General features: G+C 68.1%; 99 protein-coding genes, 1 pseudogene and 1 riboswitch (2 of these 101 cut by a window edge). Of the genes and pseudogenes, 81 read left to right on the forward strand and 19 right to left on the reverse strand.

Annotated features, from left to right (window positions below):
• From thrS to OVA31_RS22150, 12 genes are all read left to right on the forward strand, one after another.
• Window positions 1-2,069, forward strand: partial view of a threonine--tRNA ligase gene (thrS, locus tag OVA31_RS22095; RefSeq protein WP_267628680.1) — the 3' portion only. The gene continues 7 nt to the left of window position 1, outside the view; 2,069 of the gene's 2,076 nt are visible here — the last part of the coding sequence; its start codon lies beyond the left edge, outside the window; the stop codon is at window positions 2,067-2,069.
• Window positions 2,062-2,628 carry an HIT family protein gene (locus OVA31_RS22100; RefSeq protein ID WP_267628681.1) on the forward strand — a complete coding sequence of 189 codons (567 nt, stop codon included), beginning with the start codon at window positions 2,062-2,064 and terminating at the stop codon, window positions 2,626-2,628. The genes thrS and OVA31_RS22100 overlap by 8 nt, the downstream gene beginning before the upstream one ends.
• Before the next feature lie 49 nt (window positions 2,629-2,677).
• Window positions 2,678-3,364, forward strand: a complete 687-nt coding sequence (gene pgsA / locus OVA31_RS22105) for a phosphatidylinositol phosphate synthase (protein WP_267628682.1) — start codon at window positions 2,678-2,680, stop codon at window positions 3,362-3,364.
• Between the two features lie 28 nt (window positions 3,365-3,392).
• Window positions 3,393-4,328, forward strand: a complete 936-nt coding sequence (locus OVA31_RS22110) for a phosphatidylinositol mannoside acyltransferase (protein ID WP_267628683.1) — start codon at window positions 3,393-3,395, stop codon at window positions 4,326-4,328.
• On the forward strand, window positions 4,325-5,449 hold the full coding sequence (locus OVA31_RS22115; RefSeq protein ID WP_267628684.1) for a glycosyltransferase family 4 protein: 1,125 nt from the start codon (window positions 4,325-4,327) through the stop codon (window positions 5,447-5,449). Before OVA31_RS22110 ends, OVA31_RS22115 begins: the two co-directional genes overlap by 4 nt.
• Window positions 5,450-5,462: 13 nt before the next feature.
• Window positions 5,463-5,999, forward strand: coding sequence for an NUDIX hydrolase (locus OVA31_RS22120; RefSeq protein WP_267628685.1), 537 nt, complete (start codon window positions 5,463-5,465; stop codon window positions 5,997-5,999).
• Window positions 6,000-6,145: 146 nt separating this feature from the next.
• Window positions 6,146-7,123, forward strand: a complete 978-nt coding sequence (pdxS, locus tag OVA31_RS22125) for a pyridoxal 5'-phosphate synthase lyase subunit PdxS (protein ID WP_164307983.1) — start codon at window positions 6,146-6,148, stop codon at window positions 7,121-7,123.
• A 28-nt stretch (window positions 7,124-7,151) separates the two neighbouring features.
• The gene (locus OVA31_RS22130; RefSeq protein ID WP_267628686.1) at window positions 7,152-8,075 is read left to right on the forward strand and encodes a PP2C family protein-serine/threonine phosphatase; all 924 of its coding nucleotides are present in this window, start codon (window positions 7,152-7,154) and stop codon (window positions 8,073-8,075) included.
• A 131-nt stretch (window positions 8,076-8,206) separates the two neighbouring features.
• Window positions 8,207-8,722: a LuxR C-terminal-related transcriptional regulator gene (locus OVA31_RS22135; RefSeq protein WP_267628687.1), complete on the forward strand. Its 516-nt coding sequence runs from the start codon at window positions 8,207-8,209 to the stop codon at window positions 8,720-8,722.
• Between the two features lie 99 nt (window positions 8,723-8,821).
• Window positions 8,822-9,676: an acyl-CoA thioesterase gene (locus tag OVA31_RS22140; protein ID WP_267628688.1), complete on the forward strand. Its 855-nt coding sequence runs from the start codon at window positions 8,822-8,824 to the stop codon at window positions 9,674-9,676.
• Entirely contained in the window at window positions 9,673-10,302 is a 630-nt protein-coding gene (pdxT, locus tag OVA31_RS22145) for a pyridoxal 5'-phosphate synthase glutaminase subunit PdxT (protein ID WP_267628689.1), read from the forward strand. The genes OVA31_RS22140 and pdxT overlap by 4 nt, the downstream gene beginning before the upstream one ends.
• Window positions 10,303-10,550: 248 nt before the next feature.
• Entirely contained in the window at window positions 10,551-11,303 is a 753-nt protein-coding gene (locus OVA31_RS22150) for a YebC/PmpR family DNA-binding transcriptional regulator (protein WP_164307978.1), read from the forward strand.
• Between the two features lie 28 nt (window positions 11,304-11,331).
• Here OVA31_RS22150 and OVA31_RS22155 read toward each other — a convergent pair whose 3' ends face one another.
• Window positions 11,332-11,976 (reverse strand): hypothetical protein, encoded by a 645-nt coding sequence (locus tag OVA31_RS22155; protein WP_267628690.1) that lies wholly within the window; start codon window positions 11,974-11,976, stop codon window positions 11,332-11,334.
• Between the two features lie 99 nt (window positions 11,977-12,075).
• Between OVA31_RS22155 and ruvC the strand changes: the two genes are divergently transcribed.
• From ruvC to OVA31_RS22200, 9 genes are all read left to right on the forward strand, one after another.
• Window positions 12,076-12,678, forward strand: a complete 603-nt coding sequence (gene ruvC, locus OVA31_RS22160) for a crossover junction endodeoxyribonuclease RuvC (protein WP_267628691.1) — start codon at window positions 12,076-12,078, stop codon at window positions 12,676-12,678.
• A complete protein-coding gene (gene ruvA, locus OVA31_RS22165) occupies window positions 12,675-13,274 on the forward strand; it encodes a Holliday junction branch migration protein RuvA (RefSeq protein WP_267628692.1) in 600 nt (199 codons plus the stop codon). The genes ruvC and ruvA overlap by 4 nt, the downstream gene beginning before the upstream one ends.
• Window positions 13,271-14,362: a Holliday junction branch migration DNA helicase RuvB gene (gene ruvB / locus OVA31_RS22170; RefSeq protein WP_267628693.1), complete on the forward strand. Its 1,092-nt coding sequence runs from the start codon at window positions 13,271-13,273 to the stop codon at window positions 14,360-14,362. Before ruvA ends, ruvB begins: the two co-directional genes overlap by 4 nt.
• A gap of 173 nt (window positions 14,363-14,535) precedes the next feature.
• Window positions 14,536-14,943: a preprotein translocase subunit YajC gene (yajC, locus tag OVA31_RS22175; protein ID WP_267628694.1), complete on the forward strand. Its 408-nt coding sequence runs from the start codon at window positions 14,536-14,538 to the stop codon at window positions 14,941-14,943.
• 162 nt (window positions 14,944-15,105) lie between these two features.
• On the forward strand, window positions 15,106-16,713 hold the full coding sequence (gene secD / locus OVA31_RS22180) for a protein translocase subunit SecD (protein WP_267628695.1): 1,608 nt from the start codon (window positions 15,106-15,108) through the stop codon (window positions 16,711-16,713).
• Window positions 16,710-17,951 (forward strand): protein translocase subunit SecF, encoded by a 1,242-nt coding sequence (gene secF / locus OVA31_RS22185; RefSeq protein ID WP_267628696.1) that lies wholly within the window; start codon window positions 16,710-16,712, stop codon window positions 17,949-17,951. The genes secD and secF overlap by 4 nt, the downstream gene beginning before the upstream one ends.
• A gap of 16 nt (window positions 17,952-17,967) precedes the next feature.
• Entirely contained in the window at window positions 17,968-19,683 is a 1,716-nt protein-coding gene (locus OVA31_RS22190) for an ABC transporter substrate-binding protein (RefSeq protein ID WP_267631654.1), read from the forward strand.
• Window positions 19,676-20,275 carry an adenine phosphoribosyltransferase gene (locus tag OVA31_RS22195; protein WP_267628697.1) on the forward strand — a complete coding sequence of 200 codons (600 nt, stop codon included), beginning with the start codon at window positions 19,676-19,678 and terminating at the stop codon, window positions 20,273-20,275. The genes OVA31_RS22190 and OVA31_RS22195 overlap by 8 nt, the downstream gene beginning before the upstream one ends.
• 130 nt (window positions 20,276-20,405) lie before the next feature.
• A complete protein-coding gene (locus OVA31_RS22200) occupies window positions 20,406-22,787 on the forward strand; it encodes a RelA/SpoT family protein (protein ID WP_267628698.1) in 2,382 nt (793 codons plus the stop codon).
• Window positions 22,788-22,803: 16 nt separating this feature from the next.
• On the opposite strand, the gene OVA31_RS22205 is transcribed toward OVA31_RS22200, so the two are convergent.
• On the reverse strand, window positions 22,804-23,739 hold the full coding sequence (locus OVA31_RS22205) for a peptidylprolyl isomerase (protein WP_267628699.1): 936 nt from the start codon (window positions 23,737-23,739) through the stop codon (window positions 22,804-22,806).
• Window positions 23,740-23,940: 201 nt separating this feature from the next.
• Here OVA31_RS22205 and OVA31_RS22210 point away from each other — a divergent pair, with 201 nt between their 5' ends.
• Window positions 23,941-24,672 carry an MBL fold metallo-hydrolase gene (locus OVA31_RS22210; RefSeq protein WP_267628701.1) on the forward strand — a complete coding sequence of 244 codons (732 nt, stop codon included), beginning with the start codon at window positions 23,941-23,943 and terminating at the stop codon, window positions 24,670-24,672.
• Entirely contained in the window at window positions 24,669-25,934 is a 1,266-nt protein-coding gene (hisS, locus tag OVA31_RS22215; protein WP_267628702.1) for a histidine--tRNA ligase, read from the forward strand. The genes OVA31_RS22210 and hisS overlap by 4 nt, the downstream gene beginning before the upstream one ends.
• 36 nt (window positions 25,935-25,970) lie before the next feature.
• On the opposite strand, the gene OVA31_RS22220 is transcribed toward hisS, so the two are convergent.
• Both OVA31_RS22220 and OVA31_RS22225 read right to left on the reverse strand, forming a co-directional pair.
• Entirely contained in the window at window positions 25,971-27,584 is a 1,614-nt protein-coding gene (locus OVA31_RS22220; RefSeq protein ID WP_267628703.1) for a DUF885 domain-containing protein, read from the reverse strand.
• A complete protein-coding gene (locus OVA31_RS22225; protein WP_267628704.1) occupies window positions 27,581-28,450 on the reverse strand; it encodes a neutral zinc metallopeptidase in 870 nt (289 codons plus the stop codon). The genes OVA31_RS22220 and OVA31_RS22225 overlap by 4 nt, the downstream gene beginning before the upstream one ends.
• Window positions 28,451-28,689: 239 nt before the next feature.
• On the opposite strand from OVA31_RS22225, the gene aspS reads away from it, so the two are divergent.
• The 6 genes and pseudogenes from aspS (at window position 28,690) to OVA31_RS22255 (ending at window position 40,624) form a co-directional block, all read left to right on the forward strand.
• Window positions 28,690-30,510, forward strand: coding sequence for an aspartate--tRNA ligase (aspS, locus tag OVA31_RS22230; protein WP_267628705.1), 1,821 nt, complete (start codon window positions 28,690-28,692; stop codon window positions 30,508-30,510).
• Between the two features lie 121 nt (window positions 30,511-30,631).
• Window positions 30,632-34,108, forward strand: coding sequence for a DUF2126 domain-containing protein (locus OVA31_RS22235; protein WP_267628706.1), 3,477 nt, complete (start codon window positions 30,632-30,634; stop codon window positions 34,106-34,108).
• Window positions 34,105-36,861 (forward strand): circularly permuted type 2 ATP-grasp protein, encoded by a 2,757-nt coding sequence (locus OVA31_RS22240; protein WP_267628707.1) that lies wholly within the window; start codon window positions 34,105-34,107, stop codon window positions 36,859-36,861. The genes OVA31_RS22235 and OVA31_RS22240 overlap by 4 nt, the downstream gene beginning before the upstream one ends.
• A complete protein-coding gene (locus OVA31_RS22245; protein ID WP_420714102.1) occupies window positions 36,858-37,853 on the forward strand; it encodes a transglutaminase family protein in 996 nt (331 codons plus the stop codon). Before OVA31_RS22240 ends, OVA31_RS22245 begins: the two co-directional genes overlap by 4 nt.
• A gap of 199 nt (window positions 37,854-38,052) precedes the next feature.
• Window positions 38,053-39,213 (forward strand): hypothetical protein, encoded by a 1,161-nt coding sequence (locus tag OVA31_RS22250; protein WP_267628708.1) that lies wholly within the window; start codon window positions 38,053-38,055, stop codon window positions 39,211-39,213.
• Window positions 39,214-39,222: 9 nt separating this feature from the next.
• Window positions 39,223-40,624 (forward strand): annotated as a pseudogene (locus OVA31_RS22255) (replication-associated recombination protein A).
• A gap of 14 nt (window positions 40,625-40,638) precedes the next feature.
• Here the strand turns inward: OVA31_RS22255 and OVA31_RS22260 are convergent.
• The gene (locus tag OVA31_RS22260; RefSeq protein ID WP_267628709.1) at window positions 40,639-41,106 is read right to left on the reverse strand and encodes an OsmC family protein; all 468 of its coding nucleotides are present in this window, start codon (window positions 41,104-41,106) and stop codon (window positions 40,639-40,641) included.
• 149 nt (window positions 41,107-41,255) lie between these two features.
• Between OVA31_RS22260 and alaS the strand changes: the two genes are divergently transcribed.
• The 8 genes from alaS to aroB all read left to right on the forward strand — a co-directional run bounded on the left by alaS (window position 41,256) and on the right by aroB (window position 50,576).
• Entirely contained in the window at window positions 41,256-43,934 is a 2,679-nt protein-coding gene (gene alaS / locus OVA31_RS22265) for an alanine--tRNA ligase (RefSeq protein ID WP_267628710.1), read from the forward strand.
• On the forward strand, window positions 43,931-44,362 hold the full coding sequence (gene ruvX, locus OVA31_RS22270) for a Holliday junction resolvase RuvX (protein ID WP_267628711.1): 432 nt from the start codon (window positions 43,931-43,933) through the stop codon (window positions 44,360-44,362). Before alaS ends, ruvX begins: the two co-directional genes overlap by 4 nt.
• 100 nt (window positions 44,363-44,462) lie before the next feature.
• Window positions 44,463-46,331 carry an endolytic transglycosylase MltG gene (locus OVA31_RS22275; RefSeq protein WP_267628712.1) on the forward strand — a complete coding sequence of 623 codons (1,869 nt, stop codon included), beginning with the start codon at window positions 44,463-44,465 and terminating at the stop codon, window positions 46,329-46,331.
• A gap of 4 nt (window positions 46,332-46,335) precedes the next feature.
• On the forward strand, window positions 46,336-47,166 hold the full coding sequence (locus OVA31_RS22280) for a shikimate dehydrogenase (RefSeq protein WP_267628713.1): 831 nt from the start codon (window positions 46,336-46,338) through the stop codon (window positions 47,164-47,166).
• A 120-nt stretch (window positions 47,167-47,286) separates the two neighbouring features.
• Window positions 47,287-47,673 carry a prepilin peptidase gene (locus OVA31_RS22285; protein ID WP_267628714.1) on the forward strand — a complete coding sequence of 129 codons (387 nt, stop codon included), beginning with the start codon at window positions 47,287-47,289 and terminating at the stop codon, window positions 47,671-47,673.
• 40 nt (window positions 47,674-47,713) lie between these two features.
• A complete protein-coding gene (gene aroC, locus OVA31_RS22290) occupies window positions 47,714-48,922 on the forward strand; it encodes a chorismate synthase (RefSeq protein ID WP_267628715.1) in 1,209 nt (402 codons plus the stop codon).
• A complete protein-coding gene (locus OVA31_RS22295; protein ID WP_267628716.1) occupies window positions 48,919-49,473 on the forward strand; it encodes a shikimate kinase in 555 nt (184 codons plus the stop codon). The genes aroC and OVA31_RS22295 overlap by 4 nt, the downstream gene beginning before the upstream one ends.
• The gene (gene aroB / locus OVA31_RS22300) at window positions 49,470-50,576 is read left to right on the forward strand and encodes a 3-dehydroquinate synthase (RefSeq protein ID WP_267628717.1); all 1,107 of its coding nucleotides are present in this window, start codon (window positions 49,470-49,472) and stop codon (window positions 50,574-50,576) included. The genes OVA31_RS22295 and aroB overlap by 4 nt, the downstream gene beginning before the upstream one ends.
• Window positions 50,577-50,658: 82 nt before the next feature.
• On the opposite strand, the gene OVA31_RS22305 is transcribed toward aroB, so the two are convergent.
• Window positions 50,659-51,153, reverse strand: a complete 495-nt coding sequence (locus OVA31_RS22305) for a B-4DMT family transporter (RefSeq protein ID WP_164307952.1) — start codon at window positions 51,151-51,153, stop codon at window positions 50,659-50,661.
• 109 nt (window positions 51,154-51,262) lie between these two features.
• Here OVA31_RS22305 and OVA31_RS22310 point away from each other — a divergent pair, with 109 nt between their 5' ends.
• From OVA31_RS22310 to ppc, 33 genes are all read left to right on the forward strand, one after another.
• Entirely contained in the window at window positions 51,263-52,405 is a 1,143-nt protein-coding gene (locus OVA31_RS22310) for an aminopeptidase P family protein (protein WP_267628718.1), read from the forward strand.
• A gap of 37 nt (window positions 52,406-52,442) precedes the next feature.
• A complete protein-coding gene (gene efp / locus OVA31_RS22315) occupies window positions 52,443-53,006 on the forward strand; it encodes an elongation factor P (RefSeq protein ID WP_267628719.1) in 564 nt (187 codons plus the stop codon).
• A gap of 15 nt (window positions 53,007-53,021) precedes the next feature.
• A complete protein-coding gene (nusB, locus tag OVA31_RS22320) occupies window positions 53,022-53,519 on the forward strand; it encodes a transcription antitermination factor NusB (protein ID WP_267628720.1) in 498 nt (165 codons plus the stop codon).
• 114 nt (window positions 53,520-53,633) lie between these two features.
• Window positions 53,634-54,254 (forward strand): bifunctional pyr operon transcriptional regulator/uracil phosphoribosyltransferase PyrR, encoded by a 621-nt coding sequence (gene pyrR / locus OVA31_RS22325; RefSeq protein WP_267631656.1) that lies wholly within the window; start codon window positions 53,634-53,636, stop codon window positions 54,252-54,254.
• Complete coding sequence (locus OVA31_RS22330; protein WP_267628721.1) at window positions 54,254-55,210, forward strand: aspartate carbamoyltransferase catalytic subunit; 957 nt, start codon at window positions 54,254-54,256, stop codon at window positions 55,208-55,210. The genes pyrR and OVA31_RS22330 overlap by 1 nt, the downstream gene beginning before the upstream one ends.
• Window positions 55,211-55,244: 34 nt before the next feature.
• Window positions 55,245-56,591 carry a dihydroorotase gene (locus OVA31_RS22335; RefSeq protein WP_267628722.1) on the forward strand — a complete coding sequence of 449 codons (1,347 nt, stop codon included), beginning with the start codon at window positions 55,245-55,247 and terminating at the stop codon, window positions 56,589-56,591.
• Window positions 56,588-57,142: a transporter gene (locus OVA31_RS22340; protein WP_267628723.1), complete on the forward strand. Its 555-nt coding sequence runs from the start codon at window positions 56,588-56,590 to the stop codon at window positions 57,140-57,142. The genes OVA31_RS22335 and OVA31_RS22340 overlap by 4 nt, the downstream gene beginning before the upstream one ends.
• On the forward strand, window positions 57,139-58,311 hold the full coding sequence (gene carA / locus OVA31_RS22345) for a glutamine-hydrolyzing carbamoyl-phosphate synthase small subunit (RefSeq protein WP_267628724.1): 1,173 nt from the start codon (window positions 57,139-57,141) through the stop codon (window positions 58,309-58,311). The genes OVA31_RS22340 and carA overlap by 4 nt, the downstream gene beginning before the upstream one ends.
• A complete protein-coding gene (carB, locus tag OVA31_RS22350; RefSeq protein WP_267628725.1) occupies window positions 58,311-61,646 on the forward strand; it encodes a carbamoyl-phosphate synthase large subunit in 3,336 nt (1,111 codons plus the stop codon). The genes carA and carB overlap by 1 nt, the downstream gene beginning before the upstream one ends.
• Entirely contained in the window at window positions 61,643-62,479 is an 837-nt protein-coding gene (gene pyrF, locus OVA31_RS22355) for an orotidine-5'-phosphate decarboxylase (protein WP_267628726.1), read from the forward strand. The genes carB and pyrF overlap by 4 nt, the downstream gene beginning before the upstream one ends.
• Window positions 62,480-63,116: 637 nt before the next feature.
• A complete protein-coding gene (gene mihF, locus OVA31_RS22360) occupies window positions 63,117-63,431 on the forward strand; it encodes an integration host factor, actinobacterial type (protein WP_012834141.1) in 315 nt (104 codons plus the stop codon).
• 46 nt (window positions 63,432-63,477) lie between these two features.
• On the forward strand, window positions 63,478-64,122 hold the full coding sequence (gene gmk / locus OVA31_RS22365) for a guanylate kinase (protein ID WP_267628727.1): 645 nt from the start codon (window positions 63,478-63,480) through the stop codon (window positions 64,120-64,122).
• A 64-nt stretch (window positions 64,123-64,186) separates the two neighbouring features.
• On the forward strand, window positions 64,187-64,486 hold the full coding sequence (gene rpoZ / locus OVA31_RS22370) for a DNA-directed RNA polymerase subunit omega (protein WP_164307939.1): 300 nt from the start codon (window positions 64,187-64,189) through the stop codon (window positions 64,484-64,486).
• A gap of 17 nt (window positions 64,487-64,503) precedes the next feature.
• Complete coding sequence (gene coaBC, locus OVA31_RS22375; RefSeq protein WP_267628728.1) at window positions 64,504-65,781, forward strand: bifunctional phosphopantothenoylcysteine decarboxylase/phosphopantothenate--cysteine ligase CoaBC; 1,278 nt, start codon at window positions 64,504-64,506, stop codon at window positions 65,779-65,781.
• Window positions 65,782-65,977: 196 nt separating this feature from the next.
• Window positions 65,978-67,189 (forward strand): methionine adenosyltransferase, encoded by a 1,212-nt coding sequence (gene metK / locus OVA31_RS22380; RefSeq protein WP_267628729.1) that lies wholly within the window; start codon window positions 65,978-65,980, stop codon window positions 67,187-67,189.
• Between the two features lie 47 nt (window positions 67,190-67,236).
• Window positions 67,237-69,183, forward strand: a complete 1,947-nt coding sequence (locus OVA31_RS22385; RefSeq protein ID WP_267628730.1) for a primosomal protein N' — start codon at window positions 67,237-67,239, stop codon at window positions 69,181-69,183.
• A 37-nt stretch (window positions 69,184-69,220) separates the two neighbouring features.
• Complete coding sequence (gene fmt / locus OVA31_RS22390; RefSeq protein WP_267628731.1) at window positions 69,221-70,159, forward strand: methionyl-tRNA formyltransferase; 939 nt, start codon at window positions 69,221-69,223, stop codon at window positions 70,157-70,159.
• The gene (locus OVA31_RS22395) at window positions 70,156-71,517 is read left to right on the forward strand and encodes an RsmB/NOP family class I SAM-dependent RNA methyltransferase (RefSeq protein WP_267628732.1); all 1,362 of its coding nucleotides are present in this window, start codon (window positions 70,156-70,158) and stop codon (window positions 71,515-71,517) included. The genes fmt and OVA31_RS22395 overlap by 4 nt, the downstream gene beginning before the upstream one ends.
• 72 nt (window positions 71,518-71,589) lie before the next feature.
• On the forward strand, window positions 71,590-72,291 hold the full coding sequence (gene rpe / locus OVA31_RS22400) for a ribulose-phosphate 3-epimerase (RefSeq protein WP_267628734.1): 702 nt from the start codon (window positions 71,590-71,592) through the stop codon (window positions 72,289-72,291).
• A gap of 7 nt (window positions 72,292-72,298) precedes the next feature.
• Window positions 72,299-73,324, forward strand: coding sequence for a bifunctional diaminohydroxyphosphoribosylaminopyrimidine deaminase/5-amino-6-(5-phosphoribosylamino)uracil reductase RibD (ribD, locus tag OVA31_RS22405; RefSeq protein WP_267628735.1), 1,026 nt, complete (start codon window positions 72,299-72,301; stop codon window positions 73,322-73,324).
• A 91-nt stretch (window positions 73,325-73,415) separates the two neighbouring features.
• Window positions 73,416-73,573, forward strand: a riboswitch (FMN riboswitch).
• A 64-nt stretch (window positions 73,574-73,637) separates the two neighbouring features.
• Window positions 73,638-74,327, forward strand: a complete 690-nt coding sequence (locus OVA31_RS22410) for a riboflavin synthase (RefSeq protein WP_267628736.1) — start codon at window positions 73,638-73,640, stop codon at window positions 74,325-74,327.
• Window positions 74,317-75,648 (forward strand): bifunctional 3,4-dihydroxy-2-butanone-4-phosphate synthase/GTP cyclohydrolase II, encoded by a 1,332-nt coding sequence (locus OVA31_RS22415; protein WP_267628737.1) that lies wholly within the window; start codon window positions 74,317-74,319, stop codon window positions 75,646-75,648. The genes OVA31_RS22410 and OVA31_RS22415 overlap by 11 nt, the downstream gene beginning before the upstream one ends.
• Window positions 75,645-76,130: a 6,7-dimethyl-8-ribityllumazine synthase gene (gene ribH, locus OVA31_RS22420; protein ID WP_267628738.1), complete on the forward strand. Its 486-nt coding sequence runs from the start codon at window positions 75,645-75,647 to the stop codon at window positions 76,128-76,130. The genes OVA31_RS22415 and ribH overlap by 4 nt, the downstream gene beginning before the upstream one ends.
• The gene (locus tag OVA31_RS22425) at window positions 76,127-76,588 is read left to right on the forward strand and encodes a PH domain-containing protein (protein WP_267628739.1); all 462 of its coding nucleotides are present in this window, start codon (window positions 76,127-76,129) and stop codon (window positions 76,586-76,588) included. Before ribH ends, OVA31_RS22425 begins: the two co-directional genes overlap by 4 nt.
• Before the next feature lie 80 nt (window positions 76,589-76,668).
• Entirely contained in the window at window positions 76,669-78,711 is a 2,043-nt protein-coding gene (gene uvrC / locus OVA31_RS22430; RefSeq protein WP_267628740.1) for an excinuclease ABC subunit UvrC, read from the forward strand.
• A gap of 31 nt (window positions 78,712-78,742) precedes the next feature.
• Complete coding sequence (gene rapZ / locus OVA31_RS22435; protein WP_267631657.1) at window positions 78,743-79,636, forward strand: RNase adapter RapZ; 894 nt, start codon at window positions 78,743-78,745, stop codon at window positions 79,634-79,636.
• 29 nt (window positions 79,637-79,665) lie between these two features.
• Entirely contained in the window at window positions 79,666-80,658 is a 993-nt protein-coding gene (locus OVA31_RS22440) for a gluconeogenesis factor YvcK family protein (RefSeq protein WP_267631658.1), read from the forward strand.
• A 227-nt stretch (window positions 80,659-80,885) separates the two neighbouring features.
• On the forward strand, window positions 80,886-81,863 hold the full coding sequence (gene whiA, locus OVA31_RS22445) for a DNA-binding protein WhiA (RefSeq protein WP_267631659.1): 978 nt from the start codon (window positions 80,886-80,888) through the stop codon (window positions 81,861-81,863).
• A gap of 147 nt (window positions 81,864-82,010) precedes the next feature.
• Entirely contained in the window at window positions 82,011-83,027 is a 1,017-nt protein-coding gene (gap, locus tag OVA31_RS22450; RefSeq protein WP_164307918.1) for a type I glyceraldehyde-3-phosphate dehydrogenase, read from the forward strand.
• A 35-nt stretch (window positions 83,028-83,062) separates the two neighbouring features.
• A complete protein-coding gene (locus OVA31_RS22455) occupies window positions 83,063-84,274 on the forward strand; it encodes a phosphoglycerate kinase (RefSeq protein ID WP_267628741.1) in 1,212 nt (403 codons plus the stop codon).
• Window positions 84,274-85,065: a triose-phosphate isomerase gene (gene tpiA, locus OVA31_RS22460; RefSeq protein ID WP_267628742.1), complete on the forward strand. Its 792-nt coding sequence runs from the start codon at window positions 84,274-84,276 to the stop codon at window positions 85,063-85,065. The genes OVA31_RS22455 and tpiA overlap by 1 nt, the downstream gene beginning before the upstream one ends.
• 298 nt (window positions 85,066-85,363) lie before the next feature.
• Window positions 85,364-85,597: a preprotein translocase subunit SecG gene (gene secG, locus OVA31_RS22465; RefSeq protein ID WP_164307914.1), complete on the forward strand. Its 234-nt coding sequence runs from the start codon at window positions 85,364-85,366 to the stop codon at window positions 85,595-85,597.
• Between the two features lie 167 nt (window positions 85,598-85,764).
• Window positions 85,765-88,617, forward strand: coding sequence for a phosphoenolpyruvate carboxylase (ppc, locus tag OVA31_RS22470; RefSeq protein ID WP_267628743.1), 2,853 nt, complete (start codon window positions 85,765-85,767; stop codon window positions 88,615-88,617).
• 62 nt (window positions 88,618-88,679) lie between these two features.
• Here ppc and OVA31_RS22475 read toward each other — a convergent pair whose 3' ends face one another.
• Complete coding sequence (locus tag OVA31_RS22475) at window positions 88,680-89,378, reverse strand: NAD(P)H-dependent oxidoreductase (protein WP_267628744.1); 699 nt, start codon at window positions 89,376-89,378, stop codon at window positions 88,680-88,682.
• A gap of 544 nt (window positions 89,379-89,922) precedes the next feature.
• On the opposite strand from OVA31_RS22475, the gene OVA31_RS22480 reads away from it, so the two are divergent.
• Both OVA31_RS22480 and OVA31_RS22485 read left to right on the forward strand, forming a co-directional pair.
• Window positions 89,923-91,320: an MFS transporter gene (locus tag OVA31_RS22480; RefSeq protein WP_267628745.1), complete on the forward strand. Its 1,398-nt coding sequence runs from the start codon at window positions 89,923-89,925 to the stop codon at window positions 91,318-91,320.
• A complete protein-coding gene (locus OVA31_RS22485) occupies window positions 91,310-92,530 on the forward strand; it encodes an FAD-dependent monooxygenase (protein WP_267628746.1) in 1,221 nt (406 codons plus the stop codon). The genes OVA31_RS22480 and OVA31_RS22485 overlap by 11 nt, the downstream gene beginning before the upstream one ends.
• On the opposite strand, the gene OVA31_RS22490 is transcribed toward OVA31_RS22485, so the two are convergent.
• The 7 genes from OVA31_RS22490 to tkt all read right to left on the reverse strand — a co-directional run bounded on the left by OVA31_RS22490 (window position 92,527) and on the right by tkt (window position 101,112).
• Entirely contained in the window at window positions 92,527-93,216 is a 690-nt protein-coding gene (locus tag OVA31_RS22490) for a response regulator transcription factor (protein ID WP_267628747.1), read from the reverse strand. The two genes, OVA31_RS22485 and OVA31_RS22490, sit on opposite strands and share 4 nt — an antisense overlap.
• Window positions 93,213-94,511 carry a sensor histidine kinase gene (locus OVA31_RS22495; RefSeq protein ID WP_267628748.1) on the reverse strand — a complete coding sequence of 433 codons (1,299 nt, stop codon included), beginning with the start codon at window positions 94,509-94,511 and terminating at the stop codon, window positions 93,213-93,215. The genes OVA31_RS22490 and OVA31_RS22495 overlap by 4 nt, the downstream gene beginning before the upstream one ends.
• Window positions 94,512-94,646: 135 nt before the next feature.
• Window positions 94,647-95,378 carry a 6-phosphogluconolactonase gene (gene pgl / locus OVA31_RS22500; protein ID WP_267631660.1) on the reverse strand — a complete coding sequence of 244 codons (732 nt, stop codon included), beginning with the start codon at window positions 95,376-95,378 and terminating at the stop codon, window positions 94,647-94,649.
• Window positions 95,378-96,295 carry a glucose-6-phosphate dehydrogenase assembly protein OpcA gene (locus OVA31_RS22505; protein WP_267628749.1) on the reverse strand — a complete coding sequence of 306 codons (918 nt, stop codon included), beginning with the start codon at window positions 96,293-96,295 and terminating at the stop codon, window positions 95,378-95,380. Before OVA31_RS22505 ends, pgl begins: the two co-directional genes overlap by 1 nt.
• 22 nt (window positions 96,296-96,317) lie before the next feature.
• Complete coding sequence (gene zwf, locus OVA31_RS22510; RefSeq protein WP_267628750.1) at window positions 96,318-97,856, reverse strand: glucose-6-phosphate dehydrogenase; 1,539 nt, start codon at window positions 97,854-97,856, stop codon at window positions 96,318-96,320.
• Between the two features lie 4 nt (window positions 97,857-97,860).
• The gene (gene tal, locus OVA31_RS22515; protein WP_267628751.1) at window positions 97,861-98,979 is read right to left on the reverse strand and encodes a transaldolase; all 1,119 of its coding nucleotides are present in this window, start codon (window positions 98,977-98,979) and stop codon (window positions 97,861-97,863) included.
• Between the two features lie 54 nt (window positions 98,980-99,033).
• Complete coding sequence (gene tkt, locus OVA31_RS22520) at window positions 99,034-101,112, reverse strand: transketolase (protein ID WP_267628752.1); 2,079 nt, start codon at window positions 101,110-101,112, stop codon at window positions 99,034-99,036.
• Window positions 101,113-101,404: 292 nt separating this feature from the next.
• Between tkt and OVA31_RS22525 the strand changes: the two genes are divergently transcribed.
• Window positions 101,405-102,412 carry a heme o synthase gene (locus OVA31_RS22525; RefSeq protein ID WP_267628753.1) on the forward strand — a complete coding sequence of 336 codons (1,008 nt, stop codon included), beginning with the start codon at window positions 101,405-101,407 and terminating at the stop codon, window positions 102,410-102,412.
• Window positions 102,413-102,583: 171 nt separating this feature from the next.
• On the opposite strand, the gene OVA31_RS22530 is transcribed toward OVA31_RS22525, so the two are convergent.
• Entirely contained in the window at window positions 102,584-103,552 is a 969-nt protein-coding gene (locus OVA31_RS22530) for a quinone oxidoreductase family protein (RefSeq protein WP_267628754.1), read from the reverse strand.
• Between the two features lie 55 nt (window positions 103,553-103,607).
• Between OVA31_RS22530 and OVA31_RS22535 the strand changes: the two genes are divergently transcribed.
• Window positions 103,608-103,985 (forward strand): hypothetical protein, encoded by a 378-nt coding sequence (locus OVA31_RS22535; protein WP_267628756.1) that lies wholly within the window; start codon window positions 103,608-103,610, stop codon window positions 103,983-103,985.
• Between the two features lie 95 nt (window positions 103,986-104,080).
• Here the strand turns inward: OVA31_RS22535 and OVA31_RS22540 are convergent, their stop codons facing one another.
• From OVA31_RS22540 to mptB, 4 genes are all read right to left on the reverse strand, one after another.
• Window positions 104,081-105,112, reverse strand: a complete 1,032-nt coding sequence (locus OVA31_RS22540; RefSeq protein WP_267628757.1) for a COX15/CtaA family protein — start codon at window positions 105,110-105,112, stop codon at window positions 104,081-104,083.
• Window positions 105,109-105,903 carry an ABC transporter permease gene (locus OVA31_RS22545; protein WP_267628758.1) on the reverse strand — a complete coding sequence of 265 codons (795 nt, stop codon included), beginning with the start codon at window positions 105,901-105,903 and terminating at the stop codon, window positions 105,109-105,111. Before OVA31_RS22545 ends, OVA31_RS22540 begins: the two co-directional genes overlap by 4 nt.
• Window positions 105,900-106,838, reverse strand: a complete 939-nt coding sequence (locus OVA31_RS22550; RefSeq protein ID WP_267631661.1) for an ABC transporter ATP-binding protein — start codon at window positions 106,836-106,838, stop codon at window positions 105,900-105,902. Before OVA31_RS22550 ends, OVA31_RS22545 begins: the two co-directional genes overlap by 4 nt.
• 144 nt (window positions 106,839-106,982) lie before the next feature.
• The gene (gene mptB / locus OVA31_RS22555) at window positions 106,983-108,812 is read right to left on the reverse strand and encodes a polyprenol phosphomannose-dependent alpha 1,6 mannosyltransferase MptB (protein ID WP_420714227.1); all 1,830 of its coding nucleotides are present in this window, start codon (window positions 108,810-108,812) and stop codon (window positions 106,983-106,985) included.
• 166 nt (window positions 108,813-108,978) lie between these two features.
• Here mptB and OVA31_RS22560 point away from each other — a divergent pair, with 166 nt between their 5' ends.
• The 7 genes in view from OVA31_RS22560 to OVA31_RS22590 are tightly spaced (at most 51 nt apart) and all read left to right on the forward strand, a layout consistent with a single transcriptional unit that may run on beyond the window.
• Complete coding sequence (locus tag OVA31_RS22560) at window positions 108,979-109,785, forward strand: helix-turn-helix transcriptional regulator (protein WP_267628760.1); 807 nt, start codon at window positions 108,979-108,981, stop codon at window positions 109,783-109,785.
• Window positions 109,782-111,245 carry a Fe-S cluster assembly protein SufB gene (gene sufB, locus OVA31_RS22565; protein ID WP_267628761.1) on the forward strand — a complete coding sequence of 488 codons (1,464 nt, stop codon included), beginning with the start codon at window positions 109,782-109,784 and terminating at the stop codon, window positions 111,243-111,245. The genes OVA31_RS22560 and sufB overlap by 4 nt, the downstream gene beginning before the upstream one ends.
• Window positions 111,245-112,450 carry a Fe-S cluster assembly protein SufD gene (gene sufD / locus OVA31_RS22570; protein ID WP_267628762.1) on the forward strand — a complete coding sequence of 402 codons (1,206 nt, stop codon included), beginning with the start codon at window positions 111,245-111,247 and terminating at the stop codon, window positions 112,448-112,450. The genes sufB and sufD overlap by 1 nt, the downstream gene beginning before the upstream one ends.
• A gap of 51 nt (window positions 112,451-112,501) precedes the next feature.
• A complete protein-coding gene (sufC, locus tag OVA31_RS22575) occupies window positions 112,502-113,275 on the forward strand; it encodes a Fe-S cluster assembly ATPase SufC (protein ID WP_267628763.1) in 774 nt (257 codons plus the stop codon).
• A gap of 26 nt (window positions 113,276-113,301) precedes the next feature.
• Window positions 113,302-114,606, forward strand: coding sequence for a cysteine desulfurase (locus OVA31_RS22580; protein ID WP_267628764.1), 1,305 nt, complete (start codon window positions 113,302-113,304; stop codon window positions 114,604-114,606).
• 2 nt (window positions 114,607-114,608) lie between these two features.
• Window positions 114,609-115,079, forward strand: coding sequence for a Fe-S cluster assembly sulfur transfer protein SufU (sufU, locus tag OVA31_RS22585; RefSeq protein WP_267628765.1), 471 nt, complete (start codon window positions 114,609-114,611; stop codon window positions 115,077-115,079).
• Window positions 115,076-115,343, forward strand: the 5' portion of a protein-coding gene (locus OVA31_RS22590) for a metal-sulfur cluster assembly factor (protein ID WP_164307889.1). It continues 92 nt past the right edge of the window; the window shows 268 of its 360 coding nt (coding positions 1-268); it begins with the start codon at window positions 115,076-115,078; its stop codon lies beyond the right edge, outside the window. The genes sufU and OVA31_RS22590 overlap by 4 nt, the downstream gene beginning before the upstream one ends.

A 115,343-nucleotide genomic window follows, 5' to 3' on the forward strand; every position in this document is an offset into this window, starting at 1 on the left:
ACGATCTCCAGGTGACCACCCCCGCCACCATCCGTGTGCCGGCCGGGACCACCGCGGGTACGGCGCTTCGCGACCACGACCTGCCCAACAAGGGGCCGGACGCGGTCGTCGTGGTCCGCGATGCGGCCGGACAACTCCGTGACCTCTCGTGGGTCCCGGATCTCGACACCGACGTCGAGCCCGTCGCCGCGAACACCGAAGCCGGGCGCAGCGTGATCCGCCATTCCTGCGCGCACGTCCTGGCGCAGGCCGTACAGGAACTGTTCCCGAACGCGAAGCTGGGGATCGGGCCACCGATCAAGGACGGCTTCTACTACGACTTCGACGTCGCCGAGCCGTTCACCCCCGAGGACATCACCGCCCTCGAGAAGAAGATGAAGCAGATCATCAAGTCGGGTCAGCGCTTCTCGCGGCGTGTCTACTCGTCGAAGGACCAGGCGCGGATGGAACTGTCCGCCGAGCCGTACAAGCTCGAACTGATCGACGACAAGGGAGCCGCGGCCGACAGCGAGATCATGGAGGTCGGCGGGGCGGAACTGACCGCCTACGACAACCTGAATCCGCGCACCGGTGAACTCATCTGGTGCGACCTGTGCCGCGGTCCGCACGTGCCGACGACCAAGTACATCTCGGCCTTCAAGCTGACCCGTAGCTCCGCGGCCTATTGGCGAGGCGACCAGGACAACGCCGATCTGCAGCGGATCTACGGCACGGCGTGGGAGTCGGCGGAGGCCCAGGACGCGTATCTCGAACTGCTCGCCGAAGCCGAACGTCGCGACCACCGCAGGCTCGGCGCGGAGCTCGACCTGTTCAGCTTCCCGGATGAACTGGGCTCCGGTCTGCCCGTCTTCCATCCCAAGGGCGGGATCATCCGCACCGAGATGGAGGACTACTCGCGTCGGCGGCACATCGATGCCGGCTACGAGTTCGTCAACACCCCGCACATCACCAAGGGGCATCTCTACGAGGTCTCCGGCCACCTGGACTGGTATGCCGACGGTATGTTCCCGCCGATGCAGCTCGACGCCGAGTTCAACGACGACGGAACCGTGCGCAAGCCGGCGCAGGACTACTACCTCAAGCCGATGAACTGCCCGATGCACAACCTGATCTTCCGGTCGCGGGGCCGCTCGTATCGGGAGTTGCCGCTGCGGCTGTTCGAGTTCGGGTCGGTCTACCGATACGAGAAGTCCGGCGTCATCCACGGTCTCACCCGGGTGCGTGGCATGACCCAGGACGACGCGCACATCTACTGCACCCGCGACCAGATGCGCGACGAACTGCGATCGCTGCTGACATTCGTCCTCGATCTGCTCAAGGACTACGGCCTCGACGACTACTACCTCGAGCTGTCCACCAAGGACCCGAAGAAGTTCGTCGGCGACGACGAGTCGTGGGAGATCGCCACCGAGACGCTGGCCGAGGTCGCCCGCGAATCGGGCCTCGACCTGGTGCCGGATCCCGGCGGCGCGGCGTTCTACGGCCCGAAGATCTCGGTTCAGGTCAAGGATGCGCTCGGACGCAACTGGCAGATGTCGACCATCCAGCTCGACTTCAACCAGCCCGAACGTTTCGAGCTCGAGTACACCGGATCCGACGGCGCCAAGCACCGGCCGGTGATGATCCACCGCGCCCTGTTCGGGTCCATCGAGCGCTTCTTCGGAGTCCTCACCGAGCACTATGCCGGTGCCTTCCCGGCGTGGCTGGCACCCGTTCAGGTGGTCGGTATCCCGGTTGCCGAGGCCTTCGCGGATCACCTGCAGGCGGTCGTCGACGAGCTCCGGAAGCGGGGCATCCGCGCCGAGGTCGACCACTCCGACGACCGGATGCAGAAGAAGATCCGCAACCACACCACCGGCAAGGTGCCGTTCATGCTCCTGGCAGGCGAACGCGACGTGAATGCCGACGCGGTGAGCTTCCGGTTCCGCGACGGCTCCCAGGTCAACGGGGTGCCGGTGGCAAACGCCGTCGACCTCATCACGGGCTGGGTGACCGAACGCCGCAACGACTCACCGACGGCGGACACCCTCGACCACCGGGTCGACGGATCGGATGCCGCCGATGGCTGAGCAGGGCGACGCCGCCGGCGACCGCGAGATCCGTGACTGCGGAACCGGGGATCCGGATCGGCTGCAGCGTCTCTGGAGCCCCCACCGGATGACCTACATCACCTCCGATCCGCCGCCGTCGGCGAAATCGACCGGGCATCCGTTCCTCGACATCCCCCTCATGTCCGACGAGGACGGGCTGGTGGTGGCCAGAGGGGCCGCAGTCTACGCGGTGCTCAATCTCTACCCGTACAACCCGGGCCACACCATGATCGTCCCGTATCGCCAGGTGGCCGACCTCGAGGACCTGACGGCCCAGGAGTCCGACGAACTGATGTCGTTCACGCAGCGGATGATCCGCACCATCAAGTCGGTGTCGAATCCCAACGCGTTCAACGTCGGTCTGAACCTCGGTTACGCGGCGGGTGGCTCACTCGCCGAGCACCTCCATCAGCACATCGTGCCGCGCTGGATCGGCGACGCGAACTTCATCACGGTTGTCGGGGAGACGAAAGTCATGCCACAGTTGCTGCGCGACACCCGTTCGCTACTCGCCGACGCGTGGCCGGGCCAGCCGTGACACCGACAGCGTCGGTTCCGGCCGGGCGGGGGAGGAAAGGAGCGGTCAGATGCTGAGCATCCGGGGCCGGTCCTCGGTATCCAAGGTGACATTGCCCCTCGGACGCGCATTGCTCCGTACCGGCCTCAGTCCGGACATCATGACCTTGATCGGCACAGCGGCCACCATCGCGGCGGCGCTGACACTGTTCCCGATGGGGTACCTCTTCGTCGGCACCCTGGTGATCTGGCTCTTCGTGATGTTCGACATGCTCGACGGTGCGATGGCCCGCGCTCGCGGCGGCGGGACCAAGTTCGGTGCGGTGCTCGACAGCACCTGCGATCGCGTCGCCGACGGAGCGATCTTCGCCGGACTGGCGTGGTGGTGCGCGGTGACCGAGCCGCACCGACTGCTGCTGATCGCCACCTTGATCTGTCTGGTCACCTCCCAGGTCATCTCGTACGCGAAGGCGCGGGCGGAGGCGAGCGGGCTCAACGGCGACGGCGGGTGGATCGAACGTCCCGACCGGCTGATCATCGTTCTGGTCGGCACCGGCCTGACTGGGCTGGGCCTGGATTGGGCTGTGCACGTGGCGGTCTGGGCGCTCGCCGGGTTGTCGGTCATCACCGTCGGCCAGCGGATGTGGTCGATCTACTCCTCGCCGGGCGCGCGCGACCTGATCCCGCTCGCCACCGCGAAGGCAGACGACGACGAACCGCCGACGACGGGCACGCAGCCGCAGGCCGGGGCACACTGACACACATGGTGACGGGGGAGAGGGCCCGATGAGCTCGGTTGCGGGCACGATGGCCGACCTGGGGTACGCGGCCGGGTGGGCGGCGGTGCGTCATGCACCGGAATCGGTGGCGCGCGGGCTCTTCGACCGGTTCGGCGATCTCGCCGGACGGCGCAAGGGCGGGCCGGCGCAGCTGCGCCGGAATCTCGCCCGGGTGGTGGGCACCACGCCGGAAGAGGTGCCAGACGACCTCGTCGCCGCCGCGGTGCGTTCGTATGCCCGGTACTGGTGTGAGGCATTCCGTTTGCCGGTCCAGGATCTCGCCGCGACAGCGGCGACGGTGACGGTCCCCGGACCAGACCAGGTGGTCCTCGATGCCGCCATCTCGGCCGGGAAAGGTGTGATCCTGGCCCTCCCGCACACCGGGAACTGGGACATGGCCGGGGTCTGGCTCGTGCAGAACCGCGGACACTTCGCGACGGTCGCCGAGCGCCTCGAGCCGGAGTCGCTGTTCAGGCGGTTCGTCGAATACCGGGAATCCCTGGGCTTCGAGATCTTCCCGCTCAGCGGGGGCGAAGAGCCACCGTTCGCCCGGCTCGCCGAGAGACTGCGGGCGGGTGGCGTCATCTGTCTGCTGGGTGAACGTGATCTCGCGCGGCACGGGGTGCCGGTGACCTTCTTCGGTGAGAGGACTCGGATGCCCGCTGGGTCGGCGAAGCTGGCCATCGAAACGGGCGCAGCCCTGCTGCCGGTGCACCACTGGTTCACCGACGCACCGAACTCGATGATCTCCGTCGGGGCGCCGATCGACGTGTCGGGCGGTGTGGGACCGGCGACGCAGGCGTTGGCGGACGTGTTCGAGAAGAACATCGCCGCGCACCCGCAGGACTGGCACATGCTCCAGCCGCTGTGGGAGGCCGACTGGTCGTCGGAGCGACGTGCGCGCATCGAGTCCGACTCCCCGGCCGAGGAGTCGGACCGGTGAGAATAGGGATGGTCTGCCCGTATTCCTTCGACGTCCCCGGCGGCGTGCAGGCGCATGTCGTCGAGCTCGCGCAGGTGTTCATCGGGCGCGGACACGAGGTGAGCGTGCTGGCGCCGTCCGCGGACGAGACGCGGCTGCCCGACTACGTGGTCTCGGCGGGTCCCGCGCTCGCGATCCCGTACAACGGGTCCGTCTCCCGGTTGAGCTTCAGCCCGACTGGCTATCTGCGCCTGCGGAAGTGGGTCGACGAGAGCGGCTTCGACGTCTTGCACGTGCACGAACCGAACGCACCGAGCATCTCGATGTTGTCGTTGATGGTCGCGTCCGGTCCCATCGTGACGACGTTCCACACGTCGACGACGCGCTCGATGTGGCTGACCGTCTTCCAGGGCATCCTGCGGCCGTACCACGAGCGGATCTCGGGAAAGATCGCGGTTTCCGAGCTCGCGCGCCGTTGGCAGATGGAGTCACTGGGCTCCGACGCGGTGGAGATCCCGAACGGTATCGACGTCGGCGGATTCGCGGATGCCGAACCGCTGGACGGCTATCCGTGGCCGGGGCACACGATCCTGTTCCTCGGACGCTACGACGAGCCGCGCAAGGGGATCGACATCCTGATGCGCGCGCTGCCGTCGATCGTGGCCGAGTTCCCCGACGTGCGGGTGCTGGTCGTCGGTGGCGGCAGCGAGCGCGCGCTGCGGCGACGAGCCGGATCACTGGCGTCACATCTGGTCTTCCTGGGCCAGGTCGACGACAAGACCAAGGCGCGTGCGCTCCGCTCCGCGGACGTCTACTGCGCGCCCAACCTCGGCGGGGAGAGTTTCGGCATCGTGCTCGTGGAAGCGATGGCCGCGGGTGCCGCGGTGGTGGCCAGCGACCTGAACGCGTTCCGCCGCGTCCTCGACGACGGCCGGGCCGGACGCCTGGTGCCGACCGGATCGCCGGATGCACTGGGCGCCGCCGTCATCGAACTGCTCGGCGACGGCGAGGCCAGGGCAGAGCTGGTGAGGGCAGGCAGGCGACGCGCCGACCGGTACGACTGGTCGCGGGTGGCCGACCAGATCCTGCGCGTCTACGACACAGTGACGGTCGGCACCGGGCCGGTCGTCGTGTCCGATTGAAGGAGGTGGGCAGATGACGGTATCGGGCCTCACGATTCTCGTGATCGGGGTGATCATCCTGCTTGCCGTCCTGGCCGGCGGGTGGGCGTTCCAGACGGCGAATCGTCTCGACCGGCTCAACGTCCGGGTGGATCTCGCACGCCAGGCGCTCGATGCGGCGCTGGCGAGGCGGGCGGTGGTTGCGCGGGCGATCGCATCGGGAATGGTCGTCAGCTACGACGAGGAGGCACGGTCGGCAGGGCAAGCGCTGGCCGCGGCGGCCGACCATGCCGAGCATGCGCCCGCACACGCACGAGAGCAGTCGGAGAACCGGGTGTCGGCGCTGCTCGCGCAGACCGACACACAGACCAGGCCCCAGGGTCTGGTGGTGGAGCTGGCCGATTCCGAGACGCGCGTGATGATGGCTCGACGGTTCTACAACGACGCCGTGCGTGACACCCGCAACCTGGCCGAACGTCGGCTGGTCCGCTGGTTGCGCCTCGGTGGTACCGCCGAGCTACCGCAGTACTTCGAGATCATCGAACGCGTCACCCCCAGCGGCAACGGCTGAGGCGCCGCAGGCGGTCTGCGGCCGCACCAGGGCCGATGGGTGACCGACGATGACCGGTGTCGTGTGGCTCGCCTAGACTTGTGGGGCAACCGCGTCAAGCGGACCCGGCACCCAGTGCCGGAATGACGAAATCAGGAGACATCACAGTGAGTCAATTCCAGTCAGGGAACACTCCCGGGCCGGACGCCCCGAACACCCTCAACGGCGCCGCCGGGAACGGACATCGCGATCCGGCGCCGACCGTTGGGCAGGGTACCGCCCGGGTGAAGCGTGGCATGGCGGAGATGCTCAAGGGTGGCGTCATCATGGACGTCGTCACCCCGGAGCAGGCCAAGATCGCCGAGGACGCCGGAGCGGTGGCGGTCATGGCCCTCGAACGCGTGCCCGCCGACATCCGTGCGCAGGGCGGCGTGTCACGGATGAGCGACCCGGACATGATCGACGGGATCATCTCGAAGGTCTCCATCCCGGTGATGGCCAAGGCCCGGATCGGTCATTTCGTCGAGGCGCAGATCCTGCAGAGCCTCGGCGTGGACTACGTCGACGAGTCCGAGGTCCTGACTCCGGCCGACTACGCGAACCACATCGACAAGTGGCAGTTCACGGTGCCTTTCGTGTGTGGTGCCACCAATCTCGGTGAGGCACTGCGACGGATCACCGAGGGCGCGGCGATGATCCGCAGCAAGGGCGAGGCCGGTACCGGTGACGTGTCGAACGCGACCACGCACATGCGCAAGATCCGCGACGAGATCCGGCGGCTGACGTCCTTGCCCAAGGACGAATTGTTCGTCGCGGCAAAGGAACTGCAAGCACCGTACGACCTCGTCGTGGAGGTCGCCGAGGCAGGCAAGCTACCGGTCACGCTGTTCACCGCCGGCGGTATCGCAACCCCGGCCGACGCCGCGATGATGATGCAGCTCGGTGCCGAGGGCGTTTTCGTCGGTTCGGGCATCTTCAAGTCGGGCAATCCCGAGCAACGGGCGGCCGCGATCGTGCAGGCGACCACGTTCCACGACGATCCGGATGTGCTGGCCAAGGTCTCCCGCGGCCTGGGCGAGGCGATGGTCGGCATCAACGTCGACGACATCCCACAGCCACACCGACTCGCAGAGCGGGGCTGGTAAGGCCGATCTGCCGTAGGATCTGCTGATCATGGACGCGGCGACGATCGTTCGGGACGCATCCCGTTGCGGCACCGACACACTGGCGGGCCTGCAGCTCGAATGGGCGGCGGTGTGCAACGTCGGGCGGGTGCGCGAGGCCAATGAGGATGCCGCGCTGGTGGAACCGGGCCGGTACCTGCTCGCCGACGGCATGGGCGGTCACGACAGCGGTGAACTTGCCAGCGAGGCCGCGCTCGAGACGCTGGCCGCCATCGAGGCTCTGGGGGACCAGACCGAGACCCAGCTGGCACTCATCGAGCTGCTGTCGGACGCCCAGATCCGGATAGGGGAGATCGACACCGAGTCCGAGCGCCGCGCGGGTACCACCGCGACCGGCGCCGTGCTGGTGACCCACGACGGTGAGCCGCACTGGCTGGTCCTCAACATCGGGGACTCACGAACGTATCGCCTCCAGGGCGGGGAGTTCGAGCAGCTCACCGTGGACCATTCACAGGTCCAGGAGTTCGTGGACGCCGGCTTCCTCACACCCGAACAGGCCCGGGTCGACCCGCGGCGCAATGTGATCACACGTGCGCTCGGGGCCGGCATGGCCGAGCCGGAGGCGGACTTCTTCTCCCTGCGCGCGTTGCCCGGCGACACGCTCCTGATCTGCTCGGACGGCCTCACCGGCGAATTGCCCGACGAGGAGATCGCCGATCTCCTCCGAGGGGCGGCAACCGCGCAGGACGCTGCCGAGGCGATGGTGGAGGCGACTCTCGCGCTCGGCGCACACGACAACGTCACGGTCATCGTCATCGTCGTCCACGAGGCGACCGCCGACGCAGGCGACATCGACGGGGCTGCTCGGGATGACGCAGTGGTCGACGGGAGCCGAGCTGAAGGGGGTCGTGTCGATGGCCGTGACGTCGATGGTGACGAGGCCGCCGATACCGAGGCCGGCCCGATCGACTGACCGGTCGTCGGCGCCACCGACGCGTCGATCATTGCCAGGCAGATCGGCGGAACCTTGTGGCGACTCGTCGCGTCTAACTCACGACAGCAGGGCAGACACACCGGATGCCCCTCGAATGAGTGAGGACAACCATGACGGTCATCGCACATCACGTTTCGCAGCATCACTCTTCTGTCGCCGCTCCTGATCGGCCCGTACGCGATGCGCGCCGACACACCGAGGCGACACGTCGTCGGCAGGAGGCGCTCGCCCGCCTCGCCCAACGGCGGATGCCACTTCCCGGCCGGCCGCTCGACACAATCGGGCCCGGCGCGCCTCGCACCGGGCCCGGCCGCGCACACATGACCCTGGTGACGTCGGAGATACGCGCAGAATCGGATCGTCCGCATTGCTCGTGCGGCACCGACTCCGCGGACTCGGAACATCCCTCGCTCACCACCCGGGAGATCGAGGTGCTGCGCACCTGGTTGATGCTCGACTCCAAAACCGCGGTGGCACAAGCACTCTTCATCTCTCTCGGCACGGTCAACACCCACCTGACCAGAATCCGGGCGAAGTACTCGGAGGCGGGCCGGACCGCGTCCACCAAGGCCGCGCTGGTGGCACGCGCCGTCCAGGACGGGCTGATCTCGCTCGACGAGCTCTGACGAACCACAAGCGCCGCGGGACGTGAGGTCGGCAACACGCCCGGTCAGACCACACCGGGCGACACGCTCGCGGGCCACCCGGTGCGCGATACTGGGGCCGTGGCAACCATCGAAGAGATCCTCCAGGTCGAGCCCATCGAGACCGACATCTACCGGGGGCTGGCGTTTCCCACGCTCATGCAGCGGACCTTCGGTGGTCAGGTGGCCGGACAGGCACTGATGTCGGCCACCCGCACGGTGGCTGCCGAGTACGCGGTGCATTCCCTGCACGGCTACTTCGTGCGGCCAGGGAATCCGGAGAAGCCGACGCTGTTCCTCGTCGATCGGATCCGCGACGGTCGCTCGTTCGTCACGCGGCGCGTGACCGGCATCCAGAACGGCGTCGCGATCTTCACCATGTCGGCGTCGTTCCACGTGCGCACCGATCACGGCATCGAACATCAGGACCGGATGCCACCCGCGCCGGCTCCCGAGGAGTTGCCCGATGAGGCGAACGAACTCCCGGAGGATGCCAAGGCCATCTTCCGGGAGTGGAAGAACTTCGACATCCGGTTGGTGCCGCCGAGCCGCCTCGCGACCTCCGACTACTTCGCGGCGCAGCAGCGCGTGTGGTTCCGCTACCGTCACCGGCTCCCGGACGACCAGGTGTTCCACGTGGGCACCCTCGCGTACATGAGCGACATGACCTTGCTCGGCTCCTCGAAGGTGCCGCATCCCGACGCGGATCTGCAGGCGGCCTCCCTGGATCATGCGATGTGGTTCATGCGTCCCTTCCGCGCGGACGAGTGGCTCCTCTACGACCAGACCTCACCATCGGCATTCGGCGGACGAGCGCTCACCCAGGGCCGGATCTTCGACCACGCCGGGCGGATGGTCGCCGCGGTCACCCAGGAGGGACTGACCCGCATCGACCGGGAAGCGCCCGCTGATCACCGCGACGGGCAGGCGAAGTGAGCGGCGTCGAGGTTCCGCGGATCGGGGTCCTGGCGCTGCAGGGCGACGTCCGGGAGCATCTGGCCGCCCTGTCCGAGGCTGGTGCACTGGCCGAGGCCGTTCGCAGGCCGGCCGAACTCGCGGCCGTCGACGCGGTGGTCATCCCGGGCGGGGAGTCGACCACGATGAGTCACCTGCTGAACGTGTTCGATCTGTTCGATCCCCTGCGCGAACGGCTGGCCGCCGGCATGCCTGCGTACGGTTCCTGCGCAGGCATGATCATGCTGGCGAGCACGATCCTGGACACCCGCGCCGACGCCCGCCACCTCGACGCGCTCGACATCACGGTGCGGCGCAACGCCTTCGGTCGGCAGGTGGAGAGCTTCGAGACCGACCTGGAGTTCACCGGTATCACCGACCGGCCGGGGGATGCACTGATGCGGGCGGTGTTCATCCGGGCGCCGTGGGTGGAGTCCATCGCGCCGGAGGTCGAGGTGCTGGCACAGGTGCCGGACGGTCCCGCCGAGGGACGGATCGTCGCGGTGCGGCAAGGCAACGTCCTCGCGACCTCGTTTCATCCGGAGGTGACCGGCGACCGGCGGGTGCACCAGTACTTCGTCGACATGGTGCGGGCGCCGGGAGCGTAGCGAGCGGGCCTGGTTGTCACGGCGCCGGGAGCGTAGCGAGCGGGCCCGGTCATTACCGCGCTGGGAGCGTAGCGAGCGGGCCCGGTTGTCACGGCGCCGGGAGCGTAGCGAGCGGGCCCGGTCATTACCGCGCCGGGAGCGTAGCGGCAGGTGGGTCGGGACGCACCGGTAAGATCTTGACGTTGGGCCGATCGTCATCAGATGGTCGCGCCACGTGGTACTGACGTCGAGAAGGATGTGGGAGTCTCATGAGCGGCCATTCCAAATGGGCCACCACCAAGCACAAGAAGGCGGTCGTCGACGCCAAGCGCGGCAAGATGTTCGCCAAGCTGATCAAGAACATCGAGGTGGCGGCGCGGACCGGCGGTGGTGATCCGGCCGGCAATCCCACGCTCTACGACGCCATCCAGAAGGCCAAGAAGTCGTCGGTGCCCAACGACAACATCGAGCGTGCCCGCAAGCGCGGTGGCGGTGAAGAGGCGGGCGGCGCCGACTGGCAGACCATCATGTACGAGGGATACGGCCCGAACGGCGTCGCGATCCTCATCGAATGTCTCACCGACAACCGTAATCGCGCAGCCGGTGAGGTGCGGACCGCGATGACCCGCAACGGCGGCAACATGGCCGATCCGGGTTCGGTGGCATATCTGTTCACCCGTCGGGGTGTCGTGACACTCGAGAAGAACGGCCAGTCCGAAGACGACCTCCTGATGGCCGTGCTGGATGCGGGCGCCGAGGAGGTGAACGACCTCGGGGAGTCGTTCGAGGTGGTGAGCGAACCGACGGATCTGGTCGCGGTCCGGACGGCATTGCAGGAGGCCGGTATCGACTACGACTCCGCCGAGGCCGATTTTCGCGCTTCGGTCGAGGTGCCGGTGGACGCCGACGGCGCGCGCAAGGTGTTCAAGCTCATCGATGCGCTCGAGGACTCCGACGACGTGCAGAACGTGTACAGCAACGTCGACGTGAGTGACGAGGTGCTCGCCGAACTCGACGCGTAGGACTCGTCGCGATCCGGTCGGTGGGTGTTCAGGACGTGCGATCCCGGTGGCGTCTCGTGCGTGGATCGTTGACGGCGACGGCAGGCCGGTCCGGGTGGTCGTAACGGACCTCGATGTCGGCGTCGCCTGACGCTTCCGAGTACCGCAGGATCGGCTCGATCGTCCATGCCGTGTCCGGTGGCGAGATCCGGCGCAGGGTGGCCTCGCTCATCCGCAGTCGGATCGTCAGATCCACATCGAGATCCCTTCCGACGAGCATCGGACCCGCCAGGATCAGCACCTGGTCGGGAGCCGCGTCCTGTCGTCGGTCGCGGAAGGATCGATCCTGTTCGGCATCCCACAGACGCGGCAACCATCGACCGGCCACCCGAAGCGCCGACACGACCTCCCGATCGAGCGCCTGGTGGTCGAACCATCCGGATCGGTAGCTCTCCGGATCGGTGTGCCCGTACTCGAATCGCAGCGATGCCGCCCGCAGATAGTCCGACATCCTGACCACGCCCGCGGCACGGCCGACGGCCCGGAGCCGATCGGCGAGCCGGTCGGCGAGGTCGTCGGGCCGGGCGGCGTCGGCACCGTCGATCACCACCACGACACGACCGTCGCGGGCGGCGACGTGGGAGAGGCAGAGTTCGACGATCCCGTCGGGGGTGGTCGGCGTGTACGTGGGCATGGCACCTTCGATTGTCGCGTGTTGTTGTCCGGCGTCGTCGGCGCCTGCCGATAGAATCTCGAACAACTGTTCGGAAATGCTTGCACGGTGGAGGTGTACGTGCGTGTGATGGGAGTCGATCCCGGCCTGACGCGCTGTGGGATCGCCCTGGTCGAGTCGGGGCGGGGGCGAAACGTGACGGCGCTCGACGTCGACGTGGTCAGGACGCCCACCGACATGGAACTCGCGGACCGGTTGCTGGCCATCTATACCGCGGCGAGTCACTGGCTCGACGTCCACCAGCCGGACGTGGTCGCGATCGAGCGGGTGTTCGCGCAGAATCAGGTGTCCACGGCGATGGGGACCGCCCAGGCGGGCGGGGTCGTCGCGCTGGCTGCCGGCCAACGCAATGTGCCCGTGCGTTTTCACACGCCCTCCGAGGTCAAGGCGGCGGTCACGGGGAGTGGCCGGGCCGACAAGGCTCAGGTCACGATGATGGTCACCCGCATCCTCGGGATGCAGACGAAGCCGAAACCGGCAGACGCCGCCGACGCTCTGGCGCTGGCGATCTGCCACTGCTGGCGAGGAGCCACCACGGAGAAGATGATCGAGGCACAACGCAGGGCCGAGGAACTCGCACGGCGCCATCGTGAGCGGGTTGCGCAGGCCTCCGCCGGTCGTGCGACGTCGTCGAAGCGGACGCAGGCCGGGGGAGCGGCATGATCGCCTCGGTGCGCGGTCCCGTCGTCGACGTCGCCCTCGACCACGTGGTGATCGATTGCGCGGGCGTCGGCTACCGCGTGCTAGTGACGCCGGGAACCGTCGGATCGCTGCGGCGCGGCGAGGAGGCGACCTTGCTCACGTCGATGATCGTGCGCGAGGACTCGATGACGCTCTACGGCTTCACCGATGCCGATGCACGGTCGTTGTTCACGCTTCTGCAGACGGTGACCGGGGTCGGCCCGCGCCTGGCGATGGCGACCCTGGCGGTCCTGGAGCCGGACGCGCTGCGCCGCGCGCTGGCCGAGTCCGATGTGAAGGCGCTGACCACGGTTCCGGGAATCGGGAAACGCGTGGCCGAACGACTTGTCGTGGAGTTGCGGGACAAGGTCGAGGCACCCGCGGCACTCGACGGCGTGGCGTCGACCACGTCCATCGGCGGCACGGTGCGCGACCAGGTGTCCGAGGCGTTGCTCGGTCTCGGTTTCACCGCCGCACCCGCCGACCGGGCCCTGGCCGCGGTATTGGCCGACGCGCCCGACGTGGACGCGTCCACCCTTCTCCGGAAGTCGTTGGCGCTCTTGGGGAAGACCGCATGACCGACGATCAGGTGCCCGGACCCGACGAGCGCGACCTGAGTGCCGCGGAGTTGCACTCGGACGGCGACTTCGACGCCGGGCTGCGTCCACGGTCGCTGGCCGACTTCATCGGCCAGCCCAGGGTCCGCGAACAACTCGAACTCGTGTTGCGCGGTGCCAAGGGCCGTGGCGGCACCCCGGATCACATTTTGCTGTCCGGACCACCTGGACTCGGCAAGACGTCACTGGCGATGATCATCGCCGGTGAGATGGGGGCGGCGATCCGCGTGACGTCCGGTCCGGCACTCGAACGTGCCGGCGACCTCGCGGCGATGCTTTCCAACCTGGTCGACGGCGACGTGCTCTTCATCGACGAGATCCACCGGATCGCCCGTCCGGCCGAGGAGATGCTGTATCTGGCGATGGAGGATTTCCGGGTCGACGTGGTGGTGGGGAAAGGGCCCGGTGCCACATCGATCCCGCTCGACGTGGCACCGTTCACTCTCGTCGGCGCCACCACCCGATCGGGGTCGCTGACGGGTCCGCTGCGTGACCGGTTCGGGTTCACCGCGCACATGGAGTTCTACGAGAACGACGAGCTGGTGCATGTGCTGCGCAGGTCGGCGGGGATTCTGGGGATCCGCTTGCTCGAGGACGCCGCTGTCGAGATCGCCGGCCGGTCGCGCGGCACCCCCCGGATCGCCAACCGGCTGCTGCGCCGGGTCCGCGACTACGCCGAGGTTCGCAGCGACGGTGTCATCACCCTGGACATCGCACGGGCAGCTCTCACCGTCTACGACGTCGATCAGCTGGGTTTCGACCGCCTCGACCGAGCCGTTCTCAACGCACTGGTCCGAGGGTTCGGGGGCGGGCCCGTCGGGGTGTCGACACTGGCGGTCGCGGTGGGTGAGGAGCCCACCACCGTCGAGGAGGTGTGTGAACCGTTCCTGGTGCGTGCGGGAATGATGGCGCGGACCCCGCGTGGCCGCGTCGCGACGGCCGCGGCCTGGCATCATCTCGGTCTCGCACCGCCGGCAGGCGCGATGAACGCCAGCTTCGGTGTCCGCACCCGCGACACCCTGACCGAGAGTCTGTTCGACGATCTCTAGACCGGCCGCGAACCCGAGGATCGCGACGACATTCCCGGGCATGGCACACTGGGGAGAGCCCGCCGGAGGACTTGGTGCGATCACACGCGCCTGCGAGCGGCACTCGGCTGACCGGCCGAACCCGACATAACGCCCACAATACGACCGAACCGACAAGGATTGTTGCTGTAATCATGGAGTCACTCTTCTTCCCCCTTCTGCTGGCCCTGCTGGCCGGTTTCATGTTCCTGAGCATCCGTAAGCAGAAGAAGCGCGTGTCCGAGATGCAGGACATGCAGAACTCCGTGGCCACCGGTGCGCGCGTGCAGCTGACCTCGGGAATGTTCGCCACCGTCGTCGAGGCGGGAACCGGCGATTTCGTCGACCTCGAGATCGCGACCGGTGTCGTGACCCGCTTCAATCGCGCCGCTGTGGTGCGGGTGGTGCCGACCGAGGACGCCGCCGAGACCTATCCGGGCGCGTTGACCGAGCGTCCCGAGGAGATCGTCGACGATCCGTCGCCGTCCCTGGGTGCCGATCCCACCACTGACGACAGCGTCTCCACCGAACGTCCGGGTGACACCCCCTCCGACGAGAAGTGATCAACCTGCGGGCGCGTACACGCGCCCGCAGGTCACCGAGCGCGGTGGCACCGGAGGACGGTTGCCACCGCGCAGTCAGTAGAGTGGGCGACCGACCGCCACGACCGCGCGGCGGGGCCGCATGGTGCCCCGGTGCGCATTCCCTAGGAGACCAGAACAGCAGTGACCACACCTCGCCGGGCGTCGGCGAAGCGGTCGGGACCTCCACGTGAGATTCCGCCGTGGAGACCCCTGACCGCTTTCTTCGTGCTGTTGGCCGTCGTCTGGGGGCTGGTTTTCTTCACCGGAGGCGGATCGCCGACACCCAAGCTGGGTATCGACCTGCAGGGTGGGACCCGGGTGACATTGACCGCCCGCACACCCGACGGCAATCCGCCGACACGTGACCAGCTCAACCAGGCGAAGCAGATCATCGAGCAGCGTGTGAACGGGCTCGGTGTCTCCGGCTCGGAGGTCGTGGTCAACGGCAACAACCTGGTCATCACGGTGCCGGGTGACGACGGCAAGCAGGCACGCTCGCTGGGCCAGACCGCCCGACTGTTCGTGCGTCCGGTCGAGAAGGTGCAACCCGCGACCCCGCAGCCGAAGACCGATGAACAGAAGCAGCAGGAAGACAAGCAGTCCGACGAGACCTCGGCTGCCGCGATCGACGAACAGCGCAAACTGCGACAGGCGCCCGCCGGGGCCAACCTCGATGGCCTGACGGCGCAGATGGCCAAGATGGACTGCTCGCCGGGCGCCAACGACCCGTTGCTGGGCAACGATCTGCCCGACCAGAACCTGGTGGCGTGCTCCCAGGACGGCACGGAGGTCTACCTCCTCGGGCCGGAGATCATCGACGGCCGGGACATCAAGAACGCGACGGCAGGCACCACGCAGCAGGCCGGATCGTGGATCGTGCAGGTCGAGTTCAAGGGTGACGCACAGAAGTTCTGGCCGACCTACACCGCCCAGAACACTGGCAAACAGACCGCGTTCACGCTCGACACCAAGGTGGTCTCCGCGCCGCAGATCCAGGGTGCGATCACCACTCCGTCCACCGAGATCAGCGGGAATTTCAGCCAGCAGGAGTCGAAGGATCTCGCCAACGTCCTCAAGTACGGTTCGTTGCCACTGTCTTTCGAGGCCTCCGATGCCGAGACGGTGTCGGCGACACTGGGTCTCGCGTCGCTGCAGGCCGGGCTGATCGCGGGCCTGGTCGGACTGATCGCAGTCCTTCTCTATGCGCTGTTCTATTACCGCATGCTCGGCATCCTGACGATGTTGTCGCTGGTGCTGTCGGGACTGATGGTGTACGGCATCATCATCCTGCTGGGCCGGTGGATCGGCTTCACTCTCGATCTCTCCGGCATCGCGGGCCTGATCATCGGTATCGGCATGACGGCCGACTCATTCGTCGTCTACTTCGAACGAATAAAGGACGAGATGCGGGAGGGCCGAAGTTTCCGGTCCGCGGTGCCGCGGGGCTGGGCGAGCGCGCGGCGCACCATCTGGTCGGGCAACGCGGTCAGCTTCATCGCCGCGGTCGTCATTTATGTCCTGGCCATCGGCGAGGTACGCGGATTCGCCTTCACACTGGGTCTCACCACGATCCTCGATGTCGTGGTCGTCTTCCTGGTGACCCATCCACTGGTCGTCCTGGCCAGCCGGTCCGAGTTCCTGTCGAGACCGAAGGTCAATGGGTTGGGCGCCGTGAGTGAGGTGGCGCGACAGCGGAGAGTGTCGGCCCGAACCGCCAAGGTCGAGGCGTCGGAAGGAACGGCGAAATGAGCGATACGCAACGCCCCGATTCCGGTCGATCGGACGGCTCCCGCGGTGCGGCGCAGCGCGACGTGGCGGTCGACGACACGGACGTGACGAGAGAGACGAGCCCGACGTCGGAGGCGAATTTCGTCGCGGAGTCCGACCGGTCGTTCCTCTCCCGCCTCTACACGGGTACCGGCGCGTTCGAGATCGCCGGACATCGTCGCGGGTGGTACATCGTCACCGCGGTGATCCTGGCCATCTGCATCGCCTCGATCGCCATTCGTGGTTTCACCCTGGGCATCGACTTCGAGGGCGGTACACAGGTCTCCATCCCGGTCTCGGCCGGTGTCACCAGCGACGCCGTCGAAGAGGTTTTCACCAACACGCTTGGCAGTGAACCCGAGTCGGTCCAGACCGCCGGTTCCGGCGGGTCCGAGACTGTTCAGGTGCGCACCGATACGCTCACCATCCAGCAGACCCAGCAGGTGACGAGTGCCCTCACGGACAGGTTCTCACCCGAGCTGACGGCGGCCGAGGTGAGTTCGTCCGATGTGAGTTCCACCTGGGGCGGCGAGATCACCCAGAAGATGCTGATCGCGCTCGCGGTGTTCCTGGTGATCGTGTTCATCTACATCGCGCTGCGCTTCGACCGGGAGATGTCGCTGGCCGCCCTGGCGTCCCTGTTCTTCGACATCGTCGTGACGGCCGGTGTGTATTCGCTGGTCGGGTGGGAGGTCACCCCGGCCACCGTCATCGGCCTCCTGACCATCCTCGGCTTCTCGGTGTACGACACCGTCGTCGTGTTCGACAAGGTGGCCGAGAACACCAGATCGGTGCTGCAGACGACGCGACGGACCTACGCCGAGCAGACCAACCTGGCGATCAACCAGACCCTGATGCGCTCGATCAACACCACGATCATCTCGGTGCTGCCGATCATCGCGCTGATGGTGATCGCGGTGTGGCTACTGGGCGTCGGCACGCTCAAGGACCTCGCGCTCATCCAACTCGTGGGTGTGGTCGTCGGCGCATATTCGTCGATCTTCCTGGCGGCGCCGCTACTCGTCACACTCAAGGAACGCCGTCCGGAGATCGCACGCCACACCAAGCGGGTCCTCGACCGGCGTGCGCGGGTGGCGGCCGGGCAGGATGTCTCGGACGAGCGTCCGGTTCGCGGCCGCGCGGCGGGGAGTCGGGCGGCGAGGCGGTCCGACGAGGACGCACCGTCGAGCCCGACCGGAAAACGTCGACGGTCGCGCTAGTCTACGGGTCGTGACTGTGCGGACCGGGTCGGATGCCCGGCGACGAATCGGCCTGCCCACGACGACGATCGCCCTTCTCGGTGTGGTGGTGGTCCTTGCCGGACTGCTGGCCGGCTGCGGCGACGACGGCCCGCCCACGATCGACTACGCGGTCGATGCGCGGATAGACAGCTACAACGCGAACACCGTCGAGGGCAACGCCGACGGCGCCCTGATGGCGACCACCCGGATGTTGCCCGGCTTCAGTTACCTGGGCGCACACGGCCAGGTCACCCCGGACCGCGACATCGGAACCGTCACACCGGTTCCCGGGTCGTCGCTGACCCTGCGTTACGACTTCAACCGTGAGGCCCGCTACTCGGACGGCCAGGCCGTCGACTGTGACGATCTGGTTCTCGCGTGGGCAGCGATGAGTGGTCGGTTCCCCGGATTCCGGCCTGCGACGACCGCGGGCTACCGCGACATCGAGCGAGTGGATTGCGCTCCGGGTGAGACCACGGCGACGGTTGCGTTCACCCGCGGGCGTGACTACCGGGACTGGCTGTCGTTGTTCGGCGCGGGCACGATGCTGCCGGCGCATGTGGTTGCACGTCTGGCCGGTGTCGCAGATGTGGTCGATCCGATCCGCACCGGTGATCAGGCCGTCGTGGGAAAGCTCGCCCGGGCCTGGAACACCGGGTTCGCACTGACCCCCGGACCGGTCGACGAGCAGCGTTTTCCGTCGTCGGGACCGTATCGGATCGACCGATATTCGCAGTCCGATGGACTCGTGCTGGTCGCCAACGACAAGTGGTGGGGCGACGCGCCGAAGACCTCGCGGATCGCGATCTGGGGCCGAGGAACCGACGCGGAGCGACGAATCCCCGACGGCTCCTTCGATGTCGCCGATCTGACCGGGGGGATGATCGCCGACGACGTCGCGCCGTCCGGATCGACCGACGAGACGGTCCAGCCGCTGCCGCAACCGAATCGGGCGCTGGCCGTCGAAGAGCTGGTGCTCTCCCAACGCGGGGTGTTCGGTGATGTCCGGACCCGACAGGCCTTTTCCTCCTGCGTGCCCCGAGATGTGTTGGCGCGCCAATTCGGTCAGGGTGCGCAGCTGTGGAATCTACGTGTCCTCGCACCCGCCGACAACCTCGCAGGCCAACTCAACGGTGGCTTCGGCCGCGCCTACGCGAGGCCGGACGTCGGCCGCGCCCGCGCGCTGGCCGAGAGCACCGCATCGACCCGATCGGGCGCACTGCGGGTGCGGGTCGGCTATGTCGCGCCGACGGCTCGGCGGCAACAGATGGTCGCGACGATCGCCGAGTCCTGTCGCCGGGCCGGTATCGACGTGGTGGACGCGGGTTCACCCGATCTGACCCCGTCTGCGCTTGGCAAGGATGTCGACGCATTGCTGGTGGCCAACGGCGCTTCGTTCGCGGCGGCCGGGGCGGCAAATCCGTCCCGGGACGCGTATCAGCTCCGCGGCGGGGACCCGTTGAACCTCGGCGGGTTTCGGGACCCGGATGTGAGTGCCGCGATCGACCGGCTGGCGGTGGCGGATCTGGCCGCGGACCGGCTCGATCTCGTCCGCACCATCGAGAACGCCGCCTGGGCGGCGGTGCCGTCGATCCCGCTGTTCGCGGCCCCGCGCGTGCAGCGGTGGGGTGGCGGGGTCGGTAATGTGATCGCCGGGCTGGGCCGCAACGGAACCGGATGGAACATGGATCGGTGGACAGTACGTGACTGACGAACCGCAGAAGGCCGGGTCCGCTCCCGACGACCACATCACCTCGCAGGCGCTCGACCGGGCCCGCCGGGCCATCGACGAACACGCCCGGATGGTGGCCGACTTCCCGGCGCCCGGAATCGACTTCAAGGATCTGACACCGGTGCTGGCCGACCCGGTCGGACTGTCGTCTGTCGTCACCGCGCTCACCCACGGGTGTCGCGGCATCGATCTGGTGGCCGGCATCGATGCCCGGGGGTTCCTCCTGGGCGGCGCGGTCGCCCGTGAACTCGAGGTTGGGGTGCTGGCCGTGCGCAAGGGTGGCAAGCTGCCGCCGCCGGTGCACAGCACCAGCTACACGCTCGAATACGGGACCGCGGTCCTGGAGATCCCGGCGAGCGGTATCGACATCAGCGGCATGCGGGTGCTGCTCGTCGACGACGTGCTCGCGACCGGTGGCACCGCCGTGGCGGCCGCGCAGCTGCTGGGCCGGGCAGGCGCCGAGGTGATCGGCATCGCGGTGATCATGGAGCTCGACGGGCTGGGCGGACGGGCGACCATTGCCGAGGGCCTCGGCACGGATCTGCCGGTCCATGCCGTCGTCAACGGCTGAGCGAACCGCGGTCCGCATCGGGCGGACTAGACTCGCCCTCATCCGGCGTTGTCCAGAGTGATCGAGGATGGCGATGGTGACGAGCCACCGCCGAGATGCGGCGCCGCACGGATGAGGAGAGGAGGTCACGATGCACGACGAGGTCGACACCGATGCCCGGCGGGAATCCGCCGAGACGACGGGACCGGCTGCGCCCGGTGTGCGGAACGCGTCGGACCAGCCGCTCCCCGGCTCCGAGGCTGTCGGGGCCCCGTCGTCGTCGGCGTCGCGTCGTGTGCGCGCCCGGCTCGCGCGCCGGATGACCGCCACCCGCAGCCCGGTCCGTCCGGTCCTGGAACCCCTGGTGACGCTGCACCGCGAGATCTACCCGAAGGCCGACGTGGCGTTGCTGCAACACGCCTACGACGTCGCCGACGAACGCCACGAGGGGCAGCAGCGCAAGTCCGGCGACCCGTACATCACGCACCCGTTGGCGGTGGCGACGATCCTGGCCGACCTCGGCATGGACACCACCACCCTGGTGGCGGCCCTGCTCCACGACACGGTCGAGGACACCGGGTACACCCTCGAACAACTGGAGAAGGACTTCGGCGCCGAGGTCGCACATCTCGTCGACGGCGTCACGAAGCTGGACAAGGTGGCGCTCGGCAGCGCCGCCGAGGCCGAGACGATCCGCAAGATGATCATCGCCATGGCCCGCGATCCGCGGGTGCTGGTGATCAAGGTGGCCGACCGGCTGCACAACATGCGGACCATGCGCTTCCTCCCGCCCGAGAAGCAGGCCCGAAAGGCGCGGGAGACTCTGGAAGTCATTGCGCCGCTGGCGCATCGACTCGGTATGGCGACCGTCAAGTGGGAACTCGAGGATCTCTCGTTCGCGATCCTGCACCCCAAGCGGTACGAGGAGATCGTCCGGCTGGTGGCCGACCGTGCGCCCTCGCGCGACACCTATCTGGCCCGCGTGCGCGCCGACGTCAACAATGCGCTGGGGGGCTCGCGGATCGCGGCGACCGTGGAGGGCAGGCCCAAACACTACTGGTCGATCTATCAGAAGATGATCGTCAAGGGTCGCGACTTCGACGACATCCATGACCTGGTGGGCATCCGAATCCTGTGCGACGAGGTCCGTGACTGCTATGCCGCTGTCGGCGTTGTGCATTCGTTGTGGCAGCCGATGGCCGGTCGGTTCAAGGACTACATCGCCCAGCCCCGCTTCGGGGTCTACCAGTCCCTGCACACCACGGTCATCGGCCCGGAGGGCAAGCCGCTCGAGGTGCAGATCCGCACGCACGAGATGCACCGCACCGCGGAGTTCGGCATCGCCGCCCACTGGCGCTACAAGGAACGCAAGGGCAAGAATCCCCGCAGGTCCACCGACGCCGGCGAGATCGACGACATGGCCTGGATGCGCCAGCTGCTCGACTGGCAGCGTGAAGCGGCCGATCCGGGCGAGTTCCTCGAATCGCTGCGCTACGACCTGGCGGTCCAGGAGATCTTCGTGTTCACCCCCAAGGGGGACGTGATCACGCTGCCCGCCGGGTCGACCCCGGTCGACTTCGCCTATGCGGTCCACACCGAGGTCGGGCATCGATGTATCGGTGCCCGGGTGAACGGCCGGCTGGTGGCGCTGGAACGAAAGCTGGAGAACGGCGAGGTCATCGAGGTCTTCACCTCCAAGGCGCCCAACGCCGGGCCGTCGAAGGACTGGCAGAACTTCGTCGTGTCGCCGCGGGCCAAGGCGAAGATCCGCCAGTGGTTCGCCAAGGAACGTCGGGAAGAGGCGCTCGAGACGGGCAAGGAGGCCATCGCCAAGGAGGTGCGGCGGGGCGGACTACCGTTGCAGCGCTTGATGAGTGCCGAATCCATGGCGTCGGTCGCCAAGGAACTGCGGTACACGGATCTGACCGCTCTCTATACCGCGGTGGGGGAGAACCACGTCTCGGCCCGCCACGTGGTGAACCGCCTCGTTGCGTCGCTCGGTGGCATCGACGACGCGGTCGACGAGATCGCCGAGCGGTCGACGCCCTCGACCCTGCCCACCCACACCCGCCGGGGTGGCGACGCGGGCGTGGTCGTCGAGGGTCTCGACAATGTCATGGCGAAGCTCGCCAAGTGCTGCACACCGGTACCCGGCGACGAGATCATGGGATTCGTGACGCGCGGCGGCGGCATCAGCGTGCACCGCACCGACTGCACCAACGCCACGTCCCTGCGCGAACAGTCCGAGCGCATCATCGAGGTGTCGTGGGCACCGTCACCGTCGTCGGTGTTCCTCGTCGCGATCCAGGTGGAGGCGCTCGACCGTCACCGGCTGCTCTCCGACGTCACCAAGGTGCTCGCCGACGAGCGGGTGAACATCCTGTCCGCGTCCGTGACCACCAGCCGTGACCGGGTGGCGGTCAGCAAGTTCACCTTCGAGATGGGTGACCCGAAGCATCTCGGGCACGTGCTGAACGTGGTGCGCAACGTCGAGGGGGTCTACGACGTGTACCGGGTGACCTCGGCCGCCTGACCCCCTCGCGTCCGCGTCAGGCCGCGGAGCCGCTGTCGACGGTGGCAGTGGTGATGTCCACCGGCTGCTTGGGCTTGCCGTCGTCGGCGCTGCCGTTGGGCCCGGGCGTCAGACCGTTCTTGGCGATCTTGTCCAGCACGGTCAGGCCGTTCGGGTCGACCTTGCCGACGACCGAGTAGTTCGCCGCCAGCTGGCTGTCCTGCATGACCAGGAAGAACTGACTGGAGCCCGTGTTCGACTGACCCGTCTGGGGGTTGTTGCTGTTGGCGATGGCCACGGTGCCGCGCGGATAGATCACCGGCGCCTCCCCGGAACTCGGATCGGGCTGCCCGGCGGGCTTGAGGTCCGTGGGCAGTTCGTCGGGGCTCGACCACCCCGGGCCGCCCGCTCCGGTCCCGGTCGGGTCACCGCACTGCAGAACCTTCAGCGTCTCGCTGTTGGTGAGTCGGTGGCACGGCGTGGCGTCGTAGAACTTCTTCTCGGCCAACGAGATCACCGCACCGGTGTTGCATGGTGCCCCGGTGCGCTGCAACGTGATCGGGATGGCGCCCTGACTCGTGTCGAGCACCATGTCGGCGGTGCCCTCCTTCAGCTGCTTGGAGTCGGGCTTGGGGGAGGTCCGTTGTTTCGCCTCGCCCGCCTTCATCTCGTCGAGGTAGGCCTGCGCCTGTGCGCGCTGATTCGCCGGGACCTCGGCCGGAACCTCCTTGGGGAGCTGCTCGAAGCGGCTCGGCTGGTCTTGGTACGAACATGCCGTCCAGCGGGCGGCCTCACGGTCGTCGAGGACCTTCTTCACGATGAGGGTCGTCGCGGTCGCGACGATGGCCACGACCACCACGGTCGAGACCGAGGCGATGATGATCTTGCGACGGCGTGCTTGCTGCCGTTCCCGTTCGAGGCGTTCTTCGAGCTTGCGCTTGGCGGCTTCGCGGCGTTCCTCGTTGGTGGACACGCGGTTAGACCCTCCTGAACTCGTGTGCCGTGACTCCCCCCGGGAGATGGCACGCCGGACGTGGTGTCGAGGCATGCGGTCGTCGCTGATGCTACGTCGACAGGCCAGTGTGCCAGCCGAACCTGAGAGATCCATGGCCGGGGCGCGCGACCGTACGGGCGGGCCGCACACCCTGGACGGGCCGTTTGTCACAATGGACGGATGCTGATCACCGGATTCGCAGCGGGGATGTTCCAGACCAACTGCTACCTGCTCGCCACCGAGGCGGGCTCGGAGGCCGTGATCGTCGACCCCGGGCAGGATGCCGCCGTGCGGGTACGTGAACTGCTGGCCGAGCACGACCTGACCCCCGTGGCCGTGTTGCTCACCCACGGCCACCTCGACCACACCTGGAATGCGGCCGAGCTGTGCGACGAATACTCCATCCCGGCCTACATCCATCCCGCCGACCGCCCGATGCTGGCCGACCCGGGCCGCGGCCTGGGACGGGCCCTCGAATCGGTGATCGGCACCCTCGAATTCCGTGAACCGGAGAAGGTCGTCGATTTCGTCGACGGTGAGGATGTCGATCTGGCCGGTATCCGGATCTCGGTCGACCTCGCGCCCGGCCACACGCAGGGGTCGGTACTTCTCGGGATCGAGGTCCCGGTCGACGCGGAGCCGGGACAGCAGGGCGAGGCGGCGCCGGAGGTGGTGCCCGTGTGCTTCTCGGGTGACGTACTGTTTGCCGGGTCCATCGGGCGGACCGATCTGCCCGGTGGTGATCATCAGCAGTTGCTCGACTCGATCGCGGCCAGACTCCTCCCGTTGCCCGACCACACCCAGGTGCTGCCGGGGCACGGACCGCAGACCTCGATCGGCGCGGAACGGGCGGGAAACCCGTTCCTGGCCGACATCTCGGGCACAGTGAAGAAGGGACGATACGGACTGTGAGCGCCGACTTCGCCGCGCCGCGGGGGATCCCCGACTACTTCCCGCCGAACTCGGCGGATTTCCGGCTGGTCCGGGACACCCTGACCGACGCGGCGCGCCGCGCGGGTTATGGGCACATCGAGCTGCCCGTCTTCGAGGACACCGCGCTCTTCGCCCGCGGCGTCGGTGAATCCACCGACGTCGTCAGCAAGGAGATGTACACCTTCGCCGATCGTGGCGACCGGTCGGTGACCCTGCGTCCCGAGGGGACCGCCGGGGTGGTGCGGGCAGTCATCCAGCACGGACTCGACCGGGGTCAGCTGCCGGTCAAGCTCTGCTACGCCGGTCCGTTCTTCCGGTATGAGAAACCGCAGGCCGGCCGCTACCGGCAGTTGCAACAGGTGGGCATCGAGGCCATCGGCGTCGACGACCCGGCCCTCGACGCCGAGGTCATCGCCGTCGCCGACGAGGGGTACCGGCGTCTCGGTCTCTCCGGCTTCCGTCTCGAGATCACCTCGCTGGGCGACGATGCGAGCCGAGGGCCCTATCGGGAAGCCTTGCAGCAGTTCCTGTTCGGGCTCGATCTCGACGAGGCGACCCGCAAGCGGGCGGAACTCAATCCGCTGCGGGTGCTCGACGACAAGCGCCCCGAGATCAAGGCGGCCACGGCCGACGCACCGCTGCTCATCGACCACCTGTCCGAGGATTCGCGCGCACATTTCGACGCCGTGCTGACCCATCTCAAACGGCTCGGCGTCCAGTACGAACCGAATCCTCGCCTGGTTCGCGGGCTCGACTACTACACCAAGACCACCTTCGAGTTCGTCCACGACGGACTCGGCGCGCAGTCGGGGATCGGTGGCGGTGGCCGGTACGACGGGCTCATGTCGCTGCTCGGCGCCAAGCAGGATCTGTCCGGCATCGGATTCGGGCTCGGCGTCGACCGCACCATGCTGGCGATGGAGGCGGAGGGTGTCGCCCACGCCGACACCGCCCGCTGCCAGGTGTACGGCGTGCCGCTCGGTGGTGACGCCAAGGCCGAACTCGTCGGTGTCGCCGGGCAATTGCGCGCCGCCGGGATCAGCGTCGACCTCGCCTACGGCGATCGCGGGCTCAAGGGCGCGATGAAGGCCGCGGACCGTTCCGGTGCCCGTCTCGCCCTCGTGCTCGGCGACCGCGAGCTCGCCGAACGCCGGATCGAGGTCAAGGATCTGAGCAATGGCGAGCAGCACCAGGTCTCGCTCGACGACATCACCGGCGAGGTGCTGCGCCTTCTCGGCTGATCGGACCGGGCCACCGCGCGGGCGACGCCGGCGGGTTCAGGTGCGGGTGAGTTCGTCGGCCAGCACATCGAGCGACACACCGCCGAGGGCGAGCGCCTCTGCGTGGAAATCCTTCAGGGTCCACTCCGGGTGGGTGGCGCGCGCCGCGGCGCGGGTCTGCTCCCACACTCGTTGTCCGAGAGCGTACGACGGAGCCTGACCGGGCCAGCCGAGGTAGCGGTTGAGTTCGAACGCCAACACCGCCCGGTCCATCGCGACCGAGCCGGTGAGCAACTGCCAGGCCTTGTCGGCGTCCCAGGTGCCGCCGCCGAGACCCGCAGGCGCGGGCAGCCCGCAATGCACGCCGATGTCGACGATGACGCGGGCGGCCCGCAGTCGTTGCGAGTCGAGCATGCCCATCCGGTCACCGGGGTCCTCGAGCCAGCCGAGTTCGCCCATCAGGCGCTCGGCGTAGAGCGCCCATCCCTCGCCGTGACCCGACGTGAACGAGGCCAGTTTCCGCCACGCATTGAGATCGTCGGCGACGATGGCCGAACCGAGCTGCAGGTGATGTCCGGGGACGCCCTCGTGGAAGACCGTCGTCGTCTCCTGCCAGGTGTGGAAGACGGTCTGCTCCGGGGGAACCGACCACCACATCCGGCCGGGACGGGCGAGATCCGCGCTCGGCTGCGTGTAGTAGATGATCCCTGTCGACGACGGGGCGAGACGACACTCGAGGCGGGTGAGCCGGGCGGGTATGTCGAAATGCGTGCCGGCCAGCCCCTCGACGGCCCGATCCGAGAGATCCTGCATCCACCCGACGAACGCGTGACGGTCCTCGATGGCGTACTGCGGCAACGTGTCCAGATGGGCCAGCGCCTCGCGCACGTCACCGCTGGGAACGAGGCCGCGGGCGATGGCGGATTGCTCGTCGACGATGGCGGCGAGGTGAGCGGGCAGGAACCGCAGGTAGCGTTCCCGGCCGACGGCATCGGCGGACGTCGCGCCGGTCATCACCTCGGTGCGCAGAACTGCGGCCAGCGCGTCGAAGGAGGCGGCGGCGTCGTCGAGAGCCGTTCGCAGTGGACCGGCGAGAGCCGGGTCGTCGGCGAGGGCGGTGGTATCGGCAGCGATGGCCGCGGCCGCGCCCCGGGCCTGGTCGGCGACGAGCCTCACCTGTCGTCGTGTCGCCGGCGGGCCGTGCGCGGTGCGGTACCGCAGACCGTCGATCACGGTGTCCACACATCCTGGGACCGCCTGCAGGCGCGCGAGGAAGATCTCCCGCGCTTGCGCCGAATCCGTCGGCATGAGGTCGAAGACGTCGCGGATCGCCTGCAGCGGCGACGCGATCACGTTGCACTCGCCGACACGTTCACCGGCTTCGGCCAGGGCGATCTCCCGCCGAAGCGACGCCGTCATGGTCGCCACGGTCACCCGGTCGACGTCGTCGGTCACGGGTGCGTCGGCCAACGCGTGCACCGTGGTGCGTGCCTGCGCGGCGCGCGCCGCACAGGCGTCGGGGGAGAAGTCGGTCAGCAGGTGATCGTGTCCGGCGATGCCGATCTCGGTCGCGAAGAGCGGATCGAGCCGGGCCTGGTCGGCGAGATGGTTCTCGGCCAGGCGGTCGACCGGGGTCGGGAGGCGCTCGGCGCCCGATGCCTGGGCGCTCACAGATCGTTGGTCGCGAACGTGTCGCACTGCCGCGGGTCACCGGACCGGTAACCGATGGTGAACCAGCGCGAGCGCTGCTGGGCCGAGCCGTGGGTCCAGCCCTCGGGGTTCGAGTTCGCGCCCCCGATGGTGTCGTCGCCGATCGCCTTCGCGGTCTGGATGACGCTCGCGATCTGTTGCTGGGTCAGCGGCTCGAGCATCGCGTCCGGTCCCTTGTCGGCGTGATAGGCCCACACGCCGGCGAGACAATCGGCCTGCAGCTCCACGCGCACCGACCCCGACAGCGGGCCCTGCGAGCCCATCCGATTGCCCTTCTGCAGCGCGCCGGTCAGGTTCTGGACGTGATGGCCGTACTCGTGGGCGACCACGTACTCCTGCGCGAGCGGTCCGTTGCTGCCGCCCATCTGCTCGAGCTGGGCGAAGAACGACGGGTCGATGTACACCGTCTGGTCGGCCGGGCAGTAGAACGGGCCGGTCGCCGACGTCGCCGCGCCGCAGCCGGTGCTGACCGATCCCGTGAAGATCTTGGTCTCGGGTGGCGTATACCCACGCATCTCCGCCGACCACACCTTGTTGAGGCTGTTCGTGGTCGCCACGATGCGGCAGATGGAGTCGGTATTCGCCTTCTCGATGGTGCAGGACTGGATGTGGTCGTCGAGCTCGGACGCGTTCTGGCTGCTGACGGTGTCGCCGCCGAGGCCGGAGCCACCGGTGATCGAGCCGGGGTCGATGCCGAAGAACAACGCGACCAGAGTGATGATCAGCCCGGCGCCTCCGCCGAGCGCGATTCGACCGACACCGCCGCCTCCGCCGCCACCGCCGGAGACGCCGCCGGTGTCGAGTGGACCGTCGCCCTGAAAAACCATGTCGCTCCTTGTCCCGGCTCGATACCGTCCCACGCCCACAGCCGGTGTGAGTCGGAGTTCGGCACGGTCGAGCTTATTCGCCGACGCGCCGGTGGTGACCTGATCGGACCCAATGCCGGGTTCGTGTCGTCGGTGCCGATCCCTCGCGGGAGGCCGGGATGGCCGGGTGCAGGTCGGCCGAGGTCACGAAAGTAGGATTGGCCCAGATTCACCACGTATCCGCTTGGGAAGGACACTGAGTGCTCCGCACGCATCTCGCCGGTTCGCTTCGCCGCGCCGACGCCTCGCAGACCGTCACCGTCGCCGGTTGGGTCGCCCGTCGTCGCGATCACGGAGGCGTGGTCTTCATCGATCTGCGCGACAGCTCCGGACTGGTCCAGGTCGTCTTCCGTGACGAGGCCGTCGCGGAGGCGGCCCATCGACTCCGCGCCGAGTTCTGCGTGGCGGTCACGGGCGTCGTCGAGGAACGGCCCGCCGGTAGCGAGAACCCGAACCTGTCGTCGGGCGAGATCGAGATCAACGCAGTGGGCCTCGAGGTGCTGAACGCCTCGGCGCCGCTGCCCTTCCAGCTCGACGAGGCACCCGGCGAAGAGGCCCGTCTGCACTACCGGTACCTCGACCTGCGTCGCGAGGGACCTGCCCGCGCCTTGCGATTGCGTTCCCAGGTGAACGCGGCGGCCCGCGGCGTGCTCGCCGACCACGACTTCGTCGAGATCGAGACGCCGACGCTGACGCGCTCGACGCCGGAGGGCGCCCGCGACTTCCTGGTGCCCGCACGCCTGCAGCCGGGCACCTTCTATGCCCTGCCGCAGAGCCCGCAGCTGTTCAAACAGCTCCTGATGGTCGCCGGGATGGAGCGCTATTACCAGATCGCGCGCTGTTATCGCGACGAGGATTTCCGTGCCGACCGGCAGCCGGAGTTCACCCAGCTCGACCTCGAGATGAGCTTTGTCGATCAGGACGATGTGATCGCGCTCGCCGAGGAGGTACTGGCGGCCCTGTGGAAGTTGATCGGTGTGGAGATCACCACCCCGATCCCGCGCATCACCTACGCCGACGCGATGCGGCGGTACGGATCCGACAAGCCGGATCTGCGGTTCGAGCTCGAACTGGTCGAGTGCACCGACTATTTCGTCGACACCCCGTTCCGGGTGTTCCAGGCGCCCTACGTGGGTGCGGTCGTGATGCCGGGTGGGGCGTCGCAGCCCCGCCGCCAGCTCGACGCCTGGCAGGAATGGGCGAAGCAGCGCGGCGCCAAGGGGCTGGCCTACGTGCTCGTCGGTGACGACGGCGAACTCGGCGGCCCGGTCGCCAAAAACCTCTCCGACGCCGAACGCGCCGGACTCGTCGCCCACGTCGGGGCCGAGCCGGGTGACTGTGTCTTCTTCGCCGCCGGACCGGCCAAGGCGCAGCGCGCTCTGCTGGGTGCCGCCCGCGGTGAGATCGCATCGCGTCTCGGCCTCATCAAGGACGATGCGTGGGCGTTCACCTGGGTTGTCGACGCGCCGCTGTTCGAGCCGGCCGACGACGCGACCGCGAGTGGTGACGTCGCCGTCGGTTCGGGCGCCTGGACCGCGGTGCACCATGCGTTCACCGCGCCCAAGCCCGAGTCGCTGGACGCGCTGGAGACCGATCCGGGGTCGGCACTGGCCTACGCATACGACATCGTCTGCAACGGCAACGAGATCGGTGGCGGGTCGATCCGTATCCATCAGCGCGAAGTGCAGGAGCGCGTGTTCGAGATCATGGGCATCGGCCACGACGAGGCAGAGGAGAAGTTCGGCTTCCTGCTCGACGCCTTCGCCTACGGCGCGCCCCCGCACGGCGGGATCGCATTCGGCTGGGACCGCATCACCGCCCTGCTGGCGGGGGAGAACTCGATCCGAGAGGTGATCGCGTTCCCGAAGTCGGGCGGTGGAGTCGATCCGCTCACCGACGCCCCTGCGGCGATCACACCGCAGCAGCGCAAGGAGTCGGGGATCGACGCCAAGCCGGTGGTCCGGAAGCAGGCGGACACCGACGCAGAGGGCGTGGCGGCGGAAGCGGGCGGCGGCGCCTGACCGCGGCTCCCACGGATTCCCGGTACGTCTCGCCCGGAAGCCGTGGGCGGCATGGCAGGCCGTGGGTGACCCTGCCCGCATATCCGGCAGCTGGTCGGTATCTGTGATGTGATTTCACACCATGACGATCAAGGTGGCCCTCGAGCATCGCACGAGTTACGCATTCGATCGCCCGGTCAAGATCTTCCCGCATGTGGTCCGTCTGCGACCCGCTCCGCACTCGCGTACGCCGATCGAGGCGTACTCGCTGAAAGTCGAACCGGCCGAACACTTCCTGAACTGGCAGCAGGACGCGTTCAGCAACTACATGGCGCGGCTGGTGTTCCCGGAGCCGGCCACGATGCTCTCCATCTCGGTGAGCCTGGTCGCCGATCTGACCGCGGTCAATCCGTTCGACTTCTTCATCGAGGACTGGGCTGAGGACTTCGGTTTCTCCTATCCCGACGACCTCCGCACCGACCTGGAGATCTTCCTCCGTTCGGTCGGGGTGACCGAGGGCGAGTTCGTCGGCGCGCCGGTCCATCCGTCCGTCGCTGAGTTCGCCGCGGAACATCGGCCACCGGGCACCGTCCGGATCATCGACTTCCTGGTCGGCCTTAACCAGGCGGTCCGCGATGCTGTCGGGTACACGGTCCGTCTGGAGACGGGTGTGCAGACACCCGAGTACACACTGTCCAGCGGCATCGGGTCCTGCCGTGATTCGGCCTGGTTGCTCGTTGCGCTGCTGCGTGAGCTGGGCCTGGCCGCGCGGTTCGTCTCCGGGTATCTGGTGCAGTTGACGTCGGATGTGAAGTCGATCGACGGACCCTCGGGCCCGGACGCCGACTTCACGGATCTGCATGCCTGGACCGAGGTCTACCTGCCGGGAGCCGGATGGGTGGGCATGGACCCGACGTCCGGTCTGTTCGCAGGCGAGGGGCACATCCCGCTTGCCGCGACGCCGAGCCCCGGTGGCGCAGCACCGATCTCCGGCGCGACCGGACCCTGCCACGCCACGCTGGACTTCGCGAACACGGTGACCCGCTTCCACGAGGACCCGCGGGTGACGTTGCCGTACACCCCCGAACAGTGGGATCGGGTGGTCGATCTCGGCGCGGCCGTCGACGCCCGGATGGCCCGCAACGACGTCCGACTCACGATGGGCGGCGAACCGACCTTCGTGTCGATCGACAACCAGACCGACCCCGAGTGGACCACCGCCGCCGACGGCCCGCACAAACGACTGCTGGCGTCGCGGCTCGCCGAGCGACTGCGCGGGACCTACGCACCCGCCGGCCTGGTGCAGCGCAGCCAGGGCAAGTGGTACCCGGGTGAACCGTTGCCGCGTTGGCAGATCGCACTGATGTGGCGGACCGACGGCCTGCCGATCTGGCGTCGTCCCGAACTCCTCGCCGATCCGTGGGCGACGCAGGAACAGGCCGCAGCGAGCATCGAGGTGGAGAGCACCGGTGCCGGCGAGCGCGCGACGGTCGGTGCTGCCGACGCCTCGATCGCCGAGACGCTGTTGACCGCAGTGGCCAAGGCGATCGGGCTGCCGACCACACAGGTGATGCCCGCCTACGAGGATCCCCTGGTGCGGTTGGGCGAGCTGGCGGCGCTCCCACCCGGTGATCCGGGCGCGGACCCCACCGTCCTGACGGCCCGCGGTGCGGCGCTGGCGGCCGCCGCGGCCGAGGCCGACGACGAGACCGATCTCACGCCACCTGCGGATTCGGGCGACGCTCGCAGTGCCTTGCTGGAGCGTCTGGACGGTGCGATCACCGAACCGACCGCTTTCGTCCTGCCGCTCAGTCGTTCCGAGGACGAGACGGCGTGGCAGAGTGCCCGGTGGACCACGCGCCGTGGCCGTCTGGTGCTGACCCCGGGAACGTCGCCCGCGGGTCTGCGGCTGCCGTTGAACTCCCTGTCGTGGGGGCCGGCCCCGACCATGTTCGAGGTCGATCCGTCCGTCCGGGCCGGCGCGTTGCCCGCCGACCCGGCCGCTGAACTCGGACTCATCGTCCGCGACGTCGATCCGGCCGCGTTCGTGCCGCGATCCGCCGTGGTCGCCGAGGTCCGTGGCGGGGTGCTCGCCGTCTTCATGCCGCCACTGGCCGCGCTTGAGGAGTTCCTGGCGATCATCGAGTTCGTCGAGGACGCGGCGGCCGCCATCTCGACACCCGTGGTCATCGAAGGCTATGGGCCGCCCTCGGATGCGCGGCTCACCACGCTCACCGTCACACCCGATCCGGGCGTGATCGAGGTGAACATCCAGCCGACCGCCAGTTTCGCCGAGCAATCCGCGTTGCTCGACGATCTCTACGATCACGCGCGGCACACCCGGCTCGGCACCGAGACCTTCGACCTCGACGGAAGTCACGGCGGTACCGGCGGCGGCAACCACATCACGCTCGGCGGGACGACCCCCGCCGATTCGCCGATGCTGCGCCGTCCGGACCTGTTGGTGTCGATGCTGACGTACTGGCAGCGGCACCCGTCGTTGTCGTATCTCTTCTCCGGGAGGTTCGTCGGGACCACGTCGCAGGCACCGCGGGTGGACGAAGGCCGCGAGTCCGCTCTGTACGAGCTGGAGATCGCGTTCTCCGAGATCGACCGGCTGGGCGTGAAGGGCGACGGTGTCGGAGGTGTGGAGGCCCCGCCGAATCCGTGGGTGACCGACCGTGCTCTGCGACACCTGCTGACCGACATCACCGGCAACACCCATCGCTCGGAGTTCTGCATCGACAAGCTCTACAGTCCTGACTCGACACGAGGACGTCTCGGTCTGCTCGAACTCCGTGCGTTCGAGATGCCGCCGCACCACCGGATGGCGATGGTGCAGTCGCTGCTGGTGCGGTCGCTGGTGTCGTGGTTCTGGGAGCACCCGCATCGCGGCAGGCTCATCCGGCACGGTGGCGATCTGCACGGCAAATACCTTCTGCCGCACCACATCATCGGTGACATCGCCGCCGTCGCCGAGGACCTGCGGCAGGCAGGCTACCCGTTCGACACCGCATGGCTCGACCCGTTCACGGAGTTCCGGTTCCCTCGGCTCGGTACGGTCTCGATCCGCGACCACGAGGTCGAACTCCGAGGCGCGATCGAGCCGTGGAACACGCTCGGCGAGGAATCGACCGGTACCGGGACGGCGCGGTACGTCGACTCGTCGATCGAACGTGTGCAGGTGCGGGTCCAGGGTGGTGAGGACGACCGTTTCCTGTTGACGTGCAACGGTTTCCCCATTCCGTTGAGTCCCACCGGCCGCACCGGGGAGCGGGTCGCGGGCATCCGGTTCCGCGCCTGGCAGCCGCCCAGCGCGTTGCATCCTTCGATCACCATCGACACCCCACTCACGTTCGACCTGGTCGACACGGTCGCAGGCCGGTCGGTTGGCGGTGCGACCTACCACGTCGTCCATCCGGGTGGCCGCTCGTACGACCGGCCCCCGGTGAACGCGGTGGAGGCGGAATCGCGCCGCAACGGACGCTTCGAGGCCAGCGGTCACACCAGCGGCTCGGTCGACATCGGGCTCCTCCGGGAGCGGCAGGCCCGGCAGGCCACCGATACCGGGGTACCGGCGATCCTGGATCTGCGCCGGGCACGTACAGTTCTTCGGTGATCGTTTCGTCGGGCAGCCCGGCCGGGAATCGACTGCCCGGGGTCTTCGACGGGTACCGCCCCGACGGCTCCGCATTGTTCGATGTCGAGGGGTTGTCCCACGGCACGGCAGCGCAGGCGCCCTACGACGAGATGCTCGACAGCAGTGGCGTGACCAGGCCGGCCTGGACGGATCTGGTGTCCGGGTATGCGGCGCGTGGCGATGAACGCCTCAGGGGTGCCGCGGCGCGCCTGGCCACCGCGGTCAGCGACGAGGGCGTCATCTACAACGAGTTCGACGGCGACCAGACCGTCGCACGGGACTGGCAGGTCGATCCGGTCCCGCTCGTCGTCGACGGGGTGGAGTGGACGGAGCTGGAGAAGGCCGTCATCCAGCGGTCGATGTTGCTCGATCAGCTGCTGCGGGACATCTATCGCGACCAGAAGACGATCCGCCGTGGCCTGGTCCCACCGGAGATGGTGTTCGGCCACCCCGGCTACATCCGGAAGGCGGCCCGGCTGGAGGTCGCCGGTCCGCACGCGTTGTTCCTGCATGCCCTGGATCTCGGTCGGACGTCCGACGGCAGCTTCGAGGTGTATGCCGACCGCACGCAGGCGCCGTCGGGCATCGGCTTCGCGATGGTCGACCGCAGACTGCTCTCCCGGACGTTCCCGCAGCTGTTCCAGACCGTCGCGCCGCGACCGATCGCGACGTTCGCGGGCACTCTGCGGCTGGCTCTCTTCGACTACGCCCCACCCGGCGTCGACGATCCCACGGTCGCGGTGCTGAGTCCTGGAAGCATGTCCGAAACCGCCTTCGACCAGGCATATCTGGCATCGTTACTGGGGTTCCCCCTTGTCGAGGGCGACGACCTGACGGTGCGTGACGGCGCCGTCTACATGCGGTCGCTGGGCAAGTACAAGCGGGTCGACGTGCTGCTGCGGCGGATCGACGCCGGTTATGCGGATCCGCTCGATCTGCGTACCGACTCCCGGCTCGGCGTCGCCGGTCTGGTGGAGGCCATCTCACGCGGCACCGTCACGGTGGTGAACACCCTCGGCAGCGGGGTGCTCGAGAACCCGGCGCTGCACACGGTGCTGGACGAACTCGCACCGGTGCTGCTCGACGAGGACCTCGCGCTGCCGTCGGTACCCACGCTGTGGGCCGGCGATGACCTGCAGCGCACCAAGATCCGCGCCGATCTCGGCGAGCTTGTGCTGTCGAACTTCGCCACCGACGAAGAGGTGATCGCCCCGATGCTCGATACCGCGAGGCGTGCCGATCTCCTCGCCCGGATCGAGGCACACCCGTGGCAGTGGGTGGCCCGGACGCTGCAACCCGTCTCGATCGCGCCGACGATGACGCGGGGGCGCACCACCTCGGATCGTCCGGGGGTGCTCCGTGCCGCACAGGTCGGGGTGCGTGCCTTCAGCGTGGCTCAGGGGCCGACCTACGCGGTGATGCCGGGTGGACTGGGGATGGTGCTCGCCGACGGTGTGGCCGGTGCGGCGCAGCGGACGGTGTCGGCGAAGGACGTCTGGGTGACCAGCGCCGACGTCGGCGGACATGTCTCACGGAAGTCGGGCACCCGATCGGCGGCCGCCGAGGAGATGGCCGCGCCGCGGCCCGGGCGGACTCCGCGCACCGCCGCGTACTACGACGTCGCCGCGGCCGCGAGTCCCCGCGTCCTGGCCGACCTCTTCTGGTTCGGGCGCTACGGCGAACGGACGGAGTCGACGACGCGCCTGGCGAAGGTGGCGCGCGAGCGCTATCAGGAGGTGCAGTACCGCCCGTGGATGAGCGGATCGGCGGCGGTGCCCTTGGTGCTGCATGCGGTGGCGCGGGTGACCGGTACGTCCCTCTATCTCGGGACCGCCGACCTCGCCGCGGAGCCCGGCGACACGCCGGCCGCGCCGGAGCGGGTCAACGAGGCCATCGCCAAGATCACCGATCTCACCATCACGCGCTCGGTGGCCGGGACCATCGCCCACTCCGCCGATCGGCTGGTCGCGACGGCCCGGGCGGTCCGCGATCAGATGTCGACGAGCACGTGGATGGTGCTGGCTCCGGTCGAACGGGCGATCGAGGAACTCGGTGCGCAGGTGCGCGGCGCCCGCGACGCGGCCGATCAAACCTCCGTCGCCGGTGACACGACATTGGATCTGGGCTCCGACCTCGGCCATGCGCACGACGAGGTGCTGCACGGTGTCCTCGCGCTCGCCGGTCTGCAGGCCGACTCGATGGTGCACGACGCAGGCTGGTTGTTCATGGACATCGGCCGGCGTATCGAACGGACCATCGCCCTCGCCGACCTCACCGTGGCGTTGTTCGTCGTGGCGCAGGACCGTGAGGTCGAGCAGGCGCTCCTGGAGTCGTTCCTGGTCGCCAACGAGTCGTCGGTGATCTACCGCAGGCGCAATCGCGGGCTCTATCGATTCGACGCCGTCGGTGGTCTGCTGTTCTTCGACGAGACCAACCCCCGGGCGATGATCTACCAGCTGACACGGATGCATGACGATCTGACCGCGCTGCCGGACGAACTGCGCTCGGCCGGCTCCGAACGGATCGTCGAGGAGCTGATCGCGGAGCTGCGTCGTTCCGATCCGGAAGACCTCGCCGCGGTCGACGCGACGGGTCGCCGGGCACAGCTCGGTGAGTTGATGACCGCCCTGGGTGCCGGAGCGCGAGACCTCTCCGACGTCCTGACGCGGACCCGGTTCGCCTCGCCCCGCCAGGCGCAGCCGATCTGGGGCGGGGGAGGTGACGGCGTATGACAGCACCGGAACCAGCGGTGGAACCGACCTCGGAACGCGCCGACGTCATCGACGGTCACCGGCGTCGCTACCGGGTCATGCATCGCACGTCGTACACCTACGATGACGTGGTCTCGTCGTCGTACGGCCGCTGCTACCTCACCCCTCGCGAGCTGCCACATCAGCGGGTGCTGTCGGCCGGGGTGACCATCGAGCCCGAGCCCGACGACTGGTCCACCGGGGTGGATGTCTACGGCAACGGTGATTCGTACTTCCACGTCCGGTCCAACCATGACGAGCTGGTCGTCACTGCGACCTCGGTCGTCGAGGTCGATCCACCCGACCCGGGGATGCTCCTCTCGCCTGCGGCACTCGGTCCGTGGGAGCAGGCCCGTCCGTCGGCGGTCGGTGCCGCGGGTGCCGGTGCGGTCGAGTTCGTCCTCGACCTCACGCCTCCGGAGATCACCCCTGCGGTGGCCGGCTACGCGGCGGAGGTGTTCCGGCCCGGCCGGCCGCTGATCGAGGCCGTCACCGACCTCACCACCCGGATCTTCCGGGAATTCACCTACAAATCGGGATCGACGGCGATCAGCACCCGCGTGGACACCGTCCTGGAACGGCGCATGGGGGTCTGCCAGGACTTCGCCCGTGTCGCCATCGCCTGCCTGCGTTCGGTCGGACTCGCAGCGCGTTACGAGTCGGGCTACCTGGCCACCGACCCGCCGCCCGGTCGGGAACGGATCTTCGGCGCGGACGCGAGCCACGCGTGGGCGGCCGTGTGGCTGCCCGGTGACCGTTGGCTGGCCTTCGACCCGACCAACGACAAACTCGTCGACGAACGACACGTGACAGTGGCGTGGGGTCGCGACTACGACGATGTCCCGCCGTTGCGCGGGGTCATCTACACGGAGTCGAAGAAAAGCCGGATCGAGGTGTCGGTGGACGTCAGCCCGATCGGTGCCGACGATGTGTCCGAGATCACCGAGGGGTCTTCGGGAACGGACGCCGACTAGCCTCACCGGGCCATTCGGGCCGGGTCGCCCGAACGGATGACACCCACCGGCGTCGGGCTGGACCTCGACCTGACCCTTGTTGTGCGAGACGGGATCTGACATCTGCCGAGGTGGGCGCGATTTACCAGTGGCAAATGCATTGCAGATGGATGAAGAGTCGTGACGCCGTGATCGGCGATTGGGTACGTTGGTGGGTGACATGACGGTAATCACTGAGAGTCGCATCGCCGGTGTGGTGCGCGCGGCCGAGACAGTTCTCTCGCATCGGGCCGGTTCCCCCGTCACCCTCGCAGACCCCGAAGACCTCGGGGGTAGTGGTCGCACCGTCGTGGTGCGGGCGCGGGTGGCGGTCAATCCTCTGTCGATGGATCGCACCTTGGTGATCAAGGCACTGCCTGCCGACGAGGACCCCCGTGCCTTCCATCGCGAACTCGCCTCCTACAAGTACGCCACCGCGCTGCCCACCGAATCCCGTCCGGGACCACAGCTCATCGCGTCCGACCCCGACGTGCGGGTACTCGTCCTCACCGACCTCGGGCACGGACGCTCACTGACATCGCTGTTGTCGGGCACCGACGTCGTCGAGACGTCGCACGCGGTCAGTGCCTGGGGGCAGGCACTCGGCCGTATGCACGCGGCGACGGTCGGCGGTGAGATCGACTTCCTCGCCATCCTGCGTCGTGGGGCGAAGGGCACCGATGACGTGGATGTCCTCGGCGAGGCCGCCGAGCGGGCGGTCGAGGACGCGCCGGGCCTGACCGAGAGCCTCGGTGTCGAACTGCCCGATGACGTCGCGAAACGGCTGACGATCGCCTGCGGTCTGTTCGCCGACGGTGATCACCGGGCCTTCAGCCCTTCGGACGTCGGCGCGGAGAACATCCTGCTCAACGACGAGGGCGTGCAGTTCATGGACTACGAGTGGGGCGGTTTCCGCGACGCCACTCTCGACATCGCGTATGCCCTGGTCACTTTCGGTGCACAGTTGTCGCACGTCAACGTCGACCACCGCGCCGACCTCGAGATCGCGATGGTCGACGCGTGGCGTTCCGAGGTCTATCCCATCTGGCCGGGCCTCGGTCACGACGGTGAGGCGACCCGCAAGATCACCACCGCCCGGCTGTTGTGGACGTGGCTGTCGACAGTGTGGATGCTGCCCGACGAGGGTGCCGCGTCTGTCGAGGACCGACATCCCGGCCACGCCGGTCAGACCCACGACTGGGCGCTGCACACCAACGATCCCCGCGTCGTCGTCGCGCGCTGGGCGGATCTGTCGGCCGCGGCGGTCCGGGCAGGCGAAGCGGAGATCGCCGAGTTCGCGTCCCGGCTCGGTGCCGCGCTGCAGCGCACCTGGCTCACCTGACGGCGCGCCGTGGAAGGGCTGTTCGACCCACCGACGGCCGCCCCGGGTCCCGGCTCGGGCGGCCTCGCGTCACCTCCCGGCGCACACGCACCATTGGCGGTGCGGATGCGCCCGGAGTCGCTCGACGAGATCGTCGGCCAGCAGCATCTGCTGGGCCCCGGGTCGCCGTTGCGACGCCTCATCAACGGCTCCGGTGCGGCATCGGTGATGCTCTACGGGCCGCCCGGCACCGGTAAGACGACGATGGCCGCGCTGATCTCCCGGGCCACGGGAGGTCGGTTCGAGGCGCTCTCGGCGCTGTCGGCCGGCGTGAAGGAGGTGCGTGCCGTCATCGACGTCGCGCGGCGGCGGTTGATCGAGGGGCAGCAGACCGTGCTGTTCATCGACGAGGTCCATCGGTTCTCCAAGACACAACAGGACGCGTTGCTGGACGCGGTGGAGAACCGCATCGTGCTGCTGGTGGCGGCGACCACGGAGAACCCGTCGTTCTCGGTGGTCGCGCCGTTGCTGTCCCGGTCACTGGTGCTGCAGCTGCGATCTCTCTCCGACGACGACATCCGGGAGGTGCTGCGTCGTGCCGTGGCCGACCCGCGCGGGCTCGACGGGCGGGTCGAGGTCAGTGACGCGGCGATGGACCACCTCGTCGCGGTCGCCGGTGGCGACGCGCGTCGGGCCCTGACCGGACTGGAGGCCAGCGCGGATGCGGCGCTGCGCGGCGACGACGAGGACGTCGCGGGACCAGACGGCCACCGTCCCGTGCTCGACGTGACCGAGGTGGAGGCGGCCATCGATCGCGCCGCGGTGCGCTACGACCGTGACGGCGACCAGCACTACGACGTGACCAGCGCATTCATCAAATCCATCCGAGGCTCGGATGTCGATGCCGCGCTGCACTATCTGGCTCGGATGATCGTCGCGGGCGAGGACCCACGATTCATCGCCCGTCGCCTGATGATCCATGCCAGCGAGGACATCGGCATGGCCGACCCGACCGCCCTGCAGACGGCCGTGGCCGCCGCCCAGGTGGTGGCGTTGGTCGGGATGCCGGAGGCAAAACTGGCCCTCACCCAGGCCACCATCCACCTGGCGACCGCCCCCGAAATCGGGGGGAGTCGTCTCGGCCATCGGCGCCGCGATCGCGGATGTCGAGGCCGGGAAATCGGGGGCGGTTCCCGCGCATCTCCGAGACAGCCACTATGCCGGGGCCAAAGGCCTGGGCAGCGGCATCGGCTATCGATACCCGCACGACGATCCGGACGGGGTGGTCGCCCAGCAGTACGCGCCCGACGAGCTGGTCGGGGTCGACTATTACCAGCCGACCGATCACGGGTTCGAACGAGAGATCGGCGCCCGACTGGGCAAGTTGCGGTCCATCGTGCGGGCCGCGGTCTCCCGTTCGCGGCGACGATAGGCCTCGCAGGCGGGTCAGCCGATCTCGACCACGGCCTCGTGGCAGACGGGGAAGTTCACCGAGTTCGCGATGAAGCACCACTCGTGGGCGTCGTCGTGGGCAGCGATCGCATCGTCGACCATCGACCCGTCCGCGACCGTGACCCGCGGGCGCAGCGTGGCGCTCACGAAGTGCCCACCATTGCCCTCCTGCGCCATGACCGCGTGCGCGTCGTCGACGTATGCGGTGACGACGACGCCGCGGGCCACACAGGCATGCAGATAGGAGAGCAGGTGGCACTGGGAGAGCGCCGCCAGCAGCATGTCTTCCGGGTTCCATCGCCCACCGTCGCCCCGGAACGAGGCATCGGCGGAACCGAGAAGGTCAGGCTTTCCCGGCACGGCAACCACCGTGTCGCGGTCATAATCGCGATACCCGGTCGTCCCCGGGCCACGGTTGCCGGTCCAGGTGGTCGTGAGTGCGTACTGATGGTCGGTCGACATGGTCGACGAGTCTGCCACCGGGCTCCGACACGATGCCGGACACGGGCTCGTTCCCACCTCGGCGGTAGTCTGGAGAGTCGCAGACCGGTCTCGACCGCCGGTCCGGACGACCAGATGCCAGACCGACCACTCACCAAGGACGAACTCAGTTGCAGACGCATGACATCCGGCAGCGCTTCCTGGATCACTTCATCAAGGCGGGCCACACCGAGGTCCCGAGCGCCTCGCTGATCCTCGATGACCCCAACCTGCTGTTCGTCAACGCCGGAATGGTGCCGTTCAAGCCCTACTTCCTGGGTGAGCAGACCGCACCCTTCGACCGCGCGACGAGCGTGCAGAAGTGCGTGCGCACCCTCGACATCGACGAGGTCGGCATCACGACGCGTCACAACACGTTCTTCCAGATGGCAGGCAACTTCTCGTTCGGCGACTACTTCAAGCGTGAGGCGATCAACTTCGCGTGGACGTTGCTCACCAACAGCGTCGCCGACGGCGGCTACGGGATCGAGGCCGACAAACTGTGGCCGACGGTGTACCTCGACGACGACGAGGCCGAGGCCATCTGGCGCGACGAGATCGGCGTCCCCGCCGAGCGCATCCAGCGGCGCGGTCTGAAGGACAACTACTGGTCGATGGGTGTCCCGGGCCCCTGCGGCCCGTGCTCGGAGATCTTCTACGACCGCGGTCCCGCCTACGGCGAGGAAGGCGGGCCCGAGGCGGACGAGGACCGCTACATCGAGATCTGGAATCTCGTGTTCATGCAGAATGTGCGGGGCCCCGGCGGCGGCAAGGACGGCTACGAGATCCTCGGTCCGCTGCCGAAGAAGAACATCGACACCGGTATGGGCATCGAGCGCGTCGCCTGCATCCTGCAGGGCGTCGACAACGTCTACGAGACCGACCTGTGCAAGCCGATCATCGACCTCGCCGCCCGTCTGACCGGCCGCGCATACGGCGCAGGCAATCACGACGACGACGTCCGCTTCCGCGTGATCGCCGACCACGCCCGCACCGCGACCCTGCTCATCGGCGACGGCGTCCTGCCCGGCAACGACGGTCGAGGTTACGTCCTGCGCCGCCTGCTGCGGCGTGTGGTCCGGTCGGTGCGTCTTCTCGGAGCCGACCAGCCGACGATGGGGGACTTCATCAACCTCGTCGTCGACACCATGTCTCCCTCGTACCCGAACCTCGCCGAACAGCGCAGGCACATCGTCGACGTCGCGATCGGCGAGGAGGCGTCGTTCAGCAAGACGCTGGCCGCCGGTTCCAAGCTCTTCGCCGATGCCGCGCAGGCCACCAAGGCGGCCGAGAACACCACGATCAGCGGTGACGACGCGTTCACCCTGCACGACACCTACGGCTTCCCGATCGACCTGACACTGGAGATGGCCGCCGAGGCCGGGCTGTCGGTGGACCAGCAGGGTTTCACCGCGCTGATGGCCGAACAGAAGCAGCGTGCCAAGGCCGATGCGACCGCCCGCAAGACCGGTCATGCCGACCTGTCGGTGTACCGCGAGTTCCTCGACCGTGGGCCGACCACCTTCACCGGATTCGACGAACTCATCTCGGAGGCAAAGGTTCTCGGGCTGGTGTCCGACGGCGCACGGGTGCGCAGCGCGTCGTCGGGACAGGAGCTTGTCGTGGTGCTCGACCGCAGTCCGCTCTATGCCGAATCCGGTGGTCAGATGGCCGATGTCGGGACCATCACGACCGGCGACGGTGTGCGCCTGCGCATCACCGACGTCCAGAAGGCCGGCAAGTCCGTGTGGCTGCACAAGGTGACCGTCGACGAGGGCGAGATCGCCGAGGGCGACGAGGTCATCGCGTCGGTCGACCAGGCGTGGCGGCACGGTGCGACACAGGGACATTCGGGGACCCACATGGTTCACGCCGCACTGCGTGAGGTACTCGGGCCCACCGCGACCCAGGCGGGTTCGCTGAACCGGCCGGGCTATCTCCGATTCGACTTCCACTCCGGGAAGCCGTTGTCGGAGAGTCAGCGTCGTGAGATCGAGGAGATCAGCAATGCGGCGGTCGAGGCCAACTATCCGGTGCACACCTTCGAGACCGGGCTGACCGAGGCGAAGCAGATGGGGGCGCTGGCGCTGTTCGGTGAGAACTACGGCGACGTGGTCCGCGTCGTCGAGATCGGTGGCCCGTTCTCCATGGAACTGTGCGGCGGAACGCATGTCGCGTCGTCGTCGCAGATCGGTCCGGTCACCGTGATCGGTGAATCATCGGTCGGATCGGGTGTCCGGCGCGTGGAGGCCTACGTCGGCATGGACTCCTTCCGGTTCCTGTCCAAGGAGCGGGCGCTGCTGGCAGGTCTCGCATCGTCACTCAAGGTGCCCTCCGAGGAGGTGCCGGGTCGCGTCGAGCAGCTGGTGAACCGGCTGCGCGACGCGGAGAAGCAGGTCGAACGGATGCGGGCGGATTCGGCTCGCGCAGCAGCAGGCGGACTGATCGACTCCGCCGTCACGGTTGGTTCGACGCTGATCGTCGGCGGGCGCCTGCCCGACGGTCTCGACGCCAACGGGCTGCGTTCGCTCGCAACGGATCTGCGTGGCAAGGTCGCCGACCGGCCCGCGGTGATCGCGCTCTTCTCGTCGACCACCGACGGCGAGACCACCAAGGTGCCGTTCGTCGTGGCCACCACCGATGCCGCTCGCGGACTCGGCGTCAAGGCCGGTGACATCGTCAAGGAGGTCGCCGGACTGGTCGGCGGCCGCGGTGGCGGAAAACCCGATCTCGCGCAGGGATCCGGTTCCGATGCCACCGGCGTCGACGCCGCGATGACCCGTCTGCGCGAACTCGTCCGGGACCGATGACGGCGACCCGCGGACGTCGCATCGGCGTCGATGTCGGATCGGTCCGCATCGGTGTCGCGGTGTGTGATCCGGACGGCATTCTCGCGACACCCGTGGAGACCGTCCGGCGGACCCCAGGGGGCAGAGCGGACCTCGAACGAATCGCCGACATCGTGGCCGAATACGACGCAGTCGGCGTGGTGGTCGGGCTGCCCAAGACATTGCGCAACGAGGACGGGACGGCGGCAGGGCTGGCACGTGAGTTCGGTGATCAGCTCGCGGACCGGATCAGCCCGGTCGGTGTCGAATATCACGACGAACGCCTGACCACGGTGACTGCTACCCAGGCGCTGCGTGCGAGCGGGGTGAAAGCGAAATCCTCGCGCGCCGTGATTGATCAAGCGGCCGCGGTCGCTATTCTGCAGGGGTGGCTGGACACGCGACGATGAGTTCTGGATCCGTCCGGCCCCACAGCACAGCGCAATTCGCGATCGCGAATCGGCGCTACAGTGCAGCCGACTTTCGCCGGAACCGGAGAGGAATCATTCGGTGACCGACGAGCACCAGCATCGGCCGCGACAGCGGCGCCACGAGATCTCCGAACAGCCCACCGAGCAGCTCGATCTCGATCGACTGCGGTATTTCACGCAGCCCGCCGACGGCAAGCCCTCGACCCGTCATCGCCGCCGCAGGGCGGTGGAATCGGACGAACCGGAGGTCACGCAGGCCGCGCACCCGTCGAACCCACCCGCGGGTGCTCAACCACCTCCTCCCGGCGCTCCGCCGATGCCCAGCGCCCCGATGCCCAGTGGTCCGATGCCCAGCGCTCCGCCGGCTCCGAGCCCTCCGCCGCCCGCTGCGCCGCGGACCGCCGCGCCGCGGACCGGCGCGCAGCGCGTGGCACCAGAGGTCCGACGACGGGCGCCGAGCGCACCGCCGCCACCGAGCCGACCCGAACGGAGCCGACCTGAGCGGATCCCCCCTGAGCGGATCCCCTCGGAGCGGATCCCTTCAGACGACGTCGATCCGGACCAGCCCCTGACGCTCTCGTCGGGCGAGTACAGCGACCCGCTGCGCAGCGCCGTTCCGCACCGGGTGCGTCCGCAGACGATCGAGCCCCAAGCGCCACGCACGCACTTCCTCGACAGCGACGACGACCCGCTCGACGAGACCGCCGATGACGTCGCCGATCGCGGTCGTCGGCGCCTGCGGCGGGAGCGCGGCGCCGGGCGCCCGAAAGGCAGGCGTCCCCGTCGGGAGAAGGTCGGCTCGCCGAATCGCACGCGACGTCGCGTCATCCTCGCGCTGGTGATGGCCTGCATGCTGGTCCTGGTCGCCGGGGTCGGATTCGTCGGTCTGCGCTCGCTCGGGGTCTTCGAGAACCACAAGGACTACTCCGATGCGGCAGGTACGGCCGATGTGATCGTCGACATCCCGCAGAACTCGACTCTGATGGACTTCGGCCGGATCCTGGAGAAGGACGATGTGGTCGGCAGCGTCAACGCGTTCCTCGACGCCGCAGGTGGGCAGGCCATGTCGGGCGGTTACTACAAGCTCCGAACCCAGATCCCCGCGGCCACCGCGGTCGCGATGATGACCGACGACAACGAGCACCGCGTCGGCCGCGTGGTGGTGCCGGAAGGGCTGCAGCTCGACAACAAGAAGGGCGTCGACGGCAAGACCACTCCGGGAATCTTCCAGATGATCTCCGACGCCACGGCGGTGACCGTGAACGGTCAGCGGGTCGGTGCGGACGTCGGACAACTCGAGAAAGCGGCCGCCGAGTCGACACCGGACCAGCTCGGGGTGCCCGCGTGGGCTCGCCCCACCGTCGAGCAGCTCACGGGCGATCATCGGCGGATCGAGGGACTGATCGCGCCCGGGACCTGGGAGACGATCGATCCGAACCACTCGGCGACCCAGATCCTGCACGATCTGATCGTCGCGAGCTCGATCCGGTTCCAGCAGTGGGGTCTGCTCGAAACGCAGGACTCCGGGCTGACCCCGTACGAGACGCTGGTGGCGGCATCGGTCGTCGAACGTGAGGTGACCGACCCCGAGGACTTCCCGAAGGTGTCAAGGGTGATCCTCAATCGCTTGGCCAAAGACCAACGGCTGGAGATGGATTCCACCACGAACTACACGGCGAACGTGACGAACATCGACGTCTACGGCGACGCATACAAGGCCGACAACAAGTGGAACACCTACCGCAACACGGGACTACCGGTGACACCGATCGGGGCGGTGGGCGAACGCGCGCTTGGTGCGGTCGAGCATCCGACCGCAGGCAACTGGCTCTACTTCGTCACCGTGGACCGACAGGGCACCACGCTGTTCGCGAACACCTTCGAAGAACATCAGCAGAACCGCGAGAAGGCTTGTGAGAACAAGCTCCTGAGTACCGGGTGCAGCTGATCGGATGGAACTGACAGCTCGCCGGGCCGCCGTGCTCGGATCACCGGTCGGTCATTCCCGATCACCGGACCTGCACCTGGCCGCCTACCGTGCGCTGGGTCTCACGGGCTGGACCTATGACCGGATCGAGTGCACCGCCGAGGAACTGCCGGATCTGGTGGGTGGCCTGGGCCCCGACTTCGTCGGCCTCTCGGTGACGATGCCGGCCAAACTCGCAGCCCTCGCGTTCGCCGACGAGCGCACGACGCGGGCCGAACTCGTCGGCTCGGCCAACACGCTGGTACGCACCGAGGGTGGCTGGCGTGCCGACTGCACCGACATCGACGGCATGGCAGGCGCACTGCGCGAGGTGGGCGCCGACGCCACGACGAATGCGTCTGCCGTCGTGGTGGGTGCCGGCGGTACCGCGCTGCCCACGGTGGCCGCCCTCGCCGACGCCGGCTTCACCGACCTGGCGGTGGTGGCGCGCGATGCCGGCCGGGCCGCACCGGTGATCGAACTCGGACGGAGGGTGGGCATGACCACGGCGGTGCTGCCATTCGAGCCCGGTTCCGACCTCGAGGAGTGCGCCGCTGCGTCCGGCGTGTTGATCTCCACGGTCCCTGCCGGCGCGACCACACCGATCGTCGGCTCGCTGGCATCTGCGGCGAGGGTCGTCGACGTGATCTATCACCCGTGGCCGACGCCGTTGGCAGCGGCGGTCTCGACGGCGGGCGGCCGTGTTGTCGGGGGGCTGGTGATGCTGCTCAATCAGGCGTTCAGCCAAGTCGAGCAGTTCACGGGGCGCCCCGCGCCTCGAGAGGCGATGGCCGCCGTGCTCGGCGCGGCCGGATGACCGACCAGCGATAGCACGATTACGGCGTCGGAGCAGATCGACGCTCCACAGGGGACCAGCGATGCACAGCGCCGTCGTACACGTGCCGGCCCGGGTCTGGGTGACCGGCACTCTCGGCGGATGAGCTCATTCCTGGTGCTGATCTGGCTGGTGGTCGTGGCGGTTGGCGATCAACGCACGGGACGGATCGCGACGGCGCTCGTCTGGCCGGGGATCGCGGCGACGATCGGCATGTCGCTCGGACACCCCGGGGTACTGGCCGCCGCAGTGGCCACGGCGACCCCGTACCTGGTGGCGGTGCTCGCCCGCGCGTGTGGGGGCGGCGATCTCAAGCTCGCCTTCGTCGTCGGCGGGATCGTGGGCGACGTGGGCACGGGGCTGGTGGTGGTCGTCCTCGCTGCGGTGGTCACGGTCCTGGTACATCTGCGAGGACCGGCGCGCGAGCCCGGTCGACCACACGGTCCGGCGCTGGTCACCGCCGCGCTCTGCGCTCTCGGCATCACATGACGGGGTCTACGAGGTGGGGTCGTCGGGTGACAACGAGGTCATGGAACAATTGATCACTGTGTTGCGCTGGATAACTGCCGGAGAATCCCATGGCCCGGCCCTGGTCGCCCTTGTCGAGGGGATGGTGGCCGGAGTGGAGATCACCTCGTCCGACATCGCCGAACAACTGGCGCGTCGTCGTCTCGGCTATGGACGAGGGGCGCGGATGAAGTTCGAGGCGGACAAGATCACCCTTGTCGGCGGGTTGCGGCACGGCGCGACGATGGGCGGCCCCGTCGCCATCGAGATCGCCAACTCCGAGTGGCCGAAGTGGGAGACGGTGATGGCAGCCGACCCGGTCGACCCCGCCGAGTTGGAGGGCAGCGCGCGCAATGCGCCGCTCACTCGGCCGCGCCCCGGGCACGCCGACTACTCGGGCATGCTGAAATACGGCTTCGACGACGCGCGTCCGGTCCTCGAACGTGCCAGCGCGCGGGAGACGGCGGCACGGGTGGCCGCGGGTACCGTCGCCCGCAACTTCCTGCGGCAGGTGTTCGGGATCGACGTCCTGTCGCATGTGATCTCGATCGGCGCGAGTGAACCCTATGACGGTCCCGCCCCCCGCATCACCGACCTGCCGGCGATCGACGAGAGCCCGGTCCGCGCGTTCGACGCGGCCGCCGGGCAGCGGATGATCGACGAGATCGAGGCGGCGAAGAAGGATGGCGACACACTCGGCGGCGTCGTCGAGGTCGTCGCCACCGGTGTGCCGGTCGGCCTGGGGTCCCACGTCAGTGGTGAGACCCGTCTGGACGCCAGGCTGGCGGGAGCCCTGATGGGCATCCAGGCGATCAAGGGTGTCGAGGTCGGCGACGGTTTCACCACCGCACGACGCCGCGGCAGTCAGGCCCACGACGAGATGGTGCCGGGTCCCGACGGCGTGCTGCGATCCACCAACCGTGCCGGTGGTCTGGAAGGCGGCATGACGAACGGCGAGGACGTGCGCGTGCGCGTGGCGATGAAGCCGATCTCGACGGTGCCGCGGGCGCTGTCCACCGTCGACATGGCGACCGGCGAAGAGGCGGTTGCGATCCATCAGCGCTCCGACGTGTGCGCCGTACCCGCGGCAGGCGTGGTCGCGGAGGCGATGGTCGCCCTGGTGCTCGCCCAGGCGGCCCTCGACAAGTTCGGCGGCGACTCGGTGACCGAGACCGCGGAGAACCTGGCAAGCTACCGCAAGCGCATCGACGCGCGGCCGCCGCAGCGATGAGCACGCCCCGTCCCGAGCGTCGTCCGGTCGTGGTGCTGATCGGCTTCATGGGCGCGGGCAAGTCCACGGTCGGCCGCATCCTGGCCGACCGCCTCGGTGTGGACTTCCTCGACACCGACGCCGAACTGGTCCGCAGCACCGGACGGACCATCCCGGACATCTTCACGACGGACGGTCCGGAACGATTCCGGGAGATCGAACGCGACGTGGTCCTCGAGATCCTGCGATCGCACGGGGGTGTACTGGCGCTCGGTGGCGGTGCGGTGATGACGCCTGCGGTCGCGGCCGGTCTGGCAGGCCACCGGGTCGTCTATCTGAAGATCGACGCCGAGCAGGGTTTCGCGCGGGTGCGCGACAGCGACCGTCCGCTCATCGCCGGTGACGATCCGCACCGGCGCTACGGCGAACTGCTCGCCGAACGAGACGAGACCTACCTCCGCACGGGCACATTCACCGTCGACGCGGCAGCGGGCGACCCCGGGGACGTGGCGGATGCCATCCTCGCCGAACTCGCCCGCGCACTCGTACCAGAAAGGGCGGCCACCACATGACCGAGCCGATAGCGATCACCGTCAACGCCGGTGCCCCGTACGACGTGGTCATCGGGCGAGGTCTGCTCGACGACGTCGCCACCGCGGCCACCGGCGCCGACCGGATTGCGATCCTCTACCAGCCGACGCTGGCGAAGACTGCTGAGCAGATCCGGGAATTCTTGGCGGACAAGGGTTTCGATGCCCACCGGATCGAGATCCCGGACGCCGAGGCCGGCAAGGATCTATCGGTGGCGGCGTTCTGCTGGGACGTGTTCGGCCGGATCGGACTCAAGCGCAACGACAAGGTGATCGGTCTCGGCGGCGGAGCCGCGACCGATCTCGCGGGCTTCGTCGCCGCCACCTGGATGCGCGGCATCGGTGTCATCCAGATCCCGACGACACTGTTGGCGATGGTCGACGCGGCGGTCGGTGGCAAGACCGGGATCAACACCGACGCGGGGAAGAATCTCGTCGGGTCCTTCCACGAGCCCGACGCCGTCCTGATCGACACGGCGACGCTCGCCACGGTCCCGCGTAACGAGGTCGTCGCAGGCCTCGCCGAGGTGATCAAGACCGGATTCATCGCGGACCCGGTGATCCTCGACATCATCGAGGCCGACCCCGCGGCCGCGATCGACTCGGCAGGCGACGTGCTGCCCGAACTGATCAGGCGCTCCGTCCAGGTCAAGGCCGACGTGGTCTCGGCGGATCTCAAGGAATCGTCGCTACGCGAGATCCTGAACTACGGGCACACCCTCGGGCACGCCATCGAGCGCCGCGAGCGCTACCGCTGGCGCCACGGCGCCGCGGTCTCGGTGGGTCTGGTATTCGCCGCGGAGCTGGCGAGACTGGCCGGCCGGCTCGACGATGTCACCGCCGACCGTCACCGCAGCGTGCTGGAGCTGGTCGGCCTGCCGACGACCTACGACGCCGATGCCCTCCCTGACCTGCTGGAGGCGATGTCGGGGGACAAGAAGAACCGTTCTGGCGTGCTGCGTTTCGTCGTCCTCGACGGTCTGGCCAAGCCCGGTCGGCTGGAAGGCCCCGACCCGGGTCTCATCGCCGCCGCCTACTCGGCCATCGCGGGAGATTCCGCACCGTCGGGCGGCGTGCTTCTCTGACCCGGACCGACCAGGACCACAGAGAACTCCCACCGGCACGAGAGCTCGTGCGCCGGTGGGAGTTTTTGTTGACCTGGGTCTGTCAGCCGGCGACGTGTTCGCCGTCGCGGTCGGGGTGCACCGACCAGTCGTCCTCGGTCTCCTGCCCCTTGCGCTGATCGCGGCGGACCAGGAATCGGCCGACGGCCGCACCGAGGAACGCGGGGGCGAACACCAGCAGAGCGGTGAACGAACCGCCCGCGATCAGTTCGATGAAAAGGCTGGCCTCGCCGATGCCTGCGAACACGAACCGGCCGAGGATCCAGCAGATCAGTCCGGCGACGACGCCTGCGAGCAGGCCCGCCTGCAACCAGCGGACGGTGAGGTCCCGGTAGTCGTCCGGATCCGGATTGGCACGGGCGTCCGCAGTGCCGTCGATGCCACCCCAGAGGAGCGCCACGAGCACGACCGCGGCGATGGCGATCGTCTTCCAGACGGTGGAATGCAGCGGGGCGTTGACCACGGCCACACCGAGCAACACACGGGCGATGACGTGAACGGCGGTCATGACCACACCGCGCAGCAACCACGAAGACATAGCCGACAGGGTACGCAACGACGAACGTGTTCCAAAACACATCCCCCGTCCAACCGCCCGCGACGACATGTCTGCGGACCCCATCCCTGCGGCGCGGTAGCGTGAAGAGATGTCTGCCGATGCCATGACCAGCGACTACCGAGCCCGCCGCGATCGTGTCCGCACCGCTCTCGCACGGTTGAACGAGCCCGCCGACGCCGTGGTTGTCACCGATCTCGTCAACGTCCGCTATCTCACGGGGTTCACCGGATCCAACGGCGCGGTGCTGATCTGGGCCGACGACGCGGCGGCCGACCGCATCTGCACCGACGGTCGCTATCTCACCCAGGTTGCCGAGCAGGCCGGGGATCTGCAGGCGGTGATCTCCCGCGACGTCCTGACCGAACTCGCGACGCACGCGCGCCGGGTGGGTGCCAGGTCGATCGGTTTCGAGGCCGACGCGGTGACGGTGGCAGCCCATCGAGCCCTTGTCGGCCGCTTGGCCGAGCAGGACGGCCCGGCGGCGGAGTTGGTCGGCTGCAGCGGGCTGGTCCAGGAGTTCCGGAAGATCAAGGACGCCGGCGAGGTGGAACTGCTGCGCCGGGCGTGCGCGATCGGCGATCAGGGTCTCGCGGCCATCATCGATCGCGGCGTGATCCGCGCAGGCGTCTCCGAACGGGAGGTCGCCCGCGCGCTCGAGTGGGAGATGTACGCCCTCGGCGCCGACGACATCGCCTTCGAGACCATCGTCGCCGCGGGCGCGAACTCCGCGGTTCCACATCACCGCCCCACGGACGCGATCCTGGCCGACGGCGATTTCGTCAAGATCGACTTCGGAGCGGTGGTCGGCGGCTATCACTCGGACATGACCCGCACCTATGTGCTGTCCCATGCCGCCGACTGGCAACGCGAGATATACGAACTGGTCGCCACCGCCCAGGCCGCCGGACGCGCAGCGCTGCATCCGGGCGCGGAGCTGCGCGACATCGATGCCGCAGCTCGGTCGGTCATCACCGACGCGGGCCACGGCGACCACTACGTACATGGTCTGGGCCACGGCGTCGGGCTGGAGATACACGAAGCGCCGGGAATCGGGTCGCTGGCGACGGGTACACTGCCTTGCGGCGCGGCGGTGACCGTGGAGCCCGGCGTCTACCTCCCTGGGCGAGGTGGCGTCAGGATCGAGGACACGCTCGTCGTCACCAGTATGGAGACGGCTGGGGGCACACCGGACCTGCTGACCGCGACCGACAAGACATTCACCGTCATCTGACGGTCGTTGACCCCGAGAAGACAGGGAAGAGAACCACATGGCGACCACCGCCGATTTCAAGAACGGCCTCGTGCTGCGCATGGATGACCAGCTCTGGCAGATCCAGGAGTTCCAGCACGTGAAGCCCGGCAAGGGGCCGGCCTTCGTCCGCACCAAGATCAAGAACGTGCTCTCCGGGAAGACGGTCGACAAGACCTTCAACGCCGGGGTGAAGGTCGAGACAGCGACCGTCGACCGTCGTGACATGACCTACCTCTACAACGACGGCACCGACTACGTGTTCATGGACGGCGAGACCTTCGACCAGATCTCCATCCAGCCGGGCACGGTCGGTGACGGCGCGCGATTCCTGCTCGAGAACATGACCGTGCAGGTGGCCATGCACGAGGGCAACCCGCTCTACGTCGAACTGCCCGTCACGGTCGAGCTGATCGTCTCGCAGACCGACCCGGGACTGCAGGGCGACCGCTCGACCGGCGGCACCAAGCCGGCCACCATGGAGACCGGAGCAGAGATCCAGGTCCCGCTGTTCATCAACACCGGCGACAAGCTCAAGGTCGACTCCCGGGACGGCGGCTACCTCGGCCGCGTCAACGGCTGATCGAACGATTCTCCCGTGAAACAGCCCGGTACCCGCCACAAAGCCCGCCGTCGCGCGGTCGATCTGTTGTTCGAGGCGGAGGCCAAGAAGGTCAGCCCGGCCCAACTGGTCTCCGAGCGTCGGCTCTATGTCCGCGACGACGAGAGCGTCGGGACCATCCATGACTACACCGCGACCGTCATCGAAGGTCTGGCCGCCGACCTCCCGCAGATCGACCCGGTGGTGTCCTCGCATCTGCGCGGATGGACGCTGGAGCGGTTGCCCGCGGTCGACCGCGCGATCCTCCGGCTGGCGACGTGGGAGCTCTTCAATGCGGCCGATGTCGACCCGATCGTGATCGTCGACGAGGCGGTGGAGTTGGCGAAGGAGCTCTCGACCGACGACTCGCCCGCGTTCGTCAACGGCGTGCTTGCGCGGATCGCCGAGCTCGCACCCCAGGTCCGCGCCGCGGCTGCCGCCGGGAGTGCGATCGACGACGCACCCGCCGAACGTGAGCGCAACGACGGCGTTTGACCAAGCGCACACCTCGTCGGCTCGGTTCGCCGGGGTGGCGGCGTGTAAAGTATCGCGAGACAGACATCCTTTAACGATCCGTCCGGCGAGGCGGAGAAGGAGGTCGGCTTGACCATGCCAGCTGATGGTGCGCGGCCAACCGATGGTGCCCGATCCGTGGGACGGGTTCTGCTCGACGCTTCCGACGTCGCCCGGACCATTGCCAGGGTCGCCCATGAGGTGATCGAGAAGACGGCGCTCGACTCGCCGGCTGCCCCTCGGGTGGTGATCATCGGAATCCCAACCCGCGGAACGTATCTGGCTTCGCGGCTGGCCGAGAAGATCAACGAGTTCGCGGACACCCACGTGCCTGTCGGCTACCTCGACATCACGCTCTACCGGGATGATCTCCGCGCGAAACCGCATCGGCCGCTCGAACGGACCGTGGTGCCCGCCGGCGGCGTGGACAACGCGGTCGTCATCCTGGTCGACGACGTCCTCTTCTCCGGCCGCACCGTGCGCGCCGCCCTCGACGCGCTGCGCGATCTGGGCCGTCCCGCGGCGGTTCAACTGGCCGTGCTGGTCGATCGCGGACACCGGGAACTGCCGCTGCGCGCCGACTATGTCGGGAAGAACATCCCGACATCGCGAGACGAGAACGTCTCGGTGCATCTCGTCGAGCACGACCAGATCGACGAGGTCGTGCTGAGTCCGGCACCCGCGGCCCAGCCGTCGACGGCAGCAGGTGAGGCCTGATGCGACACCTGCTGTCCACCCAGGATCTGACGGCAGACGAGGCGACCGGGCTCCTCGACGAGGCGGAGCGGTTCGAGCAGGCGCTCACCGGCCGCGAGGTGCGCAAGCTCCCGACACTGCGCGGTCGGACCGTGATGACGGTGTTCTACGAGAACTCCACCCGCACCCGGGTCTCCTTCGAGGTCGCAGGCAAGTGGATGAGCGCCGACGTGATCAACGTGAGCGCGTCGAGTTCGTCGGCGGGCAAGGGAGAGTCGTTGCGGGACACCGCGAAGACCCTGCACGCGTTGGGTGCCGACGCGCTTATCGTGCGTCATCCGGCGTCGGGCGCCGCGCATCAGATCGCGGCCTGGACCGCCGGCGTGACGAACGGCGAGACAACCGGGCCGGCGATCATCAACGCGGGCGACGGCACCCACGAACACCCGACCCAGGCATTGCTGGACGCGCTGACGCTGCGTCAGCGGCTCGGCTCGCTCAAGGGCAGGCGGGTGGCCATCGTCGGTGATGTCCTGCACTCCCGGGTGGCCCGCTCCAACGCGCACCTGCTCGCAACGCTCGGCGCCGAGGTCGTGCTCGTCGCACCGGAGACACTGCTGCCGGTCGGCGTCGAGGGCTGGCCGGTGGTCACCTCGAACTCCTTGGATGCGGAACTGGCCGCGGCCGACGCGGTGATGATGCTCCGCGTGCAGGCCGAGCGGATGAACGGCGGGTTCTTCCCCAGCGCCCGCGAGTACTCGGTGCGTTTCGGACTCAACGACCGACGGATGGCTCTCCTCGCCGATCACGCGGTCGTACTGCATCCGGGTCCGATGCTGCGCGGTATGGAGATCGGCTACTCGGTCGCCGACTCGCCGCGCGCAACGGTCCTCGAACAGGTCCGAAACGGCGTGCACGTGCGGATGGCGGTCCTTTTCCGCCTGCTCGTCGGCACCGACAGCCCGGGAGCCCAGTGAACAAGCCAGGAGCTCAGCGAGTGGAGATGCAGAAGTGACTGCTCCGACAACCGGTTCGATCCTGATCGCCGACGTCCGGCCCTACGGGGAGGGCCACCCGGTCGACGTCCTCGTCGTCGACGGCGAGATCGCCGAGATCGGCACCGGCCTGACCACACCGGAGGGAGTCGACCGGGTCGACGGCGGCGGAGCCGTCCTGCTGCCCGGCTTCGTCGACCTGCACACCCATCTGCGCGAGCCCGGCCGCGAGGACACCGAGACCATCCGGTCCGGTTCGTCGGCGGCCGCGCTCGGCGGCTACACCGCCGTGTTCGCGATGGCCAACACCGACCCTGTCGCCGACAACGCGACCGTCACCGACAACGTCTGGCGGACGGGCCGGGACGTCGGACTGGTCGATGTGCACCCGGTCGGCGCCGTCACCGTCGGCCTCGCCGGTACGCAACTCGCCGAGATGGGCATGATGGCCGCAGGCGCGGCGGGTGTGCGGATGTTCAGCGACGATGGGAAATGCGTCGACGACCCCCTGCTCATGCGGCGCGCTCTGGAATACGCGAAGGGCCTCGACGTCCTCATCGCGCAGCACGCCGAGGAGCCTCGACTCACCGTCGGTGCGGTGGCCCACGAGGGACCGAATGCCGCCCGGCTCGGGCTCAGCGGATGGCCCCGCGCCGCGGAAGAGTCCATCGTGATCAGGGATGCGCTGCTCGCCCGGGATGCCGGCACCCGGGTCCACATCTGTCATGCCTCGACCGAGGGCACCGTCGAACTGCTGCGCTGGGCCCGGGACCAGGGCATCGCGATCAGCGCCGAGGTGACGCCGCACCACCTACTGCTCGACGACTCGCGCCTGCTGGGTGCCGAGAGCCCAACGAGCGGGACGAGTTTCCCAGCCTATGACCCGGTGAACAAGGTCAACCCGCCGCTGCGGGAGTCGCGGGACAAGCTCGCACTCCGTCAGGCTCTCGCCGACGGTGTGATCGACTGTGTCGCCACCGATCACGCGCCGCACGCGGCACAGGAGAAGGCCTGCGAGTTCGCGCAGGCCCGCCCCGGCATGCTGGGTCTGCAGACCGCGCTGCCGATCGTCGTCGAGACCATGGTGACGCCCGGCCTGCTCGACTGGCGTGGCGTCGCGCGCGTGATGAGCGAGCGGCCCGCGCAGATCGTCGGCTTGGCCGACCAGGGCCGTCCGATCGCTGTCGGCGAGCCCGGCAACCTGACGCTGGTCGACCCGGACACATCCTGGATCGTCGACGGCGACGGTCTGGCCAGCCTGTCGCGCAACACGCCGTACGAGGCGATGACAATGCCCGCCACCGTGACCACGACGGTCCTGCGCGGTGTGGTGACCGCGCGTGACGGTGAGGTCGTGCGATGAGCGGGTTCGAGGTCCTGGTGGTGCTGGTCGTGGTGCTCGTGTGGCTCGGCCTGATCGCACTCGTGCTGCGTGGCTGGCGGAACCGGGGGCGCCGCCAGGCCGATCTGATCGGTGTGCTGCCGGCTGTTCCGGCCGGACTCCCGGCGCCCACACGTGGCCCCGCCACCGGCCTCTACGTCGGCAGCACCATCGCACCGAGCTGGCAGGACCGGGTTGCGGTCGGCGATATCGGCGACCGTGCCGCGGCCGTGATCTCCGCCTACCCCGAGGGAATCCTGATCGACCGGAAGGGTGCCTCCGGCATCTGGATCCCGCGACAGTCCATCACCGCGGTCCGCACCGAACGCGGTCTGGCAGGCAAGGTCATGACCGCCGACGGGGTCCTGGTGATCCGATGGGTACTGCCCAGCGGCACCGAGATCGACTCCGGACTCCGAGCCGACGACAAGACCATTTATCCCGGGTGGATCGCCGACCACGAGTCGGCTGTCGCTGCGCCGGATGGCGCAGCCGAGCCCGGTGACGACAGCGAACAGAGGAAAGATCAATGAGCACAGCAGTTCTGGTGCTGGAGAACGGACAGGTCTTCCGTGGCCGGGAGTTCGGTGCGACCGGCGAGACCCTCGGCGAAGCGGTGTTCTGCACCGCCATGACGGGCTATCAGGAGACCTTGACCGACCCGAGTTACCACCGGCAGATCGTGGTCGCGACCGCGCCGCAGATCGGGAACACCGGCTGGAACGACGAGGACGGCGAGAGCACCGGCAGCGCCGGCAGCGATACCGCGTCCGGCGACACCGGAAAGATCTGGGTCGCAGGGTATGCAGTGCGCAATCCCACCCGCCGCGTGTCGAACTGGCGTGCCACGACCTCGCTCGAGGACGAGTTGCGGCGACAGGGCATCGTGGGGATCTCCGGCATCGACACGCGCACCATCGTCCGGGTTCTCCGTGACCACGGGTCGATGCGAGCGGGGGTCTTCTCGGGTGCCGCCCTGTCGGCCGACGACGAGCTCGTGGCCCGGGTGCGCGATCAGCCCGAGATGAAGGGTGCCGACCTCGCAGGCGAGGTCACCACCGACACCGGGTATGTGGTGGAACCCACCGGCGGTGAGGCCAGATTCACCGTCGCGGCACTCGATCTCGGGATCAAGACCAACACGCCGCGGATGTTCGCCCAGCGTGGCGTCCGCGTGCACGTCCTGCCGTCGACGATCGGTCTCGACGCGATCACCGATCTGCGGCCCGACGGCGTGTTCCTCTCGAACGGCCCGGGCGATCCCGCGACCGCCGACGCGATGGTCGAGCTGACCCGCGCGGTGCTCGGGGAGGGGTTGCCACTCTTCGGGATCTGCTTCGGCAACCAGATCCTCGGGCGAGCGCTCGGACGGGACACGTACAAGATGAAGTTCGGCCACCGTGGCATCAACATCCCGGTTGTCGACCATGTCACCGGCAAGGTGTCGATCACCGCGCAGAACCATGGGTTCGCGCTGGAGGGCGAGGCCGGTGAGGAGTTCGATACGGACTTCGGGCGGGCGCGGGTCAGTCACGTGTGCGCCAACGACGGAACCGTCGAAGGCGTGGAACTGCTCTCCGGGCAGGCCTTCTCGGTCCAATACCACCCCGAAGCCGCGGCCGGTCCCCATGACGCCGCGTACCTCTTCGACAAGTTCGTCACCCATCTCGAGGGTGACCCCGCACATGGAACGAGGGCCTGATGCCGCGCCGCACAGACATCTCCCACGTCCTGGTGATCGGCTCCGGCCCGATCGTGATCGGCCAGGCATGCGAGTTCGACTACTCCGGCACCCAGGCGTGCCGCGTCCTGAAGGCCGAAGGTCTGCGGGTGAGTCTGGTCAACTCGAACCCGGCAACCATCATGACCGATCCCGAGTTCGCCGACGCCACCTACATCGAGCCGATCACGGCGGAGTACGTCGAGAAGGTGATCGAGGCCGAGCGCGACGCAGGGCACCCGATCGACGCGGTGCTCGCGACCCTCGGTGGGCAGACAGCTCTCAACACCGCTGTCGCGCTGCATGATCGCGGCTCGCTGGAAAAGTACGACATCGAGTTGATCGGCGCCGACTTCGATGCCATCCAGCGTGGCGAGGACCGGCAGATGTTCAAGGACATCGTCGCGAAGGTGGGTGGCGAGAGCGCCCGCTCACGCGTGTGTCACACGATGGACGAGGTGTACGACACGGTCGCCGACCTCGGCTATCCCGTCGTCGTGCGGCCGTCGTTCACCATGGGCGGGCTCGGTTCCGGCATGGCCTACGACCGCAACGACCTCGAGCGCATCGCCGGGGGCGGACTGGCGGCATCGCCGACCGCCAACGTGCTCATCGAGGAATCCATCCTCGGCTGGAAGGAATACGAGCTCGAACTGATGCGCGACAACCGCGACAACGTGGTGGTCGTCTGCTCCATCGAGAACGTGGACCCGGTCGGCGTGCACACCGGTGACTCGGTCACGGTCGCTCCAGCGATGACCCTGACCGACCGCGAATACCAGATCATGCGAGACCTCTCCATCGACATCCTGCGAGAGGTCGGCGTCGACACCGGCGGTTGCAACATCCAGTTCGCGCAGGACCCAACCGACGGCCGCCTCGTGGTCATCGAGATGAACCCGCGCGTGTCCCGCTCGTCGGCCCTGGCCTCGAAGGCGACCGGCTTCCCGATCGCCAAGATCGCCGCGAAACTCGCCATCGGCTACAGCCTGGACGAGATCGTCAACGACATCACCAAGGAGACCCCGGCCTGCTTCGAGCCGACGCTCGACTACGTCGTGGTCAAGGCGCCCCGGTTCGCCTTCGAGAAGTTCCCCGGTGCCGACGACACCCTGACCACCACGATGAAGTCGGTGGGCGAGGCGATGTCCCTGGGCCGCAGCTTCGCCGAGGCGCTGGGCAAGGTGATGCGGTCGCTGGAGACGAAGGCCGCCGGATTCTGGACCGAGCCGAACCGCCCGGATCCCGCGACCATCGACCTCGACGGTCTCCTGGAGACGTTGAAGACGCCCAAGGACGGGCGGATCTACGGGCTGATGCTGGCCTTCGAGGCCGGCGCCTCGATCGAGCAGCTCTACGCGGCGACTGCCATCGATCCGTGGTTCCTGGCCGAGATCGGTGGTATCGCCGCGCTCGGTGCCGAGCTCCGCGATGCCGGCTCGCTCGACGAGGGGCTGTTGCGAGAGGCCAAGAGCAGCGGCTTCTCCGATCGTCAGATCGCGGCTCTGCGAGCCGATTTCGTCGACGAGGCGGCCGTGCGCGAGTTCCGTCTCGCCGCGGGCGTGCATCCGGTCTACAAGACCGTCGACACCTGCGCCGCCGAATTCGAGGCCAAGACGCCGTATCACTACTCGACCTACGAGCTCGATCCCTCGGCGACGAGTGAGGTTGCGCCGCAGCCGGATCGCCCCAAGGTGCTGATCCTCGGTTCGGGTCCCAACCGCATCGGTCAGGGCATCGAGTTCGACTACTCGTGCGTGCATGCGGCGCTCACCCTGTCGGAGGCCGGATACGAGACCGTGATGGTCAACTGCAACCCGGAGACGGTCTCCACCGACTACGACACGGCCGATCGCCTGTACTTCGAACCGTTGACCTTCGAGGACGTCCTCGAGGTCTACCGTGCGGAGTCGGAGTCCGGCACCGTGGCGGGCGTCATCGTCCAACTCGGCGGGCAGACGCCGCTGGGCCTGGCCCACCGTCTCGCGGCCGCCGGGGTCCCGATCGTCGGGACCAGCCCGGAGGCCATCGATCTCGCCGAGGATCGCGGTGAGTTCGGCAAGGTGCTCACCGCCGCCGGACTGCCCGCCCCGGCGTTCGGCACCGCGACCAGTTTCGACGAGGCACGCTCGACCGCGGCGCGGATCGGCTACCCGGTGCTGGTGCGTCCGTCCTATGTCCTGGGCGGTCGGGGTATGGAGATCGTGTACGACGAGAAGTCCTTGGAGGACTACATCTCCCGGGCCACCGAGTTGACCACGGATCATCCCGTGCTGGTCGACCGCTTCCTCGAGGACGCCGTGGAGATCGACGTCGACGCACTGTGCGACGGCGACGAGGTCTACATCGGTGGAGTGATGGAGCACATCGAGGAGGCCGGGATCCACTCCGGTGACTCCGCGTGCGCGTTGCCTCCCGTCACACTCGGCCGATCCGATCTCGCGATGGTCCGTGCGTCCACCGAGGCACTGGCCAAGGGCATCGGCGTACGAGGTCTGCTGAACGTGCAGTACGCGTTGAAGGACGACACGCTCTACGTCCTCGAGGCCAACCCGCGCGCCAGCCGTACCGTGCCCTTCGTCTCGAAGGCGACCGCGGTGTCGCTGGCGAAAGCGTGTGCGCGGGTCATGCTCGGCGAGTCGATCGCGGAGTTGCGCGGCCAGGGGCTGCTCGAGGCGGTCGGCGATGGCGGTGAATCACCAACGGACGCACCGATATCGGTGAAGGAAGCGGTGCTGCCCTTCAACCGGTTCCGACGCCAGGACGGCAGTGGCGTGGACTCGCTGCTGAGTCCGGAGATGAAGTCGACCGGCGAGGTGATGGGCATCGACGCCGACTTCGGGCGCGCATTCGCCAAGTCGCAGACCGCCGCCTACGGCTCGCTGCCCACGTCGGGGGCCATCTTCGTGTCCGTCGCCAACAAGGACAAGCGGGCGCTGATCTTCCCGGTCAAGCACATGGCCGATCTCGGGTTCGAGATCCTGGCCACCGAGGGTACAGCGGACGTGTTGCGGCGCAACGGCATCGAGTGCCGGACCGTGCGCAAGCACTCGGAGGCCGAGTCGGGGGAGCCGACCATCGTCGACATCATCCGTGCGGGGGAGGTCGCGATGGTGATCAACACCCCGTACGGCAACTCGGGTCCGCGGGTCGACGGCTACGAGATCCGCAGCGCCGCCGTCTCGGTCAACATCCCGTGCATCACGACGGTTCAGGGCGCGAGTGCCGCGGTCCAGGGCATCGAGGCCGCGATGAACGGTCAGGTGAACGTCGAGTCGCTGCAGCGGCGCCACGCTGTGCTGGTGAACCGGCGGTGACCACGGCCTCGACGTCGGGATTCGCGACCCGCTACCTCGGTGCGGTCGGGGAGCGTGGCCGGCTCTGTGCCGGCATCGATCCGCACGCCGAACTGCTGGAGCAGTGGGGTCTGCCGGTCTCGGCGGACGGGTTGAGTCGCTTCGGTGACATCTGCGTGGAGGCCCTCGGACCGGTCGTGGCCGTGATCAAGCCGCAGGTGGCGTTCTTCGAGGTGTTCGGCGCGGCCGGATTCGGTGTGCTCGAGCGGGTCATCCGAGGCTGCCAGGCGGCCGGGGCCTTGGTCCTCGCCGACGCCAAGCGCGGCGACATCGGATCCACGATGGCCGCGTACGCCACCGCGTGGCTCGACGACAGGTCGGCGCTGTGCGCCGACGCCGTGACGGTTTCGCCGTACCTCGGTTTCGGATCCCTCGCCCCGGCAGTCGATGCCGCGCGGGCAGGGGAGCGGGGCCTGTTCGTCCTGGCGCGCACATCGAATCCCGAAGGCGCCTCGGTCCAGCTCGCCGACGCCGGTGGACGAGCGGTCGGTCAGACCGTCGTCGACGATGCCGCCGCCGAGAACGTGGACGGCACAGGCACTGTCGGGCTGGTGGTGGGCGCCACCCGTGCGCACGGTCTCGACCTGGGAGCCCTGCGCGGGCCCATCCTCGCGCCCGGCCTCGGTGCGCAGGGCGCGACGGCCGGTGATCTCCCCGAGGTGTTCGACGGCGCCGACACGGCGTGGGTGTTGCCCGCGAGCAGTCGGGCCGTCCTCCGCGCCGGTCCCGACGTGGGTGCGCTGCGCGCATCGGCGGAGCAGGCGCGCGACGACGTGGAGTCGGCACTGCACTGACGGTCGCTCCGGTTGATCGATAGTGCTCGCTGGTCGGCCCACAGTCCGCGTGTCGACGCACGAGGTGGCCCGGTGCCGTGGGACGCGTGATCGCCCGACCACGGCTGCGTGAGCGGTACTTCTCCCGTGGTCGGCGACTCGTGGTCGCGCCTCTCGGCGACTCCTCCGGCCCCATCGCGGGCTCGGTGTCGGGGTTGTCACCGCGACACGCGCGACGAGCGATCGATTCCAGAGAAATTCCTGATCATCACTCCCGTCACATCCGTATCAGTGCAGGCAGACGCGCAATTGGGCACCGAACGCCGGCGTCGGGGCGCTCCGCTCTGCGGGCGTCCTTGGTGACCTGCGGTTTCTCGGCAAATGGCGTAGTCAGAGCGCTGTCGTGATGGTTGTCGGGGCGATGGTCTACGTTCGAGGGGCGAGGGACGTTACAACACAGGAATCCGGTGGATTTCCCGGGGGTGGCACTCGCAAATGCCTGCTCACGTGAGTACGGTCGCTTTCGCCGCACCATTCGGCGGCGGTGGCATTGTCGCTGATCGCGACCGCACCGGTCGCGCCGGCGACCAACCGCCATCAGGCGCCTTCGGGCACCTGGTGACAGTCCAATCGAAGACACGAAAGACGGAGGAACCCCGTGGCCCTTCCCCAGTTGACAGACGAGCAGCGCGCTGCAGCGTTGGAGAAGGCAGCTGCCGCTCGGCGGGCCCGCGCCGAGCTCAAGGAGCGCCTGAAGCGCGGCGGCACCGACCTCAAGCAGGTGCTGAAAGACGCGGAGAACGACGAGATCCTGGGCAAGATGAAGGTGTCGGCGTTGCTCGAAGCGCTGCCCAAGGTCGGCAAGGTCAAGGCGCAGGAGATCATGACCGAACTGGAGATCGCTCCGACGCGCCGCCTGCGCGGACTCGGCGATCGCCAGCGCAAGGCGCTGCTCGAGAAGTTCAGCTCCTGATCGAGCCGAAGCAGCGCGGACGCGTGACGACGACTCAGGTTCGGCGGTGACCCGACCGCCGCAGCAGCCGCAATCCGAGCGCACGAGGGGTCGACTGGTGGTACTGGTCGGCCCCTCCGCCGTCGGTAAGTCCACCGTGGTCTCCAAGGTGCGCGAGCTGCTGCCGACCATGCACTTCAGCGTGTCGGCGACGACACGTGCACCGCGGCCCGGAGAGGTCGAGGGACGCGACTACCACTTCGTGTCCGGCGACGAGTTCGACCGCATGATCGCCGACGACGAGCTCCTTGAGTGGGCCGAGATCCACGGCGGTCTCCAGCGGTCGGGAACCCCCGTCGCGCCGGTCGTCGAGGCACTGGAGCAGGGCATTCCCGTGCTGGTGGAAGTCGACCTGGCCGGTGCGCGCAATGTGGTCCGCCGGCTGCCGGAAGCGGTCAGTGTCTTCCTCGCACCGCCGAGCTGGGACGAATTGGTGTCGCGGCTCACCGGTCGGGGCACCGAGACGCCGGAGGCGGTCGCCCGTCGTCTGGAGACCGCGCGCACCGAGATGGACGCCCAAGGTGAGTTCGGCCACGTGCTCGTGAACCACCAAGTCGACCAGGTGGCCTCCGAGTTGGTATCCTTGCTGGTCGGGTCCGAGGATTCGGCGTCTCGCCCGACCCCGACCGGACAATCGACCTCAGACGTTTAAGTAAGGCGGACGGCCGTCGCCACCCGATGGTCGCCGCACAGAGCACAGTGATGCAGGAGAATGCGTGAGCACCCAGACGAATTTCGACGTGACCGAGATCGCCGACGCCCCGGCTTATGAGACCCCGCTGGGTATCACCAACCCGCCGATCGACGAGCTGCTCGAGCGTGCGTCGTCGAAGTATGCGCTGGTGATCTACGCGGCCAAGCGCGCCCGGCAGATCAACGACTACTACAACCAGCTCGGCGACGGCATCCTCGAATATGTCGGCCCGCTGGTGGAGCCCGGCCTGCAGGAGAAGCCGCTGTCGATCGCCATGCGGGAGATCCACTCCGACCTCCTCGAGCACACCGAAGGCGAATAGAGACCTCGGGCGCGGGGATGACCACAGCGCGCACAGGTACGCCGGGCGCCCCACGACGCCGGGTTCTGATCGGTGTCGGCGGCGGCATCGCCGCGTACAAGGTCTGCTCGGTGATCCGGCACTTCACCGAGGCCGGCCACGAAGTCCGCGTCGTACCCACCCGATCGGCCCTCAAGTTCGTCGGCGCCGCCACCTTCGAGGCGCTGTCCGGCAACCCCGTCACCACCGATGTCTTCGATGACGTCGATGAGGTCGCCCACGTCCGCCTCGGTCAGGGTGCCGACCTCGTCATCATCGCGCCCGCGACCGCGGACCTGATGGCGCGCGCGGCATCCGGGCGCGCAGACGACCTGCTCACCGCGTCACTGCTCACCGTGCGATGTCCGGTCCTCGTCGTCCCGGCGATGCACACCGAGATGTGGGAGCACGCCGCGACGCAGGCGAACGTCGCGACCTTGCGTGAGCGCGGGATCACGGTGATGACGCCGGCGTCCGGACGTCTCACCGGTACCGACAGCGGTCGAGGGCGTCTGCCCGATCCGCAGGAGATCGCGATGATCGGCGAGCTGCTGCTCGAACGCCCGGACGCACTGCCCTACGATCTCGCCGGGGTGCGAGTGGTGATCAGCGCGGGTGGCACGCGCGAACCGCTCGATCCGGTGCGTTTCCTCGGCAACCGCAGTTCCGGCAAACAGGGTTTCGCGCTTGCGCGGGCCGCTGCCCAGCGCGGAGCGATCGTCACCGTCGTCGCGGGCTCGACCGCGGATCCGGGGGATCCGGCCGGCGTCGAGATCGTCCCGGTGGCGAGCGCGCAGGAACTGGCCGACGAGATGACCAAACGTGCCGCAGAGGCCGACGTGGTGATCATGGCCGCCGCTGTCGCCGACTTCCGGCCCGTGTCGGTGTCCGAGGCGAAGATCAAGAAGGGGGAGTCGGGGCCCGCGCCGATCGAGCTGACCACCAATCCCGACATCCTGCGCGGGCTCGTCGAGAGCCGCGAGGCCGGCCGCATCCCCGCTCAGACCGTCGTCGTGGGTTTCGCCGCCGAGACCGGCGACGAGACCGGCGGTGTGCTCGACCACGGTCGGGCCAAACTGCGTCGTAAAGGCTGCGACCTGCTGGTGGTGAATGCGGTGGGCGACGGCAAGGCGTTCGGGACCGAGGACAACACCGGCTGGCTGTTGTCCTCGAGCGGTACCGAGACCGCCCTGCCACTCGGCTCGAAAACGCTCATGTCGAGCAGAATCCTTGATGAGGTCCGTGCCCTGGTGCCAGATGGTGGCGGCACGGCCTGACCGGCCGGGCCGCCTCCGAAGGGTCGGAGCCGGTGTGTAGTTTGGAACGCGTTCACATCGGGTCCGACCCGAAGTGCCAGAACCCCTGTTCAGAAGTCACAATTGCTGAGTAGCCACAATTGCTCAACAGAGACAACCAACGGCAGCGACGACTGCCGGCGCGCCCGTCCGGGCCCGGAGAGCCTGAGAGGACCAGATGACCACCTCTGCGTCACGCCTGTTCACCAGTGAATCCGTCACCGAAGGTCACCCCGACAAGATCTGTGACGCGATCAGCGACTCGATCCTCGACGCCATGCTCGCCCAGGATCCCAAGGCACGTGTCGCGGTGGAGACCTTGGTCACCACCGGGCAGGTGCATGTGGCCGGTGAGGTCACCACCACCGCGTATGTCGACATCCCCGGCATCGTCCGCGAGAAGATCCTCGAGATCGGCTACGACTCGTCGACCAAGGGCTTCGACGGTGCGTCGTGCGGCGTCAACGTCGCGATCGGTGCGCAGTCGCCCGACATCGCCGGCGGCGTGTTCACCTCTCACGAGAGCCGCAGTGGCATCTCCGAGGACGAGATCGACAGCCAGGGTGCCGGTGACCAGGGCCTGATGTTCGGGTACGCGACTGACGAGACCCCGGAGTTGATGCCGGTCCCGATCGCGCTCGCCCACCGGTTGTCGCGTCGCCTGACCGAGGTCCGCAAGAGCGGGGTGCTCCCGTACCTGCGTCCCGACGGCAAGACCCAGGTCACCATCGAATACGACGGCGACAAGCCGGTCCGGCTCGACACCGTGGTGATCTCGACCCAGCACGCCGCCGACATCGACCTCGACAACATGCTCACCCCAGACATCCGGGCCAAGGTGCTCGACTCGGTGCTCGCCGATCTCGCGCTGCCGGGTCTGGACACCTCGGCGGTCCGATTGCTGGTCAATCCCACCGGAAAGTTCGTCCTCGGTGGGCCGATGGGTGATGCCGGACTCACCGGACGGAAGATCATCGTCGACACGTACGGCGGAATGGCACGCCACGGCGGCGGTGCATTCTCCGGCAAGGACCCGTCGAAGGTCGACCGCAGCGCCGCGTACGCGATGCGCTGGGTCGCCAAGAACGCTGTTGCCGCCGGGCTGGCCGGGCGTATCGAGGTCCAGGTCGCCTACGCGATCGGCAAGGCCGCACCGGTCGGGCTCTTCGTCGAGACCTTCGGTACCGAGCGCGTCGACCCCACCGTCATCGAGAAGGTGATCGCCGAGGAGTTCGATCTCCGGCCGCTGGCGATCATCCGCGATCTCGATCTGTTGCGCCCGATCTACGCACCGACCGCCGCTTACGGTCACTTCGGCCGCACCGATGTCGACCTCCCCTGGGAGCGCACCGACCGTGCCGAGAAGCTGCGGGCGGCCGCAGGCCTCTGAGCACGCGTGAGCGGGCCGCCGAGCGGCCGATCGGCAAGGTCCTGCCGATGCTGGGGCTGGCCCATCTCGATCGGCCGTTCGACTATCTGATCGACACCGACCAGGACGCGTCGGCCGTGCCCGGCGTCCGGGTGCGTGTGCGGTTCGCCGGACGGCTCGTCGACGGATTCCTTCTCGATCGCGTGACCGAGAGTGACCACGCAGGCAAACTGGGCTGGCTCGAGCGGGTGGTGTCCCCGGAGCCGGTTCTCGGTGCTGATCTCGCAACCCTGTGTCGTGCTGTCGCTGACCGCTACGCCGGCACGATGTCGGATGTGGTCCGGCTGGCGGTCCCGCCGAGGCACGCCCGGACCGAGAAGGAGGACACCCCGGTTCCGGGGTCGTCCAAACCTGTCACGACGCCCGACACAGCGGCCTGGACCACGACCTATCCGACCGCGGATTCCTTTCTCGCATCGATGCATTCGGGCCACCCGCGGGCGATCTGGCAGGCGACGCCGGGGGAGGACTGGCCGTCTCGTCTCGCCGAGCTGGCCGCGACGGCGGCAGCGGCCGGACGCGGCGCGATCCTGGTGGTGCCGGATCAGCGCGACCTCGATCGTCTCGAGGCCGCATGCGGGCCGATCTTCGGGGAACGCTGCGTCACGCTGGCGGCCGGGCTCGGTCCGACCGCCCGGTACCGTCGGTGGCTCGCCATCCGCCGGGGAGCGGTCGACGTGGTCCTCGGTACCCGGAGCGCGATGTTCGCGCCGGTGCACGATCTCGGTCTGATCGTGGTGTGGGACGACGGCGACGACAGTCTCAACGAACCGCGGGCGCCGTATCCGCATCCTCGTGAGATCGCGGTGCTGCGGTCTCATCAGCAGCGGTGCGCCCTGGTGATCGGGGGGTTCGCGCGGACCACCGAGGCGCAGTCGCTGGTGACCGCGGGGTGGGCACACGACCTCGTCGCCGATCGTGCGACCGTGCGGTCGCGTACCGCCCGCGTCGTCGCGCTCAGTGCCGAGGATCGCCGGGTCGCGGGCGATCCGCTGGCCCGGTCCGCTCGCATCCCCGGAGTGGCCTTCGAGGCGGCGCGGTCCGCGGTGGCGGCCGATGCGCCGGTGCTGTTCAGCGTTCCCCGCCGCGGTTACATGCCGTCACTGGCGTGCGCGCGGTGCCGGGCACACGCGCGCTGCCGGTCGTGTCATGGACCGGTGCAACTCGATACGGGCAACGTGTTGTCGTGCCGGTGGTGCGGACGGGTGGAGAGGTCGTTCCGCTGCGCCGAGTGTGGCGGGAGCGAGGTACGCGCACTCACCACCGGCGCCCGGCGGACCGCAGAAGAACTCGGTCGTGCCTTCGCCGGAGTCCCGGTCGCCACGTCCGGGGGTGCGTCGGTCCTCGACGAGGTGGAGACGGGCGCCCGGATCGTGGTGGCCACGCCCGGGGCCGAACCCGTCGTCGCCGGCGGATACGGAGCCGCTGTGGTGCTCGACACCTGGGCACAACTGGATCGGGCGGATCTGCGTGCTGCGGAAGACGCGGTACGGCGCTGGATGGCGGTCGGGTCGCTGGTGCGCCCGCACGCCGCAGGCGGCACCATGGTGGTCGTCGCCGACGCCGGACTCGCGCCGGTCCAGGCCATGATCCGTTGGGACCCGGTGGGTTTCGCGCAACAAGAGCTGGCACAGCGCGCCGAACTCGGCTTCCCGCCCGCGGTCACGATGGCGTCGATCGACGGTCCGCCGGAGACGATCGGCGCCTTTGTCGACGGGGTCGGGTTACCCGACGGCGCGGAGCGACTCGGCCCGGTCCCGCTGCCGGCGGGCGTGCGTGCACCGGCGGGCTCGGGGGATGCGTTCGACGGCGATGTCGAGCGCATCCTGCTGCGGGTCGACCGCCGCGACGGCAAGGGCCTGGCCGCGGCGCTGGTGGCCGCTCAGGTGCGGCGCAACGCGAATCATGACACCGGACCGATCCGCGTCCAGCTCGATCCCCCTACGATCGGATGAGCACGGACATCGCCGTCGTCCGGGACGAAAGGGTCGTATGAGGGTCGTATTCGCCGGAACCCCGGAGGTGGCGGTGCCGTCTCTGCAGTTGCTGATGGACTCGCCGCAGCACGAGGTGGTCGGGGTGATCTCGCGTCCCGATGCCGCATCGGGGCGCGGTCGTTCGGTGGTCCGGTCGCCGGTGGCGTCTCTCGCCGACGAACACGGCCTCGACGTGATCACCCCGCGACGGCTCACCGATCCGGGGGTCCTCGACCGGCTGCGAACCTGGCGACCCGACTGCGGGGCGGTGGTCGCCTACGGTGGGCTGGTTCCCGCAGGCCTGCTGGATCTGCCGACGCACGGGTGGATCAATCTGCACTTCTCGGTCCTGCCGGCCTGGCGGGGCGCGGCACCGGTCCAGCATGCGATCGCCGCGGGTGACGAGGTCACCGGCGCGAGCACGTTCCAGCTGGAGGAGGGCCTGGACACCGGGCCGGTCTACGGTCTGATCACCGAGAACATCGCGCCGGCCGACACCAGTGGAGACCTCCTCGGACGGCTGTCGAAGGCGGGCGCGCACCTGTTGCTCTCGACACTCGACGGAGTCGATTCCGGCACGCTGATGCCGGTGGCCCAGACCGCCGCAGGCGTCAGCCATGCACCGAAGGTCGACGTGGACGACGCGCGGATCCGATGGGATCTGCCCGCCCACATCGTCGACCGCCGAATCCGGGCACACACCCCGGCACCCGGCGCCTGGACGACCCTCGACGGTGCCCGTATCAAGATCGGTCCGGTGACGCCGCTGGAGCAGCCCGACGACCAGGCCCGGCCGGCGCCGGGCGCGCTGGTGGTGGCGAAGCGTTCGGTGGATGTCGGTACGGCCACCCGACCGGTGCGTCTCTCCTGGGTGCAGCCGCCCGGAAAGAAGGCGATGCCCGCAGCGGATTGGGCGCGCGGTGCACATCTGGGAGACGGGACGGTGGTGGAATGAAGCGCTCGCCGATGATTCGTGACAAGTCGGTGGACTCCGCGCGGGCGGCGGCCCGCGATACCCTCCGGGCAGTTCGCGAACGCGACGCGTACGCCAACCTCATCCTGCCGAAGATGCTGCGGGAGAGGGGGATCACCGGTCGAGACGCGGCCCTGGCCACCGAGCTCACCTACGGTTCGGCCCGCGCGCAGGGATTGCTCGACGCGGTCATCGCCTCGGCCGCCGATCGTCCGGTCGACGAGATCGACGGTCGGGTGCTCGACGTGCTGCGGCTCGGTGTCTATCAATTGTTGCGTACCCGGATCGGCGCCCATGCGGCGGTCTCGACCTCCGTCGACCTGATCCGGTCAGAGGCGGGCATGGGTCCCGCGGGTTTCGTGAACGCGGTGCTGCGCAAGGTGTCCCAGCGTGACGAGGACCTCTGGATCGACGACCTCGCGCCCTCGATCGCCGATGATCTGATCGGGAACCTGGCGTTCCGATACGCCCACCCGCGCTGGATCGCGCAGGTGTTCGACGATGCGCTGGGTGGTTCCGCGGGCCGGCTGCAGGCGGCGCTGGCCGCCGACGACGAGCGCCCACCGGTGCACCTGGTGGCCCGGCCTGGTCTGATCACCGCCGAGGAGCTGGCGCTCGTCAGCGACGGCGAGGTCGGCCGCTACTCGCCGTACTGTGTCTATCTCGCAGGCGGTGACCCGGGCGATCTCGAGGCAGTCCGCGACGGCTATGCCGGCGTGCAGGACGAGGGCAGCCAGCTGGTCGGTCGCGCGATGACGGTGGCCGAGGTGACCGATGACGCCGGTCGCTGGCTGGACATGTGCGCGGGCCCCGGGGGAAAGGCGGCGCTGGTCGCCGCGATCGCCGACATCGACGGTGCGCGCCTCGACGCGGTGGAGGTGTCCGACCATCGTGCCGAACTGATCCGGAAGGTCGTGGGTGATCTGCCGGTCGACGTCCATGTCGCCGACGCGCGATCGAGCGGACTGACACCGGGGTACGACCGGATCCTGCTGGATGCGCCGTGCAGCGGGCTCGGTTCGCTGCGCCGTCGACCGGAGGCCCGGTGGCGGCGCACGCCCGACGACGTGGACGAACTCGTCGTGCTCCAGCGCGAACTGCTCGCCGAGGCGGTGCGGTTGGTCCGGCCGGGCGGCGTGGTCGTCTATTCGACCTGCTCACCGCACCCGGCCGAGACGACCGGGGTGATCGCCGACGTCCTGGCCACCCATCCGGAGGTCCAGCAGATCGACGCGCGTCCGCTGGTCTCCGCAGACTCGGTGGGCGACGGGCCGCACGTCCAGTTGTGGCCGCACATCCACGGCACGGATGCGATGTTCCTGGCAGCCCTGCGTCGCTGACCGGCCGCTGCCCGGCGACGACACCCGAGACCGGCGCGGCCGGGCCGATCATGCGCCCTACAATCTGAGGCCATGTGTGATTCCGGATCTGCCCCGATGATCGCCCCGTCCATCCTCTCCGCGGATTTCGCGAAACTCGGCGCCGAGGCCGAGGCCGTCGCCGGGTCCGGGGCCAACCGCGCCGACTGGCTGCACGTGGACGTCATGGATGCTCACTTCGTGCCCAATCTGACGCTGGGGCTCCCCGTGGTGGAGAGCCTGCTGAAGGCCACCGACATCCCGCTCGACTGCCATCTGATGATCGAGGACCCGGGCCACTGGGCACCGCCGTATGCCGAGGCCGGCGCCTACAACGTCACCTTCCATGCCGAGGCCACCGATGATCCCGTCGCCGTCGCCCGTGATGTCCGGGCGGCCGGCGCCAAGGCCGGTCTGAGCATCAAGCCGGGCACCCCGCTTGAGCCCTATCTGGAGATCCTGCGCGACTTCGACACGCTGCTCATCATGAGTGTGGAGCCGGGATTCGGCGGGCAGAAGTTCATCCCCGAGGTCTTGGCGAAGGCCCGTGCGATCCGCAAGATCATCGACTCGGAGGATCTGAGGCTGCTCGTCGAGATCGACGGCGGCATCAACGCCGACACCATCGAACAGGCCGCCGAGGCGGGTATCGACTGCTTCGTGGCCGGGTCGGCCGTCTACGGGGCCGCTGATCCCGGCGCCGCCGTCGGTGCATTGCGCGCGCAGGCCGCGGCCGCGCGGGCGAGCGCGGGCTGACCGCGACATGGTGGACGAGCCGGTGCCATCGCGTACGGATGTGGCGCGTGCGATGGATCTGGCCATCGACGAGTCGCGCCACGCGCAGGGTGCCAGCTCGCCCAACCCGCCCGTCGGTGCGGTGATCCTCTCCGCCGACGGTGCCGTGGTCGGCCGCGGGTTCACCCAACCCGTCGGCGGGCCCCACGCCGAGGTGATGGCCATACGCGAGGCAGGCGCGGCAGCCGCCGGGGCGACGGCGGTGGTCACACTCGAGCCCTGCAATCACACCGGGCGCACCGGTCCCTGCACGCGAGCACTCATCGATGCGGGGGTCACCGCCGTCTACTACGCCCTCGAGGATCCGAATCCGGCCGCGGCCGGGGGAGCGCAGACGATGCGCGAAGCGGGCCTGACCGTGGTCGGCGGTATCCGGGCGGACGAGGCCGAGGTCGGCCCCTTGCGGGGATGGCTGTTCCGGCAACGGCATGGTCGCCCGTTCGTCACCGCGAAGATCGCCGCGAGCGTCGACGGACGGGTCGCCGCACCCGATGGCACCAGTCAGTGGATCACCGGGTCTCTCGCCCGTCGGCGGGTACACCGACAACGCGCCACTCTGGACGCGATCGTGGTCGGTACCGGCACCGTGCTGCGCGACGATCCTGCCTTGACGGCTCGACATACCAACGGCGCCTTGCGAACTCATCAGCCAACACGAGTGGTGATGGGACAGCGGGATCTGCCCGACACCGCGCAGGTCGCCGACGGGGCCGCGCCGCTGAGGCACGTCCGTACCCACGATCCGGCAGCGGTGCTCGCCGATCTCCCGGACGCATCATGGGTCCTCGTGGAGGGCGGGCCGTCCATCATCGGGGCGTTCCTGGCCGCGGATCTCATCGACGAGATCGAGGCGTATGTGGCACCGGTGGTCCTCGGTGGCGGTCCCGCGTCGGTGGACGTACCCGACGTGACGACGCTGGCCGACGCGAGGCGCTTTTCCCTCAGTGCGGTGGAAACGCTCGGTTCCGATGTGCTGCTGCGTCTGTCCCGCTGAGCGGCACTGTGCCGGTCGCGACTGTGCTCATGATCTCACCTGTGACGGACGCGAAATGCCACGGTGAGTTGGGGCGTGCTAATTTCGATATCAGAGTTCTCGGGGCGGGGTGTAATTCCCCACCGGCGGTGATGGTGTCCTCCCACACGAGGGGATGTCGAGCCCGCGAGCGCCTGCCGGCCGGCAGGGACAGCAGATCCGGTGTGAATCCGGAGCCGACGGTCATAGTCCGGATGTGAGAGAACGGGCACCACCGACGGCCGCCCTCGTCTCACCTCGCCGCATGCTCCGAGCGAGTACTGAGGAGCGCCACGTGTTTACCGGGATCGTCGAGGAACTCGGCACCATCGTCCGTCGAGACGACCTGACCGATGCCGCCCGACTGACCGTCCGCGGACCCCTTGTGAACAGCGATGCCAAATTCGGTGACTCGATAGCGGTCAACGGCGTGTGTCTGACCGTCGTCGAGCAGGGACCGGACGAGTTCACCGTCGATGTGATGGCCGAGACCCTGCGACGCAGCTCGCTCGCCGCGCTCGGCAGCGGCAGTCTGGTGAATCTCGAACGAGCGATGGCCGCAGGCGGTCGTTTCGGCGGTCATATCGTGCAAGGGCACGTCGACGGCGTGGGTGAGGTCGTCTCCGTCACCCCGTCGGATCATTGGACGATCGTGCGGATCGCCGTCCCGGACGAGCTGAGCCGCTACATCGTGGAGAAGGGATCGATCACCGTCGACGGGGTCTCGCTGACCGTCGCGGCACTCGGCACGTCCCCCGGGGCGGGGCCGTGGTTCGAGATCTCCCTCATCCCCACCACGCTGAAAGAGACCAACCTCGGGGTCGCCACCACAGGCAACCCGGTGAACCTCGAGGTCGACGTAATCGCCAAGTACGTCGAGCGCCTGCATCCCGCTCTGCGGGACCAGGTCGACTCGCGGGGGCCGGGCGCAGGCGACGATGGCGTGCGTGACGCGTCAGGGAGTGGAGTCAACGATGACGAGTGAAGCAGCAGTGGGCAGCGGCGGCCTGGCCGATCCTCCGGGCCGGGTGGCCCAGGCCGATGTCCGGCTCGATTCGGTAGAGCGGGCGATCGCCGACATCGCGGCCGGAAAGGCCGTCGTGGTGGTCGACGACGAGGACCGCGAGAACGAGGGCGACCTGATCTTCGCCGCGGAGAAGGCGACGCCTGAGCTCGTCGCGTTCATGGTGCGCTACACCTCGGGCTATCTGTGTGTGCCTCTCGCCGGCGAGGACTGCGACCGTCTCGGGCTCCCGCCGATGTACTCGATGAACCAGGACAAGCACGGGACCGCGTATACCGTCACAGTCGACGCGCGCGAGGGCATCGGCACGGGGATCAGCGCGTCCGACCGGGCCACCACGATGCGGCTGCTCGCCGATCCGCAGAGCAGCGCGGTCGACTTCACCCGGCCCGGTCATGTGGTGCCGCTGCGCGCCAAGGAGGGCGGCGTGCTGCGCCGTCCCGGCCACACCGAGGCGGCGGTCGACCTCTCCCGGCTCGCCGGGCTGTCGCCCGCCGGGGTGATCTGCGAGATCGTCAGCCAGAAGGACGAGGGCTCGATGGCGCAGACCGATGAGCTCCGGGTGTTCGCCGACGACCACGACCTGGCCCTCATCTCGATCGCCGATCTCATCGCATGGCGCCGTCGTCACGAGAAGCATGTCGTGCGGGTCGCCGAGGCACGTATCCCCACCCGGCACGGCGATTTCCGCGCGGTCGGGTACTCGAGCATCTACGACGACGTCGAGCACGTTGCGCTGGTCAAGGGAGACATCTCGGGGGCCGACGGACAGGGCCACGACGTCCTGGTGCGAGTGCACTCGGAGTGCCTGACCGGCGATGTCTTCGGGTCCCTGCGCTGCGACTGCGGCCCGCAACTCGATGCCGCCATGGAGATGGTGGCGGCGGAGGGACGTGGCGTCGTCCTGTACATGCGGGGTCACGAGGGACGTGGCATCGGGCTGCTCCACAAACTGCAGGCGTATCAGCTGCAGGATTCCGGATCGGACACCGTCGATGCGAATCTCCAGCTCGGCCTGCCCGCCGACTCCCGCGACTACGGGCTCGGTGCGCAGATCCTCGTGGACCTCGGCGTCAGCTCGATGCGCCTGCTCACGAACAATCCGGCCAAGCGGGTGGGTCTCGACGGGTACGGCCTGCAGATCGTCGATCGCGTGCCGATGCCGGTCAGGGCGAACTCGGAGAACCTGCGGTACCTGCGGACCAAGCGTGACCGGATGGGCCACGACCTGGTGGGTCTGGACGAGTGGGTGGAGAGCGACGGAGAGGCCGGGCCGGCGTGAGTGGACATGGTGAACCCACCCTGGACCTGGCAGACGCGAGCGCGGTTCGACTGGCGATCGTCTCATCCCAATGGCATGCCACGATCTGCACCGCGCTGCTCGACGGTGCCGTGCGCGCCGCCGCCGACCACGGCGTGACCGATCCCACGATCGTGAACGTGGCCGGCGCCATCGAGCTGCCGGTGATCGTGCAGGCGCTGGCCCGTAACCACGATGCGGTGGTGGCACTCGGTGTGGTGATCAAGGGCGAGACACCACATTTCGACTACGTCTGCGATGCGGTGACCGCCGGCCTGACACGGGTGTCGCTGGACGAGTCGACGCCCGTCGGTAACGGGGTGCTGACGACGCTGACCGAGGAGCAGGCACTGGCCCGGGCGGGTCTGCCCGACTCCAAGGAGGACAAGGGTGCCCAGGCGACGACGGCGGCCCTCGCCTCTGCGCTGACCCTGCGGGCGCTGGCCCTGGGCGAGCTCAGATGAGTGCCGGTACGACCGTGGAGTGGGACCTCGACTATCGGCCGCACCGGATGCCGCGTGTGGCGATCGTCGCGGCCGCGGTGGTCCTGGCCATCCACATCACCTTTGCCGCGCTGCTGACCATCTCGGACACCGGAGTGCACGTCGGGGGCGCCGATCAGTTCGGGCTCGCCCTGATCGGGCTGGTGGAGGCCGGTCTGATCCTGCTGTTCACGCAGCCGAGGCTTCGGGTCGGACCGGCAGGCGTGGCGATCCGCAACCTGCTCGGTGAGCGGGTGTTCGAATGGGACCGGGTGCGGGGGATGACCTACCCGGACAAGGGGTTCTCCGCGCGCCTGCTGCTCCCCGCCGACGAGCACGTACCCGTCCTCGCGGTGCAGGCCTGGGACTCCGACCGTGCGGTCGACGCGATGACCCGGTTCCGCGAGCTGGCGGAACAGTACCGTCCGTCGTCGGGCTAGGTCAGGGATCCACCCCGCCGACGCCCCTGCGACCGGTCGCCCTGCGGATCCCGTCGCAGGCCTCGACTAGCCTGGGTTCCGTGGCCGACCCGACAACGTACCGTCCCGCCGCGGGCACGATTCCCACCGAACCCGGGGTCTACAAGTTCCGCGACGCACACGGTCGGGTCATCTACGTCGGCAAGGCCAAGAACCTGCGCTCGCGACTCACCTCGTACTTCGCCGATCTCGTATCGCTGCACCCCCGGACCCGCCAGATGGTCACCACGGCGTCGTCGGTGGAGTGGACGGTGGTCGGCACCGAGGTCGAGGCGCTGCAACTCGAGTACAACTGGATCAAGGAATTCGATCCGAGGTTCAACGTCCGGTATCGAGACGACAAGAGTTACCCGGTGCTGGCCGTCACGCTCAACGAGGAGTATCCGCGGCTGTTCGTGTACCGCGGTCCCCGCCGGCGTGGGGTGCGATACTTCGGTCCGTATTCCCACGCCTGGGCGATTCGCGAGACCGTGGATCTGCTGACGCGGGTGTTCCCGGCGCGCACCTGTTCGACGGGGGTCTTCAAGCGCCACAGGCAGATCGACCGTCCCTGCCTGCTCGGCTACATCGACAAGTGCTCTGCACCGTGCGTCGAACGGGTCACCGCCGACGAACACCGCGCGATCGTGGACGACTTCTGCGAGTTCCTGGCCGGCCGCACGGACCAGATGATCCGCAAGCTCGAACGCGAGATGAGCTCGGCTGCAGAAGATCTCGATTTCGAGAAGGCGGCGAGGCTGCGCGACGACGTGGCGGCGATGCGGCGTGCGATGGAGAAGCAGGCGGTGGTTCTCGGCGACGGGACCGATGCGGACGTCGTCGCCATGGTCGGCGACGATCTGGAGGTCTCGGTCCAGGTGTTCCATGTCCGCGACGGCCGGGTCCGTGGTCAGCGTGGCTGGGTGGTGGAACGGTCGGACGACGACTCGATGGGCGAGCAGGTGGCGCAGTTCGTCACCCAGTTCTACGGCACGCAAGCCGATCTCGACGCCTCGGTTCAGATCGACGACGACCGGCTGCGTGGCGAGTCGATCCCGCGGGAGGTCCTCGTCCCCGAATTGCCCGACGAGCACGAGGATCTGCAGCAATGGTTGTCGGATCTGCGCGGCAGCAGGGTCGCGCTGCGCGTCCCGCAACGCGGCGACAAGAAGGCACTGTTCGAGACGGTCGGGCGGAATGCCTCGGAGGCGTTGGCACAGCACAAGTTACGACGCGCCGGTGACCTGACGACGCGTTCGGCGGCGCTCACCGAGCTGCAGGAGGGGCTCGGTCTGGACCAGGCCCCCTTGCGTATCGAGTGCATCGACATCTCGCATGTGCAGGGCACCGACGTGGTGGCGTCGCTGGTGGTGTTCGAGGACGGCCTACCGCGCAAATCGGACTATCGGCACTACTCGATCCGGGCCGCCGCAGGCGACGGCCGCTCCGACGACGTCGCGTCGATCGCCGAGGTCACCCGTCGCCGCTTTCTCCGGCACCGTCAGGACCAGGAGACCCCGGCGCAGCCCGCCGTGGACCCGGAATCGGGGCGCCCCCGAAAATTCGCCTACCCACCAAACCTTTTCGTGGTGGACGGCGGCGCGCCACAGGTGCACGCGGCGGCGGCGGTGCTCGATGAGCTGGGTGTGAACGACGTGGCAGTCGTCGGGTTGGCCAAACGGCTGGAAGAGGTATGGGTCCCGGGTGATGATGAACCGGTGATCCTGCCACGGACCAGTGAGGCCCTGTTCCTGCTGCAGCGGGTCCGGGACGAGGCACACCGATTCGCGATCACCTTCCATCGCAGCAAGCGCAGCAAGCGGATGACCGAGTCGGTGCTCGACGGGGTGCCCGGCCTTGGGCGGACCCGACGCACCGCTCTGGTGACCCATTTCGGTTCGGTCGCCCGTCTGCGGGAGGCGACCCTGGAGGACATCTCGGGGGTGCCCGGCATCGGCATGGGCACCGCCCGTGCGGTCCGGGCCGCGCTTGCGGACGAAGGGGCCTCGGCCGGCGCCACGACGACGAGTGATGCCGCGCCCACCGATGCCCCTGCAGCCGGTGCCACGACAGCCGACCGAGTGGAGGAGACGACGGGTGACTGACCCAACCGATGCGACCGGCGACGGCACGGCCATGGACGTGCGGTCCGAGCTGACGGTGTTGTTCGTGGCCGGGATGTCCGGGGCCGGACGATCGACCGCGGCGAACGTACTCGAGGACGACGGCTGGTATGTCGCCGACAACGTCCCCCCGACCCTGATCTCCACGATGATCGGGATGGTCCGGGAGAGCGATCCGGCGATCTCCCGGCTGGCGATGGTGATCCGCGCATCCGACGATGAGATCGGCGGTCAACTCGATCGACTGCGAAAGACGTTGGAGGCGTCCGGCGCACGTACGAAGGTCCTCTTCCTCGATGCGAGCGACCAGATCCTGGTCCGCCGGTTCGAGCAGGTCCGACGTCGACACCCCCTCCAGGGACGGGAGACGCTGATCGACGGCATCGCCCGCGAGCGGGTCATCCTCGCGCCCATCAAGAGTTCGGCCGACCTGGTGGTGGAGACGTCGGCGCTGACCGCCGCGAAACTACGCGAGGTCGTCGAAGGGGTGTACCCGGATGAGGCCGACAACCTGCTGAGTGTCGCGGTGCAGTCCTTCGGGTTCAAGTACGGGTTGCCGATCGACTCCGACCTCGTCGCAGATGCCCGCTTCCTGCCGAATCCGTACTGGGTCCCCGAGCTGCGGGAGCAGAACGGACGCGACGACGCCGTGCGCGACTACGTGCTCGGGCAGGACGGCGCCGGGCACTTCGTCGATCTCTACCTGGAGATCCTCGACATCGTGTCGGCCGGCTACCTGCGAGAAGGTAAGCGGTACATGACCATCAGTATCGGGTGCACAGGCGGGAAGCACCGGAGCGTCGCGATCTCCGAGGAGATCGGCGCCCGCCTACGGGCGCTGACGGATCGGACCGGTGCGCCGAGCTATGACGTGCGCGTCATCCATCGTGATCTGGGGCGCGAGTGAGCAGCGGGGGCAGTGCCGAGCCGGGCCGGATGCGGATCGTCGCACTGGGTGGCGGTCACGGTCTGTATGCGACCCTGACCGCGATGCGGTACCTCAGTCCGGACGTGACCGCCGTGGTCACCGTCGCCGACGACGGCGGATCGTCGGGCCGGTTGCGGGCCGAGTTGGGCGTCATCCCGCCGGGTGACCTGCGGATGGCGCTGTCGGCCTTGATGTCTGCGCCTGCCGCCTTGGCCGACCGAGCGGGCCGACCGGGCCGGCTCGATCCGGCCGGGCACGAGTTGTGGACCAACACCTTCCAGCATCGGTTCGGCGGCTACGGAGCTCTCGCCGGTCACCCGATCGGCAATCTGCTGTTGGCCGGTCTGACCGAGGTGACCGGTAGTCCCGTGGCGGCGCTCGACGAGCTGATCGACGTGTTCGACGTCGACGGCCGCGTGCTGCCGATGTCGACGGTCCCGCTCGAGATAGAGGCCGACGTCTCGGGTCTGGAGAGCGACCCACGGATCAGCCGCTGCATCCGTGGGCAGGTGGCGGTGGCGACCACACCGGGAAAGGTGCGGCGGGTCCGACTGCTACCGGCCGAGCCGCCGGCGTGTGCGGAGGCGGTCGAGGCGATCCGAGCCGCCGACGTGGTGGTACTCGGTCCCGGGTCCTGGTTCTCGAGCGTGATCCCGCACGTCCTCGTACCCGACCAACTGAATGCGTTGCGGCAGACCGCTGCCCGCAAGATATTGTTCGTCAACCTCGCGCCGGAACCAGGGGAGACGACCGGTTTCTCCGTCGAACGGCATCTGCACGTGCTGCATGCGCACGCCGATGTGTTCCGGGTCGACGACGTGATCGTCGACGCCGCATCGGTGCCGGCCGGCCGTGAGCGGGATCACCTGGTTCGGGCCGCTGCGTCGTTCGGCGCACAGCTCCACGTCGGCGACCTCGCCGTTCCCGGTCGGCACGTCCATGACCCCGAGAAAGTTGCCACCCTGGTGAACGAACTGTGCGAAGGTGAATTGGGTCGATAAGCTGTCCGGGCGCAAGAATCTCCAATCGTGACCACCGATGACGGCGACGTGTCGGTGAGACGTCAGGAGTACGAGGTCGATCACTGTGCGACCGGATCCGGGGCGAGCACCCGGCGACCGGCGATCCGCATGCAGTGGCGCGGACGCGACCGGAGCACGGCTCTCGGCGGGACCACGGCGCGACCCGGGACAGGAGGACCGTGACAGGAGGGCAGGGACCGGTGGCGATGACCGCGGCGGTGAAGGATGAGCTTTCGCGACTGACCGTGACCCAGATGAGTGCACGCAAGGCCGAGGTGTCGGCCTTGTTGCGATTCGCGGGAGGCCTGCACATCGTGGCGGGCCGGGTGGTGGTGGAGGCCGAGGTGGATCTCGGCAACGTCGCCCGCCGCCTTCGCCGGGAGATCTTCGACCTCTACGGCTACGGCTCTGACGTCCACGTGCTACGCAGTGGCGGCATCCGCAAGGGCGCGCGCTACATCGTCCGCGTGACCAAGGACGGCGAGGGTCTCGCGCGGCAGACCGGCCTGCTGGATCTGCGCGGACGCCCGGTTCGGGGACTCCCTGCCCAGGTCGTCGGCGGAAGTGTCGCGGATTCGGAAGCCGCCTGGCGCGGTGCGTTTCTCGCCCACGGTTCGCTCACCGAACCCGGACGATCGTCGGCGCTCGAGGTCAGCTGCCCGGGGCCGGAGGCCGCGCTGGCGCTGGTCGGGGCGGCCCGGCGGCTCGGGGTGTCGGCCAAGGCACGTGAGGTGCGTGGGGCCGATCGCGTCGTCATCCGCGACGGTGAGGCCATCGGCGCGCTGCTCACCCGGATGGGTGCCCACGACACGCGGCTGGTGTGGGAGGAGCGTCGGATGCGACGCGAGGTCCGTGCCACCGCAAACAGATTGGCCAACTTCGACGACGCCAACCTCCGGCGTTCGGCGCGTGCCGCCGTCGCGGCGGCGGCACGGGTGGAACGTGCGCTGGACATCCTCGGCGACGAGGTCCCCGACCATCTGATCGCAGCCGGGCAATTGCGCATCACCCACCGTCAGGCCTCACTGGAAGAACTCGGTCAGCTCGCAGAACCACCGATGACCAAAGACGCGGTGGCCGGACGGATCCGTCGTCTGCTGTCGATGGCGGACAAGAAGGCGCGCACCGACGGGATCCCGGACACCGAATCGGCGGTGACGTCCGACCTCCTCGACGAAGCGTGAGGCGGGCGGGCCAATCAACCCCTTAGGTCACCCATCGTGTGGTGTCCTACTAGGCTGAGGTGTGCCGTGGGTACGTTCACCTTCGCCAACACCGACCGCGACCCCGGCCGCAGGGCTCGATGATGAACACCGCTAAGGAGCACAACAGTGACTGTACGGGTAGGCGTCAACGGATTCGGCCGGATCGGCCGCAACTTCTTCCGCGCCATAGAAGCACAGAAGGCTTTGGGAACCACCGACATCGAGATCGTCGCGGTCAATGACCTGACCGACAACGCGACTCTCGCGCACCTGCTCAAGTTCGACTCGATCCTCGGGCGTTTCCCCGAGGAGGTCAGCGTGGACGGCGACTACATCGTCGTCGGAGACAAGCGCATCAAGGCGCTCGAGGTCAAAGAAGGACCCGCCGCCCTCCCGTGGGGTGACCTGGGCGTCGACGTCGTCGTCGAATCAACCGGTATCTTCACCGCCCGCGCGAAGGCGCAGGGCCACCTGGACGCGGGTGCCAAGAAGGTCATCATCTCGGCGCCCGCCAGCGACGAGGACATCACCATCGTCATGGGCGTCAACGACGACAAGTACGACGGCAGCCAGAACATCATCTCGAACGCGTCGTGCACCACGAACTGCCTCGGGCCGTTCGCGAAGGTCCTCAACGACGAGTTCGGCATCGTATCCGGTCTGATGACCACCGTGCACGCCTACACCCAGGACCAGAACCTGCAGGACGGTCCGCACAAGGACCTGCGTCGCGCCCGCGCCGCCGCGATCAACGTGGTCCCCACGTCGACCGGCGCGGCCAAGGCGATCTCGTTGGTCATCCCGGAACTGAAGGGCAAGCTCGACGGCTACGCGCTCCGGGTGCCGATCCCCACCGGCTCGGTCACCGACCTCACCGCGGTCCTCGAGAAGTCCCCGAGTGCCGACGAGGTCAACGCGGCCATGAAGGCTGCCGCCGAGGGCCCGCTCAAGGGCATCCTCAAGTACTACGACGCGCCGATCGTGTCGAGTGACATCGTCACCGACCCGCACTCGTCGCTGTTCGACGCCGGACTCACCAAAGTCATCGGCAACCAGGTCAAGGCCGTCTCCTGGTACGACAACGAGTGGGGCTACTCGAACCGTCTCGTCGACCTCACCGGCCTGGTCGGCAAGTCGCTCTAGTACCTGACCCTCGACAACTCTGGAGCAACGCTGCCATGGGCGTACCCACGCTGAAAGACCTTTTGGAAGAAGGCGTTTCGGGTCGGGGAGTGCTGGTCCGATCGGATTTCAACGTCCCCCTCGACGGGACGACGATCACCGATCCGGGCCGCATCCTGGCCTCACTGCCGACCCTGTCGGCACTGGTCGACGCAGGCGCCAAGGTGATCATCACCGCGCACCTGGGCCGGCCCAAGGGCGAACCCGACCCGAAGTACTCGCTCGCGCCGGTGGCCGAGCGGCTCGGTGCCGAACTCGGACGCAATGTCCAGCTCGCCGGCGATGTGGTCGGTACCGACGCATTGGCCCGCGCCGAAGGGTTGACCGACGGTGACGTCCTGTTGCTGGAGAACGTGCGGTTCGACCCGCGCGAGACCTCCAAGGACGACGCCGAACGGGAATCGCTGGCCAAGGCCCTCGTGGAGCTGGTCGGCGACGACGGTGCATTCGTCTCGGACGGCTTCGGGGTGGTGCACCGCGAGCAGGCCTCGGTGTACGACGTGGCCAAGCTGCTCCCGCACTATGCCGGGAAGCTCGTCGAGGCCGAGGTCGAGGTGTTGTCGAAACTCACCCACGAGGTCGCTCGTCCGTACGCCGTCGTCCTCGGTGGATCGAAGGTCTCGGACAAGCTGGGCGTGATCGAGGCGCTCGCGCCCAAGGTAGACACCCTGGTGATCGGCGGCGGCATGGCATTCACCTTCCTTGCCGCGCAAGGACATCCGGTGGGTACGTCGTTGCTCCAAGAAGATCAGATCGGTGTCTGCAAGGACCTGTTGGACCGGTTCGGTGACGTGATCCGGCTGCCGGTCGACGTGGTGGTGGCCGACAAGTTCGCCGCCGACGCAGAGTCGAAGACGGTTCCGGTCGAGGAGATCCCCGACGGGTGGATGGGCCTGGACATCGGTCCGGAATCGGTCAAGCGGTTCGCCGCGGTGCTCTCCGGTGCCGAGACGGTGTTCTGGAACGGGCCGTCGGGCGTCTTCGAGTTCGAGAAGTTCGCGGCAGGCACGCGGGGCGTCGCGGAGGCCATCGCCGCCACCACCAAGGGCGGGGCATTCACCGTCGTCGGCGGTGGCGACTCGGCCGCCGCGGTACGGACCCTCGGTCTGCCGGACAGCGATTTCTCGCACATCTCGACCGGCGGCGGAGCGTCGTTGGAATACCTGGAGGGCAAGGAACTGCCCGGCCTGAAGGTCTTGGAGAATTGATGGCGGCCAAACGCAAACCGTTGATCGCGGGCAACTGGAAGATGAACCTGAATCATCTCGAGGCGATCGCGCTGGTGCAGAAGATCGCCTTCGCCCTGCCGGCGAAGTACTTCGACAAGGTCGACGTGACGGTCATCCCGCCGTTCACCGACATCCGTAGTGTGCAGACCGTGGTGGACGGCGACAAACTGCTCATCACGTACGGGGCACAGGATTTGTCGGAACACGATTCGGGTGCCTACACCGGCGAGATCAGCGGTACCTTCCTGGCCAAGCTGGGCTGCACGTTCGTTGTCGTCGGGCATTCCGAGCGTCGCACCCTGCACGCCGAGACCGATGAGGTGGTGCTCGCGAAGACCAAGGCGGCGCTGCGGCACGGACTCACGCCGATCGTCTGCATCGGCGAGGGGCTCGAGATCCGCGAGTCGGGCGAGCACGTCGCCTACAACGTGACCCAGCTGAAGGGCTCGCTTGCCGGTCTCAGTGCCGACGAGATCGCCAAGGTCGTCATCGCCTACGAGCCGGTGTGGGCCATCGGAACGGGTCGCGTGGCCAGTGCCGCCGATGCGCAGGAGGTGTGCGGGGCGATCCGCGGCGCGCTCCGCGAGATCGCCGACGACGCCACGGCGGATTCGGTCCGCGTGCTCTACGGCGGATCGGTGAACGCGAAGAATGTCGGCGACATCGTCGGTCAGCAGGATGTCGACGGTGCGCTCGTCGGCGGCGCCTCGTTGAAGTCGGACGAGTTCGCGAGTCTGTCGGCGATCGCCGCAGGCGGACCGCTGCCCTGACCCCACCCAACCGCACCCCCCAACCGCACCCCCCAACCGCACCCACCCACCCACGCCCACCCCGCAGCCGCGACCCTTTCCGTCATCCGCGACGGCAAATCGGGGTCGCGGATGACGGGAACCGTCGCGGCTGCGGGGGCCGGGTGGTGGGGACGGGGTGGGGTGGGTGCGGTTGGGTGGGTGAGGCGTGACGCGTAGACTGTGGCAGGTTGTGCCCATCCATCGGGCGTGACCTGCCATAGTTGCCTTTTGTCGACCGCAAAGGTCGAAGTACCCGACCGAACAGGACTGACTACACGTGAAGCTCGCACTCGACATCGGATTGGTCATCACCAGCGTGCTGATGGTGGTGCTGGTGTTGCTGCACCGCGGCAAGGGCGGCGGTCTGTCATCGCTGTTCGGTGGCGGTGTGCAGTCCAGCCTGTCGGGGTCGAGCGTCGTCGAGCGCAACCTCGACCGCCTGACCGTGTTCGTCGGGCTCATCTGGTTCATCTTCATCATCGGCATCGGCGTCGACATCAAGCTCTCCTGAGCGATCCGCCGACCCCGCCTCGATCAGTCCGGCCCCATGGGCCGGACTGATCCTGTCTGAGGGGTTTTCCGCATCTCACGGCGAGTGCGCCTGCCGTGACGCCTGTCTCTCGGAGCGGATCCCGGTCCGAGATGCCCCCGCCCGTGAATGACGGGATACTGGACGTCATGAGCGAAGCGATCTCGTCTGCCTCGAACACGTCCCGTGGTGCGGCTGCCTGGCGGCCGTCGATCTCCATCGTCGACCACATCTCGGTCGACGACGAGGGCCGAGCGCTCACCGAGCCGTTGCGTGAGGACATCCGCCTGCTCGGCGGGATCCTCGGCGACATGGTTCGCGAGCATTCCGGTACGGAGGTCTTCGATCTCGTCGAGAACGCGCGGGTCGCAGCCTTCCGGATCCGCCGCTCGGAGATCGATCGGGATGTGTTGGCCGACATGTTCACCGATCTGGACATCGGTGTCGCGCTGCCGGTGATCCGCGCGTTCACCAACTTCGCACTGCTGGCGAATCTCGCCGAGGACATCCACCGGGAGCGTCGTCGGACGATTCACGTGCGTGCCGGCGATCCTCCTCAGGACAGCAGTCTCGCCGCCACCTATGCCAAGCTCGCGGCCGCCGGATTGACCGACGAGGAGGTGGGTCGTGCGCTCGCCGACGCCACCGTGGTCCCCGTCATCACCGCCCACCCGACCGAGACGCGCCGCCGAACGATCTTCGAGGCCCAGAACCGCATCACCGAACTGATGCGGTTCCGCGGACGCACCGAGCTGACCACGGACGAGGACGCGGAGGTCACCGAAGGGATTCGGCGGCAGATCCTCACCTTGTGGCAGACCGCGCTGATCCGTCTCGAACGCCTGACCATCCAGGACGAGATCCGTTCCGGCCTGCGCTACTACGACGCCTCGTTCTTCGACGTCGTGCCGAAGATCAACACCAAGGTGCGCGCGGCGTTGCGATCGGCCTATCCCGACGCGGGTCTCGCCGACGACCCGATGATCCGGATGGGTTCGTGGATCGGCGGTGACCGCGACGGCAATCCGTACGTCACCGACGAGATCGTGACGATGGCGACGACCCGCGCCGCGGAGACCGCGGTGGCACACCATCTCGCCGAGCTCGAGCGGCTCGCGGAGGAACTGAGCATGTCCGCGCGGCTGATCAGCTCCACCGACGCGCTCCTCGAACTCGCCGACGTATCCGCCGACGATCCGGCTGCCGACGAACCGTTTCGTGCGGCGCTACGCCACATCCGGTCCCGCCTGGCGGCGACCGCGAACACCATGTTCGACACCGAGTTCCTGTCATCGAGTGACCTGTTCCTGGTCGACGGCCGCAGTCCCTACGGCTGCGCCGACGACCTGCTCGGCGATCTCGACATCATCGACGTGGCACTGCGGGACAACCACGACGACACCATCGCCGACGACCGCCTGTCGCGGCTGAGGGAGAGCGTTCGGACCTTCGGTTTCAACCTCTCCGGCCTTGACATGCGGCAGAACTCGGACATGCACGAGGAGGTCATCGCCGAACTGCTGGCGTGGGCGGGCGTGCACCCCGACTACCTGTCGCTGGGCGAGGCGGACCGCGTCGAGATCCTGTCGAAGGAACTGGCGGCACGACGCCCGTTGACGAGGCCCGACGCCGCGCTGAGTGACCTCGCCACCAAAGAACTGAACATCGTCCGCGCGGCGGCGGGGGCGGTCGAGAAATTCGGCCCGCAGGCCGTGCCGAACTACGTCATCAGCATGTGCACCTCGGTCAGCGACATGCTCGAACCGATGATCCTGCTCAAGGAGGCGGGACTGATCGACATCGACCCGGAGAGCGGGAAGCTGACGTCGACGGTGCGGGTGGTCCCGTTGTTCGAGACCATCGAGGACCTCCAGCAGGGTGCGGAGACGCTGTTGGCGGCGTTGGACATCCCGCTCTATCGCGATCTCGTCGAGGGACAGTCGGGCATGCAGGAGGTGATGCTCGGTTACTCCGACTCGAACAAGGACGGCGGCTACATGGCCGCGAACTGGGCGCTTTACCGGGGCGAACTCGACCTGGTGGAGGCGGCCAAGAAGGCCGGCATCCGGTTGCGTCTGTTCCACGGTCGGGGCGGCACCGTCGGGCGTGGCGGCGGGCCGAGCTACGACGCCATCCTGGCGCAACCGCCCGGTGCGGTGCAGGGCTCGCTGCGGATCACCGAGCAGGGCGAGATCATCGCCGCCAAGTATGCGGAACCGGTTCTGGCCCAACGTAACCTGGAGACCTTGTTGGCCGCGACGATCGAGTCCTCGCTGCTCGACGTCGAGGGACTCGGCGACGACTCCGAAGGTGCGTACCGCAACATGGACGAGATCGCCGCATTGGCGCGCTCGGCCTACAGTGAACTCGTCCACGAGACACCGGGCTTCGTCGAATACTTCACCACCTCGACCCCGCTGTCGGAGATCGGCGCACTCAACATCGGCAGTCGTCCGGCGTCGCGTAAACAGACCGAGAAGATCTCGGACCTGCGAGCCATCCCGTGGGTGCTGTCATGGACGCAGTCGCGGGTGATGTTGCCCGGCTGGTACGGCACGGGTTCGGCCTTCGGGCAGTGGGTCGGCGACGACGAACAGCGACTCGAGACGCTGCGCCGCTACTACGAGGAATGGCCGTTCTTCCGGACCGTGATGTCCAACATGGCGCAGGTGCTCGCGAAGTCGGACATGGGTCTGGCCCATCGCTACGCGCAGCTGGTTCCCGATGAGACGTTGCGGGACACCGTGTTCGGCATGATCGTCGACGAACACGAGCGCACCATCGAGATGTACGCGAAGATCACCGGCACCGACGACCTGCTCACCGACAACGCCGCCCTGAAGCGTTCGGTCTACAACCGGTTCCCGTACCTCGAGCCGCTCAACATGCTCCAGGTGGAGCTCCTGCGTCGGTTCCGCGCAGGCGAGGACTCACCGGCGGTGCGCCGCGGTATCCAGCTCACCATGAACGGTCTGGCGACGGCGTTGCGGAACTCGGGGTAGCGCCGGCTTCCCGCCGACAGCAACCGGTTTCGCGTCGAGAGCACCCCGCAACCGAGTCGAGATCACCGGTGACGGTGGGCCCTGGTGTCGGAAGCGCCGGGGGACACGTGGGGTAGCAAGCGGATCGAATGGTCGTAGTACTGCTCGTCGAGCGGGAGATACGGAATCGGATCCTCGTCGCGGAGTCTGACGAGACGATCGGTGAGATCGACCTCGATCTCACCGATCGTCGACTCGTCGACATCGCGGGCGCGGGTGACGAGATGTGGTCGCAGCGCCTCCATGCCGCTGTACCAGAGTGTCCCGTGCAACGTGGTCCAGAGCACGTCCTCGATGTCTCCGCTGATCCCACGTGGTCCGAGGCTCCCCGGGCGATCGCCCGCGGTGACGATCGTCAGTGCGCGTCGCCCGACGAGTCCGCCGTCACCGTATTTGCGGGCGCGGCCGGTCTCCGTCGCGATCACGTCGTAGGCGAATCCGCGTTCGAAGACCCGGTCCACCCATCCCTTCATGATCGCGGGCATCCCGTACCACCAGAGCGGGAACTGGAGGACGACGAGATCGGCGGCACAGAGCTTGGCCTGCTCGGTCTCCACGTCTTTGCCGCCCTCGTCGCGAAGAACGGGGTCCCAGTTCATCGCGTAGAGGTCGGACTGGCTTACCTCCCAGCCATTTTCGCGCAGCGCACGCACTCCGACGTCACGGAGGTGGCCACTGAGGGATTCGGAGTCGGGGTGTGCCAGGACCCAGAGCGCTCTCATGTCGATGACAACGCCATCGGCGGCCCGCGGCATTCCGTCGATCCAAGGTGCCGCGACGTCGCGCGCTCAGGATCGGCGGACGCTGCCCGACCCGGTAACCAGCCCGCCCCGTGCACTTCGTCCGCGGTGGTGGTGCCGATCGACCGGGTGTCGAAGTAGCCGCCGATTTCGAGATCGTCGAGAAGCGTGCGGCGGCTTCTCTTCTGACACGGGTCAGCGTTGTGGCGCTGGATCCGATGATCCGCACCGGGTGGCCGAACCGGGTAGCGACCTGGATTCTCTGATTGTCAAGTTCTTCAACGTCGTACGCGATGTCCTGATGCGGAGAGCGCAGCCTTCCCCGTCGGCCGGGGGAGTGGTCGTGTCACGGCCTGTGGTGCGGAGGCACCAGGACAGGTCAATCGCTGGTCCGCTTGCATCAGTGGAAAGACAGTGTCGCGGAACGATGCCGGGCGGCGCGTCGGAAGGGAGTGTTGGAGGCGCATGAAATCGAGCGAACTCCCACCTGAGGACGTGCTCGCCACCAACGATGAGAAGGACGTCCATGTCCGAAACCCTGGTTTCGCCGGCCCGCATCGGCAAACTGTCGATCGGCGCCCTCGGCATCCTGGCACTCGCCCTCGGCACCTTGCAGTCAGTGGTGGAGCCTGCGCTCCCCTTGCTGCAACGTGAGCTGGGGGTCAGTCCTGCCGAAGGGGCGTTGATCGCCAACACATTGCTCATCACCGGTGCGGTCGTCGCACCCGTCGCAGGCAAACTCGGCGACCGGTACGGCGGTAGGCGGGTGTTGGTCTGGCTGATGGCCGTGGTGTCGGCGGGTGGTCTGTTGGCAGGCCTGGCGCCGAACCTTCCGGTGTTGTTGCTCGGGCAGGTGTTGCAAGGTGTCATGGTGGGTGCCCTGCCCCTCTCCTTCATCCTGGTGCGCAAACATCTCCGGACAGGAGAGACGCAGGTGGCGATCGGGGTGGTCGTCGCGCTGTTCACGGGCGGTGGCATCGTGGGGACATTGCTTGCCGGGCCGATCGCCGAAGCACTGTCCTGGCATTGGATGTTCGCCTTGCCGACGATCGCGATCATCGCGGCGACGCTGGTCGTGGCTCGGCTGATGCCGCACGATCCGCCGATCGAATCGGACAGCAGGATCGATTGGCCCGGCGTGGCTTTACTGAGCGGCTCGTTGCTCGCGCTCATGCTCGGGCTCGTGACAGTGACGAGCGGCAACCTCCCGCCGGTAGCGGTCGGTGCCGTCGCGGTGGTCGTTGCCGCCCTCGCGACCGGATGGGTCGTCGTCGAGCGTCGGGCAGCCTCGCCGATGGTCGATCTGCGGATGTTGGCAAAGCCTGCGATGCGGAACGCGTTCATGCTCACCTTCGTCATCACCGCCAGTTCGGGGATGGTGCTCTTTCTGCTTCCGCAGCTGTTCGCGGTTTCGGCAGACGGGTACGGCTTCGCTGCCGGCACCACCGCGATCGGACTGTTCCTGCTGCCCGGCGCCATCGCCGGGGCGGTGAGCGACTCGATCGGCGGGGTCGCGGCGCGGCGCTTCGGTCCGCGGGCCGTGGTCGTCGTGGGCGCCGTTGTCACGGTGGCAACGATGTTCGCCCTGGTGTCGCTGCACTCGGCGGCGTGGCAGCTCGTCCTCGCGAAGATGCTGACGGCGTTCGCCGCGGGCGTCGCCACCACGGCGTTGCTTGCCGGTACCGCCACCGCCGTCGAGACCCGGGACACCGGCATCGCCACCAGCCTGCTCGTGGTGACACGGGTGATCGGTGTCGCCCTGGGCGCCCAGGTCGGCGGCGCGATCCTGGCGGCCGGGGCCGACTCGATGGGCCGGCCGACCGAATCGTCCTTTGTCACAGGTTTCGCCATCGCCGGCCTCATCGCCGCGTCGGCACTGCTCGTTGTCCGCATCACGAAAAGGGAGTCCAGTCATGACATCTAGCGGTCAGTCCATGGATGTGGGCGCCACCGCGAAGCGCACGGTTCTGATCTCCGGGGCCAGTATCGCCGGGCCTGCGCTGGCATATTGGCTGCATCGGTCCGGATTCGCGGTCACGGTGGTCGAAAAGGCAGGCACACTGCGCGGCGGTGGCTACCCGATCGACCTCCGCGGGACCGCGATCGAGGTGGTCCGACGAATGGGGATACTGCCGCAACTGCAGGACGCGCACATCGACTTGCGGCGCTTCACATTCCTCGATGCGGACGGTGGGCAAGTGGCCTCGATCGCCGCACGCACCGATTCCGACGATGTCGGAGGACAGGACCTCGAGGTGCGTCGCGGTGATCTGGCCGCGATCCTCTATGCGATGATTCGCGACCATGTGGAATTCCTGTTCGACGACTCGATCGACACCCTCGACCAGTCCGAACAGGGCGTCGATGTCACCTTCCACAGCGGGCAACGGCGCACGGTCGACCTGGTGATCGGTGCCGACGGCATGCACTCACATACCCGGGAGTCGGTATTCGGCGCCGAAGCAGAGTTCCACCGCTACCTCGGCTACTGCTTCACCATCTTCACCATGCCGAACACCTTCGGACTCTCCCGCGAGGTCGTGTTGTGGAACACCCCGGGGAAAGCAGCTGCCCTCTACGCCGTCGGGGACAACGACGACGAGCTGCACGCTTTTCTGAACTTTCATCGACCGGAACCGCCGTTCGGTGACCACCGGAACAGCGATGCCCAACGGGATCTGGTCGCCACGGTCTTTGCCGACGCGGGTTGGGAAGTCCCCGGCATGGTCAGCGCGATGCGCGACGCGGATGACCTGTTCTTTGACACGGCAGGTCAGATCCGCATGCCGCGCTGGTCCAGTGGCCGCGTTGCGCTTGTCGGCGATGCCGCTTATGCGCCCTCTTTTCTCACCGGGCAAGGCTCGAGCCTTGCGTTGGTCGGTGCGTACATGCTGGCTGACGCCCTGGCCACGAACCCGGACCACTCGGCGGCCTTCGCCGCCTACGAATATCACCTCCGCGAGTTCGTGACCATGAACCAGGCACTGGTCGACAACGGTGAGGCGACGCTCTTCCCGACCACAGCGCGAGCCCTGGAGCAACGCAACACCATGCTGCGTGACCTCGTCAGCATGCCTGCCGCGACAGCACGACCGGCGCACTCAGCCCTTGCGCTGCCCCGGATATCGGACTAGCGGCGGTCGGTATCCCCGTCGGGGGCGGCGTGGACAAGGCCCGTCCGGTAAGCGATGACGACGAGTTGCGCCCGGTCGCGAGCCTCCAGCTTTGTCATGGCGCGCTGGACGTGTGTGCGAACAGTGAAGGGGCTGACGAACATCCGCGTCGCGATATCTTGGTTGGACAGGCCGGTTGCGACCAGAGCCACCATCTCGCGTTCGCGCGGTGTGAGCGCGGCGAGCTGTTCGGGGTGGGACGCCGGGGCGGCGTCCGGAGTGGCCAGGAAACGGGCGACCAGAGAGCGGGTCGCGGCGGGGGAGAGAAGAGTGTCGCCGTCGGCGATCGTACGCACGGCTTCCAGCAGTTCGTCGGCCCCGATGCCCTTGCCGATGAAGCCACCGGCCCCCGCACGCAACGCCTGAGCGACGTACTCGTCCGTCTCGTAGGTGGTGAGGATCAGGATGCGGGTGGCACGTAGTTCGTCGTCCGCACAGATCTCCGCGGTGGCGGCGAGACCGTCCACCTCGGGCATCCGAATGTCCATGATCACCACGTCCGGGCGCAGCTCGCGGGTCAGCCTCACGGCCTCCCTGCCGTCGCCGGCCTCGCCGACCACGGAGATGTCGTCGGCGCTGTCGAGAAGCATGCGGAAGGCGTCGCGCAGAAGGGCCTGATCGTCGGCAAGTAGCACCCGGAGCGTCACGGCGGATCACCGGCCACTGCGTCGCCCGCCCCCTCCTCGACGGTTGTGGTTGCTCCGTCAGTCCTCCCCGTCGGATCCGTGGCAGGTGGGAGGGGTAGCTGTGTAGAGACGAGGAAGCCGCCCTCCGGGCGCGTGCCTGCGGAGAGTTGGCCCCCGACCGCGGTAGCACGTTCACGTAACCCGATCAGACCGTAACCGGGCGGGCGGACCGTCCCCCTCGGCGCACCCGGTCCGGCGGCGGGCGCCGCCGGACCTGCAGCCCCTCCGTCGTCGGTGACGGTGATCGTCACGCGAACGCTGTTCCAGACGAGACGGACCTGGGCGCGCCCGGTATCGGCGTGTTTGGTCACGTTGGTCAGGGCCTCCTGGATGATGCGGTAGGCGGTGAGGTCGGCTGCCGGTGACAGCGGCCTGACCGCGCCCTCCTCGTGCACCGACACCTCCAGACCCGCGCGGCGGAAGGACTCGAGGAGTGAGGGAAGTCGGAAGAGCCCGGGCGCCGGTTCTGCGGTCGCGTCCGCATCTCCGGATTGACGCAGCAGACCGACCGTCGCCCGCAGTTCGTCGAGCGCATGACCGGTGGTCTCGACGAGCTGATCCAGGCTCTTGCGGGACTGCTCCGGGCGGACGTCGAAGAGGTGGGCGGCGACCGTGGCCTGCGCATTGGCCAGGGTGATCTGATGGGCCACCAGGTCGTGCAGTTCCCGGGCGATGCGCACGCGTTCCTCGGCAACTCGCCGCCGCGCCTCAGTGTCGCGGCTCTGCTCCGCCCGTCGGGCACGCTCCTCCACGGCCGCCAGGTAGGCCCGTCGATTCTGAACCGAGTGGCCGAGAACACCGGCCATCAGCGGGAACGCCGCCACCGCCCCCATCCGGCTCGCGTCCTGCCAGGAGAGTCCCCCGGACCACGGGATGGAAGCGACCAGCAGCACCGTGGCGCTGAGCGATACCGCGCTTGCCGCGCGCCGTTCGGTGCGCGCGGTGCACGCGTAGGTATAGGCGGTGATCACGGCAGGGGCCACGATGGGCGGGCTCAGCAGGAGTCCCAAGGGCTGCACCAGGACGCCGCACACGGTCGTGGCCACCAGGGCCGGAAAAGGCGCCCGGTGCCGCATCGGCAACACGGCGCAGGACACCACCGCGATGGCGTAGGCGGCGGCGGACGGCGGTGACAGCGTGTCGTCGACCTGCACGACACCGCCGAGCAAGCAGAACACGAATGCCGTCGCCGTGATCGCGCCCTCCCGCCACCACATGCTGCGTGGTCGCGGCCCGGTGCCACCGGTCTCGGTCATCGCGGGCTCAGTGCCTCACCCTCGATATCCACATTCGGCAACACACGGTTCAGGGTACGGGGCAGGCACCACGCCATGCTCGACCTCGCTCTTCTCCCGGTCCGGGTGTATTGCGTCGTGCGCGGTGTCGCACGCTCAGAGGTTCGCAGCCGCCGCCCGGTCCAGGAACCAGACGGTCTCATCGGTGCCATGGGCTCCCGCGCACGGCCAGTCGGCGGCGCTCGCACCGGTGTGGGCAGCGGCGACGGCCTCGGCCTTGTCGTCGCCCGCAACCAGGAACCAGACGGCCTTGCTGCGGTTGACCACCGGCAGCGTGAGGGTGATCCGTCGCGGTGGAGGCTTCGGCGATTCCTCCACGGCGACAACGGTCTTCTCGGTCTCCGCGGTGGCCGCCGTGTGTGGGAAGAGGGAATTGATGTGGCCTTCTCCGCCCATGCCCAACAGGTGGAGGTCGAAATGCGGCACCTGGCCCGTGCCCACGTGTCCGAGCACCGTCGCATAGGCGGCAGCCGCCGCCTCGATGTCGTCGCCGAACTCACCGTCGGATGCGGCCATGGGATGGATCCGATCCGGATCCACCGGAACGTGGTCGAGCAGGGCGTCGCGCGCCTGCCCGTGATTGCGTTCCGGATCGTCGGCGGGAACGAAACGGTCGTCGCCCCAGAACAATTCCACCCGCGACCAGTCGATGTCGCCGCTGTCCGCCGCCAGGGCACGCAGGATCGCGATGCCGTTGCTGCCGCCGGTCAGGACCACGGACGCGACTCCGCGTTCGGTCTGCGCGCGCGTCACCAGGTCGACGAATCGGTTCGCGGCCGTCGCGACGAGGTCGTTCTTGTCGTCGAACACCAGGGTTTCCGGGATCATCACGCCACCACCTCGCTGAAATCGACATCGGCCACGCCGCGCAGTGCCTCCTCGTACACCTCGTCGACGTCGAGACGACGGAGTTCCTCGACGAGGAGTTGGGGGAGATCCCGCCTCGTCATCGCGACGCGACCGTCCGGCTTGCCCGGCTGGGACAGCACGGCGTTGCGGTTCTCGTCGATCGCGAGCACGGTCGGTCCGTCGTCGCGCACCAGCCGCACCTCGAAGCTGCCGGTCCGGCGCCGGGTCGGCACCTGCAATGCCGACTGCAGCCAGCCCGCGAGCAGGTCGACACCGGGGGAGTCGAACGGGCCGGTGACCTCTGCGGAGAGGACCGGCGTGTGCGGCGGCCGGCCGAGCGCCGAGGCGAGCAGTCCACGCCAGTGCGTGATCTGCGTCCAGGCGAGGTCGGAGTCACCCGGTGCGTAGGTGGCGAGGCGGCGGGCCAGTACCGATTCCGGGTGGTCGGACCTGGATGCGTCCAGGATGCGCCTGCGGCCCAGAGTTCCCATCGGGTCTGCGATGGGGTCCTCCGGCGCGTTGCCCGGCCACCACGTGACGACCGGCGTGTCCGGGAGCAGGAAAGGAGTGACGACCGAACGCGGGTGGTCCGCGAGATCCCCTTCGAGGGTCAGGACTACGACCTCCGAGGCGCCCGCATCGCCGCCGACGCGGATCTCCGCATCGAGCCGGGACTCGGCATCGCGGTCGCCACGGGAGACCACGATCACCCGGCTGGGATGCTCGCGGCTGGCCCCGATGGCCGCCTCGATCGCGCCCTCGGTCGGTTCGTTGTGCTCGGCACACACGACCAGCGTGAGGACGCGACCGAGACTGATCGCCCCGCCCGATTCACGCAGGGCCACGATCTTCTTGGCCACCTCGTTGGTGGAGGTGTCCGGTAACTCGACAATCATCGTGCGCCATCCAATCCGATGATCAGGGGCGTCGCCATGCTCGCCCGACCCTGGACATCATGTCGTCCGCCGACGCCGGACCCCAGGTGCCCGACTCGTAGGTGTCGGGCTTGCCGCTCGACACCCAGGCCTCGATCACCGGATCGAGGATCTTCCACGACAATTCGACCTCTTCGTTCACCGGGAAGAGTGACGGCTCGCCCAGCAGCACGTCGAGGATCAGACGCTCATAGGCCTCCGGTGACGCCTCGGTGAATGCGGTGCCGTAACTGAAGTCCATGTTGACGTCCCGGACCTCCATGCTGGAGCCGGGGACCTTGGACCCGAACCGCAGCGTGATGCCCTCGTCCGGCTGAACCCGGATGACGAGCACGTTCTGACTGAGTTCCTCGGTCATCGTCTTGTCGAACGGGAGGTGCGGGGCACGCCGGAAGACCAGCGCGATCTCGGTCACCCTGCGGCCCAATCGCTTTCCGGTGCGCAGGTAGAACGGGACACCGGCCCATCGGCGGGAGTCGACCTCGAGTGCGATCGCCGCATAGGTCTCGGTGATCGAGTTCTTGGAGAATCCCTCCTCCTCGAGTAGGCCGGGCACCTTCTGGCTGCCCTGCCAGCCCGGTCCGTACTGACCGCGCGCGGTGTTCTCGTCGTGCGGGAGGATGTTGCGCGTGGCGGCGAGCACCTTGATCTTCTCGGCCTGGAGTTGCTTGGGCTCGAACGAGATCGGCTCCTCCATCGCGATGAGTGCCATCAGCTGTAGGAGATGATTCTGGATGACGTCACGCGCGGCGCCGATCCCGTCGTAGTATCCGGCCCGGCCGCCGAGGCCGATGTCCTCGGCCATGGTGATCTGCACGTGGTCGACGTAGTGGGAGCTCCACAGCGGATCGAACAGCTGGTTGGCAAAGCGTAGCGCCAGGATGTTCTGGACCGTCTCCTTGCCCAGATAGTGGTCGATGCGGAACACCGACGACTCCGGGAACACGCTGTTGACGATCCCGTTGAGCTCCTTGGCCGACTCCAGGTCATGCCCGAACGGCTTCTCGATGACGACTCGTCGCCAGCTGTCGCCCTCCTCGGTGGCGAGGCCGCTGCGCTGCAGCTGCTCGCACACGGTCGGGAACGCCTTGGGCGGGATCGACAGGTAGAACGCGTAGTTGCCGTCGGTGCCACGTTCCTTGTCGAGCCCGTGCAGGGTGTCCTTGAGCCGGGCGAACGCGTCGTCGTCGTCGAAGGAGCCGGACACGAAGCGGAACCCCTCGGCGAGGCGTTCCCACACCTCTTCGCGGAAGCCGGTCCGCGCATGGTCACGGACCGCATCGTGCACCACCTTCGCGAAATCTTCGTCGTCCCAGTCCCGTCGGGCGAAGCCGACCAGAGCGAACGACGGCGGCAGGAGACCGCGATTGGCGAGGTCGTAGACCGCAGGCATCAACTTCTTGCGCGCGAGATCACCGGTGACACCGAAGATGATCAGGCTGCTGGGGCCCGCGATCCGGGGGAGTCGCTTGTCCCGGGGTTCACGGAGGGGATTGGTCCAGGCCGAGCCGCTCGCGGGCAACGGGTCAGCCCTTCGCCGCAGCCAGTTGTTCGGCGGTCGCGGTGAGGAGTTCGTTCCACGCGTCCTCGAACTTGCCGACACCCTCGTCCTCGAGCACCGCGAAAACATCGGCGACATCCACGCCGAGAGCCGCGATCTTGTCGAAGACCTCCTGCGACTCCTGCGCCAGACCGATGATCGATCCGGTGTTCACCCAGCCGTGGTCGGCGAAGGCGTCCATCGTCTTGCCCGGCATGGTGTTGACCGTGTTGGGGGCGACGAGCTCGCTGACGTAGAGGGTGTCGGGATAGTCGGGGTTCTTCACGCCGGTCGAGGCCCACAGCGCACGCTGAGGTCGGGCGCCCTGGGCGAGCAGGTCGGGGAATCGGGACTCGACCTCGAAGACCTCCTGATACGCCTGATACGCCAGGCGGGCATTGGCCAGCGCGGCCTTGCCCTTCAGCTCGTCGGCCGCGGGGGTCCCGATCGCGTCGAGACGCTTGTCGATCTCGGTGTCGACGCGGGAGACGAAGAACGACGCGACCGAATGGATCGTCGACAGGTCGTGACCGGCCTGCGCGGCGGCGTCGAGCCCGTCGAGGTAGGCGTCCATCACGCCCTTGTAGCGCTCCACCGAGAAGATCAGGGTCACGTTGACACTGATGCCCTCGGCCAGGGTCCGGGTGATGGCCGGCAGGCCCGCCTTGGTGGCCGGGATCTTGATCAGCAGGTTCGGCCGGTCGACGATCTTCCACAGCTCGATGGCCTGGGCGACGGTGGCGTCGGTGTCGTGGGCCAGTCGCGGATCGACCTCGATGGATACGCGCCCGTCCACCCCGTCCGATTGTTCGTAGACGGGGTGCAGCACGTCACATGCATTGCGGACGTCGTCGGTGGTGACGGTGCGGATGGTCGCGTCCACGTCGGCCCCGCGCGCGGCGAGCTCGGTCACCTGGGCGTCGTAGCTGGTGCCCTTGGACAGCGCGGCCTGGAAGATCGACGGGTTGGTGGTCACACCGACCACCGACTTGGTGGCGGTCAGTCCGGCGAGGTCGCCGGAGCTGATCAGGTCACGGGACAGGTCGTCGAGCCACACCGATACCCCGGCGGCGGACAGCTCGGCGAGCTTTTCGTTCTGGGTCACGATTCTCTCCTCTGACTCATGGCCGGGTCGCGGCCAATTGTGTTGTGCCCTCGGCTATGTGGTGACGGCTCGCTGCGCAGCGGCGATGACCGCCTCGGTGGTGATGCCGAACTGCTCGTAGAGCACCTGGTAGTCGGCGGATGCCCCGAAGTGGTCGAGCGACACGATCTCGCCGCCCGCCCCGACGATTCGGTACCACGGCATCGCGATGCCGGCCTCGACCGAGACGCGCGGGACCGTGGGCGGCAGCACCGCGTCGCGGTACCCCTGCGGCTGCTCGTCGAACCATTCGACGCATGGCATGGAGACGACACGCGCCGCGATGCCCTTGTCCTTCAATACCTTCTGGGCCTCGACCGCGAACTGGACCTCGGAGCCGGTCCCGATGATGACCACCTCGGGATCGCCCTCGGGATCACTGAGTACGTATCCGCCCTGGGCGACGCCCGCGGCGCTGGTGCCCTCGAGGATCGGCACGTTCTGCCGGGTCAGGGCGAGTCCGACCGGATGGTTGCGCCTGCCCAACAGTGTCTGCCAGGCGAAGGCGGTCTCATTCGCGTCGGCGGGACGGACCACATCGAGATGCGGGATCGCCCGCAGCGCGGCGAGATGTTCGACCGGCTGGTGCGTCGGGCCGTCCTCGCCCAGGCCGATGGAGTCGTGGGTCCACACGTAGATCGGGTCGATCTCCATCAGCGACGCCAGGCGCACCGCAGGGCGCATGTAGTCGGCGAACTGGAGGAAGGTGCCGCCGTACGCGCGGGTCGGTCCGTGCAACGCGATGCCCGACAGGATCGAGCCCATCGCATGCTCGCGGATGCCGAAGTGCAGCGTGCGACCGTAGGGGTTCGCGGACCATTTCTTGGTGCTGATCGACGTCGGCCCGAACGATGCCGCGCCGTCCATGGTGGTGTTGTTGCTGCCGGCGAGATCGGCCGAGCCGCCCCACAGTTCGGGCAGCACGGGGCTCAATGCGGAGAGCACCTTGCCCGATGCGGCGCGGGTGGCGACGGCTTTGTCGCCGGGCGTCCAGGACGGCAGCGCGTCGGTCCAGCCCTCGGGCAGTTCGTGGGCCTGCAGACGGTCGAAGAGGGCCTTGGTCTCAGGATTTGCCGTCGCCCAGGTGTCGAAGCCCTTCGACCACTCGGCCTTGGCCGCGGTGCCCCGCTCGAGAAGCGTGCGGGTGTGGTTGATCACCTCGTCGGAGACGTCGAAGTTCTTCTCGGGGTCGAAACCGAGGATCTTCTTGGTCTCGGCCACCTCGTCGTCGCCGAGCGCCGATCCGTGGGCGGCGCCGGTGTTCATCTTGGTCGGTGCCGGGTAGCCGATGATCGTGCGCAGACAGATGATCGACGGCTTGTCGGTCACCGCCTTGGCGGCCGCGATCGCCGCCTCGATGGCCACCACGTCCTCGCCGCCCTCGACGGTCTGCACGTGCCAGCCGTAGGCCTCGTAGCGCTTCGCCACATCCTCGGACAGCGCGATGTCGGTGTCGTCCTCGATCGAGATCTGGTTCTGGTCGTAGAACACGATGAGGTTGCCGAGCTGTTGGGTCCCGGCAAGTGACGACGCCTCGGAGGTGACGCCCTCCTCGATGTCGCCGTCGGAGGCGATCGCGTAGATGAAATGGTCGAACGGGCTGGCGCCGGGCGCGGCGTCCGGGTCGAACAGTCCGCGCTCGTAGCGCGACGCCATGCTCATGCCGACCGCGGACGCGAGGCCCTGTCCGAGCGGCCCGGTGGTGATCTCCACACCCTTGGTGTGGCGGAACTCGGGGTGACCCGGGGTCAGTGAGCCCCAGGTTCGCAGTGCCTCGATGTCGGGCAACTCGAGACCGAACCCACCGAGGTACAGCTGGATGTAGAGGGTGAGGCTGGAGTGTCCGCAGGAGAGGACGAATCGGTCGCGTCCGACCCATCCGGTATCCGCGGGATCGTGGCGCATCACGCGCTGGAACAGGGTGTAGGCGAGCGGGGCAAGGCTCATCGCCGTGCCCGGATGGCCGCTACCGCATTTCTGTACCGCGTCGGCGGCCAGCACGCGGGCGGTGTCGACCGCGCGGGTGTCCACCTCGGTCCAGTCGTCGGGGTGGGCCGGCTGGGTCAATGCGCGGATGTCGTCTGTGAGCGCCACGGTCGTGCTGTCTCCTGTGCAGGTCGGTGCGAATACGGTCGCAAGTCCTCGGTTGTACAAGTTCACGGTGTGTGCGTGCGGGCCGCCCGAGAGTTCGGCAGCTACCGCTCCAGACTAATCTGCTGAACCTTCGCGTGCTCCGGCGAGTGACGCGAAACCCTCGACCGGGGCTTCCCGTCGAGGTCGTCCGGCCCCGACGGACTCGATTATTCGATCGTCGATACCACCGTCTACCATGCTCTGTAGTAGCCCTGGTCGTGGAGCAACACCTCGGGGCAGACGAGGAGAGGCCGTGAGGATTGGGGAGCGCGTGAGCGGAGATCTGTCCACCGCATCCCGCGGTAGCCAGGGGGCCTCCACCGCGCAGAACCCGTCGTCGGAGCGCTCCGACGAGTCGATTCTCTCCCGGGCCAAGGCGGCCCTCCTCGCGTACGTCGCACTGACCAAACCGCGTGTGATCGAACTGCTGCTGGTGGCCACCATCCCGGTGATGCTCCAGGCAGATCGCGGCCACGTCGACATCGCGTTGATCGCTTTCACCCTGCTCGGCGGCTGGCTCGGGGCGGGCAGCGCCAACACACTCAACATGGTCGCCGACGCCGACATCGATCAGAAGATGAAGCGCACGGCACGCAGACCGCTGGCACGTCACGCCGTCTCCACGCGTAATGCGCTGATCTTCGGCATCGCCCTGTGGATCGGGTCCTTTGCCGTCCTGTGGTGGGCGGCCAACCTCCTGAGCGCCCTCCTGGTGACCGCGACCATCGCGTTCTATGTGGGCGTCTACACGCTGATCCTCAAGCGCCGCACCTGGCAGAACGTGGTGTGGGGCGGCGCAGCCGGATGCATGCCGACCCTGGTCGGCTGGGCCGCGGTGACCGGGAGCATCAGCTGGCAGCCGATCGTGCTGTTCCTGGTGATCTTCTTCTGGACGCCACCACACACGTGGGCCCTGGCGATGCGCTACAAGGAGGACTACCGGGCAGCCGGAGTGCCGATGCTGCCGGTGATCGCCACCGAGGAGCGGGTGACCCGCCAGATGCTCTGGTACACCTGGGCGACCGTGCTCTCGTCCCTGGTGCTCATCCTCGGGACCAGCTGGATCTACGCGGGCGTCGCCGTTCTCGCCGGTGCCTGGTTCACCAGCCGCGTGCAGCGCCTGTACCGCGAGACCCGCGCAGGCGCCGAGGTGGCGCCGCTGAAGGTCTTCCTGCAGTCGAACGAATACCTGGCGATCCTGTTCTGTGGCCTGGCCATCGATGCCGTGGTCAATCTGCCGCTGATCACCAGCTACTTCTGACCCCTGGCTCACGCGCCGAGGGCAACCGGCTTCGCGCCGACGGCAACCGTTTTCGCGCCGACAGCAACTGGCTTCGCGCCGACAGCAACACAAATCTCGGTGAAAGAACCAGGTCGATGGGTTCCCTCGGCGAGAAATCGGTTGCTGTCGGTGGTCGGGGCCAGCTCGAGATCAGGACGGGATGAGGACGGTCGCGCCGGTCGTCGCGCGGGATTCCAGATCGGTGTGCGCGTCGGCGGCGTCGGCGAGGCGGTAGTGCTGGCCCACCCGGACGTCGATGTCGCCGTCGGCGACCGCGCCCAGGAACTCGCCCGCCCGCCAGCGCAGTTCTTCCGGATCGGCGACGAAGTGCGCAAGTGTCGGCCGCGTCACCGACAGGGAACCGGCCCCGTTGAGACGCTGCAGGTCGAACGGTGGCACCGGCCCCGATGCCGCGCCGAACAGGACGACGATGCCGCGCACGGCGGTGGACGCCAGGGACTGTTCGAAGGTGTCTGCGCCGACGCCGTCGTAGACCACTCGGACGCCGTTTCCGTCCGTGAGCGAGCGCACCTCCTCCGCGAGGCCGTCGCTGTAGCGCAGGACGTGATCGGCGCCGGCGCCGGTCGAGAGTGCGGCCTTCTCGTCATCGGACACCGTGGTGATCACCCGGAGTCCGCGGAGCTTGGCGAGTTGCGTGAGGATGAGTCCGACGCCGCCGGCACCCGCGTGGATCAGTACGGCGTCGCCCGATCGCGGGTGTGCGCTGCCGTCCAGGAGATAGTGGGCGGTCAGCCCTCGCAACATGGCCGAACCCGCGACGTCGTCGGGAACCTGGTCGGGCACCGGGATCGCGCGGACCGCCCGGACGGCGACGAGTTCGGCATAGCTCGCGGGCGCATCGACCCAGCAGACGCGTTGTCCGACGGCGAAGGAGTCCACGTCGGAACCGACCGATACCACTTCGCCTGCGCCTTCGGTACCCGGGATGTACGGGGGTACCGACGGATAGAGACCACGCCTCAAGTACGTGTCGATGAAGTTGACCCCGGTCGCCGCGGTACGGACCAGGATCTCGTCGGGTGCCGGGGTCGGGTCGTCGACGGTGCCGAACTCGAGAACCTCCGGGCCACCATGGCGAACCACCTGAATTGCGCGCATGGCTCAGTTCTACCGCAGCGAGCGAGCCGATCGGCCCCCGGTATGCTCGGGAACCATGAGCGAGCAGCCTGAATCCGACACCGCTGATGTGACGACCACGCCCGTCGAGGCGCCGCAGAATGTGGTCGCCTCGATCAAGGGATTCATCGGCCGTGAAGGCGGGTCCGCGAAGGCCGTGTTGCAGCCGATCGGTGCTGCGGGCGTCCGGATCACCCTCGTGGGGGAGCAGGGCGGGATTCTCGGTGATCGGGTGGTCGACGACGTCGCGACTGCGGAGGCGGTCGTCGCGGCCGTCGACGGACTCGAGACCGCGGAGTGGGACCGCGACCTGACGTCGGCCGCCACCGTGTCGCCGTCGCACTATCGGAAGATGGCGGGCTGGGTGGCCCGTCAGCGCCGCTTCCCGAAGGCTCGCAACCGCGCGATTCTCTGAGCGCTCGGGCCGGTCTCGCAAGGATCCGGTCCCTACGGCGGGACTCTGTGGTCGCGGGCGTCGTTGGTCGCGGCCGTGGCGGTCGCCCGCCTGCGCTAGACGCCGGTGGTCGTCGACGTGGCGTCCTCGTCGGTTACCGTGCGTGTGCCGAACTGCAGGATCATCCAGGTCGCCACGATCAGCAGCATGGCGCTGACGGTCATGTGCGCGATCACCAGGGCGATCGGCAGCCCGGTGTTGTACTGGACCACCCCCAGAATGCCCTGGACGGCGATCAGACCGAGGAATGTGTAGGCCGTCCGCTGCTCGGGGAGTCGGAGCGCCCGGGTGAAGACCGCGACCGCGACGGCGAGCCCGATCAGCACGAAGACCGCGTCGGCGTGCAACTGGGTGGCGTGATCGGGGGCGAGGCCGTTACGTCGCGCCTCGGTGTCGCCTGCATGCGGACCGGAGCCGGTGACGACGGTTCCCAGGTAGACGGTCGCCCAGGTCACCAGATACTGCAGCACGGCGAGACTGCGACCCAACCGGGTTCCGGGACCGACCGGCGGGGGCGGCGGAGCGTCAGGGCGCAGTCGGTACACGAGCACGGTCGCGCCCGACACGAGGACCATCGAGAGCACGAAATGCAGTGAGACGACCCACGGGTTGAGCTTGGTCAGCACGGTGATCCCGCCGATCACTCCCTGGAACGGGATGCCGAGGGCGAGCAGGGTCACCAACCATTTGTCGCGCCGGCCGGAACGGGCGTAGCGCAACACCGCCACCCACGTCGCGATCGCGACGATCGTCAGGACCCAGGTCAGCATGCGGTTGCCGAACTCTATGACGCCGTGCACACCGAGGGCCTCATGCGGCACGAACGAGTCGTCGGTGCACCGAGGCCAGGTCGGGCACCCGAGTCCGGAGCCGGTCAGGCGGACCGCGCCCCCGGTGGCGACGATGCCGACGTTGGCGACCAGGAGGGCGACGGCCCACCAGTAGACGAAACGGGCGGTCGGACGGCCGAATCCGGGCAACCGCGCGAAACGACCTGCGCCGGTCTTCGGCGGCTGCTCATCGGCCGCGACCGCTGACGCACCGGCCGCCCCGGTCGTCTCGGGAACTGATGTCTTGGGGACTGTCATTGGAACCGGAACCACCTCACCGCGAGCACGGCGGCGCCGACCGCCCATGCCAGCAACACACCTATACCGAAGAAATCCACCGAGCCCCGGGTCGCCTGGTCGAGAGCCTCGGTGAGTGCTCCCGACGGAACACACCGGGCTATCCAGTGTGCGGCGGCCGGCACTCGGTCGCCCATCACGACCAGACTGCCGATGCCGACCATCGCGAACCAGAGCAGGTTGGCCAGCGCGAGTACGACCTCGGCCTTCAACGTCCCGCCGAGGAGCAGGCCGAGTGCGGAGAACGTGGCGGTGCCGACCGCGATGACCACGACGCCGAGTACCAGTCCGAGTAGGGAGGGGCGCCAGCCGAACGCCAGACCGATGCCGCCGATGATCAGGGCCTGCAAGGCCACCACGATCACCACCGCGATCGACTTTCCGGCGATGATGCCCCACCGCGGGATCGGTGTGGCGCCAAGACGTTTCAGTGCGCCGTAGCGGCGGTCGAAGCCGAGTGCGATGGCCTGTCCGGTGAATGCGGTGGACATCACCGCGACCGTCATGATGGCCGGCACGAAGGTGGCGGCACGTTCTGCGGGCGTCGAACCGAGACCGGTGTCGACCGGGAGGAGGCACAGACCGATCAGCAGGGTGATCGGGATGAACATGGTGAGCAGGAGCTGTTCGCCGTTGCGCAGCAGCAGCGTCAGCTCCATCCGCGACTGCGCGGTGAGGATCGCGGGCAGCGACGCGGGGCGCGGACGCGGGGCGAACGTCCCGGCGGCGAACCGATTGGTCGTCGTGGTCATGATCGCAGTGCCCGTCCGGTGAGGTCGAGGAAGACGTCCGAGAGGCTGCGCGTCTCGACCCGGAGGTCGGTCGCCAACACGTCGATCTGCGCGCACCACGCGGTGACGCTGGCGAGTATCTGTGGGGTCACGGGCCCGCGCACGAGGTAGGCGCCGGGGGTGGTCTCGGAACACCGGTACTCCTCGGGCAGCGCGAGCCCGAGCATCGTCATGTCGAGCCCGCGGGGAGCGGAGAACCGGAGCTCGTTCTCGGCGCCCCGGCGCGTGAGGTCCTTCGGTGTGCCGGACGCGACGACGCGACCGTTGTCGATGATGACCACCTGGTCGGCGAGTTCTTCGGCCTCATCCATGAGGTGAGTGGTCAGCAGTACCGACACACCGTCGTCGCGGAGTCGATCGATCAACTCCCACACCATGATCCGCGCGTGCGCGTCGAGTCCTGCGGTGGGTTCGTCGAGGAACACCAGATCGGGCCTGCCGACGATCGCGCAGGCCAGCGAGAGGCGCTGCTGCTGTCCGCCGGACAGTCGGCGGAACGATGTGCGGGCACAGTCGGTCAGCCCCATCGCGTCGAGCAACCAGGCCGGGTCGATCGGGTCGGCACTGTAGGCCGCGCAGAGCCTGAGCATCTCTTCCGCGCGGGCGCCCGGATAGGCGCCGCCGCCCTGCAACATCACGCCGATCCGGCGGCGCAGGGCGTCGTTGTCGGTGACCGGATCGAGGCCGAGGACCTCGACCCGTCCCGCGTCGGGCGCGAGGAACCCCTCGCACATCTCGACAGTCGTCGTCTTGCCCGCGCCGTTCGGGCCGAGCAGCGCGAGGATCGTGCCCGTTTCGAGTTCGAGGTCCAGCCCGTCGACAGCGGTCCGGTCGCCGTATCGCTTCACCACGCCCGTGGCACAGAGGGCCGGGGCCCCGGAGCGGTCCGCATTCACCGTGCGGCCATCGTCGCGTCGATGATCAGGTCGTCGATCATCACCGGGGTACCGCTGTCGGATCGTCGTGCCGCGCACATGGGCCAGACTATTCGTTCGGCGTCGTCGTCCCAAAAATGCGGATTCGCCGCGCTCGGTCCGTCGTCAGCCCGCGTCGGCGTCCTCACGGACCGGTTCACGTCCCCGACGACCTCGCCACCATCGGTGCACCGGCAGGTCCTCGAAGAACAGCGCGGTCATCACCGCGACCATGATCACGCCGGCCAGGAGCCCTTGGGCGAGTACGACTCCGCTGGTGTTCGAGCTCGTCGGCATCACCACGATTGCGATGATCGCGGAGACCGCGATGGTGGTCAGGCGGAACCACGGGCGGGTCGCCCAGGCGGCGAGCGGGATCACCGCCCACAGCAGATACCAGGCCTGGACGAAGGGGAAGAAGACGACGACTGTGGCCATTGACACACCGAGCGCACCGAGCGGATGCAGTCGGCCGCCGAGGCAGGCGAGCATCCAGCGCACGATGAAGACAGCGGCCACGAGCTCGCCGAGCGGACGGCCGACCTCGAGGATCGCCTGGGTCTGGTCTCCGAGGCCGAGCGCCAGCCCGAGACGGCCCGTGGTCACCGACAACAACGTCGGCATGGACATCCAGGACCGCACCACGGCGCCGGTGGACCCGGTGCTCGTCCATCCGAAGCCGAGCCCGGTACCGACCGAGATCCCGACCATGACGACGGCCAGAATGGCCGCGTAGAACGCCGCCGAGGTGCCGAGCGCCGCGATGCTCCGGCGTGATCGTTCCCACCATTGGGCGACGGGTGCGTTGCGGAGTGCGGGCAGGATGGCACCCCACCGCTGGGCGAGCGCGATCCCGACGAAACCGAGTGCCAGCAGCGACGTCACCTTGACCATCGCCGACGCCGAGATGACCGCGGCACCGGCGATCAGTGTCCAGCCGGCGGTGCTGGGCCACCACGACGAGGACCTGCGTAGTCGGTCCGCGCCGTAGATCGCGCGGAAGGACAATTCCAGGCCGACCAGCATCATGCCGAGCATCAGGGCCTCGTTGTGGATGCCGCCCACCAGGTGCAGGATCAGCAACGGGTTCATCGCGCCGAGCCAGAGCGCGGCCACCGAAGACACCCCGCAGCGCCGGGCCAACCGCGGCAGTGCCCACACGATCAGCCCGATGCCGACCAGTGCCACCAGTCGATGCAGGAAGATCGCCGCGGTGATGTTGTCGCCGGTCACGGCAGTGATGCCCTTGCCGATCCAGAGGAAAAGCGGGCCGTAGGGGGCCGGTGTGTCGCGCCACAGATTGGGTACCGACCGGGTCAGCACGTGATCCACGCCGAGTCCGCGGACCGGACTGACCACGTAGGGGTCCATGCCCCGGAACGCGATCGCGCTCTGCGCGAGATACGAGTAGATGTCCTTGGACAGCAGAGGCGGCGCGACGATGATCGGCGCGATCCAGAGCATGAGGGTGCGGTCGGCCTGCTGACGCGTCATTCGGCGCTCCGGGCTGCGGCCCCGGCGCACCTCCACGCTGAACCGGCCGACGGCAAACCGGCCGATCAGCAGCCAGGCGACGACCAGCATGATGGTGCCGCCGATCGAGAGCGTGAGGGCCGTACTCCACATCCGCGACGGGAGCGACAGCACGCGCATCCCGGCCACCGGGTTCTGCAGCACCGGGACCTGCCCCGTACCCAGTGACCCGATCAGCAGGAGGACCGCGCCGGTCGCCCCGAACAGCTTGATCCGCAGGAGGCGCTTGTTCTCGGCCGCGTTGAGGGGGCCGACCTCACGCTCGTCGTCGTGCAGGCGCGCGACGGCTTTGCCATAATCGCCTCGACGGTCGATCGTGTCGTCGACCTGCGCGGTGTCGGTACGGGATCGGTTCCGACTCAGCCCGAGGTAGTCGGCGCTCCGGCGCAGGGCCTGGTGCGGCGAGCGAGCCCATTGCGGCAGCGCGCGGCCCCGACTCCGCGGCACTGTGGTTTCTGGCACGCCGACGACTCTAGTGCCCCGTCCGCGCTGCGCGGACTCGCCACACGTGCCCGACCTGTCCGGCTCGGTAAGGGCAGCCTTGCTGGCATGCGGGAAGCAATTACGACACACTTGTGTTGTGAAAACCATGAGGAGCGATACAGCGCTGCCCAAGGGCGCGCCGGCCGGCCTCTCGGACGGGGCTGCGAACGCCGGTCATCACGACGGGCAGACACGTGCTGCCGTGATCTCTCTGCTGGTCGAGGACGGACCGCTGACCGCGAGTGAGATCGCCGATCGCCTCGGCATCAGTGCCGCGGGTGTCCGACGTCACCTCGATGCACTCGCCGAGGCCGGCGACGTGGAGATCTCGTCCTCGGGGTTCGGGCGCCGTGGTCGCGGTCGTCCCGCCAAATGGTTTCAACTCACCGCGACCGGCCGGGGCAAGTTGCGTCACGCCTACGATGACCTCGCGGGCGCGGCGATGCGCAGACTGCGAACAGTGGGCGGCGAGTCCGCGGTCGAGGCGTTCGCCCGCGACCGGGTCGAGGAGATAACCGCGAACGTGGTGCCCGCCGATGAGTCCGGATCTGTCGCCACCACGGTGAACGACATCGCCGACGCGCTGACCAGCGCGGGCTTCGCGGCCAACACCCGCGAGGTCGGTACCGGGATGCAGATCTGCCAGCATCATTGTCCGGTTGCCCATGTGGCCACGGAGTTCCCGGAGCTGTGCGAGGCAGAGACCGCGGTCTTCACCGAACTGCTCGGTACTCACGTGCAGCGGCTGGCGACGATCGCGAACGGCGATTGTGTCTGTACCACCCATGTTCCGCTCCACCCCCCGCCGGAAGGGGCCACGGTCCCGTCCGACACCACCATCCAGACGACAGCGAGCGATGCGCAGCCCGCATCCGCTCACCCGATGAAGACGAGTCGAAAGGCTTCGCGATGACAGTCACCGAACCAACCGCGACCGACACCGCCACACCCGCCAAGCCCTCGCCCCTCACCCAGGAGCAGACCATCGCGTCGCTGGGCAACTATGGGTACGGCTGGGCGGATTCCGACGTCGCCGGTGCGAGCGCACAGCGCGGTTTGTCCGACGCGATCGTCGCCGACATCTCGGCGAAGAAGAGCGAGCCGGAGTGGATGCTCGAGCAGCGCCTCAAGGCTCTGCGTATCTTCGACCGCAAGCCGATGCCGCACTGGGGTGCCGACCTCGACGGGATCGACTTCGACAACATCAAGTACTTCGTCCGCTCCACCGAGAAGCAGGCGGCGACGTGGGACGATCTGCCCGCGGACATCAAGAACACCTACGACAAGCTCGGCATCCCCGAGGCCGAGAAGCAGCGTCTGGTCTCCGGTGTCGCGGCACAGTACGAGTCCGAGGTGGTCTATCACCAGATCCGTGAAGACCTCGAGGAGCAGGGTGTCATCTTCCTCGACACCGACACCGCGCTCAAAGAGCACCCGGAGATCTTCCAGGAGTACTTCGGATCGGTGATCCCCGCAGGCGACAACAAGTTCTCCGCCCTCAACACCGCCGTGTGGTCGGGTGGTTCGTTCATCTACGTGCCGCCGGGTGTCCACGTCGACATCCCGCTGCAGGCCTACTTCCGCATCAACACCGAGAACATGGGCCAGTTCGAGCGGACCCTGATCATCGTCGACGAGGGTGCATACGTGCACTACGTCGAGGGATGTACCGCGCCGATCTACAAGACCGACTCGTTGCACTCCGCGGTCGTCGAGATCATCGTCAAGAAGGGTGGCCGCTGCCGGTACACGACCATCCAGAACTGGTCGAACAACGTCTACAACCTGGTCACCAAGCGTGCCAAGGCCGAGGCCGGCGCCACCATGGAGTGGATCGACGGCAACATCGGTTCCAAGGTCACGATGAAGTACCCGGCCGTCTGGCTGACCGGTGAGCACGCCAAGGGCGAGGTGCTCTCGGTGGCGTTCGCCGGCGAGGGACAGCATCAGGACACCGGCTCCAAGATGGTGCATCTCGCACCGAACACGTCGAGCAACATCGTGTCCAAGTCGGTGGCCCGCGGCGGCGGCCGCGCCTCCTATCGCGGCCTGATCAAGATCAACAACGGTGCACACGGCAGCCGGTCGACGGTGAAATGTGATGCCCTGCTGGTCGATACGATCTCCCGTAGTGACACCTATCCGTATGTCGACATCCGTGAGGACGACGTGACGATGGGGCACGAGGCCACGGTGTCGAAGGTCAGCGACGATCAGCTCTTCTACTTGATGAGTCGCGGTCTGACCGAGGACGAGGCGATGGCCATGGTGGTGCGCGGATTCGTCGAGCCGATCGCCAAGGAACTCCCGATGGAGTACGCGCTCGAACTCAACCGCCTCATCGAACTGCAGATGGAAGGAGCCGTCGGCTGATGGCAGATCCCACATTGCCCGTGTCGTCGACTCCGGTGGCGCCTGTCAACCGCGGCGAAGCCGCCCCAGTCAACAAGGGGGAGATGTTCACCTCCTTCGACGTCGAGGCCTTCGAGGTGCCCAGTCCCCGCGAAGAGGTGTGGCGGTTCACCCCGTTCCGCCGGCTGCGCGGACTGCACGATGGCAAGGCCCAGCGCACCGCCGATCCGGTGTTCGAGATCTCCGGAACCGGCGAGGGCGTGACGGTGGAGACCGTCGGCCGTGACGACAAGCGTCTCGGCGAGGGCGGCATCCCGTTCGACCGGGTGTCGGCCCAGGCGTTCTCGTCGTTCACCGACGCCACGGTGGTGACTGTCGGCCGTGAGGTCGAGCTGTCCGAGCCGGTCGTCGTCGAGGTGACCGGTCCGGGAGAGGGCGAGGTCGGCTTCGGCCACCTGCAGATCCGCCTCGAGGCCTTCGCCCGCGCCGTGGTCGTGCTCGACCAGAAGGGCGGCGGTACCTACGCCGAGAACATCGAGTTCGTGGTCGGCGACAGCGCGGCGCTGACCGTGGTGAACGTGCACGACTGGGCAGACGACATGGTGCATGTGGCAGCCCATCATGTCCGGGTCGGACGCGACGCGGTGGTGCGGCACTTCGCGATCAGCCTCGGCGGCAACCTCGTTCGGCTCTCTCCGGTGGTCCATTTCGACGCGCCCGGCGGAGACGTCGAGTTGTGGGGGCTCTACTTCGCCGATGCCGGCCAGCACCTCGAGCAGCGCCTCCTGGTCGATCACAGTCAGCCGAACTGCCGGTCGAACGTGGTCTACAAGGGTGCCCTGCAGGGCGACCTCAGTGGTGACCGCACCCGGGAGGCCCACACGGTCTGGATCGGCGACGTGCTGATCCGTCCGGCGGCCGAGGGGACCGACACGTTCGAGCTCAACCGCAACCTGGTCCTGACCGACAACGCTCGCGCCGACTCGGTGCCGAACCTGGAGATCGAGACCGGCGAGATCGTCGGCGCCGGACATGCCAGCGCAACCGGTCGATTCGACGACGAACAGCTGTTCTACCTGCAGGCCCGAGGCATCCCGGAGGATCAGGCCCGTCGTCTGGTGATCCGTGGGTTCTTCCGCGAGATCATCGCCAAGATCTCCGTGCCCGACATCCGAGAGCGGCTCGAGGCCGCCATCGAATACGAGCTCCAGATCGCCGGCGCCTGAGCCGGTCCACGAGCACAGCCACACCCACGAGCATCAAGGAACACAACCACCGTGACCACACTGGAAATCCGTGACCTGCACGTCGACGTCGCGCAGAGCGACGCCGACGCCGAACCGATCCACATCCTCAAGGGTGTGAACCTGGCCGTGTCGTCGGGTGAGACGCACGCCATCATGGGCCCCAACGGCTCTGGCAAGTCCACCCTGTCGTACGCGATCGCCGGCCACCCGAAGTATCAGGTGACCCAGGGCTCCATCACCCTCGACGGCGAGAACGTCCTCGAGATGAGCGTCGACGAGCGCGCCCGCGCAGGGCTGTTCCTCGCGATGCAGTACCCGGTCGAGGTGCCGGGGGTGTCGATGTCGAACTTCCTGCGGACCGCCGCGACCTCGGTGCGTGGTGAGGCGCCCAAGCTTCGTCACTGGGTCAAGGAGACCAAGGAGGCGATGACGGCGCTCGAGATCGATCCGTCCTTCGGAGAGCGCAGCGTCAACGAAGGGTTCTCCGGCGGTGAGAAGAAGCGTCACGAGATCCTGCAGCTCGGCCTGCTCAAGCCCCGGATCGCCATCCTCGACGAGACCGACTCGGGCCTCGACGTCGACGCACTCCGCGTCGTCAGTGAGGGTGTGAACCAGTACAAGGACCGCGAGGACGGCGGCGTCCTGCTGATCACGCACTACACGCGCATCCTGCGCTACATCCAGCCGGACTTCGTCCATGTGTTCGTGAACGGACGCATCGTCGAGTCCGCCGGACCGGAGCTCGCCGACGAACTCGAAGAGAACGGTTACGTCCGCTTCACGTCGGCGGCCGCTGCCGGCTGAACCCACTCGGTGAAGGAGGTACCGTCATGACGCTCTCTCCCGAAACCGTCGCGCCGACATTGGATGTCGGACGACTGCGCGCGGACTTCCCGATCCTGTCGCGCACGGTTCGCGACGACAAGCCGTTGGTCTACCTGGATTCGGGTGCCACGTCCCAGCGGCCGGTGCAGGTACTCGACGCCGAGCGTAAGTTCCTGACGACACACAACGCGGCCGTGCACCGGGGTGCGCACCAGCTCGCCGAAGAGGCGACCGACGCCTATGAGGGCGCGCGGGCGACCATCGCCGACTTCGTCGGCGCGACGCCCGAGACGATCGTGTTCACCAAGAACGCGACCGAGGCGCTCAATCTGGTGACCTACACGCTCGGCGACGACCGGTCGGCCGCGGTGCTGGGCGGTCGTCCACTCGGTCCCGGGGACACCGTGGTGATCACCGAACTCGAACACCACGCGAATCTGGTCCCATGGCAGGAACTCTGCCGCCGGACCGGTGCGACGCTGAAGTGGTTCGGCGTCACCGACGAGGGCCGGATCGACCTCGAGTCGCTGACGCTCGACGAGACGGTCAAGGTTGTCTCCTTCACCCACCAGTCCAACGTCACCGGCGCGGTGGCCGATGTGACCGAGATGGTCCGCCGTGCCCGCGAGGTGGGCGCCGTCGTGGTTCTCGACGCCTGCCAGTCGGTGCCGCACATGGCCGTGGATTTCGCCGCGCTCGGCGTCGACTTCGCCGCGTTCTCCGGGCACAAGATGTTCGGTCCGTCCGGCGTCGGTGTGCTCTACGGACGGGCGGGTCTGCTGGATGCATTGCCGCCCTTCATCACCGGTGGGTCGATGATCGAGACCGTCTCGATGGAGGTGTCCACGTATGCCCCGTCGCCACAGCGATTCGAGGCAGGCGTGCCGATGACGTCGCAGGTCGTCGGGCTCGGCGCAGCTGTCGACTATCTGACCGCGATCGGTATGGATGCCGTTGCGGCACACGAGCATCGACTCACCGCGTACGCACTCGAACGCTTGGCGGCGATCGATGGTCTGCGGATCGTCGGTCCGACCATTGCCGAGCAGCGGGGCGGTGCCGTCTCGTTCCTCGTCGACGGCCTGCACGCGCACGACCTCGGTCAGATCCTCGACGACGAGGGTGTCGCGATCCGCGTCGGCCACCACTGCGCGTGGCCCCTGCACAAGCGCTTCGGGGTGGCCGCCACGGCGCGCGCCTCGTTTGCCGCGTACAACACCTTGCCCGAGGTCGACGCGCTCGCCGATGCGATCGTCAAGGCGCAGAACTTCTTCGGAGTGATCGGGGCGAGCGCGAAGGGGGACCGCTAGCGATGCGGATGGAACAGATGTACCAGGAGGTGATCCTGGACCACTACAAGCACCCGCACGGCCGTGGACTGCGCGAGCCGTTCGGTGCCGAGGTGCACCATGTGAACCCGACGTGCGGCGACGAGGTGACCCTGCGAGTCGCGCTCTCCGCGGACGGGTCGACCGTCGAGGACATCTCCTATGACGGACAGGGCTGTTCGATCTCGCAGGCGTCGACCTCGGTACTCCACGATCAGCTCGTCGGGCAGCCGATCGACGAGGCCATCACCACCCTGGACTCCTTCAACGCGATGATGACCTCGCGCGGCGCGGACGAGGGCGACGAGGATGTGATCGGTGACGGCGTCGCCTTCTCCGGCGTCAGCAAGTACCCGGCCCGCGTCAAGTGTGCTCTGCTGGGATGGATGGCCTTCAAGGACGCGTTGGCCCAGACAGTCGACAGAGATGAACCTTCAGAAGTGGAGTCGGTATGAGTGACGAAACAACCACAGCACCGGAGGCGCCGACGACGTCGCTGCCTCAGCTCGAGGACGTCGAGGAGGCGATGCGCGACGTCGTCGATCCCGAACTCGGTATCAACGTCGTGGATCTGGGTCTCGTGTACGGCATCGAGGTCACCGAGGAGGCGGTTGCCAAGATCGACATGACCCTCACCTCGGCGGCCTGTCCGCTCACCGATGTGATCGAGGATCAGTCGCGGGCGGCGCTGGTGAACAGCGGGCTGTGCACCGACATGG

The organism is Gordonia sp. SL306 (genome assembly GCF_026625785.1).
Classification (GTDB): Bacteria; Actinomycetota; Actinomycetes; order Mycobacteriales; family Mycobacteriaceae; genus Gordonia.

Excerpts from the sequence above, each read along its gene's own strand:
- OVA31_RS22280 (WP_267628713.1), top strand. The coding sequence starts at position 46,336 with ATGGAACTGACAGCTCGCCGGGCCGCCGTGCTCGGATCACCGGTCGGT.
- sufU (WP_267628765.1), top strand. The coding sequence starts at position 114,609 with ATGCGGATGGAACAGATGTACCAGGAGGTGATCCTGGACCACTACAAG.
- OVA31_RS22505 (WP_267628749.1), bottom strand. The coding sequence starts at position 96,295 with ATGATTGTCGAGTTACCGGACACCTCCACCAACGAGGTGGCCAAGAAG.
- ruvX (WP_267628711.1), top strand. The coding sequence starts at position 43,931 with ATGACGGCGACCCGCGGACGTCGCATCGGCGTCGATGTCGGATCGGTC.
- OVA31_RS22545 (WP_267628758.1), bottom strand. The coding sequence starts at position 105,903 with ATGACCACGACGACCAATCGGTTCGCCGCCGGGACGTTCGCCCCGCGT.
- ruvB (WP_267628693.1), top strand. The coding sequence starts at position 13,271 with ATGACCGACGATCAGGTGCCCGGACCCGACGAGCGCGACCTGAGTGCC.
- carA (WP_267628724.1), top strand. The coding sequence starts at position 57,139 with ATGAGCACAGCAGTTCTGGTGCTGGAGAACGGACAGGTCTTCCGTGGC.
- OVA31_RS22425 (WP_267628739.1), top strand. The coding sequence starts at position 76,127 with ATGAGTGCCGGTACGACCGTGGAGTGGGACCTCGACTATCGGCCGCAC.
- OVA31_RS22480 (WP_267628745.1), top strand. The coding sequence starts at position 89,923 with ATGTCCGAAACCCTGGTTTCGCCGGCCCGCATCGGCAAACTGTCGATC.
- OVA31_RS22100 (WP_267628681.1), top strand. The coding sequence starts at position 2,062 with ATGGCTGAGCAGGGCGACGCCGCCGGCGACCGCGAGATCCGTGACTGC.
- OVA31_RS22225 (WP_267628704.1), bottom strand. The coding sequence starts at position 28,450 with ATGGTTTTTCAGGGCGACGGTCCACTCGACACCGGCGGCGTCTCCGGC.
- OVA31_RS22385 (WP_267628730.1), top strand. The coding sequence starts at position 67,237 with ATGCTGGGGCTGGCCCATCTCGATCGGCCGTTCGACTATCTGATCGAC.
- OVA31_RS22310 (WP_267628718.1), top strand. The coding sequence starts at position 51,263 with ATGTCTGCCGATGCCATGACCAGCGACTACCGAGCCCGCCGCGATCGT.
- yajC (WP_267628694.1), top strand. The coding sequence starts at position 14,536 with ATGGAGTCACTCTTCTTCCCCCTTCTGCTGGCCCTGCTGGCCGGTTTC.
- pgsA (WP_267628682.1), top strand. The coding sequence starts at position 2,678 with ATGCTGAGCATCCGGGGCCGGTCCTCGGTATCCAAGGTGACATTGCCC.
- OVA31_RS22415 (WP_267628737.1), top strand. The coding sequence starts at position 74,317 with ATGACGAGTGAAGCAGCAGTGGGCAGCGGCGGCCTGGCCGATCCTCCG.
- ppc (WP_267628743.1), top strand. The coding sequence starts at position 85,765 with ATGAGCGAAGCGATCTCGTCTGCCTCGAACACGTCCCGTGGTGCGGCT.
- OVA31_RS22530 (WP_267628754.1), bottom strand. The coding sequence starts at position 103,552 with ATGCGCGCAATTCAGGTGGTTCGCCATGGTGGCCCGGAGGTTCTCGAG.
- secF (WP_267628696.1), top strand. The coding sequence starts at position 16,710 with ATGAGCGATACGCAACGCCCCGATTCCGGTCGATCGGACGGCTCCCGC.
- coaBC (WP_267628728.1), top strand. The coding sequence starts at position 64,504 with ATGACCACAGCGCGCACAGGTACGCCGGGCGCCCCACGACGCCGGGTT.
- OVA31_RS22210 (WP_267628701.1), top strand. The coding sequence starts at position 23,941 with ATGCTGATCACCGGATTCGCAGCGGGGATGTTCCAGACCAACTGCTAC.
- OVA31_RS22155 (WP_267628690.1), bottom strand. The coding sequence starts at position 11,976 with ATGCCCACGTACACGCCGACCACCCCCGACGGGATCGTCGAACTCTGC.
- OVA31_RS22580 (WP_267628764.1), top strand. The coding sequence starts at position 113,302 with ATGACGCTCTCTCCCGAAACCGTCGCGCCGACATTGGATGTCGGACGA.
- pyrR (WP_267631656.1), top strand. The coding sequence starts at position 53,634 with ATGCCAGCTGATGGTGCGCGGCCAACCGATGGTGCCCGATCCGTGGGA.
- sufD (WP_267628762.1), top strand. The coding sequence starts at position 111,245 with ATGGCAGATCCCACATTGCCCGTGTCGTCGACTCCGGTGGCGCCTGTC.
- metK (WP_267628729.1), top strand. The coding sequence starts at position 65,978 with ATGACCACCTCTGCGTCACGCCTGTTCACCAGTGAATCCGTCACCGAA.
- OVA31_RS22485 (WP_267628746.1), top strand. The coding sequence starts at position 91,310 with ATGACATCTAGCGGTCAGTCCATGGATGTGGGCGCCACCGCGAAGCGC.
- OVA31_RS22295 (WP_267628716.1), top strand. The coding sequence starts at position 48,919 with ATGAGCACGCCCCGTCCCGAGCGTCGTCCGGTCGTGGTGCTGATCGGC.
- OVA31_RS22235 (WP_267628706.1), top strand. The coding sequence starts at position 30,632 with ATGACGATCAAGGTGGCCCTCGAGCATCGCACGAGTTACGCATTCGAT.
- OVA31_RS22305 (WP_164307952.1), bottom strand. The coding sequence starts at position 51,153 with ATGTCTTCGTGGTTGCTGCGCGGTGTGGTCATGACCGCCGTTCACGTC.
- OVA31_RS22440 (WP_267631658.1), top strand. The coding sequence starts at position 79,666 with ATGCGGATCGTCGCACTGGGTGGCGGTCACGGTCTGTATGCGACCCTG.
- OVA31_RS22120 (WP_267628685.1), top strand. The coding sequence starts at position 5,463 with ATGACGGTATCGGGCCTCACGATTCTCGTGATCGGGGTGATCATCCTG.
- OVA31_RS22495 (WP_267628748.1), bottom strand. The coding sequence starts at position 94,511 with ATGACCGAGACCGGTGGCACCGGGCCGCGACCACGCAGCATGTGGTGG.
- OVA31_RS22135 (WP_267628687.1), top strand. The coding sequence starts at position 8,207 with ATGACGGTCATCGCACATCACGTTTCGCAGCATCACTCTTCTGTCGCC.
- OVA31_RS22330 (WP_267628721.1), top strand. The coding sequence starts at position 54,254 with ATGCGACACCTGCTGTCCACCCAGGATCTGACGGCAGACGAGGCGACC.
- ribD (WP_267628735.1), top strand. The coding sequence starts at position 72,299 with ATGGTGGACGAGCCGGTGCCATCGCGTACGGATGTGGCGCGTGCGATG.
- OVA31_RS22130 (WP_267628686.1), top strand. The coding sequence starts at position 7,152 with ATGGACGCGGCGACGATCGTTCGGGACGCATCCCGTTGCGGCACCGAC.
- OVA31_RS22340 (WP_267628723.1), top strand. The coding sequence starts at position 56,588 with ATGAGCGGGTTCGAGGTCCTGGTGGTGCTGGTCGTGGTGCTCGTGTGG.
- pgl (WP_267631660.1), bottom strand. The coding sequence starts at position 95,378 with ATGATCCCGGAAACCCTGGTGTTCGACGACAAGAACGACCTCGTCGCG.
- whiA (WP_267631659.1), top strand. The coding sequence starts at position 80,886 with ATGACCGCGGCGGTGAAGGATGAGCTTTCGCGACTGACCGTGACCCAG.
- sufB (WP_267628761.1), top strand. The coding sequence starts at position 109,782 with ATGACAGTCACCGAACCAACCGCGACCGACACCGCCACACCCGCCAAG.
- OVA31_RS22455 (WP_267628741.1), top strand. The coding sequence starts at position 83,063 with ATGGGCGTACCCACGCTGAAAGACCTTTTGGAAGAAGGCGTTTCGGGT.
- OVA31_RS22150 (WP_164307978.1), top strand. The coding sequence starts at position 10,551 with ATGAGCGGCCATTCCAAATGGGCCACCACCAAGCACAAGAAGGCGGTC.
- OVA31_RS22285 (WP_267628714.1), top strand. The coding sequence starts at position 47,287 with ATGAGCTCATTCCTGGTGCTGATCTGGCTGGTGGTCGTGGCGGTTGGC.
- aroB (WP_267628717.1), top strand. The coding sequence starts at position 49,470 with ATGACCGAGCCGATAGCGATCACCGTCAACGCCGGTGCCCCGTACGAC.
- rpe (WP_267628734.1), top strand. The coding sequence starts at position 71,590 with ATGTGTGATTCCGGATCTGCCCCGATGATCGCCCCGTCCATCCTCTCC.
- OVA31_RS22245 (WP_420714102.1), top strand. The coding sequence starts at position 36,858 with ATGACAGCACCGGAACCAGCGGTGGAACCGACCTCGGAACGCGCCGAC.
- fmt (WP_267628731.1), top strand. The coding sequence starts at position 69,221 with ATGAGGGTCGTATTCGCCGGAACCCCGGAGGTGGCGGTGCCGTCTCTG.
- rapZ (WP_267631657.1), top strand. The coding sequence starts at position 78,743 with ATGGACGTGCGGTCCGAGCTGACGGTGTTGTTCGTGGCCGGGATGTCC.
- OVA31_RS22200 (WP_267628698.1), top strand. The coding sequence starts at position 20,406 with ATGCACGACGAGGTCGACACCGATGCCCGGCGGGAATCCGCCGAGACG.
- OVA31_RS22395 (WP_267628732.1), top strand. The coding sequence starts at position 70,156 with ATGAAGCGCTCGCCGATGATTCGTGACAAGTCGGTGGACTCCGCGCGG.
- OVA31_RS22260 (WP_267628709.1), bottom strand. The coding sequence starts at position 41,106 with ATGTCGACCGACCATCAGTACGCACTCACGACCACCTGGACCGGCAAC.
- OVA31_RS22560 (WP_267628760.1), top strand. The coding sequence starts at position 108,979 with ATGAGGAGCGATACAGCGCTGCCCAAGGGCGCGCCGGCCGGCCTCTCG.
- tpiA (WP_267628742.1), top strand. The coding sequence starts at position 84,274 with ATGGCGGCCAAACGCAAACCGTTGATCGCGGGCAACTGGAAGATGAAC.
- aroC (WP_267628715.1), top strand. The coding sequence starts at position 47,714 with ATGGAACAATTGATCACTGTGTTGCGCTGGATAACTGCCGGAGAATCC.
- OVA31_RS22540 (WP_267628757.1), bottom strand. The coding sequence starts at position 105,112 with ATGACAGTCCCCAAGACATCAGTTCCCGAGACGACCGGGGCGGCCGGT.
- OVA31_RS22535 (WP_267628756.1), top strand. The coding sequence starts at position 103,608 with ATGAGCGAGCAGCCTGAATCCGACACCGCTGATGTGACGACCACGCCC.
- OVA31_RS22110 (WP_267628683.1), top strand. The coding sequence starts at position 3,393 with ATGAGCTCGGTTGCGGGCACGATGGCCGACCTGGGGTACGCGGCCGGG.
- efp (WP_267628719.1), top strand. The coding sequence starts at position 52,443 with ATGGCGACCACCGCCGATTTCAAGAACGGCCTCGTGCTGCGCATGGAT.
- OVA31_RS22475 (WP_267628744.1), bottom strand. The coding sequence starts at position 89,378 with ATGAGAGCGCTCTGGGTCCTGGCACACCCCGACTCCGAATCCCTCAGT.
- ruvA (WP_267628692.1), top strand. The coding sequence starts at position 12,675 with ATGATCGCCTCGGTGCGCGGTCCCGTCGTCGACGTCGCCCTCGACCAC.
- carB (WP_267628725.1), top strand. The coding sequence starts at position 58,311 with ATGCCGCGCCGCACAGACATCTCCCACGTCCTGGTGATCGGCTCCGGC.
- OVA31_RS22250 (WP_267628708.1), top strand. The coding sequence starts at position 38,053 with ATGACGGTAATCACTGAGAGTCGCATCGCCGGTGTGGTGCGCGCGGCC.